General features: G+C 66.9%; 111 protein-coding genes (2 of these 111 running past the window's edge). 39 read left to right on the top strand and 72 right to left on the bottom strand.

Features of this window, described 5'->3' with window-relative positions; translation table 11 throughout:
- The 4 genes from RALTA_RS18310 to RALTA_RS18295 all read left to right on the top strand — a co-directional run.
- Positions 1-221, top strand: partial view of a CaiB/BaiF CoA transferase family protein gene (locus tag RALTA_RS18310; RefSeq protein WP_041232462.1) — the 3' end only. Its footprint begins 976 nt before the window's first position; only the last 221 of its 1,197 coding nucleotides appear in the window; its start codon lies off the left edge, out of view; it ends in the stop codon at positions 219-221.
- An 80-nt stretch (positions 222-301) separates the two neighbouring features.
- Positions 302-1,684, top strand: a complete 1,383-nt coding sequence (locus RALTA_RS18305; RefSeq protein WP_012355378.1) for an MmgE/PrpD family protein — start codon at positions 302-304, stop codon at positions 1,682-1,684.
- Positions 1,685-1,692: 8 nt separating this feature from the next.
- On the top strand, positions 1,693-2,517 hold the full coding sequence (locus RALTA_RS18300) for an HpcH/HpaI aldolase/citrate lyase family protein (protein ID WP_012355377.1): 825 nt from the start codon (positions 1,693-1,695) through the stop codon (positions 2,515-2,517).
- Between the two features lie 42 nt (positions 2,518-2,559).
- Entirely contained in the window at positions 2,560-3,426 is an 867-nt protein-coding gene (locus RALTA_RS18295) for an FAS1-like dehydratase domain-containing protein (protein WP_012355376.1), read from the top strand.
- Between the two features lie 92 nt (positions 3,427-3,518).
- On the opposite strand, the gene RALTA_RS18290 is transcribed toward RALTA_RS18295, so the two are convergent.
- The 5 genes from RALTA_RS18290 to RALTA_RS18275 all read right to left on the bottom strand — a co-directional run bounded on the left by RALTA_RS18290 (position 3,519) and on the right by RALTA_RS18275 (position 7,538).
- Positions 3,519-3,728, bottom strand: a complete 210-nt coding sequence (locus RALTA_RS18290; protein ID WP_012355375.1) for an S-layer family protein — start codon at positions 3,726-3,728, stop codon at positions 3,519-3,521.
- Positions 3,725-3,889, bottom strand: a complete 165-nt coding sequence (locus RALTA_RS30330) for a hypothetical protein (RefSeq protein WP_012355374.1) — start codon at positions 3,887-3,889, stop codon at positions 3,725-3,727. The genes RALTA_RS18290 and RALTA_RS30330 overlap by 4 nt, the downstream gene beginning before the upstream one ends.
- Positions 3,890-4,000: 111 nt before the next feature.
- On the bottom strand, positions 4,001-4,591 hold the full coding sequence (locus tag RALTA_RS18285) for a hypothetical protein (RefSeq protein WP_012355373.1): 591 nt from the start codon (positions 4,589-4,591) through the stop codon (positions 4,001-4,003).
- Positions 4,592-4,993: 402 nt separating this feature from the next.
- A complete protein-coding gene (locus RALTA_RS18280; RefSeq protein ID WP_012355372.1) occupies positions 4,994-5,965 on the bottom strand; it encodes a Bug family tripartite tricarboxylate transporter substrate binding protein in 972 nt (323 codons plus the stop codon).
- A 52-nt stretch (positions 5,966-6,017) separates the two neighbouring features.
- Positions 6,018-7,538 carry a class I adenylate-forming enzyme family protein gene (locus RALTA_RS18275; RefSeq protein WP_041232461.1) on the bottom strand — a complete coding sequence of 507 codons (1,521 nt, stop codon included), beginning with the start codon at positions 7,536-7,538 and terminating at the stop codon, positions 6,018-6,020.
- Positions 7,539-7,898: 360 nt separating this feature from the next.
- Here RALTA_RS18275 and RALTA_RS18270 point away from each other — a divergent pair, with 360 nt between their 5' ends.
- From RALTA_RS18270 to RALTA_RS18255, 4 genes are all read left to right on the top strand, one after another.
- Positions 7,899-9,092 carry an acyl-CoA dehydrogenase family protein gene (locus RALTA_RS18270; RefSeq protein ID WP_025583334.1) on the top strand — a complete coding sequence of 398 codons (1,194 nt, stop codon included), beginning with the start codon at positions 7,899-7,901 and terminating at the stop codon, positions 9,090-9,092.
- Positions 9,093-9,105: 13 nt separating this feature from the next.
- Complete coding sequence (locus RALTA_RS18265; RefSeq protein WP_012355369.1) at positions 9,106-10,233, top strand: acyl-CoA dehydrogenase family protein; 1,128 nt, start codon at positions 9,106-9,108, stop codon at positions 10,231-10,233.
- A 736-nt stretch (positions 10,234-10,969) separates the two neighbouring features.
- Positions 10,970-12,349, top strand: coding sequence for a DUF1329 domain-containing protein (locus RALTA_RS18260; protein ID WP_012355368.1), 1,380 nt, complete (start codon positions 10,970-10,972; stop codon positions 12,347-12,349).
- Between the two features lie 132 nt (positions 12,350-12,481).
- The gene (locus tag RALTA_RS18255; protein ID WP_242405293.1) at positions 12,482-13,726 is read left to right on the top strand and encodes an anaerobic sulfatase maturase; all 1,245 of its coding nucleotides are present in this window, start codon (positions 12,482-12,484) and stop codon (positions 13,724-13,726) included.
- A gap of 90 nt (positions 13,727-13,816) precedes the next feature.
- Here the strand turns inward: RALTA_RS18255 and RALTA_RS18250 are convergent, their stop codons facing one another.
- The 3 genes from RALTA_RS18250 to RALTA_RS18240 form a co-directional block, all read right to left on the bottom strand.
- Positions 13,817-16,114, bottom strand: coding sequence for an arylsulfatase (locus RALTA_RS18250; protein ID WP_041232460.1), 2,298 nt, complete (start codon positions 16,112-16,114; stop codon positions 13,817-13,819).
- 159 nt (positions 16,115-16,273) lie between these two features.
- Positions 16,274-17,782, bottom strand: coding sequence for a DUF1254 domain-containing protein (locus RALTA_RS18245; RefSeq protein ID WP_197536827.1), 1,509 nt, complete (start codon positions 17,780-17,782; stop codon positions 16,274-16,276).
- A 147-nt stretch (positions 17,783-17,929) separates the two neighbouring features.
- Positions 17,930-19,123, bottom strand: coding sequence for a helix-turn-helix transcriptional regulator (locus tag RALTA_RS18240; protein ID WP_041232459.1), 1,194 nt, complete (start codon positions 19,121-19,123; stop codon positions 17,930-17,932).
- Positions 19,124-19,154: 31 nt separating this feature from the next.
- Here RALTA_RS18240 and RALTA_RS18235 point away from each other — a divergent pair, with 31 nt between their 5' ends.
- Positions 19,155-19,418, top strand: coding sequence for a hypothetical protein (locus RALTA_RS18235; protein ID WP_157877196.1), 264 nt, complete (start codon positions 19,155-19,157; stop codon positions 19,416-19,418).
- Between the two features lie 60 nt (positions 19,419-19,478).
- Here RALTA_RS18235 and RALTA_RS18230 read toward each other — a convergent pair whose 3' ends face one another.
- The 20 genes from RALTA_RS18230 to RALTA_RS18135 all read right to left on the bottom strand — a co-directional run bounded on the left by RALTA_RS18230 (position 19,479) and on the right by RALTA_RS18135 (position 41,340).
- Positions 19,479-20,270: an SDR family oxidoreductase gene (locus tag RALTA_RS18230; protein ID WP_012355362.1), complete on the bottom strand. Its 792-nt coding sequence runs from the start codon at positions 20,268-20,270 to the stop codon at positions 19,479-19,481.
- Between the two features lie 2 nt (positions 20,271-20,272).
- Positions 20,273-21,349: a Rieske 2Fe-2S domain-containing protein gene (locus tag RALTA_RS18225; protein WP_012355361.1), complete on the bottom strand. Its 1,077-nt coding sequence runs from the start codon at positions 21,347-21,349 to the stop codon at positions 20,273-20,275.
- A gap of 75 nt (positions 21,350-21,424) precedes the next feature.
- Positions 21,425-22,666 carry an NADH:flavin oxidoreductase gene (locus tag RALTA_RS18220; RefSeq protein WP_012355360.1) on the bottom strand — a complete coding sequence of 414 codons (1,242 nt, stop codon included), beginning with the start codon at positions 22,664-22,666 and terminating at the stop codon, positions 21,425-21,427.
- 22 nt (positions 22,667-22,688) lie between these two features.
- Complete coding sequence (locus RALTA_RS18215) at positions 22,689-25,151, bottom strand: efflux RND transporter permease subunit (protein WP_012355359.1); 2,463 nt, start codon at positions 25,149-25,151, stop codon at positions 22,689-22,691.
- A 28-nt stretch (positions 25,152-25,179) separates the two neighbouring features.
- Positions 25,180-26,142, bottom strand: a complete 963-nt coding sequence (locus RALTA_RS18210) for a WD40/YVTN/BNR-like repeat-containing protein (protein ID WP_012355358.1) — start codon at positions 26,140-26,142, stop codon at positions 25,180-25,182.
- A gap of 177 nt (positions 26,143-26,319) precedes the next feature.
- Positions 26,320-27,522: an acetyl-CoA C-acyltransferase gene (locus RALTA_RS18205; RefSeq protein ID WP_012355357.1), complete on the bottom strand. Its 1,203-nt coding sequence runs from the start codon at positions 27,520-27,522 to the stop codon at positions 26,320-26,322.
- Between the two features lie 15 nt (positions 27,523-27,537).
- Positions 27,538-27,993: a MaoC family dehydratase gene (locus RALTA_RS18200; protein WP_012355356.1), complete on the bottom strand. Its 456-nt coding sequence runs from the start codon at positions 27,991-27,993 to the stop codon at positions 27,538-27,540.
- A gap of 200 nt (positions 27,994-28,193) precedes the next feature.
- Complete coding sequence (locus RALTA_RS18195) at positions 28,194-28,997, bottom strand: SDR family oxidoreductase (RefSeq protein WP_012355355.1); 804 nt, start codon at positions 28,995-28,997, stop codon at positions 28,194-28,196.
- A complete protein-coding gene (locus RALTA_RS18190; protein WP_012355354.1) occupies positions 28,994-30,196 on the bottom strand; it encodes an acyl-CoA dehydrogenase family protein in 1,203 nt (400 codons plus the stop codon). Before RALTA_RS18190 ends, RALTA_RS18195 begins: the two co-directional genes overlap by 4 nt.
- Positions 30,193-31,353, bottom strand: coding sequence for an acyl-CoA dehydrogenase family protein (locus tag RALTA_RS18185; RefSeq protein WP_012355353.1), 1,161 nt, complete (start codon positions 31,351-31,353; stop codon positions 30,193-30,195). The genes RALTA_RS18190 and RALTA_RS18185 overlap by 4 nt, the downstream gene beginning before the upstream one ends.
- Positions 31,354-31,364: 11 nt before the next feature.
- Positions 31,365-32,240 (bottom strand): SDR family oxidoreductase, encoded by an 876-nt coding sequence (locus RALTA_RS18180; RefSeq protein WP_012355352.1) that lies wholly within the window; start codon positions 32,238-32,240, stop codon positions 31,365-31,367.
- Between the two features lie 66 nt (positions 32,241-32,306).
- Positions 32,307-33,458, bottom strand: coding sequence for an acetyl-CoA C-acetyltransferase (locus tag RALTA_RS18175; protein WP_041232700.1), 1,152 nt, complete (start codon positions 33,456-33,458; stop codon positions 32,307-32,309).
- 30 nt (positions 33,459-33,488) lie between these two features.
- Entirely contained in the window at positions 33,489-34,562 is a 1,074-nt protein-coding gene (locus tag RALTA_RS18170) for an acyl-CoA dehydrogenase family protein (RefSeq protein ID WP_012355350.1), read from the bottom strand.
- Positions 34,563-34,581: 19 nt separating this feature from the next.
- Positions 34,582-35,748: an acyl-CoA dehydrogenase family protein gene (locus tag RALTA_RS18165; RefSeq protein ID WP_012355349.1), complete on the bottom strand. Its 1,167-nt coding sequence runs from the start codon at positions 35,746-35,748 to the stop codon at positions 34,582-34,584.
- Positions 35,738-36,523: an enoyl-CoA hydratase family protein gene (locus RALTA_RS18160; protein WP_012355348.1), complete on the bottom strand. Its 786-nt coding sequence runs from the start codon at positions 36,521-36,523 to the stop codon at positions 35,738-35,740. The genes RALTA_RS18165 and RALTA_RS18160 overlap by 11 nt, the downstream gene beginning before the upstream one ends.
- Before the next feature lie 223 nt (positions 36,524-36,746).
- Positions 36,747-37,826, bottom strand: a complete 1,080-nt coding sequence (locus tag RALTA_RS18155) for an NAD(P)H-dependent flavin oxidoreductase (RefSeq protein ID WP_012355347.1) — start codon at positions 37,824-37,826, stop codon at positions 36,747-36,749.
- Positions 37,823-38,713, bottom strand: a complete 891-nt coding sequence (locus RALTA_RS18150) for an enoyl-CoA hydratase (RefSeq protein WP_012355346.1) — start codon at positions 38,711-38,713, stop codon at positions 37,823-37,825. Before RALTA_RS18150 ends, RALTA_RS18155 begins: the two co-directional genes overlap by 4 nt.
- Positions 38,714-38,720: 7 nt before the next feature.
- Positions 38,721-39,521: a CoA-transferase subunit beta gene (locus tag RALTA_RS18145; protein ID WP_041232458.1), complete on the bottom strand. Its 801-nt coding sequence runs from the start codon at positions 39,519-39,521 to the stop codon at positions 38,721-38,723.
- Between the two features lie 16 nt (positions 39,522-39,537).
- Positions 39,538-40,428, bottom strand: a complete 891-nt coding sequence (locus RALTA_RS18140) for a CoA transferase subunit A (RefSeq protein ID WP_012355344.1) — start codon at positions 40,426-40,428, stop codon at positions 39,538-39,540.
- Between the two features lie 15 nt (positions 40,429-40,443).
- Positions 40,444-41,340, bottom strand: a complete 897-nt coding sequence (locus RALTA_RS18135; protein WP_012355343.1) for a VOC family protein — start codon at positions 41,338-41,340, stop codon at positions 40,444-40,446.
- Positions 41,341-41,602: 262 nt separating this feature from the next.
- Here RALTA_RS18135 and RALTA_RS18130 point away from each other — a divergent pair, with 262 nt between their 5' ends.
- Positions 41,603-42,469: an SDR family NAD(P)-dependent oxidoreductase gene (locus RALTA_RS18130; RefSeq protein WP_012355342.1), complete on the top strand. Its 867-nt coding sequence runs from the start codon at positions 41,603-41,605 to the stop codon at positions 42,467-42,469.
- A 98-nt stretch (positions 42,470-42,567) separates the two neighbouring features.
- Here RALTA_RS18130 and RALTA_RS18125 read toward each other — a convergent pair whose 3' ends face one another.
- The 9 genes from RALTA_RS18125 to RALTA_RS18085 form a co-directional block, all read right to left on the bottom strand.
- The gene (locus RALTA_RS18125) at positions 42,568-43,017 is read right to left on the bottom strand and encodes a nuclear transport factor 2 family protein (protein WP_012355341.1); all 450 of its coding nucleotides are present in this window, start codon (positions 43,015-43,017) and stop codon (positions 42,568-42,570) included.
- A 14-nt stretch (positions 43,018-43,031) separates the two neighbouring features.
- On the bottom strand, positions 43,032-44,663 hold the full coding sequence (locus RALTA_RS18120) for a FadD3 family acyl-CoA ligase (RefSeq protein WP_012355340.1): 1,632 nt from the start codon (positions 44,661-44,663) through the stop codon (positions 43,032-43,034).
- A gap of 1 nt (position 44,664) precedes the next feature.
- Positions 44,665-45,720 (bottom strand): ferredoxin--NADP reductase, encoded by a 1,056-nt coding sequence (locus RALTA_RS18115; RefSeq protein ID WP_012355339.1) that lies wholly within the window; start codon positions 45,718-45,720, stop codon positions 44,665-44,667.
- A 27-nt stretch (positions 45,721-45,747) separates the two neighbouring features.
- On the bottom strand, positions 45,748-46,512 hold the full coding sequence (locus RALTA_RS18110; protein ID WP_012355338.1) for an SDR family oxidoreductase: 765 nt from the start codon (positions 46,510-46,512) through the stop codon (positions 45,748-45,750).
- Positions 46,496-48,196, bottom strand: coding sequence for an FAD-binding protein (locus RALTA_RS18105; protein WP_012355337.1), 1,701 nt, complete (start codon positions 48,194-48,196; stop codon positions 46,496-46,498). The genes RALTA_RS18110 and RALTA_RS18105 overlap by 17 nt, the downstream gene beginning before the upstream one ends.
- Positions 48,197-48,214: 18 nt before the next feature.
- Positions 48,215-48,775 carry a flavin reductase family protein gene (locus RALTA_RS18100; RefSeq protein ID WP_012355336.1) on the bottom strand — a complete coding sequence of 187 codons (561 nt, stop codon included), beginning with the start codon at positions 48,773-48,775 and terminating at the stop codon, positions 48,215-48,217.
- On the bottom strand, positions 48,772-50,526 hold the full coding sequence (locus RALTA_RS18095) for an FAD-dependent oxidoreductase (protein ID WP_012355335.1): 1,755 nt from the start codon (positions 50,524-50,526) through the stop codon (positions 48,772-48,774). Before RALTA_RS18095 ends, RALTA_RS18100 begins: the two co-directional genes overlap by 4 nt.
- A gap of 24 nt (positions 50,527-50,550) precedes the next feature.
- Positions 50,551-51,744 (bottom strand): flavin-dependent monooxygenase, encoded by a 1,194-nt coding sequence (locus RALTA_RS18090; RefSeq protein WP_041232699.1) that lies wholly within the window; start codon positions 51,742-51,744, stop codon positions 50,551-50,553.
- A gap of 196 nt (positions 51,745-51,940) precedes the next feature.
- Positions 51,941-53,089, bottom strand: coding sequence for an LLM class flavin-dependent oxidoreductase (locus tag RALTA_RS18085; RefSeq protein ID WP_012355333.1), 1,149 nt, complete (start codon positions 53,087-53,089; stop codon positions 51,941-51,943).
- A 207-nt stretch (positions 53,090-53,296) separates the two neighbouring features.
- On the opposite strand from RALTA_RS18085, the gene RALTA_RS18080 reads away from it, so the two are divergent.
- Positions 53,297-53,641, top strand: coding sequence for a VOC family protein (locus RALTA_RS18080; protein WP_012355332.1), 345 nt, complete (start codon positions 53,297-53,299; stop codon positions 53,639-53,641).
- A 9-nt stretch (positions 53,642-53,650) separates the two neighbouring features.
- On the opposite strand, the gene RALTA_RS18075 is transcribed toward RALTA_RS18080, so the two are convergent.
- Complete coding sequence (locus RALTA_RS18075) at positions 53,651-54,835, bottom strand: helix-turn-helix transcriptional regulator (protein ID WP_041232457.1); 1,185 nt, start codon at positions 54,833-54,835, stop codon at positions 53,651-53,653.
- A 419-nt stretch (positions 54,836-55,254) separates the two neighbouring features.
- On the opposite strand from RALTA_RS18075, the gene RALTA_RS18070 reads away from it, so the two are divergent.
- From RALTA_RS18070 to RALTA_RS18060, 3 genes are read left to right on the top strand one after another with little or no spacing between them, the layout of a single operon-like run.
- Positions 55,255-56,070: an SDR family NAD(P)-dependent oxidoreductase gene (locus tag RALTA_RS18070; RefSeq protein ID WP_012355330.1), complete on the top strand. Its 816-nt coding sequence runs from the start codon at positions 55,255-55,257 to the stop codon at positions 56,068-56,070.
- A gap of 40 nt (positions 56,071-56,110) precedes the next feature.
- Positions 56,111-57,079, top strand: a complete 969-nt coding sequence (locus RALTA_RS18065; RefSeq protein WP_012355329.1) for an alpha/beta hydrolase — start codon at positions 56,111-56,113, stop codon at positions 57,077-57,079.
- A complete protein-coding gene (locus tag RALTA_RS18060) occupies positions 57,076-58,176 on the top strand; it encodes a 3,4-dihydroxy-2-butanone-4-phosphate synthase (RefSeq protein WP_012355328.1) in 1,101 nt (366 codons plus the stop codon). The genes RALTA_RS18065 and RALTA_RS18060 overlap by 4 nt, the downstream gene beginning before the upstream one ends.
- Positions 58,177-58,311: 135 nt before the next feature.
- Here RALTA_RS18060 and RALTA_RS18055 read toward each other — a convergent pair whose 3' ends face one another.
- From RALTA_RS18055 to RALTA_RS18040, 4 genes are read right to left on the bottom strand one after another with little or no spacing between them, the layout of a single operon-like run.
- Positions 58,312-59,286 (bottom strand): hypothetical protein, encoded by a 975-nt coding sequence (locus RALTA_RS18055; protein WP_012355327.1) that lies wholly within the window; start codon positions 59,284-59,286, stop codon positions 58,312-58,314.
- Positions 59,287-59,305: 19 nt separating this feature from the next.
- The gene (locus RALTA_RS18050) at positions 59,306-60,097 is read right to left on the bottom strand and encodes an SDR family oxidoreductase (RefSeq protein WP_012355326.1); all 792 of its coding nucleotides are present in this window, start codon (positions 60,095-60,097) and stop codon (positions 59,306-59,308) included.
- Positions 60,098-60,125: 28 nt separating this feature from the next.
- A complete protein-coding gene (locus tag RALTA_RS18045) occupies positions 60,126-61,301 on the bottom strand; it encodes a sulfotransferase family protein (protein ID WP_012355325.1) in 1,176 nt (391 codons plus the stop codon).
- A complete protein-coding gene (locus tag RALTA_RS18040) occupies positions 61,298-62,410 on the bottom strand; it encodes a DUF1214 domain-containing protein (protein ID WP_012355324.1) in 1,113 nt (370 codons plus the stop codon). The genes RALTA_RS18045 and RALTA_RS18040 overlap by 4 nt, the downstream gene beginning before the upstream one ends.
- 212 nt (positions 62,411-62,622) lie before the next feature.
- Between RALTA_RS18040 and cysD the strand changes: the two genes are divergently transcribed.
- The 5 genes from cysD (at position 62,623) to RALTA_RS18015 (ending at position 67,995) form a co-directional block, all read left to right on the top strand.
- The gene (gene cysD / locus RALTA_RS18035) at positions 62,623-63,519 is read left to right on the top strand and encodes a sulfate adenylyltransferase subunit CysD (protein WP_012355323.1); all 897 of its coding nucleotides are present in this window, start codon (positions 62,623-62,625) and stop codon (positions 63,517-63,519) included.
- Positions 63,519-65,441, top strand: a complete 1,923-nt coding sequence (cysN, locus tag RALTA_RS18030; protein WP_012355322.1) for a sulfate adenylyltransferase subunit CysN — start codon at positions 63,519-63,521, stop codon at positions 65,439-65,441. The genes cysD and cysN overlap by 1 nt, the downstream gene beginning before the upstream one ends.
- 121 nt (positions 65,442-65,562) lie before the next feature.
- Complete coding sequence (locus RALTA_RS18025; RefSeq protein ID WP_012355321.1) at positions 65,563-66,702, top strand: helix-turn-helix transcriptional regulator; 1,140 nt, start codon at positions 65,563-65,565, stop codon at positions 66,700-66,702.
- Positions 66,703-67,051: 349 nt separating this feature from the next.
- Positions 67,052-67,282 (top strand): hypothetical protein, encoded by a 231-nt coding sequence (locus tag RALTA_RS18020; protein WP_012355319.1) that lies wholly within the window; start codon positions 67,052-67,054, stop codon positions 67,280-67,282.
- A gap of 140 nt (positions 67,283-67,422) precedes the next feature.
- Positions 67,423-67,995: a J domain-containing protein gene (locus RALTA_RS18015; protein ID WP_012355318.1), complete on the top strand. Its 573-nt coding sequence runs from the start codon at positions 67,423-67,425 to the stop codon at positions 67,993-67,995.
- Here the strand turns inward: RALTA_RS18015 and phaZ are convergent.
- The 5 genes from phaZ to RALTA_RS17990 form a co-directional block, all read right to left on the bottom strand.
- A complete protein-coding gene (gene phaZ / locus RALTA_RS18010) occupies positions 67,982-68,839 on the bottom strand; it encodes a poly(3-hydroxyalkanoate) depolymerase (protein WP_012355317.1) in 858 nt (285 codons plus the stop codon). The two genes, RALTA_RS18015 and phaZ, sit on opposite strands and share 14 nt — an antisense overlap.
- A 62-nt stretch (positions 68,840-68,901) precedes the next feature.
- Positions 68,902-69,342 carry a hypothetical protein gene (locus RALTA_RS18005; RefSeq protein ID WP_012355316.1) on the bottom strand — a complete coding sequence of 147 codons (441 nt, stop codon included), beginning with the start codon at positions 69,340-69,342 and terminating at the stop codon, positions 68,902-68,904.
- A gap of 83 nt (positions 69,343-69,425) precedes the next feature.
- Positions 69,426-71,117: an alpha/beta fold hydrolase gene (locus RALTA_RS18000; protein WP_012355315.1), complete on the bottom strand. Its 1,692-nt coding sequence runs from the start codon at positions 71,115-71,117 to the stop codon at positions 69,426-69,428.
- 124 nt (positions 71,118-71,241) lie between these two features.
- Positions 71,242-71,706, bottom strand: coding sequence for a MaoC family dehydratase (locus RALTA_RS17995; RefSeq protein ID WP_012355314.1), 465 nt, complete (start codon positions 71,704-71,706; stop codon positions 71,242-71,244).
- A 238-nt stretch (positions 71,707-71,944) separates the two neighbouring features.
- Positions 71,945-72,964, bottom strand: a complete 1,020-nt coding sequence (locus tag RALTA_RS17990) for an AraC family transcriptional regulator (RefSeq protein ID WP_012355313.1) — start codon at positions 72,962-72,964, stop codon at positions 71,945-71,947.
- Between the two features lie 248 nt (positions 72,965-73,212).
- Here RALTA_RS17990 and RALTA_RS17985 point away from each other — a divergent pair, with 248 nt between their 5' ends.
- Positions 73,213-73,971, top strand: coding sequence for a DsbA family oxidoreductase (locus RALTA_RS17985; RefSeq protein WP_081479500.1), 759 nt, complete (start codon positions 73,213-73,215; stop codon positions 73,969-73,971).
- A 96-nt stretch (positions 73,972-74,067) separates the two neighbouring features.
- Here RALTA_RS17985 and RALTA_RS30325 read toward each other — a convergent pair whose 3' ends face one another.
- Positions 74,068-74,280, bottom strand: a complete 213-nt coding sequence (locus tag RALTA_RS30325; protein ID WP_157877194.1) for a hypothetical protein — start codon at positions 74,278-74,280, stop codon at positions 74,068-74,070.
- Between RALTA_RS30325 and RALTA_RS17980 the strand changes: the two genes are divergently transcribed.
- Positions 74,279-74,626 (top strand): hypothetical protein, encoded by a 348-nt coding sequence (locus RALTA_RS17980; RefSeq protein ID WP_012355311.1) that lies wholly within the window; start codon positions 74,279-74,281, stop codon positions 74,624-74,626. The two genes, RALTA_RS30325 and RALTA_RS17980, sit on opposite strands and share 2 nt — an antisense overlap.
- A gap of 4 nt (positions 74,627-74,630) precedes the next feature.
- Here RALTA_RS17980 and RALTA_RS17975 read toward each other — a convergent pair whose 3' ends face one another.
- From RALTA_RS17975 to RALTA_RS17955, 5 genes are all read right to left on the bottom strand, one after another.
- On the bottom strand, positions 74,631-75,005 hold the full coding sequence (locus RALTA_RS17975) for a hypothetical protein (RefSeq protein ID WP_012355310.1): 375 nt from the start codon (positions 75,003-75,005) through the stop codon (positions 74,631-74,633).
- A gap of 358 nt (positions 75,006-75,363) precedes the next feature.
- Positions 75,364-75,978, bottom strand: coding sequence for a hypothetical protein (locus tag RALTA_RS30805; protein WP_012355309.1), 615 nt, complete (start codon positions 75,976-75,978; stop codon positions 75,364-75,366).
- 280 nt (positions 75,979-76,258) lie between these two features.
- Positions 76,259-78,556, bottom strand: a complete 2,298-nt coding sequence (locus RALTA_RS17965) for a xanthine dehydrogenase family protein molybdopterin-binding subunit (protein ID WP_012355308.1) — start codon at positions 78,554-78,556, stop codon at positions 76,259-76,261.
- A complete protein-coding gene (locus RALTA_RS17960; RefSeq protein ID WP_012355307.1) occupies positions 78,553-79,020 on the bottom strand; it encodes a (2Fe-2S)-binding protein in 468 nt (155 codons plus the stop codon). The genes RALTA_RS17965 and RALTA_RS17960 overlap by 4 nt, the downstream gene beginning before the upstream one ends.
- Positions 79,021-79,238: 218 nt before the next feature.
- Positions 79,239-79,691 (bottom strand): MerR family transcriptional regulator, encoded by a 453-nt coding sequence (locus RALTA_RS17955; protein WP_012355306.1) that lies wholly within the window; start codon positions 79,689-79,691, stop codon positions 79,239-79,241.
- A gap of 217 nt (positions 79,692-79,908) precedes the next feature.
- Between RALTA_RS17955 and RALTA_RS17950 the strand changes: the two genes are divergently transcribed.
- The 4 genes from RALTA_RS17950 (at position 79,909) to RALTA_RS17940 (ending at position 83,336) form a co-directional block, all read left to right on the top strand.
- Positions 79,909-80,739 carry an alpha/beta fold hydrolase gene (locus RALTA_RS17950; RefSeq protein ID WP_041232456.1) on the top strand — a complete coding sequence of 277 codons (831 nt, stop codon included), beginning with the start codon at positions 79,909-79,911 and terminating at the stop codon, positions 80,737-80,739.
- A gap of 37 nt (positions 80,740-80,776) precedes the next feature.
- Positions 80,777-80,989 carry a hypothetical protein gene (locus RALTA_RS30315; RefSeq protein ID WP_012355304.1) on the top strand — a complete coding sequence of 71 codons (213 nt, stop codon included), beginning with the start codon at positions 80,777-80,779 and terminating at the stop codon, positions 80,987-80,989.
- 53 nt (positions 80,990-81,042) lie between these two features.
- The gene (locus RALTA_RS17945; RefSeq protein ID WP_012355303.1) at positions 81,043-82,278 is read left to right on the top strand and encodes an NADH:flavin oxidoreductase/NADH oxidase family protein; all 1,236 of its coding nucleotides are present in this window, start codon (positions 81,043-81,045) and stop codon (positions 82,276-82,278) included.
- 110 nt (positions 82,279-82,388) lie between these two features.
- On the top strand, positions 82,389-83,336 hold the full coding sequence (locus RALTA_RS17940; protein ID WP_197536826.1) for an acetoacetate decarboxylase (ADC): 948 nt from the start codon (positions 82,389-82,391) through the stop codon (positions 83,334-83,336).
- Positions 83,337-83,550: 214 nt separating this feature from the next.
- Here the strand turns inward: RALTA_RS17940 and RALTA_RS17935 are convergent, their stop codons facing one another.
- Positions 83,551-83,943 carry a carboxymuconolactone decarboxylase family protein gene (locus RALTA_RS17935; RefSeq protein ID WP_012355301.1) on the bottom strand — a complete coding sequence of 131 codons (393 nt, stop codon included), beginning with the start codon at positions 83,941-83,943 and terminating at the stop codon, positions 83,551-83,553.
- Between the two features lie 149 nt (positions 83,944-84,092).
- Between RALTA_RS17935 and RALTA_RS29130 the strand changes: the two genes are divergently transcribed.
- Positions 84,093-84,983 carry a LysR family transcriptional regulator gene (locus RALTA_RS29130; RefSeq protein WP_012355300.1) on the top strand — a complete coding sequence of 297 codons (891 nt, stop codon included), beginning with the start codon at positions 84,093-84,095 and terminating at the stop codon, positions 84,981-84,983.
- A gap of 78 nt (positions 84,984-85,061) precedes the next feature.
- Here RALTA_RS29130 and RALTA_RS17930 read toward each other — a convergent pair whose 3' ends face one another.
- Positions 85,062-86,096 carry an AraC family transcriptional regulator gene (locus RALTA_RS17930; RefSeq protein WP_041232454.1) on the bottom strand — a complete coding sequence of 345 codons (1,035 nt, stop codon included), beginning with the start codon at positions 86,094-86,096 and terminating at the stop codon, positions 85,062-85,064.
- 239 nt (positions 86,097-86,335) lie between these two features.
- Here RALTA_RS17930 and RALTA_RS17925 point away from each other — a divergent pair, with 239 nt between their 5' ends.
- Positions 86,336-86,809 carry a 2,4'-dihydroxyacetophenone dioxygenase family protein gene (locus RALTA_RS17925; protein WP_041232453.1) on the top strand — a complete coding sequence of 158 codons (474 nt, stop codon included), beginning with the start codon at positions 86,336-86,338 and terminating at the stop codon, positions 86,807-86,809.
- Positions 86,810-86,857: 48 nt separating this feature from the next.
- On the top strand, positions 86,858-87,646 hold the full coding sequence (locus tag RALTA_RS17920) for an SDR family oxidoreductase (RefSeq protein WP_041232452.1): 789 nt from the start codon (positions 86,858-86,860) through the stop codon (positions 87,644-87,646).
- Positions 87,647-87,762: 116 nt separating this feature from the next.
- On the opposite strand, the gene RALTA_RS17915 is transcribed toward RALTA_RS17920, so the two are convergent.
- A complete protein-coding gene (locus RALTA_RS17915; protein ID WP_041232451.1) occupies positions 87,763-88,461 on the bottom strand; it encodes a Crp/Fnr family transcriptional regulator in 699 nt (232 codons plus the stop codon).
- 273 nt (positions 88,462-88,734) lie between these two features.
- Between RALTA_RS17915 and RALTA_RS17910 the strand changes: the two genes are divergently transcribed.
- The 3 genes from RALTA_RS17910 (at position 88,735) to RALTA_RS17900 (ending at position 92,006) form a co-directional block, all read left to right on the top strand.
- Complete coding sequence (locus RALTA_RS17910) at positions 88,735-90,063, top strand: MFS transporter (RefSeq protein WP_012355294.1); 1,329 nt, start codon at positions 88,735-88,737, stop codon at positions 90,061-90,063.
- A gap of 61 nt (positions 90,064-90,124) precedes the next feature.
- Entirely contained in the window at positions 90,125-90,883 is a 759-nt protein-coding gene (locus RALTA_RS17905) for a class II aldolase/adducin family protein (RefSeq protein WP_012355293.1), read from the top strand.
- Between the two features lie 34 nt (positions 90,884-90,917).
- On the top strand, positions 90,918-92,006 hold the full coding sequence (locus tag RALTA_RS17900) for a M14 family metallopeptidase (protein WP_012355292.1): 1,089 nt from the start codon (positions 90,918-90,920) through the stop codon (positions 92,004-92,006).
- 391 nt (positions 92,007-92,397) lie between these two features.
- On the opposite strand, the gene RALTA_RS17895 is transcribed toward RALTA_RS17900, so the two are convergent.
- The 7 genes from RALTA_RS17895 to RALTA_RS17870 form a co-directional block, all read right to left on the bottom strand.
- The gene (locus RALTA_RS17895) at positions 92,398-93,726 is read right to left on the bottom strand and encodes a carbohydrate porin (RefSeq protein WP_012355291.1); all 1,329 of its coding nucleotides are present in this window, start codon (positions 93,724-93,726) and stop codon (positions 92,398-92,400) included.
- The gene (gene pqqE, locus RALTA_RS17890; protein ID WP_012355290.1) at positions 93,719-94,840 is read right to left on the bottom strand and encodes a pyrroloquinoline quinone biosynthesis protein PqqE; all 1,122 of its coding nucleotides are present in this window, start codon (positions 94,838-94,840) and stop codon (positions 93,719-93,721) included. Before pqqE ends, RALTA_RS17895 begins: the two co-directional genes overlap by 8 nt.
- Complete coding sequence (gene pqqD, locus RALTA_RS17885) at positions 94,833-95,105, bottom strand: pyrroloquinoline quinone biosynthesis peptide chaperone PqqD (protein ID WP_012355289.1); 273 nt, start codon at positions 95,103-95,105, stop codon at positions 94,833-94,835. Before pqqD ends, pqqE begins: the two co-directional genes overlap by 8 nt.
- Positions 95,093-95,851: a pyrroloquinoline-quinone synthase PqqC gene (gene pqqC, locus RALTA_RS17880; protein WP_012355288.1), complete on the bottom strand. Its 759-nt coding sequence runs from the start codon at positions 95,849-95,851 to the stop codon at positions 95,093-95,095. The genes pqqD and pqqC overlap by 13 nt, the downstream gene beginning before the upstream one ends.
- Positions 95,844-96,773, bottom strand: coding sequence for a pyrroloquinoline quinone biosynthesis protein PqqB (gene pqqB / locus RALTA_RS17875; RefSeq protein WP_012355287.1), 930 nt, complete (start codon positions 96,771-96,773; stop codon positions 95,844-95,846). The genes pqqC and pqqB overlap by 8 nt, the downstream gene beginning before the upstream one ends.
- Positions 96,774-96,784: 11 nt before the next feature.
- On the bottom strand, positions 96,785-96,865 hold the full coding sequence (pqqA, locus tag RALTA_RS31095) for a pyrroloquinoline quinone precursor peptide PqqA (RefSeq protein ID WP_081479498.1): 81 nt from the start codon (positions 96,863-96,865) through the stop codon (positions 96,785-96,787).
- 71 nt (positions 96,866-96,936) lie between these two features.
- Positions 96,937-98,292, bottom strand: coding sequence for a glucose/sorbosone family PQQ-dependent dehydrogenase (locus RALTA_RS17870; protein ID WP_157877190.1), 1,356 nt, complete (start codon positions 98,290-98,292; stop codon positions 96,937-96,939).
- Positions 98,293-98,538: 246 nt separating this feature from the next.
- Here RALTA_RS17870 and RALTA_RS30310 point away from each other — a divergent pair, with 246 nt between their 5' ends.
- Positions 98,539-98,682 carry a hypothetical protein gene (locus RALTA_RS30310; protein ID WP_157877187.1) on the top strand — a complete coding sequence of 48 codons (144 nt, stop codon included), beginning with the start codon at positions 98,539-98,541 and terminating at the stop codon, positions 98,680-98,682.
- A gap of 139 nt (positions 98,683-98,821) precedes the next feature.
- On the opposite strand, the gene RALTA_RS17865 is transcribed toward RALTA_RS30310, so the two are convergent.
- Both RALTA_RS17865 and RALTA_RS17860 read right to left on the bottom strand, forming a co-directional pair.
- Complete coding sequence (locus tag RALTA_RS17865; RefSeq protein WP_012355285.1) at positions 98,822-99,343, bottom strand: c-type cytochrome; 522 nt, start codon at positions 99,341-99,343, stop codon at positions 98,822-98,824.
- 305 nt (positions 99,344-99,648) lie between these two features.
- The gene (locus RALTA_RS17860; protein WP_012355283.1) at positions 99,649-100,866 is read right to left on the bottom strand and encodes a zinc-dependent alcohol dehydrogenase; all 1,218 of its coding nucleotides are present in this window, start codon (positions 100,864-100,866) and stop codon (positions 99,649-99,651) included.
- A 318-nt stretch (positions 100,867-101,184) separates the two neighbouring features.
- Here RALTA_RS17860 and gstA point away from each other — a divergent pair, with 318 nt between their 5' ends.
- Positions 101,185-101,793: a glutathione transferase GstA gene (gene gstA / locus RALTA_RS17855; protein ID WP_012355282.1), complete on the top strand. Its 609-nt coding sequence runs from the start codon at positions 101,185-101,187 to the stop codon at positions 101,791-101,793.
- Positions 101,794-101,829: 36 nt separating this feature from the next.
- Here the strand turns inward: gstA and RALTA_RS17850 are convergent, their stop codons facing one another.
- Together RALTA_RS17850 and RALTA_RS17845 are read right to left on the bottom strand one after the other, a co-directional pair.
- Positions 101,830-102,459 carry an HAD hydrolase-like protein gene (locus RALTA_RS17850; protein ID WP_012355281.1) on the bottom strand — a complete coding sequence of 210 codons (630 nt, stop codon included), beginning with the start codon at positions 102,457-102,459 and terminating at the stop codon, positions 101,830-101,832.
- A 173-nt stretch (positions 102,460-102,632) separates the two neighbouring features.
- Entirely contained in the window at positions 102,633-103,247 is a 615-nt protein-coding gene (locus RALTA_RS17845) for a porin family protein (protein WP_012355280.1), read from the bottom strand.
- 102 nt (positions 103,248-103,349) lie between these two features.
- Between RALTA_RS17845 and RALTA_RS17840 the strand changes: the two genes are divergently transcribed.
- The 4 genes from RALTA_RS17840 to RALTA_RS17825 all read left to right on the top strand — a co-directional run bounded on the left by RALTA_RS17840 (position 103,350) and on the right by RALTA_RS17825 (position 105,206).
- Entirely contained in the window at positions 103,350-103,922 is a 573-nt protein-coding gene (locus RALTA_RS17840) for a hypothetical protein (protein WP_012355279.1), read from the top strand.
- 6 nt (positions 103,923-103,928) lie between these two features.
- Complete coding sequence (locus RALTA_RS17835; RefSeq protein ID WP_012355278.1) at positions 103,929-104,162, top strand: helix-turn-helix domain-containing protein; 234 nt, start codon at positions 103,929-103,931, stop codon at positions 104,160-104,162.
- A 301-nt stretch (positions 104,163-104,463) separates the two neighbouring features.
- Complete coding sequence (locus RALTA_RS17830) at positions 104,464-104,844, top strand: TetR/AcrR family transcriptional regulator (RefSeq protein WP_012355277.1); 381 nt, start codon at positions 104,464-104,466, stop codon at positions 104,842-104,844.
- Between the two features lie 2 nt (positions 104,845-104,846).
- Positions 104,847-105,206, top strand: coding sequence for a hypothetical protein (locus RALTA_RS17825; protein WP_012355276.1), 360 nt, complete (start codon positions 104,847-104,849; stop codon positions 105,204-105,206).
- Here the strand turns inward: RALTA_RS17825 and argC are convergent.
- Positions 105,200-106,138 carry an N-acetyl-gamma-glutamyl-phosphate reductase gene (gene argC / locus RALTA_RS17820; RefSeq protein WP_041232450.1) on the bottom strand — a complete coding sequence of 313 codons (939 nt, stop codon included), beginning with the start codon at positions 106,136-106,138 and terminating at the stop codon, positions 105,200-105,202. The two genes, RALTA_RS17825 and argC, sit on opposite strands and share 7 nt — an antisense overlap.
- A 133-nt stretch (positions 106,139-106,271) precedes the next feature.
- On the opposite strand from argC, the gene RALTA_RS17815 reads away from it, so the two are divergent.
- Entirely contained in the window at positions 106,272-107,156 is an 885-nt protein-coding gene (locus tag RALTA_RS17815) for a LysR family transcriptional regulator (protein WP_012355274.1), read from the top strand.
- 389 nt (positions 107,157-107,545) lie between these two features.
- Positions 107,546-108,910 (top strand): sigma 54-interacting transcriptional regulator, encoded by a 1,365-nt coding sequence (locus tag RALTA_RS17810; RefSeq protein ID WP_012355273.1) that lies wholly within the window; start codon positions 107,546-107,548, stop codon positions 108,908-108,910.
- Here RALTA_RS17810 and RALTA_RS17805 read toward each other — a convergent pair.
- The 4 genes from RALTA_RS17805 to RALTA_RS17790 all read right to left on the bottom strand — a co-directional run.
- On the bottom strand, positions 108,855-109,688 hold the full coding sequence (locus RALTA_RS17805) for an amidohydrolase family protein (RefSeq protein ID WP_012355272.1): 834 nt from the start codon (positions 109,686-109,688) through the stop codon (positions 108,855-108,857). The genes RALTA_RS17810 and RALTA_RS17805 overlap by 56 nt on opposite strands.
- Positions 109,685-110,497 (bottom strand): hypothetical protein, encoded by an 813-nt coding sequence (locus RALTA_RS17800; protein ID WP_012355271.1) that lies wholly within the window; start codon positions 110,495-110,497, stop codon positions 109,685-109,687. Before RALTA_RS17800 ends, RALTA_RS17805 begins: the two co-directional genes overlap by 4 nt.
- Positions 110,475-111,614 (bottom strand): aminotransferase class I/II-fold pyridoxal phosphate-dependent enzyme, encoded by a 1,140-nt coding sequence (locus tag RALTA_RS17795; RefSeq protein ID WP_012355270.1) that lies wholly within the window; start codon positions 111,612-111,614, stop codon positions 110,475-110,477. Before RALTA_RS17795 ends, RALTA_RS17800 begins: the two co-directional genes overlap by 23 nt.
- A gap of 83 nt (positions 111,615-111,697) precedes the next feature.
- Positions 111,698-111,702, bottom strand: partial view of a hypothetical protein gene (locus RALTA_RS17790; RefSeq protein ID WP_041232449.1) — the 3' portion only. Its footprint extends 2,056 nt past the window's final position; the window shows 5 of its 2,061 coding nt (coding positions 2,057-2,061); its start codon lies beyond the right edge, outside the window — the gene reads right to left on this strand; it ends in the stop codon at positions 111,698-111,700.

Genomic DNA, 111,702 nt, shown 5'->3' with positions numbered 1-111,702 from the left:
CGGTGTGGAACCACCCGCAGCTGCAGGCGCGCCAGCGCTGGCGCGAAGTCAATACGCCGAACGGCCCGATCGGCGCGCTGCTGCCACCCGCCAACCTGTCGGGCGTCGAGCCCGTGATGGGCGACGTGCCGGCGCTGGGCGCGCACAGCCGCAGCATCCTGGCCGAGCTGGGCTACGCCGAGACCGACATCGACGCCCTGGCGAGCAAGCACACCATCTGAGCCGACACCGGCGCCCGCAGCAAACCAGCAAGCGGGCGCCCTACTCTTTCCGCAAGCACTTTTCAATCTCCGGAGCCGGCATGAGCCAAGCCGCAGACACCACTTACCCGACCCGCCAGCTTTGCGAATTCCTGGCCAACCTCAAGCTGGCTGACGTGCCCGCGGCCGTGATCGAGCGCACCAAGGACCTGTTTCTCGACTGGATCGCCTCGGCCATCGCCGGCAAGGACGCCCCGGCCGTGCGCAAGCTGCAGGAGTTCGCCGCGGCCATGGGCCCGTCCGACGGCGCCGCCGAAGTGCTGGTCGACCGCCGCCGCACCTCGCCCTACTTCGCCGCGCTGATCAACGGCGCGTCGTCGCACGTGGTCGAGCAGGACGACGTGCACAACGGCTCGGTGCTGCATCCCGCCGCGGTGGTGTTCCCGGCCGTGGTGGCCGCCGCGCAGGCCGAGGGCAAGACCGGCGCCGAGGTGCTGCTGGCGTCGATCGCCGGCTATGAAGCCGGCATCCGCATCGGCGAATTCATGGGCCGCTCGCACTACCGCGTGTTCCACACCACCGGCACCGTCGGCACGCTGGCCGCCGCCGCGGCAGTGGCCAAGCTGTTCGGCCTCGATGCCGAAGGCATTAACCAGGCGCTGGGCTCGGCCGGCACGCAGGCCGCCGGCCTGTGGGAATTCCTGCGCGACGCCGCCGACTCCAAGCAGCTGCACACCGCCAAGGCCGCGGCCGATGGCCTGCAGTCGGCCTGGCTGGCGCGCGCCGGCTTCACCGGCGCCAAGCAGATCCTCGAAGGCGCACAGGGCATGGCCGCCGGCATGTCGAGCGATGCCAATCCCGCCTGCCTGACCGATGGCCTGGGCACGCGCTGGGCCACCGCCGAGACCTCGTTCAAGTTCTTCGCCTCGTGCCGCCACACCCACCCGGCCGCCGATGCGCTGAAGGCGCTGATGCAGCGCGAAGGCGTTGCCGCCGACCAGATCGCCAGCGTCACCACGCACGTGCACCAGGGCGCCATCGACGTGCTCGGCCCCGTGGTCAATCCCGCCACCATTCACCAGGCCAAGTTCTCGATGGGCACGGTGCTGGGACTGGTGGCCTTGCATGGCCACGCCGGCCTGGCCGAGTTCGAGCAGCATGCGCTGCAGGACCCCGCGGTGGCCGCATTCCGCGGCAAGGTCGACATGGACCTGGACGCCGAGATCAACGCCGCCTACCCGCGCCAGTGGATCGGCCGCGTGACGGCAAAGACCACCGACGGCCGCACCCTGACCGCGCGCGTCGACGTACCCAAGGGCGATCCCGACAACACCCTCTCGCGCCCGGAACTGGAAGCCAAGGCGCTGCAGCTGGGCGCGTTCCGCCAGGGCGCGAGCGAGGCCGAGATGCGCGCCATCATCCAGCGCGTGTGGGCGCTGGAGCAGGCCCCGAACGTCAACGACTGGCTGCCCGCCGCGCGCTGAGAACCCCCATGTCCACTGCCGTCACTTACCTGTTCGTGCCGGGCGACCGGCCCGAGCGCTTCGACAAGGCCGCCGCCGCCGGCCCCGATGTGATGATCCTCGACCTCGAGGACGCGGTCCATCCGGACGCCAAGCCCGCGGCGCGCGAAGCCATCGCCGCATGGCTGGCCGGCCGGCCCGGCGCCAGCGCCTTCGTGCGCATCAACGACAGCGCCTCGGCCGCCTTTGCCGCCGACCTGGCCTGGCTGCGCGCACTGCCCGCGGGCACCGCGCTGGCCGGGCTGCTGGTGCCCAAGGCCGAGGATGCCACCGCGCTCGACACCATCGCCCAGGCCCTGCAAGCGATCAACCCGCAGGGCGAGCTGGTCGCCATCATCGAGACCGCGCTCGGCCTGCACCAGGTCGACGCCGTGGCGTCCGCCAGCGGCGTGGCGCGGCTGGCTTTCGGCTCGCTCGACTATGCCGTCGACCTGGGCTGCAGCCATACCCGCGACGCGCTCGCCTTTGCCCGTGCGCGCATCGTGCTGGCCTCGCGCGTGGCCGGCCTGCCGCCACCGGTCGACGGCGTCACCACCGCGCTCAAGGACGAAGCCGTGCTCGCCAGCGACGTCGCCTACGCGCGCGAACTCGGCTTTGCCGGCAAGCTGTGCATCCACCCGGCACAACTGGGCGCGGTCCGCGCCGGCTTCCTGCCCAGCCCCGAGCAGCTGGACTGGGCCCGGCGCGTGCTCGACGCCACCGCCAGCGGCAGCCACGCGGTGCAGGTCGACGGCAAGATGGTCGACCGCCCCGTGATCGAACAAGCCCGCCGGCTGCTGGCGCTCGCGCAATAGCGCGGCACCCAACTCCCCTCATGCAACCGAAGGCCACTTGCCATGACTGACGCCACCCCTGAACTCGAACGCCTGCGCGGCTGGATCGGCCGCAGCGAAACGCGCACCGAAACGCTGTCGCCGGAACCGGTCGCCGGCCTGGCCGCGACCTTCGACCTGGATCCCGAAGCCATCGCCGCCGGCCCGCTGCCGCCGCTGTGGCACTGGCTCTACTTCCTGCCGCGTGCGCCACAGCGCGAACTCGGCCGCGACGGCCACCCCACCCTCGGCGGCTTCATGCCCCCGGTGCCGCTGCCGCGCCGCATGTGGGCCGGCAGCGAAGTCAGCTTCAGCCATCCGCTGCATATCGGCGACACCGTCACGCGCACCTCCACCATCCGGGACGTCCAGTACAAGACCGGCCGCACCGGCGAACTCTGGTTCGTCGCCGTCGACCACGAACTGACCGTCAACGGCAACATCGCGGTCAACGAGCGCCACGACATCGTCTACCGCGCCATGCCCGACCCGACCAAGCCGCAACCGCCACGCCCGCGGCTGGAACAGACCGCGCAATGGCAGCGCACGCTGCAGGCCGATCCGGTCATGCTGTTCCGCTATTCCGCGCTGACCTTCAACGGCCACCGCATCCATTACGACCGCCAGTACACGCGCGACGTCGAAGGCTATCCCGGCCTGGTGGTACACGGCCCGATGCAGGCCATGCTAATGCTGGACCTGGTAGCACGCGAGCAGCCCAAGGCACGCGTGCGCCGCTTCGGCTTCCGCGGGCTGGCGCCGTTGTTCGATCAGGACACCATCACGGTCGGTGGCGCGGCCGATCCGGCGCAGCCGGGGCGGCTGGTGCTGTGGACGGGTGATGATGCCGGCGGGCAGGCGATGCAGGGGTGGGCGGAGGTGGAGGGGTAAAGGCAGGGGCTGCGGGCGGTCAGCGCCGCCGTCAGTACTGGAAGACGAACTGGAATCCGCCTGACACGCTGGCGGTGTGAAAGGCCGCCGGCTTATATGCCGGCGTGCCCGCGAACGGACAGGCCGATGCCAGGCACCGGGTGGAACGCCTTGGCGTAGGTCGCGCCGTCGGTCATCAGCGCCTTGTACTCTTCCATCTCGTCGCTGTAGCCCGCCAGGCAGGTGCGCCCGGTGAGCTGCGTCACCTGGTCGCGAATCAGCTTCTGCTCATAGAAGCCGTCCCCCAGGCGCTTCTGCGTCATGGCAAACCGCCCCCTGCCATGCCCAGGGTCTGCGGCCGCTCAGTGTTTCCGCTTGCGCCACGAATCAGGCTGGCAGTGGCGTCGCCGCGCGCGACGCCGCTGCCGGTCACGGTCTCGCCGCGGCGGTTGACGGTGGTAACGGAGATGTCCTGCGCGGTCATGTGCCAGTTCGGCTGGCTGAGGCGATGGCCGGCAGGGCATCCACTGTCTGCGCGGGTTGCGGTGTAAGGCTGCGCTCACGCGCGGCCTGGTACCTGGCTGAAACTGGGGAATCAGTGCGGCAGCCGAACGACGTACACGCCGGCAGCGGGCGCCGAAGCAGTCACGTTCACATTGGTGCCGTTCACGGTGCCATTGCTGCCTGGCGCGGCGGTATAGGTGACACCATTGGCGGTGCTCTGAGCCACTTCGATGACCGGCGCGGCTGCAAGAACTGTCGGGGTGGTGAAAGTCAGGCTGATCTGCGGGTTGAGCAGGCTGGCATAGCCACCGTCGGCCTTGACCTCATAGACGTAGTCGGCAACGACACCGGCAGGGGTGGGTACCGGCTTGCCGAGGCAGATCGTGACATTGGCGAGGTCCGTGGCAGGCGTCTTGACGGTCAGCCTGGCAATGCCGTCATCCGTCACGATGGACATGTTGGCGTTCTGCACCGAGCTGTTGGACAGCGTCAGCTTCCTGTAGCTATCGGGACAGGAGAATGCGGCCGGCGCTGGCGTGGGGGTTGGGCTGGACGCGCCGCCATTTGCGCCAGACTGTGCCTGTGCGGACGTGCCGCCATTGCCATCATCGCCTCCGCCGCCGCAGGCGGCAAACAGCGCGACACTGGAAACCAGACCTACGTACATCGCCAATTTCTTCATTGCTCAAGTCCTCTCCGGATGGGTTACTCGTTCCTCCTGACGGCATCCACACAAGGGATTGCCGGCAGTGAACGAATTAACCGTTTTCCAGACTAATGCGTCTATCGGACTTGCCTTAAAATTTATGAAACAATGAAAACGCTGGCTTTATGCGATGGATGGGATAATTTCTGCATAAATCTGCGTGCCTGTAAAGGACACACAGAACATTGCGATCCGAGCATTCCGAATAATCTTTGGAAATTTCGGATCTACAAAATCATTTCGAAGGGAAAAGGACGACGCGGCTCGCGAGAGCAAAAAACGCCCGATCAACACGGCGCATTTCCCCGAATCTCGCCCCAAAAAAAGCGAAAAGGCCGGCTTCCCGCCGGCCCCATCGCGCCAACCCCAAAAATCTTTTCAGTCCGCCTGAATATTCGCCTTCTTCACCACCCCACCCCACAACGCCAGCTCCCGCTGGATCCTGTCCCCCAGCGCCTTGGGCGTGCTGATGTTGACGTCATACCCCCCGGCACTCATCCGCTGCCGGAAAGCGGCATCCTCCCCCACCGCCTTCTGCGCCTTGACCAGCTTGTCGACCACATCGGCCGGCAGCTTCTGCGGCCCCACCAGCGCGTACCAGCCGGTCAGGTCATAGTCCTTCTGCCCCGACTCGATCATGGTCGGCACGTTGGGCAGTGCCGGGTTGCGGGTCTTCGACGTGACCGCCAGCGCGCGCACCTTGCCGCCGTTGATATGGCCGATGGCGGTGCCGGTGATGTCGAACATGAACGTGACCTTGCCGCTCATCACGTCGGCCATCGCCGGCGCGTTGCCCTTGTAGGGCACGTGCAGCATCTTTACGTTGTTCATCTGCGCCAGCAGTTCAGCCGACAGGTGGTTGGACGCCCCCACGCCCGCGGAACCGAACGAGACCCCTTCGGGATGCTTTCGCGCGTAGTCGACCAGTTCGCCCACGTTTTTCGCCGGGAAGTCCTTGTTCACCAGCAGCACGTTGGTGTAGTCGGTGATCAGGCCGATGTAGGTGAAGTCCTTGACCGGGTTGAAGTTGACCGAGTGCTGGATCAGCGGCGTCATGGTCATGGTGGGGCTGGCGACGAAATACAGCGTGTAGCCGTCCGGCGCTGCCTTGGCGGTCATGTCGGCGGCAATCGCGCCGCTGGCGCCGGCGCGGTTGTCCACCACCACCGGTTGCTTGAGCACGCGGCCGAGCTGCTCGGCGTAGATGCGCGCGGCGGTGTCGACCGGGCCGCCGGGCGCGTAGCCGACCAGCAGCTTGACCGGCCGCGACGGGTAGGCGTCCGCGGCCCATGCCGCGCCCTGCAGCAGCAGCGTGGCGGTCAGTGCCGCCAGCGTCTTCCATGTTTTCATTTGTGTTCTCCTCCAGAATGGCTGTCATTCCCTGGGCGCGTGCCCCGGGGGCTTAGTCGAGCATGGCGCGCAGCGGCTGCTTGAGCAGCTTGCCGCTCGCCGTGGTCGGAATCACGTCGACGGTGCGGACTTCGGCCGGCCGCTTGTACGGCGCCAGGCTGTCGCGCAGGTAGGCGTCCAGCGCCTTGCGGTCGAGCTCGGCGCCTTCCTGCAGTTCGATGAAGGCCACCACCTCTTCGTTGCCGTCGCTCGTGGTGCGCCCCACCACGGCGGACTGGCGCACGCCGGCAAATGCATTGATCACCGACTCCACTTCGATCGGATACACGTTGAAGCCGGAACGGATGATCAGGTCCTTGGAGCGGCCGGAAATGAACAGCGCGCCGTCGGCGTCGAGATAGCCGAGGTCACCGGTATTGAGCCAGCCGCCCGGCAGCAGCGCCTCGGCGGTCTGTTCGGGATTGCGGTAGTAGCCGAGCATCACGCCCGGGCCACGCACGCGGATCTGGCCGCGTTCGCCGGCGGGCAGCGGCTTGCCTGCGGCATCGGTGATGGCGATTTCCACGCCTTCGACGATGTAGCCGGCCGAGCAATCGGCGCGCGGCGCATCCATGCGCGTGATGAAGAGCGAACCGGCGTATTCGGTAATGCCGTAGCCATGGTGCAGCGGCTGGCCGAACAGCGTCTCGACATCCCGCTTGAGCGTGGGATCGAGCGGCGCGCCGCCGGTATAGAGATAGCGCAGGCGCGGATAAGCGCCGGGCTTCGCGCCCAGCGCGGGCGCCACCGCCATGATGCGCGTGAACATGGTGGGCACGCCCTGCAGGATGGTGACGCCCGGCTCCGCCAGGGCCTCGAACACTTCATTGGCGTCGAAGCGCGGGCGCAGAAACAGGCTGGCGCCGGCGTACAGCGTGGCCATCAGCACCGTGGCGATGCCGAAGATATGCGACATCGGCAGCGCGCCGTAGGCGACATCGGCGGGGCCCATGTCGCGCGAGGTGGCGGAGATGCGCGCAAACTGCGTCAGCCCCGCGTGGGGCACCATCACGCCCTTGGGCGCGCCGGTGGTGCCCGAGGTATAGATCAGCGTGGCGACGCTACGCGCCAGCTCGGCAGGCTCGCGCTGCGGCGCGGTGGCCGCACGGGCGGCGCGCATGCCGTCGTCATAGACCGCGCAGCCGGTGGCCTGCGCCCCCAGCCGCTCACCGTGCGCCGCGGCCACGTCGGAAACATGGCCGGTGAACAGCACCAGCGCGGGCTGCGCGTGGTCGCGGATATTGCCGATCTCGCGCGCGGACAGGCGCGCGTTGACGTTGATCGGCCACGCGTGCAGCAGGCTGCAGGCGAACAGCGTCACCACCATCTCGTTGCAGTTCTCGCCGACCACCATGACGCGGTCGCCCTCGCCCACGCCCTGCGCCGCCAGCCAGTCACGCGCGGCTTCGATGCGCCGCCACAGCTCGCCATAGCTGACAACGGTGCCGTTCTCGTACAGGCATGGCGCCTGCGGGGTCTGCGCAGCCCAGTGGGCGGGAATCTCGTGGATGAATCGGGGGCGGAAGGAAGACATGGTGCTGGGGAATCTCTCGAATGCGGGCTGAGTCGGATATGCGGCGGAATGCACCCGGCCACACCAAAACTGGCCGCATCAGTTTGCGACAAGCCCCGCGCCTCAGCCATTTGGAATTCACTAAGGTCGTGTTCGTCCACGCGAGGGGCCCCATGCTGGCGCCCACGGCAAGCGTTGCGGGATGCGCTGGTTCCGCCTGCGCGAAGGACGCCTTCCGGATTGATAAAGCAACGAATCCCGGCCCGCCAATACAATCGGCCGGCACAGCAAGGGCTTGCGCCATGGCGCGCTGCACAACCCGGCAACACCGCCGGCTTGCACTACGCACCGCGCAGGCCGCGTACCACAGGGGACATTCAGATGGATTTGCGTTTCACCGCCGAGGAACAGGCCTTCCGCGAGGAAGTCCGCGCTTTCGTGCAGGCCAAATTGCCGGAAGACATCCGCAACAAGGTGCTCAACCACCAGCGCGTGGAGAAGGACGACTACGTCCGCTGGCACCGCATCCTGCAAGCGCAGGGCTGGGGCGCGCCCACCTGGCCTAAGCAGTGGGGCGGCACCGGCTGGACCGCGCTGCAGCGCCTGATCTTCGAGATCGAGACCTTCCGCGCCGGCGCGCCGCGCCTGCTGCCGTTCGGCCTGACCATGATCGGCCCGGTGCTGATGAAGTACGCCAGCCCCGAGATGCAGCAGCGCTTCCTGCCGCGCATCCCCGGCGTGGAAGACTTCTGGTGCCAGGGCTACTCCGAGCCGGGCTCAGGTTCCGACCTGGCCTCGCTGAAGACCCGCGCGGTGCGCCGAGGCGACAAGTACATCGTCAACGGCCAGAAGACCTGGACCACGATGGCGCACTTCGCCGACTGGATCTTCTGCCTGGTGCGCACCGATCCCGAAGCCAAGGCGCAGGAAGGCATCTCGATGCTGCTGATCGACATGAAGTCGCCGGGCGTGACCGTGCGCCCGATCACCACGCTCGACGGCGGCCATGATGTCAACGAGACCTGGTTCGAGGACGTCGAAGTGCCGGTCGAGAACCTGGTCGGCGAAGAGAACCGCGCCTGGACTTATGCCAAGTACCTGCTCGGCCATGAGCGCACCGGCATTGCCGGCATCGGCCATTGCCACCGCGAGCTGCGCCAGCTCAAGCACTATGCCGCGCAGGCCACCGACGGCGCCGGGCGCCCGCTGATTGAAGACGTGCGCATGCGCGACAAGATCGCGCGCGTCGAGATGGACATCATGGCGCTGGAGATGCTGCTGCTGCGCGTGGCCACGCAGGCCGCCGGCACGCCGGGGCCGGAAGCATCGATCGTCAAGATCCGCGGCTCCGAGGTGCAGCAGGACCTGGCCATGCTGATGATGGAAGTGGCCGGCCCCAATGCCTGGCCGTATTCGCCGGACTGGCTCGAACCCGGCGCGACGCAGCCGGTGTCGGGACCGGACTGGGCCGCGCCGGCCGCCTCGACCTACTACGACATGCGCAAGACCTCGATCTACGGCGGTGCGACCGAAGTGCAGAAGAACATCATCTCCAAGATGATCCTGGGTTTCTGAAGGGATAGCTGACATGGACTTTACCTACAGCGAAGAGCAACAGATGCTGGCGGACAGCCTGCGCCGCTTCATCGATACGGAATACACCTTCGAGGCCCGCCGCAAGAGCGCGCGCCAGGGGGAGAGCCTGGACCGCGGCATGTGGAACAAGCTGGCCGAAATGGGCGTGCTGGGCCTGACCGTGCCGGCCGATTTCGGCGGCTTCGGCGAAGGCGCCGCCAGCCAGCTGGTGGTGCAGCGCGAGCTGGGCCGAGGCCTGGTGCTGGAGCCGGTCACGCCCAGCGGCGTGATGGCGGCCGCCATCCTGTCCGCCCACGGCAGCGACGCGCAGAAGCAGGAATGGCTGCCCGCGATCGCCTCGGGCGAGCGCATCGTCACGCTGGCCTACCTGGAGCCGACCACGCGCTACCGTCCGGAATCGGCCCGCGCCAGCGCCGAGCGCAGCGGCGACGGCTACGTCATCAGCGGCACCAAGAGCGTGGTCTGGCACGGCGCCGCCGCCGACGCCTACCTGCTGACCGCGCGCATCGCGGGCAGCAACGACATCGCACTGTTCCTGGTGCCGCGCGACAGCAAGGGCCTGACGGTGACCGCCTACCCGACCATCGACGGCCTGCGCGCCGCCGACCTGTCGCTGCAGAACGTCACCGTGCCGGCCAGCGCGCTGGTGGGACAGCCCGCCGACGGCCTGGCGGCACTCGGCGTCGGCCTGGAACACGGCATCGCCGCGCTGTGCGCCGAGGGCGCCGGCGCGATGGAAAAGCTGATCCAGATCACCGGCGAATACCTGGGCACGCGCCAGCAGTTCGGCAAGCCGCTGGCCAGCTTCCAGGCGCTGCAGCACCGCATGGCCGACATGCTGGTGCAGAAGGAACTGGCGCTGTCGATGGCCTACGTCGCCGCGCAGGCGCTGGACGAAACCGACCCCGCCGCGCGCCGCCGCATGCTGTCCGCCGCCAAGGTCACGGTGGCCCGCGCCGGCCGCTTCGTCGGCCAGCAGGCCGTGCAGTTGCACGGCGGCATGGGCATGACCGACGAGCTGTCCGTGGGCGACTATTTCAAGCGCCTGACCATGCTGGACCAGCTGCTGGGCGACAGCGACTACCACCTGCAGCGCTTCGGCGAAGTGATGGAAGCCTGATCCCCGCGGCCACCGGCCGCAAGGTTGCCCTGAGGCCGGGTAAGGACCCGGCCTGCCTTTTTGGTTCAGTCGAAATCCGGGGGAAGATGCAGGAGCGCATCCATTGATGCGGTACTTCGTGCATGCGCCGGCCCTCTCCCCCGCCCCTCTCCCGCAAGCGGGAGAGGGGAGCAAACAAGCGAGAGAGAAAGACCCTTGGGCTCGCACGCGACAACGCCGTGCGAGCGCAGCGACGCACTCCGTGCCAGAGCAGCAGACCTGAGATAGAGCGCGCGCGCAGCGCAGCCGAAGGCGTCCCACCAATAACGTCATAAGCAGGCTGCCACCAACCTAAAGTCGGGTTCGTCCATCCGACCTTGGACGCCAGGCACATCCAGGTAGCGTCAGCAGGGTGGAACCACCACCAACACAACCGCAAGTCACCACCGCCAGAGCCACCAACGCCGCCTTAGCCAGCCGCTTAGGCGACGCGCTCTTTGCCTCCTTTCTGTCGCTCGGACAGAAAGGAGGTCGCCGGCTACGCCGGCGAAACAGCAGCGCCCGCCAAGCACCAACACCCAAACCCACCGCCAACACCCCAGCCCCCAAACCCCTCCCCTACATCACCCCCAACAAGCCACTCACCCCCTAAGGGAAATCCACTAGTCCGTTCCAACGATTCCCGGCCGCGGCGCCGTCACTACCCTGTGTCCACAGGCACGGAAGTCGCCGGCCATTCCCAAGGAGCGAGACTGCAATGACATCCACTACACATCGACTGCTGCGCGGCGGCCTGCTGGTGACCAGCATGGCACTGGCCGCGGCATCGTGGGCGAAGGTCACCCCGGAAGAACTCAAGCAGCTTGACGGCAACCTCACGCCGATGGGCGCCGAGCGCGCCGCCAGCAAGGACGGCGATGTGCCGGCGTGGAGCGGCAAGTGGCTGGGTACGCCGCCCCAGGTCAAATACCAACGTGGCGAGCGCTATCCGGACCCTTACGGCGACGAGAAGCCGCTGTTCGTCATCACCGCGCAGAACATGGCGCAGTATGCCGAGCGGCTGACCGAAGGCCAGAAGGCGTTGTTCAAGAAGTACCCCGACACCTTCAAGATGCCGGTGTACCCGAGCCATCGCGATTTCCGCTACGAAGACGCGGCCTACAAGGACATCCGCACCTACGCCACCACCGTCAGCATGACCCCGGACGCCAACGGCCTGAAGGACGCCGGACCGCAGGTGCCCTATCCGATCCCGAAGACAGCGATGGAGCTGCTGTGGAACCAGCGCTTCTCGTCGGCCATCGGCGCGGAGAAGGCGCAGTATGACCAGGCCGTGGTCTATCCCAACGGCTCGATCGCCTGGGGCCGGGTCTCGTACAACATCTTCTCGCCGCGCAATCACGGCAAGTTCGACCCTGAAAACAAGCTCAACGACCGTTCCTTCTTCCGCACCGCCACCGACCTGCCGCTGCGCGACCGCGGCCAGGTGATCGTGGGCTACGCGGTGTGGGACCAGGAAGGCTCGGACACCAACCGCACCTGGATCTACAACCCCGGCACGCGGCGCGTGCGCCAGGCGCCGGAGTTCGGCTTCGACCAGCCGCAGGGTCCAGGCGGCTTCCGCACCGTGGATGACGACCGTCTTTTCAACGGTTCCGGCGAGCGCTACAACTGGAAGATCGTCGGCAAGAAGGAAATCTATGTCCCGTACCACAACTACAAGCTGCTGAGCGCTTCGGTCAAGTACAAGGACCTGCTGACCAACGGCCACGCCAACCCGGACGTGATGCGCTACGAGCTGCACCGCGTATGGATCCTGGAAGCCACGCTCAAGTCGGGCTTCCGCCACCAGTATGCGAAGCGCGTGCTGTTCCTGGACGAAGACACCTGGCAGGCGCTGGCCGCCGACAACTACGACGGCCGCGGCCAGCTGTGGCGCACCAACCTGCAGGCTTCCGTCTATGCCTATGATGCGCGACGCTACTACCCGACCACCACGTTCTACCATGACCTGATCTCGGGCGCGTACCTGGCGGACCGGCTGACCAACGAAGGCCCGATGCCGAAACTGAACAACAGTCCGGAGTTCAGCGAGGCCTTCTTCTCGCCGGATGCGGCGCGGGGGTCGGGTACCTGACCGGATCGTGATGCCAGGCCGGGCGCGACTTCGCCCGGCCTGGCCTGTTTCCTGCGCTGTCCCCTCCGCAATCCAGTTCGCCACAGGCCGCGCGCTTCACCGTCACGGCTGGCGCCGGCGTGGCCAAGCGCCATGACCACCTCCCCTGCCCCCTCGCCTTCCACCTCGCCGCCCCACTCGCACCAGTCCGGGCCGTTCCATGCGATGGCCAAGCCCAGCGGATCCGACTGCAACCTGGACTGCGCCTACTGCTTTTATCTGGAAAAAGCCGCGCTGTATCGACTGGGCCCCGGCGAACGCAAGCGCCGCATGCCGGACGATGTGCTGGCCGCCTATGTGCGCAACTACATCGCATCGCATCCACCCGGCGCCGAAGTCGTCTTCACCTGGCAGGGCGGCGAGCCCACGCTGCTGGGCCTGGACTTCTACCGCCGGGCGGTCCACCTGCAGCAGCAGTGGCGCGCAGGCCGGTCCATCCGCAACAGCTTCCAGACCAACGGCGTACTGCTGGACGACGAATGGTGCGCCTTCTTCGCCGGCCATGACTTCCTGGTGGGCCTGTCGCTCGATGGCCCGGCGGAAATCCACGATGCCTACCGCGTCTCGGCCGGTGGCCAGCCGACCCACGCGCTGGTAATGCGCGCGCTGGCAACACTGCAGGCGCATCGCGTCCGCCATAACGTGCTGGCCTGCGTCAATCGCCGCAGCGCGGCCGAGCCGCTGCGGATCTATGCGTTCCTGCTCGCGCACGGCGTCAGGCATATCCAGTTCATTCCGGTGGTGGAACGCCGCCCCGACGCGGCCGACAGCGCCATCGGCCTCACGCTGCACGGCCCCGGCGGCAAGGTGCTGGCGCAGGCCTTGCCGGGTGGCGCCGGGAGCGTGACCGAATGGTCGGTCCCGTCCGGCGCCTACGGCGACTTTCTCAATGCCATCTTCGACGTGTGGGTGCGCCGCGATGTCGGCACCGTCCACGTGATGAATTTCGAATGGGCGCTGGCGAACTACATGGGCGAGCCGGGCGCCGCCTGCCATCACCAGCCGACGTGCGGGCGGGCCGTGGCGGTCGAGCACAACGGCGACGTCTATGCCTGCGACCACTACGTCTATCCGGCATACCGGCTCGGCAACCTCGGCACGGCGTCGCTGGCGCAGATGGTCGACTCGCCGGCCCAGCATGCGTTCGGGCAGGACAAGCTGCGCTCGCTGCCGCGGCAATGCACGCAGTGCAAGATGCTGAAGGGCTGCTGGGGCGGCTGCCCGAAGCACCGCTTCACCACGACGCGCGACGGCGAGCCCGGCCTGACTACCTCTGCGACGGCTATTACCGCTTCTTCGGCCACGTGGCGCCATACCTGCGCACCATGTCCGGACTGATCCGCGCTGGCAGGCCGGCCAGCGATATCACCCGCGCCGTCGTTCTCCGTGCGCCGGCCACGCCGTAGCGCAGGACTCGCACGGGGGCCGCTAGCGCAGATCGATCGAGACCTGTTCGATGCGCCCGCCGCTGAAGGCATAGCCCGGCAGCGCGTCAGCGGGATAATCGCCCGCGGCCGAGCCATGGTCGATGCCGACATCGAAGGTCTCGTCGATGGTGTAGAAGCCGGGCGGGCTCGCCGGCAAGCGGTCCTTGCCCGCGGGCTTGCCGTCGACCATCAGCTGCAGGTCCGCGCCCCTGGCATAGCCGCCGCCGTCATAGCTGAAATCGAAGCGCAGCTGGTGGCGCCCGGCCGTCAGCGGCGCCGGCCCGCGCAGCGCCACGGTCTTGAGGTTGAACAGGCGGTAGCTGAACACCGGAACGCCGGCGTCATCCAGGTAGAGCGACCATCCCGCGCTGTGGCCGCCGAGCGTGGCGATCACGCCGCGCGCCCGCTCACCGGCATCGATCGTGGCCGACACACTCCACGAGCGGTTATAGGTCTTGGGCAAGGCCGACTCCGGCACGCCGACCACGCCTTGCCTGAATGTCATGCTGGTGCGGCCCGCTGACAACGACGGCAGCGTCCCGGCCTGGTTCGGCGACATGTTGCGCAGCGGCAGCACCTGGTTGCGCTGCGCCTCGTCCTGGAACAATGCCTGCATCCGCGCCAGCCGCGCCGGCTCGCGTTGGGCAAGGTCCTGGGCCTGCGAGAAATCGGTGTTCAGGTCATAGAGTTCCCACCGGTCGTCCTCGAACTTCTTCTGGCCATAGTCGATCACGGTCCACGGGCGCCGGCTATGGAAGGCCGACGCCATCCAGCCATCCTGGTAGAGGGCCCGATGGCCGAATACCTCGAAGTACTGCGTGGTATGGCGCGTCGCCGCCCTGGCATCGGCGAAGCTGTAGAGCAGGCTCACGCCGTCCATCGGCTTCTGCGCGATGCCGTTGACCACGGCGGGAGCCGGTAGTTTTGCGGCTTCCAGGATGGTGGGCACGATGTCGTTGACATGGCCGAACTGGCTGCGCAGCCCGCCGCGCGGGGCATGCCTGGGCCACGTCACCACCATCGGATTGCGGGTGCCGCCCAGGTGAGACGCCACCGCCTTGGTCCATTTGAACGGCGTGTCCAGCGCCCAGGCCCAGCCCGCGGGATAGTGCGGATAGGTGCCGGGCCCGCCCAGCGCATCAAGCTGCGCCAGCCGGGTGGCATCGCTTTCGGGCAGCCCCTGCACCGGCGCAAAGTAGCTGGCGCTGCCGGGCAAGCCGCCTTCGGCGCTGGCGCCGTTGTCGCCGACGATGTAGAAGAACATCGTGTTGTCGAACTGCCCGCTCGCCTTCAGCGCCTCGACCAGCCTGCCCACCTGCGCGTCGGCATGCTCGAGGAAGCCGGCATAGACCTCCATCAGCCGCGACGCGACCCGCTTCTGGTCCGGTGTCAGCGTGTCCCACGCCGGCAGGTCCGGCATGCGCGCGGTCAGCTGCGTATTGGCCGGAATCACCCCGAGCGCCTTCTGTCGCGCGAAGATCTCTTCGCGCAGCCGGTCCCAGCCCTGGTCGAACTTGCCGCGGTACGGCTCGATCCACGCCTTCGGCGCCTGCAGCGGCGCATGCGCGGCACCCGGGGCGAAGTACAGGAACACCGGCTTGTCCGGCGTGACCGCGTGCTGCACGCGCAGCCAGTCGATCGCCTTGTCGGCAAGGTCCGCGCTGAGGTGGTAGTCGCGCCCGGGCGGGCGCATCACCGGCGTGGTGCCGTCATAGAGCGAAGGCTCGTACTGGTCGGTTTCGCCGCCATGGAAGCCATAGAAGCGCTCGAACCCTTCGCCGGTCGGCCAGCGGTCGAACGGGCCGCTTGGCGACAACTCCCAGTCCGGGGTCTGGTGCCATTTGCCGAACGCCGCGGTGTTGTAGCCGCTCTGGCGCAGCACCTCCGCGATGGTGGCGGTGTCCTTGGTGTGGAAGCTGCTGTATCCCGGGCGCTCGTCGGCGACGTTCGCCACCGCGCCGATGCCGGTGGCATGCGCATTGCGCCCGGTCAGCAGTGCCGAGCGGGTGGGCGAGCAGATCGCCGTAGTATGGAAGTTGTTGTAGCGCAGGCCTTCCCGCGCCAGCGATTCCAGCACCGGCGTCTGCACCGGACCGCCGAAGGTCGAGGCCGCACCGAAGCCGACATCGTCGAGCAGCACGATCACCACGTTGGGCGCGCCCGCCGGCGCCTTGACCTGGTAGGCCGGCGCGCGGTCGGCACCGGCAAGCGCCGGGCCCTGTTGGGCGTGGGCCGGCAGGCAGGCCGGCGTGGCGGCCAGCGCCAGGCAAGTGGCGATGAACTTCTGGGAAAATGGCATAGGCGTCCTGCGATATCGTTGGCCGGCGCGGCGGCGCGTCACTGCCGCCGCGCATGATTCCGGCATGGCTACCGCATTGTTCCCATCGCGCCGCGTCGCGGGCATCGTCCGCCCGGACTATCCGTTCCGCGCGGACGGGATGCCCGCCCGGGGTTGTCATCAGTCCCGCCGCACCAGCCGCGGCATCGCGTAAGTCCCGTCGACCAGCGGCGCGGTCGGGCCATAGAAACGTGCCGCCAGCCTGAACGGCCCTTTGGCCGGCAGCGGCATCCAGTTGCGCGCCTGGGCCGCGTCGGATGGCTTGTCGTGCTGGAAATACAGCGTGAGCTTGCCGTCCTGCACCGCGAACTGGCCGGCCGCGACCTGGTAGCTGGTCACGCTGTAGCGGTCGATCGGGTTGTCGACGAAGTAGCCGTTGTCGTCGTAGACCGGCAGCTCCCAGAACTCGGTGACCGGCGGCAGGTCGTTCATGTCCAGCGTCATGGTGTAGCGCCCGGCGCTGTCCAGCGGCTTGCCGTGCGCGTCGGTCATGGCGTAGGCGATGGTGTGCGACTGGTATGGCACGGGGCTGCCCCAGGCGATGTCCGCGGCGCCGGCCCTGACCTTGTAGTCGTTGGGGTCGTAGAACAGGCTGCTCTGCAGTTTCCAGCCGTTCATGTCGACCTGCGCCGCGCTGAATGCCGTGCGTGCTTCGGCGCGCGCGGCGTCGAAGCCCCGTTGCACGGCGCGGCGCTGCGCGGGCGTGAGCCGCTGCGGATCGAACTGCACGCCCTTGCGCAGGCCCAGTGGCGCCAGCGCGCGCAGGGTCTCGCGCTCGGTCACCGAGTCCCTGCGCTGGGTCAGTGTGTCGTCGTTGATCACCAGGCTGGCCAGTTGCAGGTAGTCGGTCGCGGTCATCGATCTGGCCACATCCGGAATCTGCGCCATGCGTGCAAAGGTGCGGTAGTTCGCAGGCTGTGTCGGCACCTCGGCCAGCGGCACCGGCTTGCCGCCGTTGCGTTGCCAGCGCTCCAGCGGCTCGACACTGACGCCGTCCATCAGCCGGTGCGCCGCCGCGAAGTCGGCAGCGTCGCGCGTGGTGACCGCCACGCGCAGCGTGATCGAAAACGCGTTGGAAGGCGCCCGCACCACCTCCGTGCCGCGGAATCCCGCCGGCAAGGTGCCCTTCCAGTCCGGCCCGACGATCAGGTAGCGCTGCGCCGCGTTGCCGGTGAACTGGCTGCCCACCATGAAAAACCAGTCGGCGTACTGGTCCAGCGCCTGGATGCTCCAGTAGCGGCCATCGTCGACCTTGGGCGAAGTGACCACCACCGGCTGTCGCGACAGGTCGAAGAAGCCGCCCGAATACAGCGTCGAGGCGTTCGGGGTGGTAGCAAAGCGCTCCCTGGCGGTGAAGAGCTGGCGGGTCTGCGCCAGGCGGTTGATGCCGCGGTAGGCCGGCATCTGCTGCGCCTGCGTGAAGACGTAGCGCAGTTCGTAGAAGCCGGTCTGCTGCAGGCCCCAGAAGTAGGCCTGCCGGGTCAGCGCTTCGATCTGTGCGGGCGTTATGCGGGCATCGATGCCAGCGGCGGGCAGTGGTGCCAGCGCCGGCGCGGGACGGGCGTGGGCCTGCAGGCAGGCGAGGGCAAGGACAGCGATGCGGGCGTGCCGCATCCAGTTGGCGTTCATCGGCAGGCTCCTTGAGCAAGAGAAAGCGGCACGCTGCGCCGCCACGCCTGCCAGTGTCCCGGCAACGCCGGTCGACGGCATCGTCTTCCTGGGCAAGAGGCCTCTACTGCAAATATGGGTGGCGCCGCGACGCGGCACGTGCCTGGCTCAGCTGAGCGACACGACGCTGTTGAGCAGCGTGCGCACCAGCTCCGCCTGCCGCGTGACGCCCGCCTTCTGGAAGATTGCGCGCAGATGGGCGCGCACGGTATTGGTCTTGACCTTCAGCGCTTCGGCCGCATCCTCCAGCGAAGCGCCGTTGGCCATCAGCAGTGCCAGCGATGCCTCTGTCGGCGTGAAGTCGAACAACTGGCGCAAGACCTCGACCGAGGTCTGTGCGCTGCACGCCGGGTCGCGGATCACCACCACGCAGGCCGGGCACCACTTGTTCTCCTCCGACCATTCGCGCATCGGGATGGCGCGGATCAGCACTTCCAGGCGGCCCGTGCCGGACGGCCTGGCCAGCGACATCGCCTCCACCATGGGCGCGGCGGCGCCGTCATCCTGCGTGGCCGAGATCGAATCGATCGAGCGCCGGACCAGCTCACGGAAGCGGCCGCGATCGCGCGAGTCCGCAAACTCGAACTTGCCGCCGCGCAGGCGGATGCCGTCGTTCTCGCCCAGCAGCGTGCGCGCGGCCGCATTGGCCTTGAGCACCATGCCCTGGTCGTCCAGCAGCACCATTCCGATCAGCATGCGGTCTACCGCATACGCGTAAAGGCCGCGCTCGGACTCGGCCACGTCGATGCGGGAATACAGGTCGACCGCGCGCTTGATATGCGGCAGCAGCGCCAGGCAGACGGCCTGGTCCTTCTCCGAGAAGTCGTGCGCGTCATGGCCCCGGCACAGGCGGAAGCGGCACACCACGCCGTCGGCGGTCTGGATATCCGCGCCGAGCACATAGCGCATGTCCAGGTCCTTGAGCAGTTCCTGGTAGATGGGGCTGCGGCACCATGCCTCGGCGCCGACGAACTTATCCACCGTGGTCACCATGCCCGGCGGAAGGTCGACAAACGGGTCCAGCGAGTGGTAGTAGCTGTTGTACGTAACGCCTTGCCGCCGGTAGGTCTCCCGCGGCGGCATGTTGAACATCGAGCCGGGGCGGTCAAACGTGGGCGGGCGCAGGACCAGGGTCGCCGAGCAGGCGTTGAGCAGGACACGTACGGATTCGAGCACGCTGGACCAGGGGGCTTCCTCGAGCGGCCCGCGATAGATGGCGTCGAGCAGTTCGCCATACTGCGCCACGGAAAAGCCCGCCAATGCATAGATTGACGGCTCGACCAAGTGCCCGGCAGTCGCCATCAACTTGTCCCTCTCGTGTCCAGGTGAAAATTTGCCGACGGGATTTTTCCACGTCCGCCGTGGCGGTGTGGACTTTGCCTATGACGGCAAAGGGCGCGGCAAGGGCGGCGTGGCAACGCTGCGGGTCAACGGCCGCTCCGCGGGCCAGGCCCGCATCGAGCGGACCGTGCCGGCGCTGTTTTCGATCAGCGAGCCGTTCGATGTTGGCACCGACAGCCAGTCACCGGTCGGTGACTATTCGCGCGACTACCGCTTCGCCGGCGAAATCGACAACGTCACGATTGACCTTCGCTAGTCCACCTCGCTCCCGCCGCCGGGCGCGGCGGGAGCGCGGATCAGAACGGACCCGAACGGGTCAGAACGTCAGCGGACGCTGCGCGGCATCGAGGCCGCCGTCGATGAACACCACATTGCCGTGCATGTAGGCCGCTTGCGGCCCGCACAGGAAGGCGATCAGCGCGGCCACCTCCTCAGGCTGCGCACGGCGGCCCAGCGGCGGCAGGAAATCGCGGATGGCGTCTCCATAGCGGGGATCGTTCAGGCCGGCCTGCAGCAACGGCGTTTCCACCGCGCCCGGGGCCACCACATTGAGGCGCACTCCCGCCCTTCCCCACGCCGCCGCGCGTTGCCGCGCGGCTGCCGTCACCGCATGCTTGGAGCTGGCGTAGGCGATGTATCCGGCCTGGTCGCGCGTGGCTTCGGCCTGCGCAGCGGCGGCCAGCATGGCCAGCACGCCGGCCTCGTCGCCGGCGAGGTAGGCATCCCGCAGCGGGCTACCCTCCCATGACTGCAGCGTCGCCGAGTTCGACGACACCACCACCGCGCCAGGGTTCGAGCCCTGGCGCAGCGCGTCGAACAAGCCATCCAGCAACGCCACCACGCCGAAGTAGTTGACTGACGCCACCAGCGTGGCCGGATCGACATGCGGGCCCAGGCCGGCGCAGCAGACCAGCTGGTCTATGCGTCCGCCCGACCGCGACAGCACGGCATCGATCGCCGCCGCGCGGCCTGGTTCGGTGGAAAGGTCGGCGAGAATGTCGGCGTCGCGCAGGTCGACCCCGATCACGCGGCAGCCGTCGGCCAGCATGCGCCGGCGCACGGCCGCGCCCATGCCGGAGGCGGCGCCGGTAATGACCACGGTTTTCATGGTCAGTCCTCGAACACATGCCGCAGCACCGGCGGCTCGATGTTGGCCAGGTTCATCTCGACCACGCGCCGTGCCACGCTGGACGGGCGTACCTGCTCGACGTCGGTATAGAACTGCTGGTACCAGTCCCGCATCTGGTACATCGGCCCATCGCCCTCGCACAGCAGCGGGTTGTCGATGCGGATCTTGTTGTCCCAGATCGCCACGTCCTCGTAGAACGCGGCGCGGGCCTGGTCGACATAGGCTTGCGCCATGGCGCGGTTCTGTTCATCGGACAGCCCCGGGATCTTCTTCACCAGCACGCCGTAGCGCAGCACGAAGCTGTTCAGGTCGATCGGCACGTGGCAGTTCAGCAGCACCGAGTGGATCTCCTGGTCGCCCATGCGCCCGCGCATGTCGGTGATGTGGTAGGCCGGGCCGAAGTACGTGGACAGCGCCGTCAGTTGCGCGTCGCCGGAGAGCCGCGCGCTGCGCCCGATCATCAGCTGCGTGGCCTTGTGGTCTTCGAACAGGTTGGCGAAGTAGTCCACCGGCGCGCCATGGACCACGCCGAAATGCGCCATGTCGGAGATATTGTCGACCAGCTCGCGGCAGTTGGTCTGGATCACCATCTCGTCCATGGCCCAGTCGGACCACGCGTCCGAGAAGCAGGCGTCGATGCGCGGGATCGCCACTTCCGGCGGGGCCGGCCGGCCTTCGGGATCGTGCCAGATAAACAGCAGGCGGTTCTGTTCGCACGTCTCCCAGGCGCCGATCCGCGCCTTGGGCGGCACCCGCTTGCAATAGGGGATGGACTTGCAGCCGCCGTCGCCGCCCCACTGCCAGCCGTGAAACGGGCACACCAGGTTGTCGCCCTGCACGGTGCCGGTGCTGAGGTCGGCGCCCATGTGCGGACAGTGGCCGTCGATCACGCGGATGGCACCGGTCGAGTCGGCAAATGCGGCCAGCCGCCTGCCGAAGATATCCAGCGTGTGCGGCTTGCCGTCGCGGTAGCTGTCGGCCAGGCCCAGGCAATGCCAGCCGCGCGCGTAGCGGGCCTCGGGCGGGCGCGATTCGATCTTGTAGCCTTGTACGCTCATGGCGTCTGTCTCCTTGAAATCCCGTGGGACCTTCAAGATATGGGCGTACGGCCCTGCCCTCATCGTCCCATCGGACTACTGCAGCGCAACCATGCGGGTCAGCGCGGGGTCGTTGCCGGGGCCATGCACGCAGCTGACGCCGGCGGGATCGTAGATGCGCGCGACACAGCCATTGCAGCTGTCGCAGGCCGAACGCCGCAGCGTGCCGTCGCGCCAGCCGGCGACCAGCGCGGGGTCATGGATCAGCGCACGCGCCAGGGCGACGGCGTCGAAGCCCTCACCCATCAGCAGCGCCACGTTGTCGAGCGACTTGACCCCGCCGATATAGGCCAGCGGCATCCGCACCGCCTGGCGCACCACCCGGGAGGCTTCGAGGAAATACAGTTCGCGGAAGGCCAGGTCGCGCGGCGTGCGCTTTTCCAGCATGGTGATGCCCAGGCGCGCCAGCGCCGTGGGCGCGGCGGCCTTCATCTGTGCGGTCGGCATCGGGCTGCCGAACAACGCCCACGGGCTTTCCACGTTGCGCCCGCCGCTGAGGGTCAGCAGGTCCGCGCCCTCCGTCTCCAGCAGGCGCGCGGTCAGCGCCGAGTCGGCGGGCTGGTTGCCGCCCGGCACGCCGTCGCTGACGCTGAGCTTGCAGCACACCGCGAGGTCGGCGCCGACCGCATCCTTCACCTGGCGCAGCACCGCGGCCGGAAAGCGGGTCCGGTTTTCCACGCTGCCGCCGAAGCCATCGCGCCGCCGGTTGCTAAGCGGCGACAGGAACTGGTTGAGCAGGTAGCCGTGGCCCATGTGAATTTCCACCGCGTCGAAGCCGGCGTCGCGCGCCAGCCGCGCGGCCGCGGCAAACTGGCCGGCCACGCGCTCCATGTCAGGCGCGCGCATCGCGCGCTGGAAATACACGCCGTGCATCATGCCGAAGGCATTGAGGCCCGACGACGCACTGCCCGGCGCGCGGCTGCCGCCGTGGCGCATGGTGGTGAATGAGCCCGCATGGGTGATCTGCAGGCAGGCCGCCGCGCCTTCGCGATGGACCGCGTCGGTCAACACCCGCAGGTGCGGCACCTGCTCCGCGCGCAGGCTGAGCTGGTGCGCGAAGGTCAGCCCGTCGTCGGCCACGGCCGCGTAGGCCACCGTGGTCATGCCCACGCCGCCGGCGGCCATGGCGCGATGGTGCTCGACCAGCGCCCGGGTCGGCAAGCCTTGCGGGGTCATGCCTTCATTCGCGCCTGCCTTGATAAAGCGGTTGCGCAGCGTCAGCGGGCCAATGCGAAGCGGCGTGAAGGCCGGCGCGGCGGAGGTCTGGATCTCGGGCATGCAGTCTCTCCGGTTACGGCGTTCAGGCCGTGTCTGACTTCAGGGACTCCAGGCCATGCGCCACCGGCCTCGACTCGGCCGCGGTGGCAGCCCCGGCCGGCCGGGCGGCCGCGCCGCGGGCGCGGGCCCGCTCTTCCTGCTCCACGCCGAGCCATGCCGCCAGCGCCGGCAGCAGCGACACCGCGCCGAACAGGTTCACCAGGAACATGAACGCCAGCAGGATGCCCATGTCGGCCTGGAATTTGAGCGCGGCAAAGGCCCACGTGCCCACGCCGATGCACATCGTCAGCGCGGTGAACAGCGCCGCCGAGCCGCGCTGGCGCATGGCCTCGGCAAAGGCCTGCGGCAGCGCCTGCCCTTCCTCGCGGATCTGGTGCTGGATGCGCTCGTACAGGTAGATGCCATAGTCCACGCCGACACCCACGCCCAGCGTGATCACCGGCAGCGTCGACACCTTCAGCCCGATGCCGAGGCGCGCCATCAGCGCATTGCACAGCACCGACACCAGCGTCAGCGGCACGATGATGCACAGCACCGCGCGCCAAGAGCGGAACGTCAGCAGGCACAGCAGCGTGATTGCGCCGAAGATCGCCAGCAGCATCGCCACCTCGGCTTCTTCCACCGCCTCGTTGGTCGCCGCCATCACGCCGATATTGCCGCCCGCCAGGCGGAAGGCCACGTTCGGGGTCTTGTCGCTGGCCTCGAAGCGGCGGATCTCGCGGATGATGTGGGCGATGGTCGCGCCTTCGTGGTTGGCGGTGTAGATCAGCACCTGGATCGCCTGGCAGTTGGGCGTATTCATGCCGTTGTCCGGGTCGAAGGCCTTGGCGCCCTGGCTCAGGCCCGCGCTGTTGCGCGGCAGCGCCTCCCAGCGCGGATTGCCCTCGTTGTAGGCGCCGATCACCACCTTGGCCAGCGACGACACGCTGACCACCGACTGCACGCCGGACACGCCGCGCATATGCATCTCGAAGCGCTCCACCGCGCTCATGACCGGGTAGTGCAGGCAGCCATCGTCGAAGCCGGTGGGCTCGACCACCACGGTCAGCGCATCCGAGCCGATGTTGTATTGGCTGACGATGCTGGCGCTGTCGCGGTTATAGCGCGAATCCGCGCGCAGCTCCGGCGCGCCGGTGCCGACATCGCCGATCTTCAGGTTGCGCGATTCGATCGCGCCGCAGGCCAGCAGCGCCAGCGCCGCGACGAACACGCCCAGTGCCGGCGCCGGGCGCGCCAGCGCGCCGAACTTCTGCCACAGGCTGCCCTGTCCCGTTGCGTGCGCTGCGCGTGTTGCCCGCGCCAGCGCCGACGGCTCCAGCCGCGTGTACGACAGCAGGATCGGCAGGAACACCTTGTTGGTCACGATCATCAGCAGCACGCCCAGGCAGGCGGTGATGCCGAGCTCGCGCACGATATCGATCTCGATGCGCATGATCACCATGAAGCCCAGCGCATTGGTCAGCAGCGCCACGGTGCCGGGAATGAACAGCTTGCGGAAGGCCGCGCTGGCGCTGTCTAGCGGGCCATGCCCCTGCGCCACCTCCTGCTTCCACGCATTGGTCATCTGCACCGCGTGCGAGACCCCGATCGAGAAGATCAGGAACGGCACCAGGATCGACATCGGATCGACGCCGTAGCCCAGCAGCGGCAGCAGCCCCAGCAGCCAGGCCACCGGCAGCAGCGCCACCACCAGCGCCAGCGCGGTGATGCGCAGCGAACGCGTGTACAGCCACAGCAGCAGCGCCGTCACGGCAAAGGCCAGCGCGAAGAAGCCCATCACGCCGGCGATGCCGTCCTCGACATCGCCCACCAGCTTGGCGAAGCCGACGATGTTGACTTCGACATCGGTGCCGCCGAACTGCGCGCGGATCTTCTCCAACTGGCGGGCCACCGAGCCGTAGTCGATGGTCTTGCCGGTGGCCGGGTCGGTCTCGCGCAGTTCCGCGCGGATCAGCGCGGACTTCAGGTCATTGCTGACCAGCCGGCCGATCTGGCCGGAACGGGCCACGTTGCGCCGCACCTTGTCGAGCTCGTCCGGTGCGCCGGAAAAGCGCCCCGGCACCACCACGTCGCCGCGGAAGCCGGCTTCGGTAACCTCGGTGTAGCGCACGTTGGGCGTGAACAGCGAGAACACGCGCGAGCGGTCCACGCCGGGGATGAAGAACACTTCATCGGTGGCGTGGCGCAGCTTGTCCATGAAGGCGGCGTTGTAGATGTCGCCGTCACCCTTCCAGCGCAGGCTCACCAGCACGGTGTTGGCACCGGAGAAGGTGCTGGCGTACTTAGTGAACACCTGCATGTACGGGTGCTGCAGCGGGATCATCTTGTTGAAGCCGGGATCGAGCCGCAGCCGCGTGGCGGAACAGCCCAGCGCCACGGTCACGGCCAGGCACAGCCACAGCAGCATGCGGCGCCGGTGCATCAGCACGCCGGCGCAGGCGTCGACGAAACGGCCCAGGCGGCCGGAGGATTGGGGGCGGGTCATGATGGTTCTCGCGTCCGGTCGGTCGGGTTCAGGGATTGGCGGCGAGCGTGGCGCCGGCCAGGCCGCCATTGCCGCCGAGCGCCAGCGTGTCCTTGCCGGTGGCTGCCAGCGCGGCCAGGGTCTGCGGGCTGCCGGCCGGCAGCACCGAGAAGCGGCGTCCGCCGTCGGCGGACATCACCAGCACGCCGCCCTGCCCGGCCAGCACGATGCGGCCATCTGGCAGCTCGGCGCCGCCGAAGAACGAGGTCCTGAGGCCGGTGTCCGCCGCGCGCCAGGTGGTGCCGAAGTCTTCGCTGCGCAGGGCGTTGCCGCGCATGCCGTAGGCCAGCCAGGCGCCGTCGCGCAGCGGCAGCACGCCGTACAGCGAGCCTTCATAAGGGGTCTTGACCGGCTCCCACTGGCTGCCGCCGTCGCTCGAGCGCAGCACCAGCCCGGCCTCGCCGACCAGCATCAGCCGCCCCTGCCCGTCGCTGGCGATGGCGTTGAGGTGGCGGTCCTGCATGGCCTTGCCGCCGGCCTCTTCCCAGTGCCGGCCCTGGTCGCGCGACACCAGGAAACGGCCGAAGCTGCCCACCGCGAACCACGGCCCGCTGGCCTGCGCCAGCGCACCCAGCAGCGGATCCGACGATTCCGGATCGAACGCGACCTGCTGCCAGTGCGCGCCGCCGTCTTCGGTGCGCAGGATCTGGCCGCTGTGCCCGACCGCGATGCCGCGGCGGCTGTCGGCAAAGGCTACCTGCGTCAGCGTGGCGCCTTGCGGCTTGTCCACCGCTGCCGGGCGCCAGCTGCGCCCCAGGTCATCGCTGAGCAGGATCTTGCCGCGCTCGCCCACGGCCACCAGGCGCTCGCCGGCGCGGGCGATGCCGTTGACCTGCAGGCCGTCCGGGCGCAGCGCGGTGGCCGGGAACGGCGGCAGCGGACGCGGCGCGAAGGCCCATACCGCGGTGGCCAGCACGGCCAGCGACATGGCGATGCCGATCAGTCGTTTCATGATGTCTCCTCCGGGTTGGAGTGATGTTGTTTGTTTGCTCCCCTCTCCCGCTTGCGGGAGAGGGGTCGGGGGAGAGGGCAGGCGCTGGCATACCGACGCACTTCACTTCGTCGATGCTCCTGCCCTCTCCCCCGCCCCTCTCCCATAAATGGGAGAGGGGAGAAAACCCGCGGTTCTTTACAAGACGTCGAACAGCGCCGCCGCCCCCATACCGCCCCCAATACACATCGTCACCACCGCCTGCTGCACGCCGCGGCGGCGGCCTTCGATCAGCGCGTGCGCGGTCATGCGCGCGCCCGACATGCCGAACGGATGACCGATCGAGATGGCACCGCCGTTGACGTTCAGCCGCGCATCGGGGATGCCCAGCTTCTGCTGGCAATACAGCACCTGGCAGGCAAAGGCCTCGTTCAGCTCCCACAGGCCCACGTCGGCCACCGTCATGCCATGGCGCGCCAGCAGCTTGGGCACCGCGAACACGGGGCCGATGCCCATCTCGTCCGGCGCGCAGCCGGTCACCGCCATGCCGCGATAGCGCCCGAGCGGACGCAGGCCGCGGCGGCGCGCCTCGTCGGCGCTCATCAGCAGCACCGCCGCGGCGCCGTCGGACAGCTGCGAGGCATTGCCGGCGGTGATGTGCTCGCCCTCGGCCACGGCCTGGCCGCCGCGCCAGACCGGCTTGAGCGCCTCCAGGCTGGCGGCGGTGGTGTCGGGCCGGTTGCATTCGTCCTGCGCCAGCCGCACGGTCTCGTGCCCGGTCAGTGCGCCGGCCTTGTCGAACAGCGCCCGGCGCGTTTCCAGCGGCACGATCTCGTCATCGAAGGCGCCGCGCCGCTGCGCTTCCGCGGTGCGCTGCTGGCTGCGCCAGGCGTAGGCGTCCTGCTCGGCGCGGCTGATGCCGTAGCGGCGCGCCACCACCTCGGCGGTTTCGATCATCGCCATGTAGGCCGCCGGCTGGCGCGCCAGCACCGCTTCGGACTGGGCGCGATAGCTGTTCTTGTGCTTGTTCTGCGTCAGCGAGATCGACTCGGCGCCGCCGGCGACGATGATGTCGGCCTCGCCGCATTGAATCGCGCGCGCACCGGCCGCAATCGTCATCAGCCCGGAGCCGCACATGCGGTCCATGGTCATGCCCGGGACGCTGTCGGGCAGGCCCGCCGCCACCGCGCTCAGGCGGCCCAGGTTGTAGCCCTGGGTGCCCTGCTGCGCGGCCGCGCCGATCAGCACATCGTCGACCTCGGCCGGGTCCACGCCGGCGCGCTCCACCACCGCGCGCACCACGTGGCCGCCCAGCACCGGGGCTTCGGTATCGTTGAAGGCGCCACGGAAGGCCTTGCCGATGGGAGTGCGCGCGACGGCGACGATGACTGCGTCTTTCATGCTGTGGGTTCCTGTTCAGAAGTAGTAGCGGCTGATGGTCTCAGCCACGCAGGCGGGCTTGGGCTCGCCTTCGATCTCGACGGTCATGCGCACCACCGACTGCACGCCGCCATCCAGGGTCTCGGCCCGCACCACCTCGCCCACGCCGCGTACGCGCGCGCCGACGCGCACAGGCGCGGGGAAGCGCACCTTGTCGCAGCCGTAGTTGACGCCGAACTTCATGCCCTCGACGGCGACCAGTTCCGGCAGGAACTGGTTGACCAGCGCCAGCGTCAGGTAGCCATGCGCGATGCAGGCACCGTAAGGGCCCTGCGCGGCGCGCTCCGGGTCGACGTGCAGCCACTGGTGGTCGCCGGTGGCATGGGCGAACTGGTCGACCTGTTGCTGGGTGATGCGGGTCCAGGCGCTGGCGCCGAGGTGGTGGCCGACGGCGGCGTGGATGTCTTCGGCGCAGCGGAAGATTGTTGGCATGGCTGTTTCCTGGGTTTCTTTGTTTGCTCCCCTCTCCCGCTTGCGGGAGAGGGGCCGGGGGAGAGGGCAGGCGCTGGCATACCGGCGCGCGTTACTTCGTTGATGCTCCGGCCCTCTCCCCCACCCCTCTCCCGCGCGCGGGAGAGGGGAGCTTTTGCGAGGGGTGACGGCAAGCGCCAGTGCTTTCACATACCGGCTGCTTATGCCCTCTGACTGCTCACCGGCAGCACTTCCCCCGTCATATACGACGCATAGTCACTAGCCAGAAACACCATCACATTGGCCACCTCCCACACCTCCGCCGCGCGCCCGAAGGCCTCGCGCTCGCTCAGCTGCCGAAGCAAATCCGCCGGCGCCGACTTCTTCAGGAAGTCGTGCAGCGCAATGCTCGGCGCCACCGCGTTGATGCGCACGCCAAACTCGGCGGCCTCCATCGCGCTGCAGCGCGTCAGCGCCATCACCCCGGCCTTGGCCGCGGCGTAGTGCGACTGCTCCTTCTGTGCCCGCCAGCCCAGCACCGAGGCGTTGTTGACGATGGCGCCGCGGCGGCGCGCCTGCATGTGCGGCAGCATCGCGCGCGTCATGCGGAAGGTGCCGGTGAGGGAAATATCGATCACGCGCGACCACTCGGCATCGTCCATATCAACTAGGCGGCACGAGCCGCCCAGGCCGGCGTTGTTGATCAGCACGTCGGTGCCGCCGAGTGCTTCTTCCGCGGCAGCCACGAGTGCGCGCACCTGCGCTTCGTCGGACACATCGCACAGCTGGCCGTGGATGGCCTGCAGGCCGGTTTCGGCGCGCAGGCGTTCGACCGCCTCGTCCAGCCGCTTGGGATGAATATCGGAGATCATCAGCGCGCGGCAGCCCTCCTCCGCGCAGCGGCGCGCGGCGGCGAAGCCGATGCCGGCGCCGGCGGCGGCGGTGATCAGCACGCTCTTGCCGGCGAGCAGTTGATGGCCCGGCACATAGGCCGGCGCGGCGGGAATGTCGTTCTGCAGGGTCATGGCTGTCCTCGGGCCTCGCGCGGCATGCCCAGCCCGCGTTCGGCGATGATGTTGAGCTGGATTTCGTTGGTGCCGGCGTAGATGGTGTCGGCGCGCGAGAACAGCGCCATCTGCTGCAGCCGGGTGCGGCGCGTGTCGGCGGGATCCAAGACGTTGGCGAGCGGGCCCAGCACGTCCAGTGCCAGCTGCCCCAGGTCGCGGTGCCAGTTGGACCAGTAGTACTTGTAGATCAGTGCCTCGCGCTGCAAGGCGGTGCCGCCGTCCTGGCCCGCCTGCGCCGCGCCGGCCAGCATGCGCAGCGCGTTGGCGCGCATCACGCGCAGGCCGGCCCAGGCACGCGCGATGCGCTGGCGCACCAGCGCGTCGCGGTGGCTGCCGTTGTCGCGCGCGGCCTGCGCGACCCATTCCAGCTCGTGCGTGAACTGCATTTGCTGGCCGAGCGTGGAGATGCCGCGCTCGAAGCCGAGCAGCGCCATGGCGATGCGCCAGCCGTCGCCGGGCTCGCCCAGCACGTCGACGGCCGCGGCGCGCGCGCCGTCGAAGAACACCTCGTTGAATTCGGCGCCGCCGCCCATCTGCCGGATCGGGCGGATCTCGATGCCGGGCTGGTCCAGCGGCAGCATCAGGAAGATCAGGCCCTTGCTGCCGCGCGAGCCGGGCTCGCAGCGCGCCAGCACGAAGATCCAGTCGGATTCATGCGCGAGCGAGGTCCAGACCTTCTGCCCGCTGACCAGCCAGTCGCCGCTGGCGGCATCGCGCACCGCGCGCGTGCGCACGTTGGCCAGGTCCGAGCCCGCGCCGGGTTCCGAATAGCCCTGGCACCAGAACGTGGTGCCGTTGCGGATGCCGGGCAGCAGCCGCGCCTTCTGGTCCTCGGTGCCGAACGCGATCAGCGTCGGGCCGATCAGCCCCTCGCCGATATGCCCCATGCGGCCCGGGCCGCCGGCGCGCGCGTATTCCTCGTGGAAGATCACCTGCTGCATCACCGGCAGGTCGCGCCCGCCATGCGCGCGTGGCCAGCCCAGCCCGGTCCAGCCGCCTTCGGCCAGCCGCCGCTCCCAGGCCTTGCGCAGCTCGGGATAGGCTTCTTCATCGCCCGGCCCGCCACGGTGTTTCAGGCATTCGAATTCGCCGGCCAGGTTCCCGGCCAGCCAAGCCGCCACCTCGGCGCGGAATGCCGACTCTTCATTTGCTTTCATGCTGTCCTCCATGCCTGCGGGCCGTTGTCGGCAATGTAGGCAAGCGCGACGCCGGCGCCGCCCAGCCACTGGCCGGCCGCCTGCGCACGCTTGAAATAGAGCTGGGGGTCGTACTCCCAGGTAAAGCCGACCCCGCCATGCAGCTGGATGGCTTCCTGTGCGCAGAAGCGCAGGGCATCGTCCGCAGCGACGGCCGCGGCGCAGATCTCGAGCCGCGCTTCGGCGACAACCGCCGCCTCCCACGCCTGCGCCGCGCCATACACGGCGGAGCGCGCCGCTTCGACCACCACCATCATCTGCGCGCAGCGGTGCTTGACCGCCTGGAACGAGCCGATGGCGCGGCCGAACTGGATGCGCTCCGCTGCATAGCCAACGGTCAGGTCCAGGCATTGCTGGGCCGCGCCGAGCTGCTCGGCGGCCAGCATCAGCTTGCCGTGCCACCACGCCTGGGCCAGCCCCTGCACTGCGGCGTCCCCGCGCGCCAGGCAGGCGCTGGCGGGAACGGCCAGACCGTCGAGCCGCAGCGACGCCAGCGGCCGCGTGCGGTCGAGCGTGTCCAGCGGCGCCAGCGCGAAGCGGGCATCCTGCGCGAGCGCGGCGGGCTCCAGCAGGAACAGCGCCGGTTCGCCATCGTCGAGCCGCGCCGGCACCAGCAGCCAGTCAGCGCCAGCGGCATCGGCGACCTGCGCGGCGCTGCCGTGCAAGACGAAGCCATTCGCGTTGACCTGCGCAGCGATGCGGACGCCGTCGTAGTGCCAGCCACCGTCATCCGGCAACACCGCCGCGGCGTGGCACTCGCCCGCGGCCAGCCGCTCCAGCCACGGTCCACTGTGGCCGACGCTGCCCTGCAACCACGGCGCCGCCACGCATGCCGTCGACCAGAACGGCACGCACGCCAGCCGCTGGCCCAGTTGCTCCTGCAGCAGCACCAGCCCGGGCGCACCGAGCCCGGCGCCGCCGACGGCTTCAGGCAGCGCGATGCCGCACCAGCCGAGCTCGCCCGCAATCGCTTGCCACAGGGCATGGTCGTGAGCCGGACCCGCCTCGGTCACGCGCCGCACCGCCGCCGAATCGCTGTGCGCGGCGAGGTAGTCGCGCGCGCTGTCGCGGACCATCTGGTGTTCGACGCCGAATTCGACGGAATTGGAGGATTCCATGGCCGTCGCGCTCAGCTGCCGTACACCGCCTGGGGCGGCTGCGCCTGCGCCAGCAGCCCTGCCACCGCCGCCCCCACTTCGGCCGGTTGCCAGCGCCCGCCCTTGTCGGCCTTCGGCCCGGTGCGCCAGCCGTCTGCCACCGACACCATGCCGCCGGCCGCCTCGAACATGCGGCCGTTGACTTGCGCGGAATCCGCGCTGCCCAGCCACACCACCAGCGGCGCAACGTTGGCCGGGTCGTAGTAGTCGAAGCCGCCTTCCGGCGCCTTCATCATGTCGGCGAACACATCTTCGGTCATGCCGGTGCGAGCAGCCGGCGCCAGCGCATTGGCGGTGATGCCGTAGCGGCCCAGCTCCGCGGCCTGCACCAGCGTCAGCGCGGCAATGCCGGCCTTGGCGGCGGCGTAGTTGGACTGCCCCACCGAGCCTTGCAGTCCCGCGCCGGAGCTGGTGTTGATGATGCGCGCGTCGACCGCGCGGCCGGCCTTGGCGGCATCGCGCCAGCGCCGGGCCAGCAGGTTGGCCAGGCAGAAGTGGCCGCGCAGGTGCACGCGCATCACGTCGTCCCAGTCCGACTCGGTCAGGCTGACGAACATGCGGTCGCGGCAGATGCCGGCATTGTTGACAAGCACGTGGACTTCGCCATAGGCATCGACCGCGGCATCGACGATGCGCTGCGCGGTGACCAGCGTGGTGATGTCGTCATCGCTGGCCAGCGCACTGCCGCCGGCGGCGCGGATCTCCACGCAGACGGCCTCGGCCGCGTCGCGCCGGATGTCGTTGACGACCACGTTGGCGCCCTCTGCGCCGAAGGCCAGCGCATAGGCGCGGCCCAGCCCGCCGCCGGCGCCGGTGATGATGACGGTGCGTCCGTCGCAGATACCCATATCCCTACTCCTTGCGATCACGCAAAAATGGCGACCGTCATTCCCGCGCAGGCGGGAACGACGAACTTACAACCGTTCAATAATCGTGACGTTGGCCAGCCCGCCGCCCTCGCACATGGTCTGCAGGCCATAGCGCCCGCCGGTGCGTTCCAGTTCGTGCAGCAGCGTGGTCATCAGGCGCGCGCCGGTCGCGCCGAGCGGGTGGCCCAGTGCGATCGCGCCGCCATTGGGGTTGGTGCGCTCGGGTGCGTAGCCGGTCTCGGCCAGCCACGCCATCGCCACCGAGGCGAAGGCTTCGTTGATCTCGACCACGTCGATATCGGCCATGCGCAGCCCGCTGCGCTCCAGCGCGCGCTTCGTCGCCGGAATCGGCGCGGTCAGCATCCACAACGGGTCGTCGCCCAGCACGCTCATATGGGCGATGCGCGCGCGCGGCGTCAGGCCGTAGCGCTTGAGCGCGTCCTCGGAAACGATCAGCAGCGCGGCGGCGGCATCGGCGGTCTGGCTGGACACGGCAGCGGTCAGCGCGCTGCCCGGCATCAGCGGCTCCAGCGCCGCCATCTTCGCCAGCGTGGTATCGGGGCGCGGGGTTTCATCCCGGGTCACGCCTTCGCACGGCACGATCTCGCGCGCGAAGCGGCCGCCCTCGATCGCCGCGGCCGCGCGCTGGTGGCTCTCCAGCGCATACGCCTCCATCGCCTCGCGCGACAGCTTCCAGTGCTCGGCAATGCGCTGCGCGGCGTGGAACTGCGATACCGGCGCATCGCCGAAGCGCGCCTGCCAGCCCTTGCTGCCCGAGAACGGGTCGGCAAAGCCCAGCGCCTGTCCGGCCAGCATCGCCGACGAGATCGGGATCTGCGTCATGGTCTGCACGCCGCCGGCGATCACCACGTCCTGCGTGCCGCTCATCACCGCCTGCGCGGCGAAGTGCACGGCCTGCTGCGACGAGCCGCACTGGCGGTCCACCGTCACGCCCGGCACGGTCAGCGGCAGGCCTGCTGCCAGCCAGGCGCTGCGCGCGATATTGCCGGCCAGCGGACCGATGGTGTCGACGCAGCCGAACACCACGTCGTCATAGTCTTCCGGGGGAATGCCGTTGCGGCGCACCAGCTCGGCCAGCACGAAGCCGCCCAGGTCGGCCCCGTGGACGTGCGACAGTCCGCCCTTGCGGCGCCCGGTGGGCGTGCGCAGGGCATCAACGATATAGGCGTCTTTCATGGTCATTGGTCTCCTCGGGAATCGGGCCATTCAGGCAAAGGTGGCGCCGGCACCGATCGCGTGCTCGCCGTCCAGGATGTGCGCGCCCAGGCGCGCCTTGTGGAAGGCGCGGTCGCCCCAGCTTCCCGCCAGGGCCCAGGCGCGCTTGGTGAAGATCTGCAGGTCCAGCTCCCAGGTGTAGCCCATCGCACCATGCACCTGGATCGCCTGGCGTGCCGCGCTCCACGCGCAGCGCGCGGCGGCGACGCGGGCATGCGAAACATGCAGGCCGGCATGCGGCAGGCCATGCGCCAGCGCCGCGGCGGCGCGCAGCAGCACCGGCTTGGCGAACTCCAGCTGGATCGCCACGTCGGCCAGCAGGTGCTTGACCGCCTGGTAGGCGCCGATGGCCTTGCCGAACTGCTTGCGCTGCGCGCTGTAGTCGATCGCCAGGTCGAGCATGCGCTGGGTCAGGCCCAGCTGCTGCGCGGCCACGCCGAGCGCGCCGCGGTTCAGCGACGCGTCCCAGAGACCGGCACCAGCTCCGGCCGGCACCAGCTCGGTTTCGGCGCTTGGCGTCCACGCCAGCTCGAACAGCCGGCGCGAGGGATCCAGGCCGGTGCGCGCGGTCAGCGTGGCCTGCTCCGGCCGCAGCAGGTGCACGGCGCCTTGATGCGCGCACAGGATGGCATCGGCGACGTGGGCGTCGGCCACCAGTCGCTGCTGCGGATGCGCCACCGCCACGCGGGCCTCGCCGGCGGCGATGCGTTCCAGCAGCGCGGTGCAGCGCTCGCGCGTTGCCGCGTCGGGCGCGGCGGCGAGGGCATCGCGCAGCAGGCCGGCGGCCACCAGCGCGGTGTCGAGCAGCGGCTCGGGCAGCGCGAAATAGCCGCATGCCTGTGCCAGCGGCGCCCATTCGAGCTCGCCCAGCCCCAGCCCGCCCTGCCCCGCCGGCACCATCACGGCGGTCATGCCCTGGTCGGCCAGTTGCCGCCACAGCGCATCGGAGCGGCCGGTCTCGGTGGCCCACAGCTCGCGCGTCAGCTCCGGCGTCATCTCGGTCATCAGGAAGCGCCGGATCGCCTCGGCAAACTGTTCCTGCTCTTCGGTCAATGCGAAATCCATGTCTATTCCCCGGGTGCCGTCATGCGCGCGGCATGCCGAGCAGGCGCTCGGCGACGATGTTGCGCTGGATCTCGTTGGTGCCGGCGTAGATCGGTCCGGCCTGCGCGAACAGGAAGCCGTCCAGCCAGTGGCCGAGCGAACCCGGCGGCTGGCCGGCGGGCGCGACTTCGGCGGCCTGCCCCAGGATGGCCAGCGCGGTATCGTGCATATGGATGTCCAGCTCGGACCAGAACACCTTGTTGGTGCTGGACTCCGCGCCGATATGGCCGCCCTTTACCAGCCGGCTCGCGGTGGCGTAGGTGGACAGCGTGTAGGCCTCGGCATCCATCCACGCGCGCAGCACCGCCTCGCGCAGCGACGGGTCGCGGTCCGCGGCGTCGCGGTTGGCCTGGTACAGCCGCACCAGCGCGCGCGCGGTTTCCTGGAAGCGGGCGGGCGAGCGCAGCATCAGGCCGCGCTCGAAGCCGGCGGTGGCCATCGCCACCTGCCAGCCGGCGCCCTCGGCCGCCAGCCGGTTTTCCACCGGCACGCGCACGTCGTCGAAGAAGATCTCGGCAAAGCCGGTCTGGCCGTTGAGCTGGCGGATTGGCCGCACAGTGATGCCCGGCGTATCCAGCGGCACCAGCACGAAGGTCAGCCCGTGGTGGCGCGTCGACGCCGGGTCGGTGCGGAACAGGCCGAACAGCCAGTCCGCCCACACCGCGCGCGTCGACCAGATCTTCTGGCCGTTGATCACATAGTCATCGCCGTCGCGGATCGCGCTGCAGCGGATCGCGGCCATGTCGGAGCCGGCGTTGGGCTCGGACCAGCCCTGCGCCCAGATATGCTCGCCGGCGGCCATGCGCGGCAGGAAGCGCGCCTTCTGCGCCTCGGTGCCGAATTCCATCAGCGTCGGCCCCAACAGGAAGATGCCGTTCTGGTTGACGCGCATCGGCGCGCCGGCGCGCCAGTACTCTTCCTCGAAGATCAGCCATTCGATCAGGTCGCAGCCGCGCCCGCCCAGCTCGGCCGGCCACGTGACCATGCTCCAGCGGCCCTGGTTGAGCGTGGCTTCCCAGGCTCGGTGCTGGGCGAAGCCGGCTTCCGTGTCGAAGCTTTCGAGCGGTGTGCGCGGCACGTGCGCGGCCATCCAGTCGCGCACCTCGGCGCGGAAGGCGCGCTGGGCGTCGGTGTATTCAAGCTGCATCGCGCGCTCCCTGTGCGAAAGAAGCTTCCCGGCCTTCGACAAAGGCGGCGCGCGCCTCGCCGGAATCGGCGCTCATGTACGCCTGCAGCGTGAAGCCCTGCTCCCAGCGGTACTTGTCTTCCAGGTTGCCGTCTTCCACGCCGTTGAGCGCTTCCTTGGCCAGCTGCAGCATGGCGGGGCTCTTGGCGGCGATCTGGCGCGCCAGCGCCATGGCGGCGTCGCGCAGTTCGGCGCGCGGCACCACGCGCTCGACCGCGCCCAGGCGATAGGCCTCCGCGGCGTCGATCATCTCGCCGGTGAAATACATCGCCCGCACCTTCTGCACGCCGAACATGCGCTGCAGGTGCGCGCCGCCGCCCATGGCGCCGCGGTCGATCTCGGGCACGCCAAAGCGCGCGCACGCCGACGCCACGATGATGTCGGCCGCGCCGCAGATGCCGATGCCGCCGCCCAGCACGAAGCCGTGCACGGCCACGATGACCGGCTTTGGATTGCGGTGCACGGCGCGGAAGGTGGCGTAGTTGCCGGCATTGACGCCGACGATGCGTTCCGGATGCGCCGATAGCTCCTTGATGTCGACGCCGGCGCAGAAGCCGCGGCCTTCGCCGCGCAGCACGATCACGCGCACCGCGGGATCGGTGCCGAGGCGGTCGATGGCTTCGGCCAATGCATGCCAGCCGGCATTGTCGAGCGCATTGACGGGGGGGTGGTCGATCACCAGCTCGGCGATGCCGTTGGCGGTGTCGATGTGGAAGGGTTGGTCGTTCGTGTTCATGGTGGCTTTGCCTGTCATGTTGGTTTGTGCGTTGGGTCGGCTTTTTGCGGCTCGCTGCGATGGAAACGCCGGCCCTCTCCCCGGCCCTCTCCCCGGCCCTCTCCCGCAAGCGGGAGAGGGAGTACACAGGCGGGATGCCGAACGCATGTGGCACTTGCCCATGCCGCCGGTTTGCTCCCCTCTCCCGCTTGCGGGAGAGGGGCTGGGGGAGAGGGCCGGCGCATCAACGAAGCTCAGCCTCTCGCATAACCAGCGCCTCCATCCGCGCCAGCGCCTGCCCGACCATCCCCGCCACGATCTGCTCGCACGATTCGATCGCACCGATCGCCGCGGCCGCCTGCCCGCTGGGCAACACGCCCTCATCCGGGCACCCCTCCACCATCGCGCGCTGGATCAGCACCGGCGCGTTGGCGGCCATCAGCGTTTGCGCGGCGCTGTAGTCCTGCTCCCGCATCGCGCGCCAGGCGGTCGCCAGCAGCTGCGTGCTGCGCATGCCGGTGCGCGCTTGCCACTTGCGCGCGGCGGCAAGCGCGAGCCACGTGCGGCGCAGCGGGCCAGCCTTTTCCAGTCCGACCAGCAGGTCGTTGTCGATCATCCGTTGCGGCAGCCCGTCGATCGCCAGCGAGACGCGGATCTGCCCCGCGTCACGCACCTTGACGTAGCGCTCCAGCGTCTGCGCCGGCACCGGCGACTCGGCCGACATCAGGAAGCGCGTGCCCATCGCCACGCCGGCCGCCCCGTACGCCAGCGCCGCGGCCAGCCCGCGGCCATCGAAGAAGCCGCCCGCCGCCACCACCGGCACGCTGACGCTGTCCAGCACTTGCGGCAGCAGCAGCGTGGTCGGCGTGCCGCCGGTATGGCCGCCGCCCTCGCCGCCCTGCACCGTGACCACGTCCGCACCCAGTTCCACGGCCTTGGCGGCGTGCCTGGCGGCGCCCACCGTCGGCATGCAGACGATGCCCGCGGCCTTGAGCCGGCCCACCATCTTTGCGTCCGGCCCGCGCCCGTAGCTGACCGCGCGCAGCCCGTGGCGGATCGCCATCTCGATGACTTCCTCTGCGTTGGGCTGGAACATGTGGAAGTTGATGCCGAAGGGCCGGTCGCTGAGCGCCTTCACGCGCAGGATCTCGCGCTCGACGTCGCCCGGCAGGATCGTGGCGCCGGCCAGGAAGCCAAAAGCCCCGGCGTTACCGCTGGCGGCGACCAGCTTCGCATCGGCGACCCAACCCATTGCCGTCTGCACGATCGGATAACGGCAGCCGAGCAGGTCGCACAGCACCGTGTGCAGGCTCGCGGTGCTCATGCCTTGTCCTCGCCGCCGGTGCGCTGCGACGCCGCCATCGCGCGTGCGTCGTAGCCGCCCAGCTTGTCGCCGCTGACCAGTTCGTTGTGCGCATGCGCGAAGTGGTGCCAGGCAAAGACTGCATCCATCGCCGTGCGCTTGCCCTGCAGGTCTTCGACGTGGTTGACCGCCTGCTTGGTCAGCGTCAGCCCCAGCCGCGGCATCTGCGCGACCTTGGCGGCCATGCCGTAGACCGTGTCCTCGAGCGCGTCGCGCGGCACCACGCGGTTGACCATGCCCATGCGCTCTGCGCGCTCGGCGCCCATGCGTTCGCCCAGGAACAGGAATTCCTTGGCGATGCGCGGGTGCAGCTCATACGCATGCGCGAAGTACTCGACGCCGGGAATTCCCATGCGCACCACCGGATCGGCAAAGAAGGCATCGTCCGATGCCACGATCAGGTCGCACACCCACGCCAGCATCAGCCCGCCGGCGATGCAGGCGCCATGCACCATGGCGATGGTGGGCTTGGGCAGCTCGCGCCAGCGCCGGCACATGCCCAGGTAGACCTCCTGCTCGCGCGCATAGAGGAACTCGCCGCCGGGCTTGTCGACGTGGTCGTACCAGAGCGAGGCGCGCTCGAACGACTCGTTGATGTCGCGCCCCGGCGTGCCGATGTCATGCCCGGCCGAGAAGTGCTTGCCGGCGCCGCGCAACACGATCACCTTGACCGCGTCGTCGGCGGCGGCGCGCCGGTAGGCCTCGTCCAGCGCATACGTCATCTTCGAGTTCTGCGCGTTGTGGAACTGCGGCCGGTTCATCGTCACCGTGGCGATGCCGTCGGCGACCTGGTAGAGCACCTCGGCGTTCGGACCAAGGCTGATGGGTTCGTTGGCAGGCGATGTCATGGCAGTCTCAGGCGCGTCCGGAAGGATTGCCGCGCACGATCACGGCACGCAGGTTGTGCGGGTCGAGCTGCGCGATCAGCCGCAGTTCTTCCGGCGTCGGGGCCGCCGTCTCCGGCAGCGCCTCCCCGGAGGTATTGGCCAGCGCAAAGCCGGTGGCGGCCTGCACCTGCTCCAGGCTGACGCCAGGGTGCAGCGAGCGCACGCGGATGGCATGGTCAACGCCGCCGAAATCCATCACGCACAGGTCGGTGACGATCACGCGCAGGTCGACGAAGCTGCGCATGCCTTCGATCTGGCGCGCCGGGTTGTAGCCGACGCTGCAGACCATGTCGACTTCGCCGGCGACAAACGAGCGCGTGCTGTGTCCCGACACGAAGTACGAATTGGCGTGATGGATGCTGTTGCCGGGGAAGCCGCGCGCGCCCAGCAACTGGGTCTTGGGCTGCGCATGGGTGCCGCCCAGGCAGGAGATATTGGCCTGGCCGAAGCGGTCGATCTGCGTCGGCATCACCAGCGCATGGCGGCGCCCGCCCCACAGGCAGTCAAACACGCGCGAATAGCCCATCCAGCCGCTCGCGCGCACCTGGTAGTCGGCTTCGCGCGGGCCCAGCGGCACCGGCGTTTCGACCAGGTAGGCCTCGCCGTCGGTCAGCAGCAGGCCGGGGTTGTGCGCAAGCCGCGCCAGGCCGGCGGCGATGCGCGGGCCGGTGCCGATGCCGGTGGCCAGCACCTCGCCGTCGTCGCGCCAGGCGCGGGCGGCGGCGGCGATCATCAGTTCGGCGCGGGTGAATTCATAAGTGGCGCTCACGGTCGCTCCTTGGGGATCAAAGTACGGGCAGCGGCAGGTCGTGCACGTGGCCAAGGCCGCCGATGCACGCCAGGTAATGCGCTTCGCTGTCGCCCACCACCTCGTCGCGGTAGGCGCGGAAGCCGTCTTCCGCGTCGGCGCTGGCGCAGTAGGACTTCAGCGCCGGCAGGTCCCAGCCATAGGCCGGCGCGCACGAAGTGGGATGGGCGCCCGCCGGCGCGTGCACCACGCCGGTCACCAGCGCGCGCTCGAACGGGTTGCTGCGGGCGCGCGCCAGGTCGGTGTCTTCGAGGCGCGGGTGCAGCGTTTCGCAGCTCACGTAGCAGCGGCGCGCGGCACGGGCGAACCATTCGTCGAAGAACGGATCCGGCCCGTCGATGCGGGTGTTGCCCAGCACATCGCTTTCGTTCACGTGCAGCAGCGCCGCATCCAGCGGGATCGCCGGCATCGCCAGCAGGACCTCGCCATCGTCGTACGGCGAACGGACGGTCTTCAGGTGCGGGTTGCGGTCCAGCACGTCGGTGCCCAGCGCGGCGCGCGTCGGCAGGAACGGCAGGCGCGCGGCGGCCGCGCGCAAGCCCAGCTGCAGCATGCCTTCGTCCAGTTCGGTCACCTCCAGCTGGCCGCGCTCGCGCGCCTGGCGGAAGTACGGCTCGAGCGGGATCACGTCGAGCGAGACAAAGCCGAACACCAGCCGGCGCACCTTGCCGGCCGCGCACAGCATGCCCACCTCGGGGCCGCCGTAGGCCACCACGGTCAGGTCTTTCAGCGGCGATCGCAGGATCTCGCGCACCAGCGCCATGGGCTTGCGGCGCGGGCCCCAGCCGCCGATGCCGATGGTCATGCCGTCGGCGAGCTGGCCGACCACGTCGGCCGCGCTCATGGTCTTGTCGATGGTCTTGGTCATAGGTCTGTGCCGCGCTTAGCGGTATCCGATGCTGAAGTCATGGCCCCACAGGCTCACCCGCGTGGCCTCGTAGGCGGCGTGGCGGCTCCAGTCCACCACCAGCCCGCCGTGGCCGAACTCGAGGTCGAAGCCGCCGGGGGTCTTCATGTAGAAGGAAGTCATGCGGTCATTGCAGTGCTGCCCCAGCGTGGCGGACAGCTTCACCCCCTGCTGCTGCGCGCGGTCCAGTGCGCGGCCCACTTCGGCCATGTCCGGGACCTCGGCCATCACGTGGATGCAGCCGGCTTCCGATGGCATCTCGAAGATGGCCAGGCTGTGGTGGCGGCCGTTGGCGCAGTGCAGGAAGTGGATGCGCTTCTCCGGCTCATTGGGATCGCTGGTGAAGCGCACGCGGAAGATGTCGGACAGGCCGAAACCCATGACGTCGCGCAGGAAGGCATAGGTCTCATCGAAGGCCGGCGCGGGCAGCACGGTGTGGCCGGCGCCCATGGGGTCGGTGACGAAGCGCGGCACCCCCACCGGCGAGACAAAGCGCAGGAAGTCCGAGCGCATGCCCCATGAAACCTCGTGGCGGTTGCCCGACGGATCCGTGAACCATGCCATGGCCTGCACCCGGCGCTGCGCCAGTTCCGCGGGACTGGCCTGCACCACCTCCACCTTGGCCTGGCGCAGCGTGTCGAGCGCATGGCGGTAGGCGGCCTCGTCGGCCAGTTCCCATCCGGATGCCAGGTAGCGGTCGCGCGCGCCGGGCACCACCAGGTAGCGGTAGTCGCGCTCATCCATCTTCACGTACAGCGCACCGCCGGGCGCGCCGGAACAGGCCATGCCAAGCACTTGTTCGGCATAGCCTCGCCATTGCCCGATGTCGGTGGACTCGACCACGATGTAGCCAAGCGCACGAATATCCAACATGCCGGTCTCCTCTGGTTCGATGTGGGTGTTCGATGTGGATGTCGAACGGGGCGGCTGCGGCGCGGCTGCAGCCTGTCGATGGGACCGATTCTTTCGTGTGCCGGCGCCGGATGCATCGTCCTGGCGGACTAGCCGGTATCGCCACGCCGGGCTTACCGGCCGCCCCGCGGGCGCGGCCCGGGGTAGTCCGAACGAGTGATGTGCGGGCCGTGCGCTGGCCGCACCCTCTGCGCGGGGACGAACCTTTCGCAAAGGAGCAGAGATGACGGAATCAGGACAAGCCCGCGTCGCCGTGGTCACCGGCGCATCGCGCGGCGCGGGCCACGGCATTGCGCTGGCGCTGGGTGCGGCGGGCGCCACGGTGTATGTCACCGGCCGCACCGAACAGGAGGGCAGCGCGCCGCTGCCCGGCACCATCCACGCCACCGCGCGCGAGATCGATGCGCTGGGCGGGCGCGGCATCGCGGTCGCCTGCGACCACGGCGACGACGCCCAGGTCGCGGCCCTGTTCCGCCGCGTGCGCGAAGAGGCCGGACGGCTGGACATCCTGGTCAACAACGCGACCTTCCTGCATGACCAGCTGATCCATCCGGGGCCGTTCTGGCGGAAGCCGCTGGAGATGGCGGGCATTCTCGACGTGGGGCTGCGTTCCGGCTATATCGCCAGCTGGCACGCCGCGCCGGTGATGGCCGCTCAAGGGCGGGGGCTGATCGTGTTCACCTCGTCCTTCGGCGCCAACTGCTACATGCATGGGCCGGCCTACGGCGCGCAGAAAGCTGGCATCGACAAGTTCGCGCACGACATGGCGGTGGACCTGCGGCCGTACGGCGTGGCCGCGGTATCGCTGTGGATGGGGCCGCTGCGCACCGCGCGCACGCTGCGGGTATGGGAAGCGCATCCGGACAAGTACGCGGCGTTCGCGCCGGTGGCGGAGACGCCGGAATTCACCGGGCGCATCATCGACGCGCTGTATCGGGATCCGGCGTTGATGGACAAGTCCGGGCAGGTGCTGATCGGGGCGGAGGCGGCGCTGGCCTATGGCATCGTCGATGCGGATGGCGTGCAGCCGCCGTCGTACCGGCAGGCGCTGGGCGGGCCGCCGGCGGTGCATCCGGCGATTGTGGAATAGCGTCGGGCTGGCGGACGCAGCGATGCTTGGCACGCTCCGGCCCTCTCCCCCGGCCCCTCTCCCGCAAGCGGGAGAGGGGAGCAAACAATTGGCAAGCGTCAGCCAGCCCCCGCAGACAACAACCCCGTCGTGAACACGGTCGACCGGATCACCCAGGCCCCTTCCACCCTCACATACACATCCAAATATCGCCCCGTCAGGAAAGTCCGCGACCCACTGGCATCATCCAGCGCCAGGTAAGCCAGATCCCAGCTGCCCTCCGCCGTGCCATCCTCCCGCACGCGAATATCCCCCTGCCCCGCAAAATGCATCTCCCGCAGCGTAGGCCGGCAGGCCAGCTCTGCAAAGCACTGCACCAGCGCATCGCGTCCCGCAAAGGTCCCGATCCGGTCATAGTGGATATGCGCTCCCTCGGCGACAAAGCACGCCCGCATGGCCTCGGGGTCCTTGTCGTCGCAGGCGCGCAAATAGCGCAGCTTGAGCGCACGGATCGCATGGGCGGCCTCGAGCCGGTCCAGCCGTTCGGCAAGCGACTTCATGTCCGTCATCGCGTATCCCTCCGTCACGATGCCCGCAACTGGTACTTCAGCACCTTGCCCGCCGCACTGACCGGCAGCGAACTCACGAACAACACCTCGCGCGGCACCTTGTAGTTGGCCATATGCCGGCGCGCCCAGGCGATCAGCGTGTCGGCGTCCACGCGCGCGCCGTGGCGCAGCACCACGTAGGCGCGGCCGACCTCGCCCAGCCGCTCATGCGGCATGCCCACCACCGCCACCTGGGCCACCGCCGGGTGCGCCACCAGCAGCTTCTCCACCTCCGCCGGGTAGCAGTTGAAGCCGCCGACAATAAACATGTCCTTGATGCGGTCGGTGATGCGCAGGTAGCCGCGCGCATCGAGCGTGCCGACGTCGCCCGTATGCAGCCAGCCGTCGCTGTCGATGGTTTCGGCAGTGGCTTCGGGCAGGCCGAAATACCCCTGCATCACGTTGTAGCCGCGCACCAGCACTTCGCCCGGCTCGCCGGTGGCAACGGTCTCGCCGTGCGCATCGATGCAACGGATCTCGATGCCCGGCATCGCGCGCCCGGAGGTGCCGGCGACGGTCTCGGCGTCGTCGCCGGCGCGCGTCAGCGTGGCAAAGCCGCACGATTCGGTCAGGCCATAGCCGGTGATGATGGTGTCGAAGCCCAGTTCGTCGCGCATGCGCTGGATCAGCGCCGGCGCGATCGCCGAGGCGCCGGTCACCGCCACGCGCAGCGATGACAGGTCGAATTCACGCAGCCGCGGTGCGTTCAGCAGCGTCTGGTACAGCGTCGGCGGGCCGGGCAGCACCGTAATGCCTTCGTTCTCCACGCGGGTCATCACGGCCTCGGCGTCGAACACCAGATGGGGCAGCACCGTGGCCCCGCGCGACAGCGCCGCCAGCCATCCGGCCTTGTAGCCGAAGGTATGGAAGAACGGATTGACGATCAGGTAGCGGTCCCCAGCCCGCACGCCGGTGATGGCGGCCCAGCTGTCGATGGCGCGCAGGTTCTGCGCATGCGCCGTCATCACGCCCTTGGGCCGGCCGGTGGTGCCCGAGGTGAACATGATGTCCATCGGCGTGTCGCCGCGCACGCCGGCCTCGCGCGCGGCAAACGCCGCGATGTCGGTGCGCGGCGCCAGCGCGATGAAGTCTTCCCACGTCAGTTCGTCGGCGCCGGCGGCCCGGCCCTGCCCCGGCCGCAGGATCACCAGCCGCTCCAGCGTTCCCGGGCGGTGCGGCGCCAGCATCCGCGGATAGCTTTCACCGAGGAAGCCGTCGACGCAGAACAGCAGGCGCGCGCCGCTGTCGGCCAGCACCGCGCCGGCTTCGGCCCCTTTCATGCGCGTATTCAGCGGCACCAGCGCCGCCCCCACGCTGTGGGTGGCCAGCGCCGCGATGATCCACTCGGAGAAGTTGGGCGCCCACACCGCGACGCGGTCGCCGGGCTGCACGCCCAGCGCCATCAGCGCACGGCCCGCCTGGATCCGGCCGGCGTCGAGCGCGGCGTAGGTCAGGCGCAGCCCGTCCTCCTGGATGGCGATGCGCTCGCCGTGGCGGCTGGCGGCGCGCCGCAGCAACTCGGGAATAGTCTCGGCAATGCTGTCGTTGGCCGCGGCTTCGATGCCGGCCGGTGCCACAATGGCGTCGAGGGTGTCAGATGGAGTCATGTCAATCCGGGAACTTCAGGTGGATCTCGCCGCTGGCCGGACGCGCCTGGCAGGCCAGGGTCCAGCCGGCTTCCAGGTCGGCGCCGTCGAGCACGTGGTTGTCGCCGAGCGTCACGTCGCCCTGCGTTACCTGGCACATGCAGGCGCCGCACAGGCCGGCGCGGCATGAGCTGGGCGCGGCCACGCCGGCACGCTGCAGCGCGTCGAGCACGGTTTCGTCGGGCGCCACGCTGACCTGATGGGTGGCGCCGTCCAGCTGCACGGTGAGGGCCGCGCCGCGCATCGCGGGCGCGGCCCGGCCGGCGTCTGGCGCAGCCACGGTGGCCGGCGCCGCTGCCGCCGGGGCATCGGGCAGCGACACGAAGCGCTCCACGTGCAGCTGGCCGCGCGGCACGCCCAGCGCCTGCAGCGCGGCCTGGGCGCCGTCCATGAACGGCCCGGGCCCGCACACGAAGCACTGCGCCAGGCTCCACGGCCGCACCAGCTCTTCGATCTGGCGCTGCGTGGGCGGACCCTGCACGCTGTCGAGCCAGTGGATCACGCGCAGGCGGCCGGGATGGCTGCGCGCCAGTTCCGCCAGCGCCTCGCGAAAGATGATGGAACGCTCATCGCGGTTGGCATACACCAGCGTGACCGCGCCACGCCCGTGTCGCAACGCCGCCTTGGCGATCGACAGCACCGGCGTGATGCCGCTGCCGCCGGCCAGCAGCAGGAAATCGCCATGCAGCGCGGGCGGCGTGAACACGCCGGCGGGCGGCATCGCCTCGACCGTGTCGCCGGCACCGAGATGGTCGCAGATCCAGTTGGACACGCGCCCGCTCTGCACGCGCTTGACCGTCACGCGCAGCGCGCCGTCCACGCCCGGCGTGCTGGACAGCGAATAGCAGCGCTGCAGCGGCACGCCGTCGACGGGCACGCGCAAGGTCAGGAACTGCCCCGGGCGGTAGGCAAAGGTCTCGCGCAGCCCGTCCGGCAGCGCGAAGACCAGCGAATGCGCCTGGTCCGTCTCCGCGACCACTTCGGCAATCTGCAGCCGATGGAATTGCACTGGCGCCATGATGTCCTTTGTCCGCGGTGGGCGCGCTCAGGCCACGCCCATGATGGTCTGGGCGTTGTCGATGCGCAGTTCCGCGCCGTTGATAAAGCGCGATTCGTCCGACGCCAGAAACAGCACCAGGTTGGCCACGTCGCGCGGATGGCACATGCGCTGCATCGGCTCGGCGCCGCCGACTTCCTCCGGCAGGGCGGCCGCGCCGCCGGGCAGGAAGGCCGCGGTCATCGGCGTCAGGATGCCGTCGGGGTGGATCGAATTGCAGCGGATGCGGTAGCCGCTCTGCTTGCAATGGCCCGCCACGGCGCGCGTCAGCGCCGCCACCGCGCCCTTGCTGGCACTGTAGGCGCAGAACGCGCCCATGCCGCCGAGTGCCGCCACCGACGACATATTGACGATGCTGCCGCCACCCGCCTTCATCGCGGCCACGCCGTACTTGCAGCCCAGGAAGTAGCCGTCGGCGTTGATGCGCATCACGCGCTGCCATTGCTCCAGCGTGGTCTCCTCGACCGTGCCCAGCATCAGGATGGCGGCGTTGTTGACCAGCACGCTTGGCGCGCCGAAGCGCTGCTCGGTGCGCGCCATCACCTGCTGCCAGCCGGCTTCGCTGGCGATGTCGTGCGGCACGAACAGCGCGGTCTCGCCGATCTCGCGCGCCAGCGCGTGGCCCGCCTCCTCGTTGACGTCGGTCAGCACCACGCGCGCGCCCTCGCGCGCCAGCAGCAAGGCGTCTTCCTTGCCGACGCCGCTGGCGGCCCCGGTGACGATGGCGATCTTTCCTTCAGTACGTCGGCTCATGGGTAGTCTCCTGGTGGGTATGCGCCTGCCGTCCGTCGGCAGGCTGTTGTGCGAGATGGCGGCCCGCGTTGCGTCCCGACCAGATGCAGTCGGCAAGCGACAGGCCGCTTACGTAGTGGTTGGAGGCGATGCCGACGGCAGTGCGGCCCACGGCGTAGAGCCCGGGGATCGGCGCCCCGCCGGCGGCGGCCAGCACCCGGCCGCTGGATTCCTCCACGGCCAGGCCGCCCAGCGTGATCGCCGGACACGGGAATACCCGGCTGTCGGCCGAGATGTCGATGGCCAGCCACGGCCCGTGTTCGAGCGACGCACACATCGCCGGCGATTTGCCAGCCGGGTCGGGCGTCTCGCCGCGCGCCGCGGCGTTATAGGCATCGAGAGTCGCGCGCAGCGCGGCGCCGGGCATGCCCAGCTTGCCGGCGAGCGCCTCGATGCTGCCGGCGCGCCGCGCGCCGGCCAGCATCAGCAGTGCCGCGGGCAAGGCCTGGAACGCCCACAGCCGGCCGCCCAGGCATTCGCGCAGCGCCTCGGGCGCCAGCGCGCGGTTCAGCACCAGCCAGGCACGCCCGCCGTGCCGCTCGCAGATGGCGTGGCCGAGGGTGGCGCCATAGGTTTCCTCGTTGCCGATGCGTGCGCCCTGCGCGTCGACCACGCAGCCGCGCGCCCAGGCGAACGGCGGATTGATGAAGCGCCACGCCGACACACGCTCCAGATGCCGCGTGGCGCCGCCCGCCGATTCACCGAGGCGGATGCCGCTGCCGTCGCAGCCGGTCGCGCCCAGGCGCCAGGTCTGCTGGTACTTGCCGGCGTGACGCGCCATCATGGCGCGGTTGAAGATAAAGCCGCCGGTGGCCAGCACCACCGCACGGGTGCGCACCGCGACCGGCTGGGCGTGGCACAGCTCCCGCTGCAGCAGGTGCGCGCGCAGCCGGTCCGCCAGCGCCGGCATGGCGTTGTGCAGCCGCTCGGCCAGCCGCGCCAGGCGCGCATGCCGCTTCTGGTGACGGCCCGGCGGCAGCTGCCACAGTTCGACGCCGACGACCGCGCCGTCGCGGTCCAGGATCAGCCGCCGCGCCGCGCTATGGCGCATGACCGTGATCTGCCGGCTGTTTTCCACGGCGCTGCGCAGCACGCCATACAGCGTGCGGCCGGACATGCCCGGGCCCTTCACGCGGTGCCCGCGCGGCGCGGGCGCGGCATGCTGCGCGTAGGCAGGCACCGCTTCGTTGCCGGAGTAGTACAGGTAATAGGGCTGCGCCGGATACGAGGTCTTGCGCGGCGGCACGGTCGCGGCAAAGCGCACGCCCAGCGCCTCAAGCCATCCGAGCATCGCGCGGCTGTGCTCGCAGAAGTCCTGCAGCATGGCGTCGCTGACCACGCCTTCCGTTTCCTGGCGCAGGTAGCTCGCCATGGCCTGCGGCGTATCGTCATAGCCCGCGGCGCGCTGGTAAGGCGTGCCGCCGCCGGCATAGACCACGCCGCCGCTTTTGGCGCTGGCGCCGCCGCCTTCGAAGCGTTCCGCCACGATCACGCGCGCGCCGCCATGCGCGGCTTCGAGCGCGGCGCAGGCCCCGGCCGCGCCAAAGCCGACCACCACGGCATCGCAGGCGGCCTGCCAGGGATGCGCGTCGGGGTCATCGAGCCGCAACGGGGCGTGGACGGGCGTGACGGCGTCGTAAGCCATGCTGGCGCTCGCTCCGCGTCAGGCCGAACACAGCGCGCCCAGCGGCGCGGAGGTGGTATAGGCGCCGTCGACATAGACCAGCGGCGAAACCTCTCCGGCCAGCCTGACCTCGCGCAGCCGGCCGATAAAGACCGCATGGGTGCCGTAGTCGAAGCGGCCGTCCTGCTGGCAGAACAGGTTGGCCTGGGCATCGCGCAGCGACGGCACGCCGAGCAGGTCGTCCTCCCACTCGCCGCTGGTGAAGCGCGCTTCGCCCTTGAGCCGGCCGCTGCAATCCACGGCGATATCGCGATGGTCGGCGGCGAGCAGGTTGATGCAGAAGTCCGCGCCGGCATCGAGCGGCGGGTAGATCGATGCATTGCGGTTGATGCAGATCAGCAGCGAGGGCGGATCGGCCGACAGCGAATCGACCGCGGTCACCGACATCGAATAGCGGCGCTCGCCGTGGCGGCAGCTGATCACGGCGACGGAGCGGGCCATGCGGCGCATCGCCCTCAGCATGTCATCGCGCAGCGCGCCGCCGGCTTCGGCGCTGGCATCTGCGCTGGCATCCGCACTGGATTGGGGTCTGGCGCTCATATTGCCTCCTGTACGGGTTGAGCGGGGTGCGTGGCGGCGGGTTGCCGCGCATGCTGTGAAATCACGTCCGCGGCGATCATGCCGAAGGTCATCGCCGGGCCCAGCGTGGAGCCGGCGCCGGGATAGCTGGTGCCCATCATCGAGGCGCTGGTATTGCCGATCGCGAACAGGCCGGGGATGGCGCTGCCGTCGTCGCGCAACACGCGCGCGCTGGCGTCGGTCACCAGGCCGCCCTTGGTGCCAATGTCGCCGGCATCGAGCCGCACCGCATAGAACGGGGCCCTGCCGATCGGCGCAAGGCAGGGGTTGGGCCGCACCGCGGGGTCGCTGTAGTAGGTGTCGAACAGGTTGTCGCCCTTGCCGAACTCCGCGTCGACGCCGGTGGCGGCGTAGTCGTTCATGCGCGCGACGCTGGCGGCCAGGCCATCGGCATCGACGCCGATCTTCTGCGCCAGCTGGGCGAGCGTGTCAGCGCGCACCAGGATGCCGGACAGGCTGGCCGGGATGCTGCGGTCCGGCATCACCGAGCCGGGCAGGATCGGCCCGCACGGGTATTTGTGGCGGAAGGTGGCATCGAACACCATCCAGGCCGGCACGCTGCATCCGGTCTGTTCGTGGTCGCGGTACATCGCCGGAACGAACTCGGAATACGGCGCGGCCTCGTTGACGAAGCGCCGGCCCTGCCCGTTCACCACCAGGCAGCCCGGCATGGCGCGCTCGATAAACAGCGCGCGCTGTTTTTCCTCGCCCTGCACCTGCACCGTGGGCGCGCCCCAGACGTGCGACATCAGCGCCACGCCGGCGCCGGCCGTCTGCGCGGCGCGGATGGCGTCGCCGGTATTGTTGGGCGGCGTCGCGCTCCAGGTGGCCTGGGTCGGTTGCGGCAGGTATTGTTCGCGCATGGCCTGGTTGCGCTCGAAGCCGCCCGCGGCCAGGATCACGCCGCGCAGCGCGCGGATTTCCATCACGCGTCCGTCCTGCACGGCGCGCACGCCGCACACGGTGCCTTCCTCGACGATCAGGTCCTGCAGCGCGGTATCGAGCCACAGCGGGACCGCGCGGTCCATCAGCGCGCGCCGCAGGCCGCCGACCAGGCTGTTGCCCAGCGTGAGCCGGCGGTCGCGCCGCGTCTTGCGGCGCCAGCCCAGGTCGAGCCAGTAGCGCGCGAACTGGCGCAGCGCCAGCCCGAACCAGCCGGGGGAGCGGCACAGCAGCGCGTGCGCCTCGGCCGAGGTCACGGCCACGCGGCCGCCCACCAGCGTGCCCGGTGAGGGCGGACGCAGCCGGTCGAACTCTTCGCGCAGCTGCGCGCCGTCGAACGGCATGGGGTCGAGCGCGCGGTAGCCCGGCATCGCCCCCGGCAGTTTCTGGAAGTAGTCGGCGTAGCGCGGCAGCGTGTAGTAGTGCACCCCGGCCTGCTGCTCGAGGTATTGCAGCATGCGCGGCGCCTGCTCGAGATACGCGCGGATGCGCTGCGGGTCGCCGTGCTCGCCGGTGCAGGCCAGCACGTATTCCAGCGCGCTGGCGTAGTCGTCCTGCCCGCCCGCCGGCGCGATATGGTGGTTCAGCGGAATCCAGATGCCGCCGCCGGACACCGCCGAGGTGCCGCCATACTGGCTGCTCTTCTCCAGCACCACCACCGACAGGCCGCGATCCGCGGCGCGGCAGGCGGCGAGCATGCCGCCGGCGCCGGAGCCGACCACTACGACGTCAAACTCGCCGGGCTGCATGCGCGCTCTGCTCTGGCTCATGATGGGTCCTCGTGCCGGCGCGGCTCAGATAAAGAAGTCCGTATTGGCGCGGCCCATCATCACGCCTCCCAGGTTCTGGCCGAAGCGGTCCAGGTTGTTGGCGTAGTGGGCGCGCGCCGCGTGCAGGTCGAGGAAGCGGCGCACCATGGGGTTGCTGCGGTAGATGCCGTTGCCGCCGGCATAGCGCAGCAGGCCGTTGGCCAGCTGCGCGCAGCGCTCCGCCACCTGCGCGGACTGGAAGCGGAAATGCAGGCGCCGCGGGGTGTCGATCTGGCCGCCATCGCGCGCCACTGCCAGCAGTTCGTCGAAGTTGCGCTCCAGGATGGTCCGCATCTCGTCGATGGCGACCTGGGCGCTGGCGCACGCCATCTGCGCGCCGCCGTCTTCCGCGGTCTTGCCGCCGCCGTTGCTGCTGACGCGACCGTCGGCATAGGCGACGAAGTCGTCCAGCGTGCCTTCCAGCGCGCCGATGCAGGCGGTGCAGACCGCGCGCACGAAGATCTGCGCGAACGGCAGCCGGTACAGCGGCACGTCATTGACGGCCAGCCCCGGGCTGGTGCCCATGGCGCCGTCGACGGCGCGGTGGGTGCGGTAGTCCGGCACGAACACGTCGTCTACCACGATGTCGTGGCTGCCGGTGGCGCGCAGGCCCAGCACATCCCAGTTGCGCACGATCTTGTAGTCCGAGCGCGGCAGCAGGAAAGTGCGGTAGTCATAGGCGCCGCCCGGCTCGGCGGGGGGCACCAGCCCGCCCAGGAAGATCCAGTCGCACAGCTCGCTGCCGCTGGAGAACTTCCAGTGGCCCGAGAAGCGGTAGCCGCCCTCCACCGGCGTGACCTTGCCCACCGGCATGTAGGTGGAGGCGATCAGCGTGGCGGGATCGTTGCCCCACACTTCCTGCTGCGCGCGCTCGTCGAACAGCGCGAGCTGCCAGTTGTGCACGCCGACCACGCCGTAGACCCAGGCGGTGGACATGCAGCCGCGGGCCAGCGCCATCTGGATGCGGAAGAAGGTCTGCGGGTCCAGCTCATAGCCGCCGTGGCGGCGCGGCTGCAGCACCTTGAAGAAGCCCGCGGCCTGCATCTCGGCAATGGTCTCGGCGGGGATGCGCCCGTCGGCCTCGGCCTGCGCGGCACGCCCGGCCAGCGCCGGGATCATCTGCTCGGCACGCGCGATCAGGCGCGCGGCCAGTTCCTTGGGGTGGTTGTCGTGATGCACCGCGGTCTCCTTGTTGTGCCTGGTTTTGTGGCTGGCATCGATGTTTGCACCGGCGCGGCGGCGTGCCATCGTCTGTTGGGACTAGCTGTTATCGCGAATGCGAATGTGCGACTTCGTGGATGCGCCAGCCCTCTCCCCCGCCCCCCTCCCGCAAGCGGGAGAGGGGCGAAAACCGTCGGGGAGCAAGCAGCGCCTGTCAGGCCACGCGCAGCTTGTGGCCCTGCTTGCGGAAATGCGGAATCACGTGCTCGCCGATATTGCGGATGGTCTCCAGCTGCGCCCACTGCGGCACCGTGCCCATCTGGCAGATAAACAGGATTTCATCGGCGCCGGCATCGATCAGCCGCTGCACGTAGCCGATGCAGTCCTCCACCGTGCCGTAGGCATGGTTCGGGTTCAGCATCATCATCGACGGGTCGCTGAAATCCACCGACACCTTCTCGGAAGCGAACTTGGTGTTGATCACCGCCTTGCCCTGCGCATCGGTTGCCGTGACGTGCTCGTCGTCCCACGCCGAAGGATCGGGACGCTCGCCGCCGGCATACCAGTACGACAGCGACTCCATGAAATAGCGCTGCCCCTTGATGCCGATCTTGCGCGCGGCCAGGCCGTCTTCCAGCACGATGGTCGGGCACAGTGCCGCCAGGTGCTGGTGCGGGCGGAAGCCCACCTGGTCTTCCGGCTTGCGCGTTTCCCACGCGGCGCGGTAGATCTCGTTCTTCTTGGCGACATCCTCCGGTCCGCCGAAGCCGAGCACCAGCGCGCCCATGCCGCGCGCGCCGGCGCGCTGCAGCGTGTCGGCATTGGTGCAGGCCAGGTACATCAGCGGGTGCGGATCCTGGCGCGGCTTGGGATGGATCGGGCGGCGCGGGATCTTGATGAACTCGCCGTCGTGCTCGATCTCGTCCTGCGTCAGGATCTTCGGGATCAGGTACATCGACTCGTCGATCATCGGGTGCAGGGTATTGAGGTCGTAGCCGAAGGTGCCGGCCTCCTGCTGCGTGCCGCCCTTGCCGACGCCGAAGTGCACGCGGCCGCCGGACAGGATGTCGAGCGTGGCGATGCGCTCGGCCACCTTCACCGGATGGTTCATTGCCGGCGGCAGGCACACCACGCCGTGGCCAATGCCGATGCGCTGCGTGCGCCCGGCAACGAAGGCCAGGAAGGTTTCCGGCGCGCTCATGTGTGCGTAGTTGGTCAGCGCGGTGTGCTCGACCGCCCAGACCACGTCGAAACCCATGTCCTCCGCCAGCACCACCTGTTCCATGATGTCATCGAACACCTTGTGGTCGCCGGCGCGCGAGGCATCGACGGTCTGGGCTTCATAGATCAACGAAAAACGCATTGCAGTCCCCTCTCGCTTTGTCGGTACAAGACCGCATCCGGGGCACTGCGAGGCGCTGCGCCTTGGGCCGGAAGCGGCCTGCGTGATCGCAGTGTGGTCGGCGCAAGACGTCGCAACATCGTCTGATTGGATTATGAGCCGCGCCGGGCGCGTCCCTATCATGGGCACCGGGCATACCGCCCGCGCCCATCGAAAGGAACCGACACCATGCAAGCCAGGCTGCTGCTTTACCCCGTTGCGGACATCGACGCCGCGCTGCCGTTCTTCACCGAAGCACTGGGACTGCCAGTGAAGTTTCGCGATGGCGACCGCTATTGCGCGCTCGACGCGGGCGCGCTGACGCTGGCGCTGGTGGCCGGCGAGGAACGGCTGGTGGACCAGCCGGCGCTGGCCTTCAAGGTGAATGAGGGGGAAGATATTGCCGCGGCGATGGTGCGACTGGTGGCAGCTGGCGCCACCGTGGCGCAGCCTGCGGCACAGGGGCCGCACGAGACGCGCGCGGTACTGCGCACGCCGGAGGGCTTTGCGCTGGTGCTCAGCGCAAAGCCCTGAGGCCTGGCGCTAGCCCAGCGAAATCACGCTGCTCAGCAGCATGCGCACCAGCGTGGCCTGGCGGGTCACGCCGGTCTTGGAGAAGATCGCGCGCAGGTGCGCGCGCGCCGTGTTCTTGCTGATGCCGAGTTCGTCCGCGGCTTCATCCAGCGTCAGGCCATTGGCCAGCTGCAGCGCCAGCTGCGTTTCGGCCGGGGTGAAGTCGAACAACTGGCGCACCACGTCGTGCGAGGCCTGCGAGCGGCGCTCGGGATCGCGGATAAACACCACGCAGGCGGGGCGCTTGCGGTTGTCCTCGGACCACTCGCTCAGCGGGATGGTGCGGATCAGCACGCCCAGCCTGGCACTGCCCGACGGGCGCGTGATCGACATCGCTTCCATCAGCGCCGGCGCGGTGCCGAGGTGGCCCATCATGGCCTGGCGCAGCAGGCGCTGGAACTTGCGGTTTTCCTGGCCGTACTCGACATCGAGCCCGCCCTTGGTAACGCGGATGCCATCCTTGGCGCCGAGGATCTCGTCGGCGGCGGCATTGGTCTTGATGATGGTGCCCGACTCGTCCAGGATCACCATGCCGACCAGCATGCGGTCGATGGCGCTGGCGTAGACGGTGCGTTCGGACTCGACCACGTCCAGGCGCGAATGCAGGTCCACCGCGCGCTTCAGGTGCGGCAACAGCGAGGTGCACAGCGCCTTGTCCGCGGCGGAGAAATCGGGGCCGTCATGGTCGCGGCACACGCGGAAGCGGCATTCCACGCCGTCGTCGGTGCGCAGGTCGGCGCCCAGGATGTAGCGGATGCCGACGTCCTTGAGAAACTGCAGGTACAGCTCGCTCTTGCACCACACGCCGTGGCCGAGGTGTTCGTCGATCGTCACCACGCGGTCCGACGGCAGCCCGATGAAGGGATCCAGCGCGTAGTAGTAGTTGTTGTAGGAGGTCTCGCCCGGCAGCGTCGAGCCATGCTCGGAGGCGTTGATCATCAGCCCGGGACGATCGGTGGCCGGCGAGCGCAGGATCAGCGTGGCGTAATTGGCATTAAGCTGGCGGCGGATCTGCTCCAGCGCCTTGCCCCATGGCACCTGCTCCATCGGGCCCTGGTAGATATTGCCCAGCAATGCACTGAACTCCGACAGCGACACCGTCGCCTGCGCGAACAGGTGTGCGGCCGCCTGGCTCTGGCTAACCTCCATCAGCATTTCCTCTGTCTCCATTGTGGCGTGCGCAGCGCTCCGGACGAGCCGGGCCGCTGGCTTGTGCGGGCTCTGTGGCCCTTTTTTGTGCCCCGATTATAGGGACGGCGAAGGGGCCGCGGCTTGCCCCCCGCCTTCATGGTTTGCCCTAGGCAGCCCGGCCGCACATGCTGGCCGGCACATGGTGGCCGCACTTGCCGGCCGGACTAGTCTCGCGGGACAGGCCCATCGTCACGCGCCGGCGGCGCAAACACATACTCCAAACAGACTAAGGACAGACCCATGCCCGCCCGGCAAGGGCAAACCCCTATGCAACCGGTAGCGCGGGCGCGTCCTACCCAAACAGACGATGCCCGCGCGCCGCGCCGCCGCTACAAGGAGCCATGCGCGGCGATGGACGCCGCGGTTTTCAGGAGACTTCCACCATGGCGGCAAATCCGCGGCAGCAGGCCGCAGTCATCACCGGCGCGGCCGGCGGCATCGGGCTGGGGCTGGCAAAGGCGCTGGCCGCGCAAGGCTATGCGCTGGCGCTGGCCGATATCGATGCCGAAGCGCTCGAAGCCGCACGCGCGGCGCTGGCCCGCGACGGCGCCACCGTCGTCGCCGTGCCCACCGATGTCGCCGACGCGCGGCAGATCGCGCACCTTTGCGACGAGAGCTTCCGGCAGCTGGGCCGTGTCGACCTGCTGTTCAACAACGCCGGCATACTCGCCACCGGCCGCTGCTGGGAACTGCCGCCCGAAGTGTTCGACAAGGTCATGCGTGTGAACCTGTGGAGCGTGCTGCATGCGCTGCGCTGCTTCGTGCCGCGCATGGTGGCACAGGGCTCGGGGCATATCGTCAATGTCGCATCGATGGCGGGCCTGGCCGTGGGACCGTGGCTGGCCCCTTACACGCTGTCCAAGCAGGGCGTGGTGGCGTTGAGCGAAGGGCTCGCGCTGGAACTGCAGGCGGCGGGCCTGCCGATCAAGGTGTCGGTGGTCTGCCCCGGCCCGGTGGCCACGGGCATCGCGGCGGACCTGGACGGCGCCGCGCCGCAGGAGGTGCACCAGATGAACGGCGCACTGCGCACCGGCATCGCCGCCGGCCTGACGCCGGACCAGGCTGCGCGCGTGATCCTGGACGGAGTCGCTGCGGGCCGGTTCTGGATCCTGCCGCACGAACAGGCCGCGCACGCGGCGCTGGCGCGCGCGCAGGGCATTGCCGCGGGCAGCGCGCCGTCGTTTGCGTTCCAGGCCTGATTTTTTTCCCCTGATTTCCCCAGCCATTCCAGGAGACCCCATGCCGCTCGATCCCCAGGCCCGTGCCATGCTTGAAGCCATGGCCGCCATGCCCAGACCCGATTTTTCCACGCTGCGCGCCGCCGACTACCGCGCCGCGCTGGCCGCCATGCCTGCGTTCGCGCCCGGCGACGCCGTCGCCGCGCAGCAAGACCTCGACATCGACGGCGCCGCGGGCCCGCTCAAGGCCCGCCTGTATCGACCGGAACAGGCCTGCGGCGACGGCGCTGCGCCGCCGCTGCTGGTGTACTTCCACGGCGGCGGCTTTGTGCTGTGCGGCCTCGATTCGCACGACAACATCTGCCGCAGCCTGGCGTGCCGCAGCGGTGCGCTGGTGCTGTCGGTCGACTACCGCCTCGCCCCGGAGGCGCGCTTTCCGGCCGCCGCCGACGATGCCGTGGCCGCGGTGCGCTGGGCCGCCGCGCACGCGGCGCAACTGGGCGCAGACCCGTCGCGGCTGGCCGTCGCCGGCGACAGTGCCGGCGGCAACCTGGCCGCGGTGGCCTGCCAGCAGCTGCGCGGCAGCGGCATCGCGCTGCGGCACCAGCTGCTGCTCTATCCGTGGCTGGACTGCAGCGATGCCGCCGCGAGCAGCGCCAGCTATCGCGAATGCGCGCAGGGCTATTTCCTCAGCACCGCGGAGCTGGCGTGGTATCGCGCCCAGTACCTGGCCACGCCCGCCGACGCCGGCGATGTCCGAGCCAGCCCGCTGCAGCAGCGCGACCTGCACGGCCTGCCGCCGGCGACCATCATCACCGCCGAATTCGATCCGCTGCGCGACCAGGGCGAGGCCTACGGCGAGGCGCTGCAGCGCGCCGGCGGCAGCGCCGTCGTGCGCCGCTGGCCCGGCCAGTGCCATGGCTTCGCCAGCATGCAGGGCGTAATCGATGCCGCCAGCCACGCGCTGCATGCGGCCGCCGCGTCGCTGCGCCAGGCCTTTGGCGCCCCCCGCAGCCAGGAGGCCGCATGAGCCCCGCGACCGCCCTGCCGCCGATGGCCGAGGTGCTGGCAGCGCTGGCCGCCGGACAGCGCGTGGTGGTGCTCGAGGACGAGACCGCGGAAGCCACCGGCTGCGTGCTGGTCGCCGCCGAGCGCGCCACTGAGGCCGACATCAACTTCATGGCCGCCGAGGCGCGCGGCCTGGTGTGCATGGCCATTACCGAGGCGCGCCGCGCGCTGCTGCAGTTGCCGCCGATGGCCGCCAGCCAGCGCCAGCGCGAGCGCTACACCGTGTCGATCGAGGCAGCCAGCGGCGTCAGCACCGGCATCTCCGCCGCCGACCGCGCGCTGACGCTGCGCGTGGCGGCGGCGCCGCGCGCACAGCCGCATGACCTGGTCCAGCCGGGCCACATCTTCCCGGTGGTGGCGCAGCCGGACGGCGTGCTGCGCCGCGCGGGCTTTGCCGAAGCCTGCTCCGACCTGCCCCGGCTGGCCGGGCGCGTCGCGGCCGGGGCCTATGCGCTGGTGCTCGACGACGATGGCGAGCTGCTGCGCGGACCGGCTCTGCTGGACTTCGCCCAGCGCCACGGGTTGCCGGCCGTCTCCGTCAGCGCGCTGATCCACCACCGGCTGCTGACCGAGGGCGCGCTGCGCCGCACCCGCTCGAGCGAACTGGCCACGCCGTTCGGGCGCTTCACCGTGCATGCCTACCATGACGCGCCGGTGGACGCGCTGCACCTGGCGCTGGTGCTGGGCCGGCCCGACCCGCACACGCCCGTGCTGACGCGCGTGCAGGCGGTGGAAATGCAGCGCGACGTGCTGGCCTTCGGTACGCCCGCGCAACCGGCGTGGAACCTGGAGCGCTCGCTGGAGCGGATCGGCGCGGAGGGCTGCGGCGTGCTGGTGCTGCTGGACGAGCGCGAATCGCCGCAGCAACGGCTGGACCGGCTGGCCGCGCCGGCCGCCGCCGCGCCTGCGCCGGCTTTCGCGCAACGCGCGCTTGGCGTCGGGGCGCAGATCCTGCGCGATGTGGGCGCGCACAAGCTGCGCCTGCTGAGCCATCCGGTGCCATACCGTGCCGTCACCGGCTTCGACCTGGAGGTGACGGAGTTTGTCCCGCCGGGCTGAGCGGCGTAGCCCTGCCTGTCGTCCCCGCGCAGGCGGGCGCCCAGTGTCTGTTCGCAGGCCAGGGACAAAGACGCTGGATTCCCGCCTGCGCGGGAATGATTGTGGTTTATCGCAGCGCCTCGGCTTGCAGACGGCTCAGCATGACTGGCCGAAGCAGTCGGCAAAACTGCGCGTGAAGCGCTCCACGTCGGCGTCGGGCAGGTGGTTGATGCCGCCGGCCAGGCGCCGGCCACCGCCGGTGTCGAAGGCGCGGCAGAAGTCGGCCGCGCCGGTTGCGCTGTGCGCCGGCACCCGCACGCTGACCGCAAAGCCGCCGCCGGACCTGGGCGACAGCAGGCCGATGGCATCGCCGGGACGCCCGCGCACCAGCTCGTTGGCGAGCACGCCGATCGCGCGCCGTGCCCACGGTGCGTCGGGCAGCACCAGCAGCGCGGCGCCGGGCACTTCATGCACCGGGGACAGGCGGCGCGCCTGCGCCATGTCGTCCTCGTAGCCCTCGCACAGCAGCGCGTAGGTAGCGCACTGCGCGGCGAAGTCCAGCGGGTCGGCGAAGGGCAGCATGTGCTGCGCCAGTTCGGCGGGATTGCAATGCAGGTCGGCCACGCACTCGCCGTACGCGTTGTAGTTCAGGCAGGTGCCGAGCCGTTCCAGCACCGCCGTCTGGCATGGGTCCAGGCCGAGCTGCGCCGCCATCGCGCGCGCCACGTCGCCAAGGTTGTCGCCAAATGCAGCGGTGACGGCCCAGCGCCGGTGGCGGCCACCGAGATGGCGGTCGACCAGGATGCTGGTGCAGACCTGCGCCGCCTCGTCGATATGCGCGCGCAGGCCGGCATGCGAGGGCACATCGCCGGCGTGGTGGTGGTCGAAGTAGTCCACCCGCACGCCGGCGTGAAGCAGCCGCAGCAGGCCATCGCGGTTCTGCTCGAGCGAGATGTCCAGCGCCGTCACGGTATCGCCGGCACGGGCGTCGATGCGCTCCAGCAACCGGATATCGCGCTTGACGCCGGTAACCAGCGTGGCGTCGCCGGGCTGCACGCGATGGGCCAGGCGCAGCTGCTGCAGCGCGCACAGGCCGTCGGCGTCGCCGTTGAAGGCAAAGTAGCGTGTCATGGCATGCGGTGCTGTGGGTTCAGGGCATGAAATCGCCACCGTTGGCGTCCAGCGAGGCGCCGGTGATGGCCCTGGCGTAGTCTGACACGAGAAACAGCGCAGCGCGTGCGCAGTCGTCGTCGGTGGGCATGCGGCCCAGCGCGATCTGCGCGGTCACCGGCGCGATCACCGCGTCTTCGCTCACGCCCTGTCCGGCGGCGGCGTGGCGCACATAGCCCTGCACCGGCGCTCCCCACATCCAGCCCATGAAGATGCTGTTGGCGCGGATGCCGTGCGGCCCCAGCTCGCGCGCCAGGTACTTGACCGCCACCGCCAGCGCGCCCTTGGACGCGGCGTAGCCGGATTCGCCCGGCATCGGCTTGCGCGTGGCCTGGGTGTTGATCATCACGATGGCGCCGCCGCCCTGCGGCTTCATCAGCGCCGCCACCTCCTGCGTCAGCGTCATGGTGCCGAAGACATTGGTGTCGAACACCTGGCGCCACACGTCCAGGTCGGCGGCTTCCACCGGCTCGGGAAAATTGCCGTGCTGGAAGGCGCTGTTGACCAGTGCGTCGATGCGGCCGAAGCGGCGCAGAGTCTCGTGGGCAAGGTGGCGCGACTGGGCGCGGTCGGTGATGTCGGTCACTACCTTCAGCACTTCGCAGTCGGCACCCAGGGCATCGATGCGCGCCTGCGCCTCGTCCAGTTTCGCGGCGGTGCGGGCGGCGATGGCGACGGCGCGGGCGCCTTCGCGCGCGGCCTCCACGGCGAGCTTGATGCCCAGCCCGGGGCCGATGCCGGATACGATGACGATCTTGTCTTTCAGCAGCATGCGGGGGTCTCCTCGATGTCTTTCGGTATTAGTGGTTCAAGATGTGCCGCGCCCGATAGTCCGCGAAATCGCGCTCGAGCTGCGCCTGGCTGAGCCCGAACCGCTCGGGCGTATAGGCGTGCGCCGCGCGCTGGTTGCGCGGGTTGTTCTCCATCCAGGCCCACATGCCGGCGCGCGCGGCTTCGGTCAGCGGCATGCCGGCGAAGCGGTAGACCGCCTGCGCCACGCCGAAGGGATCGCGCACCGTGTCCTCGAAGCGCACGTCGAGGAAGCGCTCGGCGGGCATGGCGTCGCGCACGGCCATGGCGTGGTCGGTGCCGCGCCGCATCTGTTCGCTCCACTGGCGGCCGGCCGTGACGGGATCCGGATCGTCGGCATACAGCTTCCACAGCGTATGCGCCATGCTCGCCATCGACGGGATGGTCTGCAGCGGATCGCGATGGGTCAGCACCACCTGCGCGCCCGGGAACACCCGGAACAGCACCTCCAGCGTATGCAGGTGCTGCGGGGTCTTCAGCACCCAGCGCTGCGCCGGCACCGTCGCGTTCTCCCCTCGCTGGCGCTTCTGCCACTGCAGGAACTGCAGCATGGTCTTCAGGCAGGCATAGACCTCGGTGTGGTCCTGCCGCGCCAGCCAGCTGGTGTATGCCGGCACGTTGGCGTAGGAATCCATCGCGCACAGGAACGAATGCTCCATCAGCATGAACTCCTCGTCGGCGGCCATCGCGTCGAGCGGGTGGATGGCCAGGATGTCCGGAATAAAGCGGATCATCTGCGCGACTTCCTCGCGCGCCGCGGCGATGCGCCGGCTGGGATCGCGCACGTTCTCGCCGGGCAGCGGGGCCGGATAGCGGGTCTCCCACCACGCCGCCGAGCTGAAGCGCGCGTCGGTGGCCAGCATGCGCTGCAGCAGCGTGGTGCCGGTGCGCGGCAGGCCGACGATGACCAGCGGGTCCTCCACGCGCTCCTGCAGGATTTCCGGATGGCGGCGGCAGTAGTCCTGGATCACCAGCCGGTTCACCAGCTGGGCCTGCAGCTTGCCTTCCAGCATCAGCGCGCCTTGCGGCGACAGGTTGGCTTCGCGTGCCAGCGAATCCGACAGCACCCGCAGCGCCTCGCGATAGTTGCCCGGACCGAAGTCGTCCAGGCCGCCGGCCTGCTTGCTCGCCTGCGCCAGCAGGCGTTCCACATCGATGGCGTTCATGCCTTGTTCTCCCTGAGCGATGTCACCTTGACCACGCGCGTGCGCGGATGTACCGGCTGCGCCGCGCCGACCCAGCGCCAGCACATGGTGCCGTTGTGATGGCCGGCGGTTTCCAGCCAGTTGGGCAAGCCGGGATCGCGCGCGCTGAGAATCACCGTAACGCCGCCGTCGGCGTTCAGCCGGGCGCCGTGCTTGTTGAGGCAGATGTCGTGGTAGCGGTAGTCGAGCGATTCCATCCAGTAGTTGTTGATCTGGAAGTTCCAGAACTCGCAATCCGGCACCCGGTCGACCTCGACCACCAGCGCCTCGTCATCGGCCAGCTGCCAGCACGAGTGGTAATAGAAGATGTTGGGATCGCCGCCCGCCGCCTGGCACACCGCCTGGTCCGCGGGCGGCAGCGCGTTGACATGGCCGCCGTAGCCCTCGGCCCAGTCGGCAAAGATGCGCGCGGTGCCCTCGACAAAGCCCGCCGCGCGCTGCAGGCCGGCGTGCAGGCGCTCCGCGCTCAGCGCGGGCGGCTTGCCGTTGGCGTCGATGCGCTCGATCTGCAGTTCCGCCGGCGTCTCCGCCTTGCGGTCGAGGAAGGTCTGGCGCACCACCAGCGCATTGGTGGCCGGCTCCATGCGCACCCAGTTGCCCTGCTGCTGCGGCTCGGCGCTGAGCACGATCTCGAAACTGCCGTCCGCCGCCACCGCCAGATGGTTGCTGTCGATAAAGCCGGTCTGGACCATGCGTCCGTCGGTTTCATAGCCGCCCTTCTGCGTGCCGAAGCTAAGGTACGCCACCGTGCCGCGCCGGCCGCGGATGCGGTACGCCGCGTTGCCGTCCAGGCGCGCGTAGCGGTACAGGTTGTCCGGATTGTCCGCGCCGATCTTGGCGGTCTCGTGCGACGGCGAGAAGAAGCCGGGGAACGCCGGATCGGCGAATTCCACATGCATTTCCAGCGCAATGCGCAGCAGGCGGCTCAGGTAGCGGAAGCCCTCGGCGCGCGTGATCGCGTCCGCCGGCGCTTCCGGGCGCAGGATCTGCTGCCCGCTGCGCTTGAGCACCTCGCAAAACTCGGCCCAGGTCTGGCCGCTCAGCAATTGGTCTTCGGCGGAGGTCGCCATCTGCCTGCTCCCGTGGTTGGTCGGCGCAGCAACGATACCCAGCGCGGGGCGGCCCCTTCCTCGTCCGGGTGGACTAGGAAATGCGCGCCGCGGCCCGCGATTTCTTAGTCCGCCCGGACGAAGTGGCGCAGGCCCCCGGCTCGCTACCTTTGCTCCATGCCAGACGGCCGCGACAACCCTGCGCGGCGCCGGCAAACCAAGAGGAGACCCCGATGTTGACCCACCTGGAGCAACTGGAGGCGGAAAGCATCCACATCATGCGGGAGGTGGTGGCGGAATGCGAAAACCCCGTCATGCTCTATTCCATCGGCAAGGACAGCGCCGTGATGCTGCACCTGGCGATGAAAGCCTTCCATCCCGCGCGGCCGCCGTTCCCGCTGCTGCATGTCGATACCACGTGGAAATTCCGCGAGATGATCGCGTTCCGCGACCAGACCGCCGCCAGGTTGGGGCTGGACCTGCGCGTGCACATCAACCCCGAAGGGCTGGCCCGCAAGATCAGCCCGCACGAGCATGGCTCGGCTGTCCACACCGACGTGTGGAAGACGCAGGGGCTGAAGCAGGCGCTGGACCACTACGGCTTTGACGCGGCCTTCGGCGGCGCGCGCCGCGATGAAGAGAAATCCCGCGCCAAGGAGCGCGTGTTCTCGGTCCGCACCGCGCAGCACCGCTGGGACCCCAAGATGCAGCGCCCCGAACTCTGGCGCCAGTACAACACGCGCAAGCGCAAGGGCGAGAGCCTGCGCGTGTTCCCGCTGTCGAACTGGACCGAGCTCGATATCTGGCAGTACATCTATTTGAACGAGATTCCCATCGTGCCACTGTACTTCGCCAGGGAACGGCCTGTCGTCGAACGCGACGGCACGCTGATCATGGTCGATGACGAGCGCCTGCCGCTGCGCCCTGGTGAAACGCCGCAACTGCGCAAGGTCCGCTTCCGCACGCTGGGCTGCTACCCGCTCACCGGCGCAATCGAGAGCGAGGCCGACACGCTTGGCGGCATCATCCAGGAAATGCTGCGGGCGACCACGTCGGAGCGCCAGGGGCGGCTGATCGACAGCGATTCGGCCGGTTCGATGGAGAAGAAGAAGCAGGAGGGATACTTCTGATGGAAACCCTGATCGACAACGCGCCGGCAATGGCGCAACCCGTCGGGACGCAGAGCGAGATCGCACAATATCTGCGCGCCCAGCAAAGCAAGAGCCTGCTGCGCTTTATCACCTGCGGCAGCGTCGACGACGGCAAGAGCACGCTGATCGGCCGCCTGCTGTATGAATCGAAGATGCTGTTCGAGGACCAGCTGGCCCAGCTCGAGGCCGACTCGAAGAAGATGGGCACGCAGGGCGAGAACCTGGACTTTGCGCTGCTGGTGGACGGCCTGGCCGCCGAGCGCGAACAGGGCATCACCATCGACGTGGCCTACCGCTTCTTCGCCACCGACAAGCGCAAGTTCATCGTCGCCGACACCCCCGGGCACGAGCAATACACGCGCAACATGGTCACCGGCGCCTCCACCGCCGACCTGGCCATCCTGCTGGTCGACGCGCGCCGCGGCGTGCAGACGCAGACGCGGCGCCACAGCTACCTGGTGGCCACGCTGGGCATCCGGCGCGTGGTGCTGGCAGTCAACAAGCTCGACATGGTGGATTACTCGCGCGAAGTCCATACGCGCATCGAGAAGGAGTACCGCGAGTTCGCGCGGCAGATCGGCCTGACCGATATCGTCTGCATCCCGATGTCCGCGCTGCGCGGCGACAATATCACCGAAGCCAGCGCCAATACGCCGTGGTACCAGGGCCCGACGCTGATGGACCACCTGGAAAGCGTGCCGATCGACCAAGCGCCCGCGCAGGACGAGTCGTTCCGGCTGCCGGTGCAGTGGGTCAACCGCCCCAACCTGGACTTCCGAGGCTTTGCCGGCACGGTCAGCGCCGGCGTGATCCGGCGTGGCGACCGCGTGCGCGCGCTACCCTCCGGCCGCGAAAGCCGCGTCACCGGCATCGTCGGCGCCGGCGCCGAATGCGAGCAGGCCATGCGCGGCCAGGCGGTGACGCTGACCCTGGCCGACGAGATCGACGTCAGCCGCGGCGACGTGCTGGCCTGCGCCGAAGACCCGCCCGCGGTGGCCGACCAGTTCGAGGCCACGCTGGTATGGATGAACGAGGACGCCATGCTGCCCGGACGTCCTTACCTGCTCAAGCTGGGCACGCGCACCGTGGGCGTGACCGTGGCGCAGCCGAAGTACAAGGTCAACGTCAATACGCTCGAACACCTGGCCGCGCGCACGCTGGAGCTGAACGAGATCGGCGTGTGCAACCTGCACCTGGACCAGCCGGTGGCGTTCGACCCGTACACGCGCAATCGCGAGCTGGGCGGCTTTATCCTGATCGACCGCCTGACCAACAACACGGTCGGCGCCGGCATGCTGCACTTTGCGCTGCGCCGGGCACAGAACGTCCACTGGCAGGCCATCGACGTCGATCGCCGCGCGCATGCCGCGCTCAAGCACCAGTCGCCGCGCATCGTCTGGTTTACCGGACTGTCCGGCGCCGGCAAGTCCACCATCGCCAACCTGGTGGAAAAGCGCCTGCACGCGCTCGGCCACCACACCTATCTGCTCGATGGCGACAACGTCCGTCATGGCCTGAACAAGGACCTGGGCTTCTCTGAAGCGGACCGCATCGAGAACATCCGGCGCGTGGCGGAAGTGGCCAGGCTGATGCTGGACGCGGGGCTGATCGTGCTGGTGTCGTTCATTTCCCCCTTCCGCTCCGAACGCGAGATGGCGCGCGCGCTGGCCGGCGACGGCGAGTTCATCGAGGTCTTCATCGACACGCCGCTGGCGGTGGCCGAGCAGCGCGACCCCAAGGGCCTGTACCGCAAGGCGCGCCGCGGTGAACTGAAGAACTTCACCGGCATCGACTCGCCCTACGAGCCGCCCGAGCACCCGGAAATCCGCATCGACACCACCGGCGACAGCGCCGAACAGGCGGCGGAGCGGATCGTGGCGTGGCTCAGGGACAGGCCCTAGGCTGAACGGACGATGAGGCGGGGGTGGGGGTGAGTACGATGGGAAAAGCTGACCGATTGCGTACTCCCTCTCCCGCTGCGGGAGAGGGAGTACGCCGGCGGCCCACCGAATCGCCTCGACCATGCTGCCAGCTTCCCTTCCAGCCGCCGAACTCAGCGCCCTGCTCGCGCAGCTCTACCAGGGCCCGACCGAGCCCGTCCCCTGGGCCACCTTCCTCGAAAGCCTCCGCCAGCGACTCGCCGCCGCTTTCGTCACGCTGGTGCTGCGCCACCCCGCCACCGACCGCCCCGGCCTGATCGTCAATGCCTCGGACTACGGCCCCCACCTGCCGGGTGAACCTTCCTACAGCGAGCAGTACTACGCGCTGTGCCCCTTCCTGGACCTGCACCCCGACCGCCTCTTCAGCGCCGACGAACTGTTCGGCGAATCCGGCTGGCTGGCACATCCGTTCTACGTGCAATACCTCCAGCCACTCGGCCTGCGCTACATCCTGGCCGCCAACCTGGTCACGCCGGATGGCGTCGAATGCGCCCTGTTCATCAGCCGCACCGCAGCGGCACAAGACTTCACCACCGCCGACAAGGCGCTGCTACAGGATCTGCTGCCCCACCTGAAGCGCGCTGTCGACCTGCATGCCGCGCTCGACGTGCTGGCCTCCGAGCGGTCGCTTTACGCCGAGGCGGTCGACCGTCTGCAAGTGGGCACGGTCATCCTCGACGAGCACGGCCGCTGCATCCGCAGCAACGACGTCGCCGGCCGGCTGCTGCGCGCCCGCGACGGCCTCTACCTGGCAGACGGCGCGCTGCACGCGCACTGCCCGATGGAAAACCGCCGCTTCCGCAAGATCCTGGAAGGCGCTGCCCAGGCGCACGCGCTGGCGGCGCCGCGCAGCGAAGTCACTACGCTCAGCCGGCCCGCCGCGCCCACGCCGCTCAGCGTGCTGGTGCGGCCCATCCCGCTCAGCTACCGCAGCGAGGACAAGGCCCGCCGCCCCGCGGTAGCGGTCTTCATCCGCGATCCCGCCGGTTCGCCGCGCAACACCCACGCCAGCCTGCGCAAGCTGTTCCACCTGACCCCCACCGAGATCGAGTTGGCCCTGCTGATGGTCGATGGGCTGACCCTCGATGAAGCGGCGACGCGGCTTGGCGTGAAGAAGAACACCGCACGGGCGCATTTGCGGGGGATTTTTGCGAAGACGGGCGCTACCAGGCAGGCGGTACTGGTGAAGATGTTGCTGTCCAGTGTGGTGGGAATGGGGTGAAGGACGAAGAACGGCCCGCTAGCGTCACCGCGGCTCAAACTTTGCGTTCATCGCTGGCTTGCATGGTCGAAGCGCGCCTGGCGAATCAACGACCGACCGGTCGGGCTAATAACCGGTGGGGATATCGCCCACATCAAGGCACCTCGGGCCCAAAGCAGAAAACAGTCGAGACCGTCGACAAGAACATTGAAGCACCGGTGAAGGGCACCTAAGATGGAGTCTCTGGCGCGAGCGGCAAGCCTGCCTTTGCCAGTCTGTGGTCTGCGATGACTGGACCTTCCGATCCAGGCGGACCTGCGGTGTAGTGTAGTCCCGTAGCAAGAACAGACCTATAGCTTGGGAGACAACTGTGCTGAGTCATCATGAAATCGCCACGCTGGTCCTGGTGAACGACCACTCCGACGCCACCGAACTGGACGACGCGGACATGCAGGCGCTGCTTGACAAGCAGTTCATTACGCTCGAGCGTCTCGGGCCAACCCGTGCACACCCGCACGTCACGATTCAAGGCTACGCCTTTCTCAAGGCCGTCGGTCGTGTTCGCGCAAGCGAGGGCAAGGCACGCCGGCAAACCGCCTGAAAAGACCCCCGACACCAGGATCCTTCCGCATATTCCTGTCGGCCGCCTGGAGAGCCGCAGGAAGTGTGTGAAGCCGCGATGCTCAGGGACGTGGCGGCGTGCTAGCATGAACGCCTACGTTCTCCTGCGCCCCGCTTTCCATGACCACGCTCTACGCGACGCTTGGCGTACAGGCCGATGCCACCCTGGATGAGATCAAGCTTGCCTATCGCCGTGCGGCAATGAAATGGCATCCGGACCGCAATCCCGGTCGCGAAGCCGAAAGCCATGCGGCCTTCCAGCAGATTCGCGATGCCTATGCGATCCTGTCCGACGCCGAGCAGCGCCAGGTCTACGACGACGTCTTCGAACGCGAAATGCGCCGGTGGGAAGCCGAGCACGCAGCGCAAGAGGCCGAGGAACGCCAGGCCCAGGAGGAAGCGCGACGCGTCGCGCAGGAACATTACGAGCAGATGGTTGCCATCGCGATGCGCTTTGCCGACGCGGGGCATTCGCGCGACGTCCTGTTCGGCGTCCTGCTGGGCAAGGACTGCGAGACGGACCTTGCCGCACAAATTGCCGACAGCGTTCATGCCCTGCAGGCGTCGCGCCAGGCATGCGCCGGGCAGGCATGCGACGAGGCCGTAGCGCCGGCGGATGCCGGCACCGCGCGTACCGAGATTCCCATCAGCGCGTTCGAGGCCTTCTGGCAAGGCCTGTTCAGGTTTCGCTAGCAGCCGCTTCCGGAGCGCGCAGGAAGCGGCCGATGGTTCTGGCCGCGCTCTCGGCGCCAGTCACAAGAAAGAGGTGCCCGTCGTCGACCAGCTGCAGCGCCGCGTGGGGAATGGCGGCGGCCAGGATCCTGGCATTGACCGGCGGCACGATCGGGTCGTCGGTCCCGTGCATCACCAGCGTGGGCTGCTTCAGCGCGCCCAGCCAGGGCAGGCTGCTCCAGCCCCAGGCCGCCAGCAGCTGGTAGAGGTAGCCGCGTCCGCGCGGCGGCCGCATGTGCCGGCCATGCTGGTCGAGCCATGCGGGGTCATGGCGCAAGGCGCCGCCATACAGGTCGGCGCCAACGCGGCGCAGGAACTGCGGATCGGTATAGCGGCGCAGGCCGATCATCTTGGTCAGCACTGACAGTCTGCCGGGCACCATGATGACGCCGGGCGAGGTGGCCGCCAGGACCAGGCGCCTGCAACGGTGGGCATGAAGCCGGGCAAACTCCTGCGCCAGCGCTCCGCCCCACGACACGCCAAGCGCATCGACCTGGCCATCATAGCCAAGGCGCGACAGCAGCCGGTCGGCCAGCACGCACAGACTGGAGAAGCGGTAAGGCATCAGCGGCGGGGGCGACCCGCCGACGCCGGGGACGTCGAAGAGAATCACTTCGATGTCGGGCAGTGCGTCGACAAAGGGCTGGAGCAGTTCGAAGTTGGCGCCGATGCCGTTGAACACCAGCAGCGGCGGGCCGGCGTCGCGGCCCGGCCGGATGCCAGTCCTGAGTACCTGGCCGTCCAGATCCACGGTCCGGACCTGGAGCTTGTGGCCGGCTTGCGTGCCGGCATCGATGGTTGTCATCAGTTCGTCCTGGAGACGTTGGCGCGCGGGCATGGCGGTCGCGCCGGCCATGCCCGCCGCGTTTATGCCTTGGGGCGCAGGATGCCCTTGACCTCCTCAACGTTCTCGGCGATGCGCCGGCCGACCGTGGCGATGCTGTCCGCCTGGGCCTTGTAGAGCGTATCGCTCAGGCCGCGCAGGCCGGCCACGGCCTTGTGCAGCGAGCGCGGCAGCGCTTGTGCCGCCCCGGCAGAAGCCTTGCCCTCGGCGGACTCGCCGCCGCGCGCCAGCGCCTGCAGGTCGGCGGCGGTGTCGCACAGGTACTCGGCCTGCAGGCGCACCACCGATTGCAGGCCGGCCAGCAGCGTGATGTTGATGCTGGCCAGCGCCTCGATGTCCTTGCGGCGCGACTCGAGGATCGCGGCCGGGTCCAGGCGATTGTGCCGGACGAAGTCAAGCAGCTTGCGGTGCGGGGCCTGCGACGCCTGCCGGGCGGCGGCGTCCGCGGTGTTGGTCGATTCCATCTGGGTATCTCCTCACGGTTGGGTTGCAAAAATCGAAACTGCGTTGGCGGCCGGGCATGAGCCGGCGCCCATGGACCTGCGCATCACGCTTCGGTCACATAGCGTCCGGGCGCCACGCCACAGGGTGCGAACTTCGCGCTGCCGGGAATGTCGGGGGCGCGGCGCTTTGGTCCTGAACGCGCCTTCAGCCACTGGCTCCAGTGTTCCCACCATGAGTCCTGCACGGCGGTCGCGCCGTCAAGCCAGGCCTGCGGATCGGCGGCCTGCGCGCCGTCGCGGAAGAACTTCGCCTTCGGGTTGCCGGGGGGATTGACCAGGCTCTGCACGTGGCCGCTGGAACTCAGCACGAACTCGGTGCGTCCGCCAAAGGCGCGCATCGACCGGTAAACCGCCTTCCATGGCGTGATGTGGTCGGTCATGCCGGCCAACACATACTTGTCGCAGGTTACGTCCGACAGCGTGATGGCGTGGCCCAGCACGTGCAGCGTGCGCGGCGTGGCGAGCTGGTTCATCGTAAGCATGTCGAGGAACTGGCCATGCAGGCCGGCGGGCAGCCGCGTGGTGTCGTTGTTCCAGTAGAGGACATCAAAGGCCGGCGGCGCATTGCCGAGCAGGTAGTTGTTGACCCAGTAATTCCACACCAGGTCGTTCGGCCGCAGCCAGGCGAAAATCCGTCCCAGCGCCGCGCCGTCGAGCACGCCGAGCGCCTGGCTGCCCTGCCGCGCCGCCGTGACGGCCTCGGGCGTGCTGACCAGCCCGAGCTGCGACTCCGCATCGAGTCCGAACACCGAGACCATCAGCGTCGCGGCATGCACCAGCTTTTCGCCGCTGGCGGCGCAATAACCCATCAACGCCGCCATGGTCATCGCACCGGAGCAGGCGCCATGCAGGTTGACGTCGGCACTGCCGGTGATGTCGCGGATCGCCCCGATCGCCTCGATCAGCGCGCTGACATAGGTATCCAGGTTCCAGTCGCGCTGCGCCGCGGTGGGATTGCGCCAGCTGACGATGAATACCTGCAGCTCCTGCGCCAGCAGGTACTCCACCATGCTCTTGCCGCTGGCCAGGTCGAACACATAGAACTTGTTGACCTGCGGCGGCACGATCAGCTGCGGCCGCGCATGCACGCGGGCCGTGGACGGCGCGTACTGGATCAGTTCCAGCACTTCGTTGCGGAACACCACCGTGCCCGGTGTCGTCGCCAGGTTCTGGCCGACGCTGAAGGCTTCCTTGTCCACCTGGGCCGGCATGCCGCCGTTGCTCAGGGTATCGGCGACCAGGTTGGCCAGCCCGCTGACCAGGTTCATCCCGCACGACTCCACCGTCTTTCTCAGCGCGGCGGGATTGCCCAGCAGGGTATTGGTCGGGGCCAGCGCATCGATCACCAGCTCGGTGAAGTACTGCGCGCGGTGCTTGCTGCGCGCGTCCATCACCGAGCGTTGCACAAAGCCGCCCAGTGCGTCTCGCCAGGCCTGGTAGCCCTGCAGCGACATGCGGTACAGCGGATTATCGCGCCAGGCGGCATCGCCAAAGCGCCGGTCCCGCGCCGACGGCAACGGCGCCGAGCCATCCAGGACGCTGACGAGATCGTGCGCCAGTTGCGCCTGCTGCTCGAGCACCAGCACCGGCTCCTGTACGCACTGCGCGCCGATCTGCTGCGCGGCGCTGACGAAGTCCTCCGGCCTCAGGCCGACGAATGGATTGGGACCGGCCAGCGCCGGGTTCGCGTCGATGGCTTCGATGGTTTCGATGGCCCTGGCCGCGGTGGCGGCCATCACCGTCGCGGCCTGCCGGTTCCTGCCGGCTTTGCTGGCCGGCCCGTGCGCCCTGGATGCGGTTGTCATGTTGCTGCTCCTGCTCTGCCTTGTCTTCTGCAATGTTCCCGTGTCATGTCACGCTTCATGCCATGACAAGTGCGAGGGCTTCCGCCACCATGGCGGGCCTGGCTTCACCCTCGACTTCCATCGTGTTCTCCATGCGCAACAGCACGCGACCGTCGCCCTTGTCATCGACGGCCAACAGCCTGACGCGGTTGCGCACGCGCACGCCTGCCCTGACCGGCGCCAGGAAGCGGGTCTTCTCCAGGCCGTAGTTCACCGCGGCGCGCGCGTCGCCCGGCACCACGCCCATGCCGGTCAGCTTTCCCGCCAGCAGCGACAGCGTCAGGTACCCATGGGCGATGGTGCCGCCGAACGGACTCTCCTTGCGGGCGCGCTCGACATCGACATGGATCCACTGGCGGTCCTCCGTGCATTCCGCGAACGCGTCGATGCGCGCCTGGTCCACTTCCATCCACTCGGACACGCCGAGTTCCTTGCCGACGAACGCGCAGAGCGTTGCCATGCTGTAGCCTTCGATTGCCATAGGTCTCCTCGCTTGATTCGGTGCCGCGCGTTGGCCCGCGCGGATCTGATGCCCGCATCGTAGTGGCGACGCGCGCCAGGGCGGCTACCAAATCCGGCCCAATCGCTGACAAAACCTGCCGCTTTGCGCGCATGTGCCGCGGCAGCCGCGCCATGCGCACGCGAAGCCGCCCGTGGTGGCGGGAACGGTCAGTCGCCGGCCGTCATTGCCGGGCACATTGCCTGGCTGCGATACGCGGCTACGGCGCGTGGCGGTAGGCGTTCGGCGTGCTGCCAGTCCAGTGGCGAAAGGCACGATGGAACGCGGTGGGATTGTCGAAGCCCACGTCGAAGGCAATGGCCGCGATCGGATCCTCGGAACGCGTCAGGCGCTGGATGGCGATATCGCGCCGGACATCGTCCTTGATGGCCTGGAATGTGGTGCCTTCCGCGGCAAGGCGGCGGCACAGCGTGCGCACCGAACAATGCAGCGCCAGCGCCGCGGCCTCGATCGTGGGCGGATCCGGCAGGCGGTCGGCCACGTACTGCCGCACGCGATGGCAGGTCATCTGCTCGGCGAACGAGACAAAGATCCAGTCCTCGGGCGCACGCGCCAGGAATTTCTCCAGGTCCGGCTTGCGCTGGCGCACCGGCATGTCGAGGAAAGCCGCGTCAAAGATCATGCGGGTCCGCTGGCAGCCGAAATGGACCGGACCGGGAAACAGGTAGAGATGGTCGCTGGCAAGCGGCGGCCGGCCGGATGGCAGTTCCACCGCCTGCAGCGGAATCTCCTTGCGAACCAGCCACGACGTGACGCCATGCACCAGCTTCAGCATCAGTTCGCGGCCCAGCATGCTGACGGCGGGCGACGCCGGATACTCCACCAGCTCCACATAGCCCGAAGCCCCATCGCGCCGCGACTCGACGCGGAAATCGTCGAGGATCAGGTGGAAGAACTGCCCGAACCGGTGCAGTGCCACTTCCAGCCTTGGCGCATCCAGCAAGCTCAGGCACAGGTATTTGAGCGTGCCATTGCGCAGCGGGCGGCTGAAGATGCCCGGCATTTCATCGTCGTGTTCGTGCGCGAGCAGCCGGTACAACGTAGCGAACTGCTCTTGCGTCACGCGCGCCGCCGGCTCCGCCAGCAGTTCGGCCGCAATGCCGGAACGCTGCGCCAGCCGCGCGATCGCCATGGGGTCGGCGCCGCAAAGAAAGCCGTTGACGACGGAGATGGGGACGGTAGGAGACAAAGCGTTCACGCTAGCGCGCCGGCAATGCATGCCGCGGGAAAGAGGTCGGCGCATTCTGCGGCTGCCTTCCGCGAACGCGCAAGCTGCCAGGGGCCTGCCGGACATCGTGTTTTCCCTGCCTGTCACGAAATGTCAATTGATCGTCCCGTATCGTCAAGATTTCCTGGCCTCACTGAACCAAACTCCGTGCTCACCGCCGACGGCAACAAAAGCCGCCGAACCGCGCCGCCGGATACCCCGCAGGCGCGCGCACCGATGAGATGATCAGGAGCCAACGCATGCAATGCCCCGACAATTCCCCACACCCCGACAACGGTTCCAGGCGCCAGTCGTTTGCCCTGGACCAACCGGCGACGCTTTCGGTCGAGGCCTATTTCGACCTGATCTGCCCCTGGTGCCTGATCGGCAAAAGGCACCTGGAAACCGCCATCGACTGGCTGGGCCGCGAGCGCCCGGACGTTGTCGTGCAGGTGGCGTGGCGGTCTTACCCGCTGATCCCCACGACCCCGCCTGCCGGCCTTCCGTACCGCGAGTTCTATCTGGCGCGGCTGGGCAGCCCGGAGGCCGTGGCGATGCGCCAGGCGCAGGTGCGTGCCGCGGCAAGGGATGCCGGCCTCACGCTGGCGCTGGAGCGCATCGAAACCTTCCCGAACACGCTGCTGGCCCACCGGCTCGTGCGCCATGCGCGCCAGCAGGCGGGCGCCGACGTGGCTGGCTTGCTGATCGAAGAACTGTTCCAGCGCTACTTCATTCGCGGCGAGAACATCGGTGACCCGCGCTTGCTGCGGCAGGCCGCGGCGTCGTGCGGCATCGCCTTGCCAGAGCATGCCGACAGCACCGGCGCGCATGACCTGGACTGGCTGCCATCGGTGCACGGCCCGCTCGACCCGCCGGCGCGCGCCGGTCTTGGCGTTCCCTGTTTTATGTTCAACGGCACGCACAGCGTGTCGGGTGCGCGGCCGCCCGAGGTGCTGCTCCAAACCATGCACCAGGCGCTGGCACGTGCCAAACGGCGCGCCACGTTGGCGGCTGGCTGAGGACTCGAGCGCTGGCCGCAAGGCCGAGGCCCGACAAACCCTCCCACCCCTGATACGCGAAGACACCCAGAAAAAACGCCGCCGAACCGCCGCGGCTCACCCCGTGCCGGCCGCAGGCGCTAGGCCGATGCCCGATATCGCGCCGAACACCGCCACCGCGGCAAAGCACGCCATGGACCGCCAGAACTCCCATTGGGCAATCCACGCCTTGGCACATATCATGGTTGTCGGGCCGGACGATCGGGCAATGGTGCTCGCGGCCCGCGGCACCGCCATGCGGCATTGCCGATCGCAACCGGGGGCTTTCATGCTGATCTCCAGACAATGCATGGCCGTGGCGCTGCTGGCGCTGGGCTGCACCGCAGCAAGCGCACAGCAGGGCTCGGCGCCGGATGCCGCCGGCGCCATCGCCGAGGCCGTGCAGGGCGGCGCCAGCCCCTACCGCCCGCCGGCTGCCGCCAGCGAAGATCCGGACGACGCCAGGCGGGCCAAATGCGAATCGCTGAAGGCGCAGTACAACGCCACCTCGAAACAGCGCGCCTACCAGTCTTCCGGTCCGGCCACGCAGACCGCCCAGGGACGCACGATCCCCAAGATCGAGCGCGACAAGTCCCGTAAGTCTCTGCAGGAAGCCTACCGGGCCAACTGCACGTAGCGGCTCAGCGCCCCATGCGCGCGTCATAGCTGCGCGAGATGCGCTGCATCAGGCCCGGGTCATCAGGGTCGCCGCCGTCGAACTGGACCCGCACCGACCCGTCGCCCTGGCGCCGCACGCTTGCCGACACCGGCCGGTTGTTGCGGCTGCCGGCGATAGTGCCGGCCGTCGCGTCCTGCACCTGGATCGTGACCCCCTGGTCGCGCAGGGCCCCGGCCGCGGCGTCAAAGGCGCGGTCGTAGCGCGTAGGCTGCGAGCCGGGATAGGTGGTTGGCACCATCGTCACCGGCTCGACGGGGTAAGGGTATGCGCACGCCGACAGCCACAGCACCACGCCAATCGCGGCCACGACACCCGGCACAGCGCCCGCGCGCTTCATGGCGCCCGCCGTAGCGCACGTCATGGCGTCACCCCGCTCCAGCCGGAGCCGGGGTCGAACGACCGGCCGCCACAGCCTTCAGCGCCGCCAGCAGCCGCCCGGCTGCAACCAGGCAGTCGTTTCACCAGAAAGGCCATATTCCCTCCTCGCGACCGGGTGCGGCGCCTGTGCGGCAGGGGCGTGCACACATGCCGTTTCCGAATCCGATGGGTGCGGGCTGCCGATGCGCGTTGATTAGACGCGCGCGTTCATGCTTAATACGCGATATGAAGGTAGTACGACATTTATGGGATTTCAACCGATTTACGGCGCGCACCGCCACTACCGGAAATTTGTGCACAAAATTGACTCGCGAGCGCTAGTCCGGCAGCTTGCGCGACTTCCAGCCGCCCTGCTCCTTGCAATACCAACCGGTCCACGATTCCGACTGCCCGGCGCGGCGGAACTCGCTGCGCACCTGCCGACAGGCATCGCCGCGATCCGTGCGCGTCTGCAACGGCGTGAACGATCCTTCCACCGCGCGGTGCCGCTGATCCGCCGGCAAGCTGAACGCCACGCTTGCGCCATCGGCGGACTGGTCCATGGTCTTGCCAAAGACGTCCCACGCGGAATTCAATTGGGCCTGGCCCAGCGTGCCGACGATGGTGCCGGACAGGTAGTGATCAAAGTAGCCCCTGGCCGGCCACGCCGACACGGCCGCGGCAATCCCGGCGGCAGCGGTTATGCGCCGGCAACGAATGGCCATGGCGCCTCCTTGCTCGAAGCGCTCGGCCAGCGCCATGGCGTCGACCTTGCGCTGCTTCGAGGAAATACGGTTGATACGCGGCACCATTCCGCGCAACGTGCCGGCATCGACTTTCTCCCTGGCGTTGCGCGACTGCTGCCGCGCAGGCCTGCCCCACGATATGCCATGACGGATCGGCCGATGCACTTTGGTGCGCGAAAAACCAGCGCCGTGCGTACGCATCGTCATCAAAGTCCTGGCGCACTGCTTCAATGAAGCATAGATTGAGCCGGCAAGCAAGCCACGGCACTACGGGCATCGCCTACATCCATCGCGGACAGCGCCCTATCGGCAGACCCTATCGTTCAGCCTGGCATTGGGCCTATGGCTGAGGAGGGTTGATCGGAGATCGGCTGCCGTATCGCGATGACCATCTGACCGAGACCGGCTGCAGTTTCAGCCAGCCACCCTTACGCCCTCGGGCGGCCGAAGCAGGTCGGTAAGCGGACTCTGGCGAGAGCCGGTTGATTTACACCATTGGCAGTTGCCGCACCGGCTTGCCGGTAAGCTGGGCGACGGCATGAGCCACGGCCGGCGCGATCGGCGGCACGGCAATTTCACCGACGCCGCTGGGCTCTGCCGTGCTGGGCACGAGGTGGGTTTCGATTACCGGTGTCTGCGCCATCTTCATCATCGGATAGTCAGGGAAGTTGGTCTGAACGATCCGCCCGTCCTTGATCTGAATCTGGCTGTACAGCGCTGCGGTCAGCCCGAAGATGATTCCGCTTTCCATCTGTTGCGCAACGATATCCGGATTGACCACCGTCCCGCAGTCCACGGCGCAGACGACGCGGTGCACGCGCGGCTTTCCGTCCTTGAGCGACACCTCTGCCACTTGTGCCACCATCGAGCCGAACGAGTTGTGCAGCGCAAGCCCGCGCGCACGCGGTGCGCCGTCCGCGGCGGGTGCCAGCGGCCGGTTCCAGCCTGCCGCCTGCGCTGCGGTGTCGAGCACCTTCAGTTCACGCGGATGCGCCTTGAGCAAGTCCCGCCGCATCGCCAGCGGGTCGAGCCTGGCAGCGGCCGCCACGTCGTTCAGGAAGCCTTCCAGGAAGAACGCCGTGTAGGAATGGCCGACGCTGCGCCAGAATCCGATCGGCACCGGCAAATCGACCACCAGGTGCGCAATATGCTCGTGCTCGATCTCATACGGCAGGTCGAACAGGCCTTCGGCTGCATAGCGGTCGATACCGAGCGACGGCACGCCGAACAGGCGCTCCAGCTCGCCGGCCAGGATCGACTGCCCGGCGCTGCGTGAGGCGATGGCCGTCACCTTGCCATTCTCGACGCGCGCCTTCAGGCGTGCGATGGCCTGCGGGCGATAAAAGTCGTGGCGGATGTCGTCTTCGCGCGCCCAGATCACCTGTACCGGGCGGCCCTCGGTTCTGGTGGCGATCGATACGGCCTGGCCGATGAAATCCGACTCCAGCCGCCGTCCGAATCCGCCGCCAATGAGCGGGATGTCGATCTGCACCTGGTCCCGGCTCACACCTGCAGCGCGCGCGGCGACCAGTTGCGCCAGCGTGGCCACCTGGGTGGGCGCCCAGAGCTGCACGCCATCCCTCGTCACCTGCGCCGTGCAGTTGATCGGCTCCATGGCGGCATGCGCCAGGTACGGCACACTGTATTCGGCCTCGACGATGGTTGCGCCACCCGTCTTGTCAAAAGCCTTCAGGCCATCTCCCATCGAACGGTACGTGAAACCGCCCTTGTCGCTGTCGAGCGCGCCGACGAGTTGCTGCCGGATTTCCGCGGAATCGAGCGAGGCATGCGGCCCGTTGTCCCAGACCGGTTCGAGCTTTTCCAGGGCCTGGCGTGCCTGCCAGTAGTGGTCTGCCACCACGGCCACGCCCGGTGCGCCACCCGTCGATCCGTCGAACGGCACGACATATCGCACGCCGGGCATGGCAAGCGCCGCCTTCGACTGGAAGGTCTTGAGCTTGCCGCCAATCACCGGACACATGACGACCGCCGCATACAACATGCCGGGCGGCCGCGCATCGATGGCAAAGCGTGCGCTGCCATCCGTCTTGGCGGCGATGTCATTGCGCGGTGCAGGCTTGCCAATCAGTTGATATTGCGCAGCCGGTTTGAGCGTGACGCTCGATGGCGGCGCAATGTCGCGCGCCTTCCGCGCGACGGCAGAGAAAGGCATCTGCTTGCCGCCCGGGCCAATGAGCTGGCCTTCCCGCACCGTGACCTGTGCCGCTCGCACGCCCCATTCGCGCGCAGCAGCTTCCACCAAGCTGGCGCGCGCGGTCGCGGCGGCCTCACGCACTGGCTGCCAGCCGTCGGCCACGCTGCTGCTGGCGCCGGTGATGATGAGGCCAATCTCTCGCGCGCTCTTGGCCATGATCCAGTGCAGTGCGCGCGCCCAGGTCTTGTCGGCATCGTCCGGATGCAGCGGCAGCGAGCTGTCGCCCATGGTAACGACATTGCCATAGATCCGCTCGATGGGTGACGACTCGATACTCACCCGCGTCAGCGGCATATCGAGTTCCTCGGCGGCCAGCATCGACAGCGCGGTGTGGATGCCCTGTCCCATCTCCACCCTCGGCATGGCGAGGATGACGTTGCCTTCCGGGGTGATCTTGATCCAGCCGTTCAGGGCAATCTGGCCGGACTTTTCAGGGAATACCGCGGGACCGCCAAGCCGGCTTCGCGGGGGCATCACGCCCCAGCCCACCACCAGCGCGCCGCCAAGGCCGAGCGCCCCCAGCAGGAATCGGCGCCGTCCGCGGCTCGGGGTCGTTGCCTTAGCGTTCATGCGCGGCGCTCCCGCAGCGCCTTCGCGGCACGCTTGATGGCGGTGCGCACGCGCGGATATGTGCCGCAGCGGCACAGGTTGGTGATCGCCGCGTCGATGTCGGAATCACTAGGGTCTGGCTGCCGGGCCAGGAGGTCCGCCGCCGCCATCAGCATGCCCGACTGGCAGTAGCCGCATTGCGGCACCTGTTCGTCAATCCAGGCCTGCTGCAGCGCGTGGCGCTTGCCCGGCGCGCTGCCCAGCCCTTCGATCGTGGTGATGCGCTTGCCGGACACCGCCGCCACGGGCAGGACGCAGGACCGCACCGCCGCGCCATCCAGATGCACGGTACACGCGCCGCAAGCCGCGACGCCGCAGCCGAACTTCGTGCCTGTCAGGTTCAGGTGATCCCGCAGCACCCACAGCAAGGGGGTGGCCGGGTCGCATTCAACGCTGACCGCTTGGTTGTTGACGTGCAGATTCATCTGTTACCTCCACCGATATGCATAGCGGCAGGGCTTGCATCCGCACGCCCACAAATTTCCACAGCCAGCCGGGAACACGAGCCTTATCTGGCTCGCACTCGGTAGTCTCGATGATTGCCCCTGACAGCCGGCAGCCCGCACTTTAAGGTTGAACTTAACTTGAATGTCAAGCATCAATGCGGATAGTCCAGGAGGGACTCACTCCCGACTCTCCGGGATCAGCTCGCCGCACGGCGACGGGTCTTATCCCGGGCTGGCACGACGGCCCCTTCTTCGCGGAGCCGGTCCAGCACCCACTTCGTCCTGGCAGAGCAGGTCATATCCTCTGGCCGGTTTTCGATGTTGCGGATGGCGGCAAGCAGATGGGCCTTGTTTTGTTTGAGGCGCTTTTGCATGTCCTCGATTTCGGCAACTTTCCGCTTGAGAGCATCCAGCAACTCATCGTGCTGCCAGTTCCCCGAACCGAGCGGTAGCAGATGGCGGATCTGATCGAGCGAGAACCCAGCACTCTGCGCGCTGGCGATGATTTCCAGAATCCATACCGCCTCAGGCGGGTAGTCGCGATAGCCATTCGACTGGCGCTCGACCGCCAGGATCAGTCCGGCGGCCTCGTAAAAGCGAATGCGGGAGGCCGTCAGACCGCTGAGCTTGGCCAGTTCTCCAATTCTCATACAGCACCTAAGAAATCATTGACATTAAGGTTCACTTTAATCCTACAGTGAATCCTGGCCCGGGCAAGGGAGGCCTGCCTGGCTGGCACGGTGTCCCGGGCCACATTCCCTCCCCTCATTTGCCTGTCTGGAAATGACCAGGACTCGACCTCCGCGCGGCAAATGTCAGCGCGCACATCGCCGATTGAAGGCTTATGCACGACATAGGAGAAGCGAAATGGGATACGTGACAACGAAGGATGGCGTTGAGATCTTCTACAAGGACTGGGGGCCACGGGACGCACAGGTGATTTTTTTTCATCACGGCTGGCCGCTCAGCGCTGACGACTGGGATGCCCAGATGCTCTTCTTTCTGGCGCAAGGCTATCGGGTCGTCGCGCATGATCGCCGCGGCCATGGGCGATCCGCTCAGGTCTGGGACGGCCATGACATGGACCATTATGCGGATGATGTGGCGGCGGTCGTGAACCACCTCGGCGTGCAGAAGGCTGTCCATGTCGGCCATTCCACCGGCGGCGGCGAGGTCATCCACTACGTCGCCCGCCATGGGGAAGACCGCGTCTCCAAGGCGGTACTCATCAGCGCCGTCCCGCCGATCATGGTGAAGACCGAGAAGAATCCGGGCGGACTGCCCAAGGAGGTGTTCGACAACTTCCAGGCGCAAGTCGCGGCAAACCGTGCGCAATTCTATTACGACATTGCCGCGGGCCCCTTCTACGGCTATAACCGCCCCAGCGCAAAGCCGTCGGAAGGCGTCATCTGGAACTGGTGGCGGCAGGGAATGATGGGTAGCGCCAAGGCTCACCATGACGGCATCGTTGCCTTCTCGCAGACCGACTTCACCGAAGACCTCAAGAGCGCCACGATTCCTGTTCTGGTGATGCATGGCGACGACGATCAGATCGTCCCTTATGCGGACTCGGGCCCGCTGTCGGCGAAGCTGCTCAGGAACGGCACCCTGAAGACCTACCCGGGTTTCCCGCACGGCATGCCCACTTCCAACGCTGAAACGATCAACGCGGATCTGCTCGCGTTCGTGCGCGGCTGACAGCCACGGTAGCCGGAAGCACAGCTTCTGGCTCCTGATGAGCGCGAAGCCATCCAAGACGCTCAAGCGCAATGCCGCGAAAAAATGCAGTCCTGCCCGCCACGAGTTTCGTGGCGGGCTTTTTTATGTGACGGGTACCGTCATTGCAAACCGGGAGCCCCTGCCCGAGGTCGTCGCACGAGCGCCCAATTCGGCGCAGATCTCGCCGCGATGCACGGCGACGCGCAAGCACCTCAAAAAAAGTCATTGACCTTGAAGTTGACTTCAACCTTAAAGTCTGACCAAGACAGACGAGGTGAGCCCATGAACGTTTTCGACAAGCTGATCCTGCGCAACGGTTCAACCGTTCCAAACCGCATCGCCAAAGCCGCCATGGAAGAGAACATGGCGGACGCCGACCACGCGCCCTCCGAAGCGCTGATGCGGCTGTACAAGGCTTGGGCAGAGGGGGGTGCCGGCCTGTTGATCACCGGCAATGTGATGGTGGACAGCCGTGCCATGACCGGACCTGGCGGCGTTGTGCTGGAAGACACCAGACACCTGGACAGGTTCAAGCGCTGGGCACAGGTGGGCCGGTCCAAGGGAGCGCAGTTCTGGCTGCAGATCAACCATCCCGGTCGCCAGATGCCTGCCAATCTCGGCCAGCCCACGTGGGCTCCCTCCGCCGTATCAATGAACCTGGGCAACATGTCCCGGCACTTCAACACGCCGCAGGCGATGACGCAGCAGGTCATCGAGGACGTGATCCAGCGCTTTGCCCGTACGGCGCAACTCGGCGAACAGGCCGGTTTCACGGGCGTCGAAATTCACGCGGCGCACGGCTACCTGCTGAGCCAATTCCTCTCGCCGTTGAGCAACCAAAGAACAGATGCGTGGGGTGGTCCGCTGGAGAACCGCGCTCGCCTGCTCTTTGAGATCGTCAAGGCCGTACGCGCCGGGGTTTCGCCCGGATTCGCAGTTGCCGTCAAGCTGAACTCTGCCGACTTCCAGCGTGGCGGCTTCACCGCGGATGACGCCCGCCAGGTTGTGAAGACGCTCAACGAGCTTGCCGTCGACCTGGTCGAGCTGTCGGGAGGGAGCTATGAGGCTCCCGCCATGCAGGGTGAAGCCCGCGACGGCAGCACGCTCGCCCGCGAGGCCTACTTTGTCGAGTTCGCCCGCGACATCCGCGCGGTGGCGAAGATGCCAGTGATGGTCACAGGCGGCATCCGCCGTCGGCCGGTGGCCGAGCAAGTGGTCAGGAGCGGCGTGGACATGGTTGGCATCGGTACTGCCCTGGCCATCGACCCCAATCTGCCGCGCGACTGGCGTGCTGGCAAAGACAGTGCGCCTGCGTTGCTGCCGATCAGTTGGAAGAACAAGCCGCTGGCCTCATTGGCCAACATGGCGGCAGTCAAGTTTCAACTGCGCAAGCTCAGCCGAGGCAAGGCCACGGATCCCAGGGTGTCACCGCTGCGCGCGCTGATCCTGCAGCAGGTGTCCAACGCATGCCGCGTCCGCCAATACCGGCGCTGGGTGGCTCAGCGCGTCCATGCCTGACCGGCCAGAAAACGCTGCAATCCCTCCCGAACCGGACCTGTCTCAACTTAAGCACCCAAAGTATCGTCAAAATGAAAATCAGCAGTCTTGCAGCTACAGCAGGGGTAATCATGAGTTTCCTCTCGAATCCTGCGTGGGCCGATGGCACATCGGAAACCAGGCAAACCGAAAGCACAACAATCAGCATCGCCGGCCATGACGTCCCTGTGGTTAAAGGCGGGCTGTATGACCGCTATCGCTCCAACCCTCCCCTTTCCGTCATTGCATCGGAAGCTCCGGACGTTGACTTGAGTTGGTTCAAAGGGCTCAAGAAGGAGAAGGTGGATATTGGCTTTGAATCCTATTCGCCAAACTTCTACTACAAGAACAGCAGGGTGACGGTCATCTTCACCGCGGACTTGAACAAGCTTCGGGAATTGATGCCTGCCCAAGTCCTGGAAAAGGTTCAACCGCTGCAGGTCTGGCCGGGCAGAGGCCTTGTCGCACTCACTGCCTACGCCTACGACTATTGCGACAACGACAGCTACAACGAGATTGGTCTCTCCGTCATCACGAATCGACCGGGCAGCTCCAGTTTTGGACCGCTCACCTTGATGAGTCAGGCGATGTCGAACGACTTCTGGGGCTACGTGCTGAAGCTTCCGGTCAATACCGAACTCGCCAGGGTGCGTGGGGTGGTCGGTTACAACCTGCCGAAATGGCTGACGGGCATTAACTACCGCGAGACCGACAAGTCGGTTGTCGTCGAGATCTTTGACCGTGAGACGGGCAAAGTCGATGTCACCATGGAAACCAGGAAGCTGGCCAACCTATCGAGCAATATCTCCATGGTGACCAATAGCTTTACCAATGTCGATCAGCATGGACAATTGACCACGGGCCATGCAACTTCCCGTCAGCTCAGTCATGCCTCCAGCACTAGTGCCGAGGCGGTAAGCCTCACTCTGACTGAAGGAAGTCTATCAACGTTCATCAAGTCCCTGGACCTTGGCAAGATGGTCAAGTACGAGTACGTGCCAGAATTCCAAAGCGCGCTCTACTCTCCCAAGCCGCTGTGAGCCCTTCTTGTCGTCGCGTCGACGCCGGTAGCCCCACGCAGGCATGTCTGGGGGCTACCGCCTTTTATTCTTGTCATCTTAGGCAGCCTCCAACAGATTTTCCCGACTTGGCGCGTGGATATCGCGGACCTGGGATGGCTGAGAAGGGTCGGCAGTTGCCTCTCGCACCCGCACGCCGAGATCAGGGACCGGCTATTCCTCCGGCCCCGCGAACTCAATCCAGTGGTAGCTGTATCCCGGTCTCTGCGAACACCTCGCGTACGACGGACAATCCGTTCAACGCCGCCGGGAATCCCGCATAGACCGCCATCTGCATCACAACTTCCACCACCTCCCCTGGTTTGCAGCCGACGTGCAAGGCGGCATGTACATGCACTCGAAGTTGGGACAATGCATTCCCAAGTGCGCATAGTGCTGCGACCGTTGCCAGTTCCCGCTCGCGCAAGCCAAGCCCTTCCCGCGTGTAGATGTCGCCGAATGGGAACTCAACCACGTAGCGCGCGAAGTCCGGAAACGATTTTGCCAGCGTTTCGACCACCTCCAGACCGGCCACGCCATCCACGGCAGCCAGCATCCGTGCGCCACGCTCGTAACGTTCGGCGTTCATTGTCCACCTCCTTCGCGATGTCGCCGAACAATACGGCCTGGGGCAGCAGGGTGAGCAAGGTTCATGAAGTTCTCCAGAAGCGTTTGTCCGTCAACTGTAGAACCAGTCTCGTTCATGCGGAATGACCGAATTCGTGATACCTTTTTGATATGTCCAATCGTATCGACTCCCGCTCTCTCTTGCTCTTCCTTGCCGTTTCGGATGCGCTGAGCTTCCGCCAGGCGGCAGAGACGCTGCATCTTTCTCAACCGCCACTGAGTCGTGCGATTCGAGAATTCGAAGAGCGGTTGGGAACGCGGCTGTTTGACCGCAACACCAAGGGCGTGACGCTCACCCCGGCTGGAGAGAAGCTGCTACCTTATGCACGCAAAATTGCCAAATTGCTTCGCGATGCCGAAGCAGCGCTCACGACCCCAGGCTTGCCGGTCAACCTTCGGCTCGGGCTGACCAGCGCCGTGGAACCGGTCTGGTTTAGCGGGCTGGCACAACGGGTGCAAGCCGCTCATCCCGGAATGGTCGTGTCGACTTTCTCCGATACATCGCCGCGGCTCATACGTCAGCTTCGCGCTGGCAAACTGGACGCAGCCTTCATAGCGCTGCCGACAAGCGCGCAGGGGCTAGATGTCCAAGAACTCGACCGACTGCCGATGGTCGTCGCGATACCTTCGACTCATCATCTTGCAAAGCGCAGAACAGTTGGCCTCGCGGACCTGGCACGTGAAAAGGTCCTCTGGTTCGAGCGTGCGCGACAACCCGCGTTCTACGACCACTGCCAAAGGGTTTTCTCCCGTCATGGGTTCGCTCCGTCAAAACTGAGGGAGCCAACGGATCATCATGTTCTACTGGGTGATGTGGCCAATGGGCGGGGTATAGCCCTGCTGCCAAAATCGTTCACCGCTTTGAAGCGCGCAGGCGTCGCCTACAGGTCGCTGGTCGAGGGCGAGGAACTATCGGTTGGCATTGGACTAGCTTCGCCCGCGGATCGGCCAGGCGTACGGGACATACTGGCAGCAGCGACAGCAGTGAACCGGCACCCTTAGCAGCCGGGGTGCTAATGGCCGGTCTTGTTGCTTGACGACAAAGAGCGCACTGCGCCCAACTTGCCAGGAGCCTGGTGGCTACCAGTCAGGCTCGTATCGATTGGCGTAACGGGTGGGACTCACGCCATTGTATTGGCGAAACCATCGACTGAAATTCGAGACCTCACTGAACCCAAGGCGGGAGGCAATCTGGGAAATCGTCATATTTCCCTCTTCGAGCAACGCACAAGCTTGTGCAGAACGCGCTCGTTGGACTACATCTCTGAAGGTAACTCCCTGATTGCTGAGATGCCGATTCAGCGTCCGCACAGTTACCTTCAATGAGGCTGCAACATCGCTGCGTGTCAGTAAAATGCCTTCGCTCTCATGCAGCATCATTTCAACGAATTTAACCAGATCGCGGTTGTCCGGTTGCTTTCCGCCGATGGCCTCGCACTGTGCGGCCGCCGCTGTCATGCCTGGCCTGTTGGCCATGGGGAGTGGCTTATCGAGCGACGACGTGGCCAGCTTGACGGTAACGCCTGGAATGCGTCGCTGACCGAAGCGGAAACGTACGAAACGGTTGCCTAACAGGCGGTGAACATCGGCGGGCGCGTCCGTCGACAGGTAGATCTCATACCCATCACTATCCGCGCCAAGAACGCCGTCTAGTTGTACCTGGAACGACACGGCCAAGGCTTCGACAAAAAAATGCAGAGTGCGACGCGGCATAGCGGCGTTGGGCATGAAAGTAATCTCCGCCAACGATCCACGTCGCTCATATCTCATCTTGAACACCGGCACGATCAGATGGTAGTAGCGTGCAGCAAGCCTGAGCATCTCATCCAGCGTCCCGCTGCAGAGCAACGCATAGCCGAGCGGGCCATGCTCTGTCAGTCTTGCATGCCGCCCAAGCTCCAGCCCTAGATGGGCAGACCCGCTCACCCTGGAGGCGGCTTCGATAAGCGCATCCAACTGGGCAAGCGTAATCACACCCCCCGGATCACGCAACATTTGCGCAGTAATACCGGTCCTCTTGAGAAACTCCTGAGGGTCTGGGAGATGGCTGTATACGATCCGCCCCAATGCCGAGTAGTAGCGACTAGGCAAGCGCTGATATGAACTGGACACCATGATCCCCGCACTTCCATCACTGTCCCAAAATGACAATGGAGTGTCTCACTTTGACAATGCGGTGGCAATGGGAAAGGCCGACCATCTGATGACCACGCGATCTCGATCCGGTCCACCGGGGCCGCCTGGAGAGGTGCAGCGGCAGCTATGGCGAGCTGACACCTGCAATTTGATCCATCACGCGCTGTGGCCAGCGAAGCCCTCATGGCCTGGCGCAGTTGTTATATCGGAGACTTGAAATGTTCTATGAACAAGTGGCTACTGCATGTATCGACGATGCCGCGATTCCGTGGGTACCCATGTCGGCGAAAACGCCAGACGTATTGCTGAAATATTTCAAACTTGATCCCACCCGGGGCGAGATGATTGTTCTGCTAAAGGCGCCATCGCGTCGCCAGTTGCCGAAGCACCACCACACCGGCACGGTCATCGTGTACACCCTGAAGGGGTCCTGGCGGTATATTGAGCACGACTGGATTGCGGGGCCGGGAAGCGTGGTCTTCGAAACCGCTGGTACCAGTCACACCCCGCAGGCCCTCCCCGATGACGATGAGGTCATTACCCTGAATATTGTTCAAGGCGATCTCATCTATCTGGATGACAAAGACCAGGTCGTCTCGATAGAGAACTGGAAATCGGCCATGCAGCGCTACCTCGCCTACTGCGAGGAGGCCGGGATCACCCCAAGGGATATCACCGCATTCAGCGGTTGAATCCGTTCCCCCGATCTTGTCGCTGACTTCCTTGTGCCATTGAACAGTATGAACCCTACTTCAAATCGCCTTTCCGGCAAGCACGCATTCATTACAGGAGCCGCCGGTGGTCTCGGACAGGCAATCGCTCATCGCATGGCTCAGCACGGAGCCCGGGTCTTCCTGACTGACCTTGCCGACGAATCAGTGCTGACCAGGATCACGGATGAAATCAACACCATCCACGGCAAACAAGTCGCGTGGGCGGCGAGCCAGGACGTCCGCGACGAATCCCGTTGGCGGACACTGCTGGACGAAGCGAGCACCGCTATGGAAGGAATTTCCGTCCTCGTGAACAACGCGGGGGTCGGCTCGAATGGCGGCATTGAGCAAATCGAGCAGCAGGAGTGGCGGCGAGTTATGGAAGTCAATGTCGAGAGCATCATGCTCGGATGCAAGCACGCGCTTCCCCATTTGCGAGAATCACAACCGTCCTCGATTATCAACATTGCCTCGGTTGCTGCCTTTAGAGTCAATCCACATCTTATTACCTACAATACCTCTAAAGCCGCCGTCACGATGCTGACAAAATCCGTTGCCATTGACTGCGCCCGCAACCGGATCGATGTACGCTGCAACTCCGTGCATCCTGCGTTCGTACGTACCGGCATCGTCACGCCGATCTTCCAGCGACTGGGGGAAGAAGCCGCCATGCGTGAACTGACCCGGAACATCCCCATGGGCCGGCTTGGTGAGCCCGATGACGTTGCGTATGCCGTGATCTACTTGGCGTCGGACGAGAGTCGATTCGTCACGGGGGCGGAGCTTGTCGTAGACGGAGGACTGTGCCCCGCGTAAGTTTGGCTCCACGGGATTGCAGTCAATCCGCCTCCCCAGTGGCCCGCGACCCACTACACCTTGCATCGGTCGCGGCCTTTCTTCACACCCCAGCGAATACCTCCCTGAACCCGCGGTCAGGCTCCCGCAACCAGCTTCAGGCGCGCCAAATCCAGCACGATGATATGGCCGTAATGCTGCGAGATAATGGCTTCTTGCTCCCATAAACGGAGGATCTGGCTCACCCGCTGGCGGCTTACGCCGACCAGTTGCGACAGCAGATCCTGGGGCAAGGGCAAATCAATCTCCACGCCTCTGTTGGTCTGGGTCCCATAGTGGCTGGCCAGATCAAGCAAACGGACCGCAAAAAGCTCTTCGCCAGGCCGCACCAGGAAGGCTTCCACACCGGCGAGCAACGCACGCATACGCGAACTCTGAAGTAGTAGTAAATGCCGGGCGAAGCTCGGATGCGTCTGAAGCAGCGACTGAAAATGGGCGGGCCGCAATAGGACAACCCGAGAGGCAACATGCGCCCATGCGTCATGCACTCTGGGAAGACCGTCAATCATTGAAAGCTCACCAAACCACTGGCCGGGCTCAAGCAAATCGAGCGTTGCCTCTTTGCCGCGCATTGATGTGCCGCTGAGCCGGACCGCCCCTTTCAGTACGCAATACAGCCCGTCGGCAGCGCCGCCGCGAATGTAGATCATTCCTCCCGCAGCGACATCTTGCACTTTGCCATGACTGGTGAGTGCTCGTTGGATCTCCACTGGAAGTTCAGCAAACCACGAATTCGATAGCAGGACGGCGTGCTGTGCCTGGCCGAGATCGGTCATATAGATGGATTGAACTCAATCGGGAAAGTGCAAGTTTTTGACAGACATGGCTCTTCCAGACGGCTGATGATGTCAACAAAAACTACGGAGACAAATCATGCCCCAACTGACCTGCTCGCGCCACCTCTCGAAGTGAGTTCCATTGTTCACCGCGGACGCGGTACCGACAAGCTACGCCGACGCGTGCGGAGAGAACTCGCGCGCCCTTGCCTCGTCCGCTACAACGCACAGCATCGCGCGGGACATCTGCACGCGGCCACTTGAGGGAAAACCATGACTAGCTCTGCCAGCCCAATTACCGTCCCGGAAGCCGATGCCAGCATCGACGGACGTGCGGATGCCGTCTTCGCTAAGGTTTCCAGACGGCTAGTTCCCTTCCTTTTCCTGTGCTATTTGCTCAGCTTCATCGACAGAGCAAACATCGGATTTGCACAATTGCAGATGAAGTCATCCCTTGGCTTCAGCGATACAGCATATGGTATCGGTGCAGCCATGTTCTTCGTCGGCTATGCATTGTTTGAAGTACCGAGCAATCTCATGCTGCAGCGTATCGGCGCCCGCGCAACGCTGTTTCGCATCATGGTGCTCTGGGGACTGGCATCGGCCGCAACGATGCTGGTCAAAACACCAGCGCAGTTCTATGTGCTCCGGTTCCTGCTCGGCGTGTTCGAGGCAGGCTTCTTTCCGGGCATTCTTCTGTACCTGACCTACTGGTTCCCTGCCAATCGTCGCGCTCGCGTTATCGCACTGATCATGACAGCGAACGTAGCGGCGGGATTTGTGACCGGTCCCGTGTCCGGTTGGATTCTGAAATCCCTACATGGAGCGCACGGGCTGGAGGGCTGGCAATGGATGTTCCTGCTTGAAGGCCTGCCTACCGTTCTGGTCGGAACTCTTGTCTTTGTCTTCCTGCCCAATCATCCCAGCCAAGCGAAATGGCTTCACGCCGAAGAGATAGCGCTCATCCAAAGAAGCCTTGCCGATAACCAGAAGCCCGTGCAGGGCCATGCATTCTGGCCAGTGCTACGAGACGCCAGAATCTATCTGCTCGCATTCGGCGCGTTCGTCAATGGTTGCGCTGGCTATTTCCTCGCCTTCTGGATGCCTACCATGGTCCGGGAGTTGGGTGTCGATGACCCTCAGGCGATTGGTCTCTATGCTGTCATTCCAAACGCCTTCGGCATCGTGGCGATGATCGCTTACAGTCGTCATTCAGATCGGCAGAACGAACAACGGCTGCACTGGGGCATAGCGTTCCTGGTCGCTGCGTTGGGCTTCGCCGTGCTCGGCTATGTCGTGCAGCTCAGCCTCGCCTGGACGCTGATTGCGATTACGTTTGGCGGCTCGGCGATGGTCTCATCTACGCCCATCTTCTGGGCGATGGCGACTCGCTACCTTCCCAAGGCCAAGGCTGCAGCCGGCATTGCATACATCGGCACGCTTTCGAGCCTGGCCGGCATGAGCCCCGCTGTGGTAGGTCTTGTCAAAACCCACAGTGGGAGCCTGACGCTGCCGATCTATGTCCTTTCCGCCTTGTTCCTTGTCGCCAGCTTAGCCGTCATCGCGGGCATGCGTGGCGCCATGGAGGATAGGCGCACATGAATGACCCGATCGAGAGTTCCCACGCAATCACCTCATCCTGCCTGATCCATAAAGGAGCAACATGCAAACGCCCGATGTTTATCGTTCCGTCTCGCCAATCGAATGGCAGGTCCGTGTGGACTTGGCCGCCGCGTATCGGCTGGTGGCGATGTTCGGCTGGGACGACCTGGTATTTACGCATATTTCCGCGAGAATACCTGGCACACACGAGTTCCTCATCAATCCGTATGGGCTGATGTTCGACGAGATCACCGCGTCATCCCTGGTGAAAATCGACCTGGACGGCAACAAGGTAGCGCCGTCGCCATACGAGATCAATCCCGCGGGCTTCACCATTCACAGCGCGGTGCACGCGGCGCGGGAGGACGCGGGGTGCGTCATGCACACTCACTCGCTCAACGGTGTTGCCGTGTCCGCGCAGCAAGGCGGCTTGATGCCCCTTTCACAACAATCGCTCTTTGTGCTGCAGTCGCTGGCCTATCACGACTATGAGGGCATTGCGGTAAACCCGGACGAGAAGCCTCGCCTGGTGCGCGATCTCGGCAGCAAGCACGTGCTCATGCTGCGCAACCATGGCGTGCTTACCGTTGGCAAGACCATCGCCGACGCTTTCGTAGCCATGTACTTTGCGGAAGCCGCCTGTGCAATTCAGGTGCGCGCCCAGGCCGGCGGAGACATCCTCATCCGCATCCCACCGGAGATCCTCCAGGAAATCGCAGCACAATCTCGCATCACCACACGGGAGATGGGCTCAGATCGCCTCGTCTGGCCTGGGCTGCTCCGCCGCCTGGACCGCCGCAATCCCGGATATGCTGATTGAGCGGCTGCGAATCAAAATACAAAAGGAGTCGACGATGAACGCATCCGAATTCTTCGCACAGTCATACTCAGAGGCGCGGTCCAAATTCCAGCACGCCGCGCACAACGCCGGCCTGGGGGTTCAAAGCTTCAAACATCGCCTCAAAGGCCGACACGGCGAAGAGCTGGCCGTCGACGTCGTGCGAGTCGGGCCGATCGACGCCCAGCGGCTGCTGATTATCAGCAGTGGCTGCCATGGTGTGGAAGGTTTCGCTGGCTCAGGTGTTCAGAATGCCCTCTTGTGCGACCGGCTGTTTCACGATCGCGCTTGCAAAGCAAACATCGCAGTCCTTTATCTCCACGCACTAAATCCATGGGGATTCTCCTGGTGGCGTCGCTGGACCGAAGACAATGTCGACCTCAATCGAAACTTCCGCGACTTTTCCCCAGGAATCGAACTTCCCGCCAATCCCGGTTACTCGCAGTTGGCTCATGCGTTGGTCCCGGAATCCTGGCCTTGCGCAGATGCAGATAGAACACTTTGGGACTACGCGGCAAAGTATGGAATGCGCGGCATTGAAACGGCCATCGCATCTGGGCAATATAGTCATCCGGATGGATTGTTCTTCGGGGGACACTCCCCCACCTGGTCGAATTTGGTGATTCGCACCATTTTGAGTGAGCATTGTGCGCAGTGCTCGGATTTGGCCTGGCTTGATCTGCATACCGCTACGGGGCCGAAGGGCGAAGCGACCATGGTCCTAATGTCACCCGACGAGGCAGGGTCGCTCGACCGCGCTCAATCATGGTGGGGAAGCGGGGTCACAAGGCTGGAGCACGGCGACGGGCCGATGGTACCCCGTACCGGGACGATGGCGATAGGCACCAGCGAGATCTTTGGTCACGCACAGTACACCGGAGTCATATTGGAGTTCGGAACGGAAGATGGCGTCGAAGTGACAAATGCCTTGCGGGCTGCGCAGTGGTTAGATCGGCAACCGCATGTTGAAGCGACTATCCGGGAAAGCATCGATCAGCGCATACGCGACGCCTTCTACACAAACACCGATTCGTGGAAGCGCTCCACGGTAGCACAAGGCATCGATGCGGCAAGCAGGGCCATAGCCGGAATCGCTCACCTTTGATTTGCGTGGGCATAGGACGGAACTGCCGATTCTGCGTGGGCCGGGAGATTGCATTCAATCTGTCGGCTGCCGCTTTTCCCACCTTGGACTCGGATAACCGCCATCGAGTTTGGAAGGCTCGAACGGTGCGGAAGGGTTGCAGATTCAACCGGTCCAGCAGGAACAATCGGGTTGCGCTCGGCATGTGGCCGCACCCGGCCAGAAGCTGCCGCTAGGCGGCTATTGCTGCGACGTCAGTTTCGAGGTTGGAAGCAGCCGATCGCCGCGAGAATTGTTGCCATGGACGTCAAAACAAGGGGCATTCGCGAAAGGCGCATCTGCGCGACGAGATTTCAATGAACGCAATTGCCGCACAATGCAATCTGCCTCTGAATGCGAGACGCGAAGCTTCCTAGAACGTGACGCTGGATTTCAGACCAATCACAAAGGCATCACTGTTACGAGATGTACCACCCGGATGGAGAATGTATTGCAAATTTGGACGAAGCGATACCGAAGGCACCGGAGACCAAGCGTAATACACCTCGCTTACATACTCGTATCCGCTGCCCGCGATAACATTCTGGCCGGTGCGAGCATTGTTCTGTTTCACGAAATCGGCATAACGCGCATTGTTGTGGGTGGCACCCACCGCAAAGCCGATCGAGTCTCGTGCGCGGCCCTCGAACAGCCCCTTGTACTGAACCCCCATCGTGATTTGATGATCCAGTTGCGCCGTATTGCGGTCAGCATGCGAGAAGTTGAAGAACACCGTTGCGCCGCGACCGCCGTTGGTGCCGGTGACCTGCTGTTGGAAATTCAGATAGACGCCGTACTGCCCCGAGCGCTTGAGGGGGTCAAGGCCTGTCACCCCGCGCGGGTTACCGTTCACGTCGAGGAACAGATCGTTGCCGTCCGACGTGTTGTACCATCCCCCCACCTTGTAGGAGCCGGGACGGCCCTGCCAGGTTGGTAGCCACGCCACTTCCATCGGAATCAGCGCGCCGGTGGTGCCGCTCGGATTGATTGGTTTCCAGCCATTGTGGCGCAACCAACTTTCGTCGACGTAGTTCGGGTTGACCTGATACACGCCAGTTTGCACGTAGGTTTCCTGTGACGTGTGATATTTTAGACGCGAGCCCCACACGCTCGTCGGCCAGTTGAGCCAGTAGCTGCCGACCAGGTTGCCCGGTTGCGCGCCGCAGAACGTGAGGTTCTGGAAGTCGCAGGAGAAGCTGAAGAAGTCCTCGCCCACGGTCAGGCGGCCAAGCTTCAGCTCCAGACGATCTTCCAATAGTTTCTGGTTCATCCACAACTGCGTCAGGAGCCATGTTTGGCCGCGCCCGAAGACTTCCTGGATGAGCATGTTGTTGCCGATATTCGCGTCCGCCCCGAGGTTCCGTCCGTTACGGTCGGTCATGGTGAACTGGAACGTTCCGCCCTGCCAACCCCAAAGCTTGTTTGTATCCAGCGTGGTCCCAAACGCCCACTGATCGGTGTAGCGCGTCAAGCGATCAGTGCCGCCTGAAAAGTTGTGCGCCACTTCACTAACGTAGCCGAAACTGAACGCCACGCCCTGTTCCTCCAGGCGCGTACGCGTCCCTCCCCAGTCTCCCAGTAGATAAGGGCTGGTCGATACATCGTAGGCGTGCCCGCTGGCGGCACCGACCGCAAGAATCACCGAGGTGACAGCACGCAGATACGCGGACCAACACCGCGAGCAATTGATCTTGTTAGGCATCGGCATGTGTATCTGCTTTTTGTATGGAGAATCTGCGCAACTGCAGTCGAACATCATCGCGGTTTGATTCGCGATGCGCCAGCATGACAACGTGCTCGTGTTGCGGGGAATATTCACAGACTGGGTCGAGCGTCCCTGCGTCGCCAGTGAGTGCGAGGGCCTGACAGCGGCACCCGCCCCAGTCTCGTTCCCTCGCATCACAACTGCGGCAGGGTTGAGGCATCCAGCCGGTGCCGCGATAAGCGGCAAATGCGGAAGATTCGAACCATGCCGACGCAAGCGTGCTAACGGGAAAGCGCGGATACTCCAGATGCTTCAGCGTCTGCGCCGCGTGGCACGGGAGAATTGTCCCGTCCGGCATCACGTTCAGAAAGTGCCGGGCCCACCCACCCATGCAGGCTTTCGGCCGGCGCCCGTAGTAGTCAGGGATAACATAATCGATGACCATACGACCCTTCACCCGCTCCCGCCATTCCTCGACCAGAAGGCTCATGCCATGGATTTGGGCGTCGGTGGGCATTAGTGCGGCGCGATTCTGCAGAGCCCACCCATAGTATTGGGTGTTGGCCACCTCGACCCGCGCGATTCCCCGCTCATCGGCATAGCGCAATATCGCGTCGAGTTGCCCGACATTCTGGCGGGTCACGACGAAATTGACCGTCAGCGCCAAGCCGGAAGCCTGCACGCGGGCCAGCGCCTCGCGCTTCCTGGCCACACCGTCCCTGAACCCGGAAAGCGTCTCGGCAACGCCTTCCTCCAGTCCCTGGAAGCTCAGTTGTATGTGACTCAGACCCGCATCGACCAATGCACCAAGCCTGGCATCATCCAGAAGCACGCCAGACGTGATCAGGTTGCTGTATAGCCCGACCTTGCTTGCATGAGAAACCAGCTCCGGCAGGTCTTCGCGGGCCATTGGCTCGCCACCCGAGAAATGGATCTGCAGCACACCCAGTTCTGCCGCCTGGTCCAGCACTGCACACCAGTCGCCCGTTGACAGTTCGCTTGAGCCCGGCGTCAGCGCAAGTGGATTGGAGCAATAGGCACAGCGCAGCGGGCAGCGATGGGTCAATTCCAGCAGGACAGCCAGCGGCGGGGCAACGGCAGGATCATTCATAGCGAACAAAGCCTCGCTCGACCATGTTCGAAAATAGCGCCAGTACGTCCGCCTGAATCGTATCCAGCGGCGCGTCAAATTCACCGGCCAGTGCTTCGCAGAGCGCGCCGATCGTCTGATCGCCGCTGCGCTCGAGAATCAGCCGCGCCATGTCGTCGAGCACGAGAAGCCGCTCCGGCCCCAGCAACACCCAACGCTCGCGAACGGCGTCGTGCTGAAGCCGGGTACCGGGGGCAAGCCGCACGCAACTCGCTAACGTAAGCATGGCAACTCACTGGGATCGAAGGCACCGGGCGGAATCGTGCCCGGCGAAACGTAGGCCGCGTAGAGCGCGTCGAGCTGCGCCCATAGCACGTTGCACTTGAACGTCAAAGCATCCAGGACGCCCTGCTGCTCAGACTGCGTGCGGGCGTTGCGCTTGACATAGTCCAGCGCGAACTCAGCATCCCGCGGCGCCTGGTCGAGGCGGCGCCGGAAATATACGAGAACCGATTCGCTGATGAATGGATAATTCTCGAGCATGCCAGCAATGCGTTCCCGGTGGATGTCCGGTGCGAACAGTTCGGTCAGGCACGAAGCCACTGCAACCACGGGCGAGTGACGCGCGACGAAATCGACATAGGCTTCCACTGCGAACACTGTCGCGGGAAGCACGCCGCGCTGCGATACGACATAGTCGCGGTCGAGACCCAGACTGTCGGTGAGCACCAGCCAGCGATCGATGCCGCCCTCCTTCTCGCCCCAGCCATCGTGGTCGAGAATCCGGTGCACCCACTCACGCCGCAGGCTGCGGTCTGTCACCCGGCTGATCAGGGCGGCATCCTTGCGCGGAATGGCGGCCTGGTAGCAGTAGCGATTCAGTGCCCACGCCTGGACTTGGCCGAGGGTCAGTGCGCCGGTATGCAGCAGGCGGTGAAAGGGATGCCGGTTGTGATAGCGCTCATGGCCAATCTTGCGTAACGCGCCTTCTAGTTCCGCTGGCGAGAGCACTCCCGTCGATGGATTATTCAATTAAGAACTCCATGCCGTCGTGTGCGATTTCCCAGCCCGACTTCTGTATGAAGGCACGCTCCGGGCTGTCCGGCAGCAATACCGGATTGGTATTATTGATGTGGATGAACACCTTGCGGCGCAGCGAGACGCCCTCCCACTGCGCAACCGCTCCCTTTGCTCCGCTCATAGGTAGATGGCCCATGCGAGATGCTGTCTTGTGACCAGTACCACTGGAGATCATCTCGTCCTCCGTAAACGTCGTGCCGTCAAACAGAAGACTGTCCCTGGTGGACAGCCTGGCCTTGATGGTGTCCGGCAGCCCAGAGCAGCTAGGCAGGTAGAACAGGCGGTTGCTGGAACCGGCAGCACCAATCGCAAGTCCGATCGTATCTTCCGGTACCCCCCCGAGGCCGAAGGCCTCCGGATTTTCAAGCCACAGTGCGATCTTGCCCGGAATGGCAAATGGTTCAATGCGTACGCTCGTGTCGCCCCCCCTGGCGTCGACTACTGGCTGGACCTCGTCGAGCCGTAGGGCACGGCGCTCGACGTGATTGCGAGCCAGCACATTGAAGACCGCATTGCCTTCCAGCACCCGCAGGACCCGTCCAGTCGCATATAGGGTAAATGCCTGGCTTTCGCGCAGCGACAGCAGGCCGGCTATGTGGTCGACGTCGGCATTGGTCAACAATACCGAACTCAATGGACTGGAGCGCGGCCCCTTGACCGGCTGCAACGCCTGCGTCGCTGCAAACTGCTGGCGGATGTCAGGAGAGGCGTTGACCACAACCCAGCGCACGCCATCCGCGGATACTGCGATAGAGGACTGCGTCTGAGGAACAACCAGATTCCCTTCACGGGCCGCCCGGCATGTCGTGCAGGCACAATTCCATTGTGGCAAGCCTCCGCCTGCCGCCGCCCCCAGCACGATGACGCGCAGCATTTGACATCGGGTCAGCGTTCAGCACTCATGTAGCAATTGATCTCGCAACCGAGGCAGACTTCGACAACTTTCGGCGTGGTCCAGGTACGCATGATGCTTTCTCCAGGTTGCGGCGGTGTCGCATGGCATCGCCTGAGTCAAATCCTTGGGAGACAACCGTGGCTTACTTCCCTTGCGAGTACTTGAATGCAATGATCGAGCCGGGGTTCTCCAGCTTAAACGCGGCGCTGCCGGCGTCTGTCGTCCCGAGGTGGTTCGTGTCGGTCGCCACATAAATCGTGCTGCCATCCGGGCTAACCACCACTTCGCGATACCGGTTAACCGAACGGAACAGCGGCTGGGCGTCGCCGAGCGGCAGAGTCCCGGTCGGGTCGAGTTGCACCCGATAGAGGACGCCGCGTTTGAGGCTTGTGATCAGCAGCGAATTCTCCCAACCGGGAACACCCTGCTTTCCACCACGGTAGTACGCGACGGAAGACGGTGCGATAGTCGGCCAGCAGATGTAATAGAGATCCTTCTCCGCGCAGACCTTGTTGGCGAAGTCGTAATTGTTGTCTACGCTGAAAAACGTCTTTAGCGGCTCCACGAGGTCTGGATCAGACCACTCAGATTCCCGAGTCACTGGCACGCCGTCTGGCGCCTTCAAGCCGTTCGTATAGGTGTCCTTGACGTTCTCGCAGCCACCCTTCGCCGCCGAGTAATTGGCGTACGCATATCCGGCGTCGTCCTTGCGGCCAGCGATGTAGGGCCAACCATAATTGCGGCCCGGAAGGATCAGGTTCAACTCGTCGTCAGTGTTGGGACCCTGATCGGTGGCGAAGAGCTTTCCCGTCGGACTAAACACCATGCCCTGCGTATTCCGGATCCCCCAGGCATAGACGTGACTCTTCACGCCATGGATCGTCGGGTTGTCTGCCGGAATCGAGCCATCAAGGTTCATTCGCAGAATCTTCCCCATGTAGTGCTCCCAGTTCCCGGACTTGACTTCGGCCTCGGTGGGCAGCACTTGCGCCTGGTTCAGCTTGCAGAGATATTTGAGTTGGTTTCGGCCCTGATCGCCGATCGAATAGTAGAGCTTCTGGTCCGGACCAAAAAGCAGTCGCGCGGATTGATGATCCTTTGCGGATGGTAGACCCTTGATAATGTCTACCGGTGATACCAGTTTCTGAGACTTGGCGTCGTACGTATAGCGCCGAATGGCTGTGCGGTTCGGGAATTCCCCACCTTGGCCCGTCGCATAAGTAAGAGAGACGTATACGTAATCGCGACCCTTTCCCTTAAGCAAGTCTGGATGGAGCGCAAGCCCTAAGACACCATCTTGTTCGTCTTCCGAATGCACCGCGTCAGTGATCTCAACTGCGACGGAGATCTTTCCGTTGCGAGGGTCAACTCGAGTAATCCGTTTGGCAATTTGCTCCGTTAACCACAGGTTGCCATCTGGACCGAAAACCATATTATGGGGATTCGCCAGACCGGTCGCCACCACTGCTTTCTCGAAATGCTGCGGCAGCGCTGGCACTGGCGCTCCTGCCGCCGGAGGTAATTCTGACCTGGCTGATGCCCCAATTAATATTAGCGGCAAAGCAAATGTGAAAGCAACCGTGGATTTCATGTTCCACCTCCCATTTCAAGACAACTTCACTATCTTTTTCAATAGAAAAATGCCATTAAAACAGGAGTCGCCAACAAGCGATTTATAGGATGTGGAAATTGGCAAGTCAAGTTAGCCAATGGTGCTATAAGATAGTAATTAAGCATATATATAATGTTCACCCAGCCGATGGCGGAGATGGGTCTCTCAACCGGTCGACAACCGGGATGCCACGGCGTTCATTGCCTGCTGGCGATGATCAAAATGCAGGTGGATCAGATCGCAGAAGCGTTGCATCCTGAGGCTGAGTCGTTATGACACCCGTCATCCGGCTCTGCCCATGCCGCGGCAAGGATTGTGCAACGCTCCGGCCTGTGTAGAAAAAAATGCCGCGGGTTTCACAAGACCCGCGGCATGTGTTCCGGATGCGCCCTTCGCCTTGGCTATCGATAGCCCATCAACGATCTTGCGCCTCCGTGACCTCCCGCTGCGCCGCCGCGATCTTTGCGGGCCAGGTGCTCTTGATATACGCCAGCACCGCAACGATGTCTTGGTCGGACAGCGCTGGTCCGAATGCCGGCATGTCGCTGACATAGCCGTCCGGGGCCGTTACCCCCGGGACCAGGCCATTCCTGGTGATCGCAAACAGCACCGCGTCAGGATGATGCCAGGTATGGCCGGACGCATCATGCGGCGGTGCCGGCATCCGGCCATTCGGCAGCCGCTCGCGCCAGTTGGCCTGGCCCTGCAGGTTGGCGCCATGGCACGCGGCACACTGCTGCGCGTAGATCTTGCGGCCCTGCGCAACGCTGGCGGCATCCGTGGCATCGATGCGAAGGCGCCGCATATCGCCCGCCTTGCCGGCGCCGGATGGCGTCTCAAGGTACCGCCTGGTCTGCAGTGCCACGGCGATGGCAACCGCCACGCCAAGCGCAAGCAGCCCGGCAACAAGCCAGCGTGACTTGCCGGAATTGCTCATGTCGCGCCTGTGCCTTTGGCGCAGGCGTACACCACAGCCGACGGCAACGCCGCGGGCGTGGTGATGCCATCGGCCAGCCATGGGAAAGGAAGCTCCATCACTACGTCTGACTCCTTTAAAAAAGTTCTTCGAGGCAATGGTATGAACCTATCCCTTACCAGGACGTTACACCACCATGACATCCCGGCAAGCGGCATCGGGAGGGGCGGTCGGTCCCGGCGGCAGGCCGATGGCGTGCGCTGTGGTCACTGGCCGGTAAGGGCGCCCGCTCCGCCGATCGCGGCGCAGCGGGCGCGGCCTGCGGGCTAGTGGACCGACCCGGGCTGCAGTTCAACCTTGATCCACCCGGGCTGGCGCTGGTCAAAGGCCTGGTAGGCTTCGATCGCCGAGGTCATCGGCTCGCGCCGCGTCAGGATGGCGGCCGGATCGACGGCGCCGGTGCGCACCAGTTCGACAAGCCGCGGGATATAAGCGCGGTGGTTGCAGTTGCCCATGCGCACCGTCAGGTTCTTGTTCATCGCCGCGCCGATTGGGAAACTGCGGTCGGTGGGCGGATACACGCCGATGATCGACAGCGTGCCGGCCTTGGCCAGCGCGCGGATGGCCCAGTCCAGCGCCTGCGCCGGCGCGTCGCCTGGGACCCAGTTGCCTTGCTCCGTGGGGTGCGCGTGCGGCGCCAGGCGGGCGGCCTCCTGCTCGCTCTCCGGGATGGACGGATCCTGCGCCGCCGGACCATGGTGCGCATGCATGGCATCGACGCCGACGGCATCGATGGCCCGGTCCACGCCGATGCCGCCGGTCAACTCCACGATGGTCTGCACCGGATCTTCGGCATCGAAATTCACCACCTCGGCGCCCTGCGCACGCGCCATGTCGAGGCGGTCCGCCACCGCATCCACGGCAAAGATGCGGCCGGCGCCCATCAGCTTCGCCGACGCGATCACGAACTGCCCCACCGGGCCGCAGCCGAACACCGCCACGGTATGGCCCGGATGGATGCTGGCGAGGTCGGCGCCGAAATAGCCGGTCGGGAAGATGTCGGAGAGCATGATCGCCTGCTCATCGCTGATATTGTCCGGTAGCTTGACGAGGTTGACGTGGGCGAACGGCACGCGCGCCTTCTCGGCCTGCAGCCCCTGGAACGGGCCGGTCTGCTCGGGCCCGCCGTAGAAGGCGGTGCCGGCCTGCTTGCCGTGCGGGTTGGCGTTATCGCACTGGGCGTAGTAACCGGCGCGGCAGTACGAGCAATAGCCGCAGGCAATGGTGGACGGGATCACGACACGGTCGCCCACGCTCAGGTTGCGCACGCCGTCGCCGAGGGCCTCCACCACGCCCACGCCCTCGTGGCCCAGCACCGTGCCCGGCGCCAGCCCTTCCATGGTGCCGCGCACGAAGTGCAGGTCGGTGCCGCAGATGGCGCTGGCGGTCAGGCGCACGATGGCGTCGGTATCCTGCTCGATCACCGGCTCCGGCACGTCATCCAGCCGGATGTCGCCGATCCCGTGAAATACAACAGCTTTCATGGTGTCCTCCAGATGAAGCCGGAGCCACCTCCGGCGAGGTCAGTCGGAGTACCGCCGCTGCAAGGAACGTTCCCAAGCGCCACCCGCTGCGCGGGCGCGGAGACCGCGCGCATGAAGCGCCCGCCTGGCAATTTCTGCTACGCGCCTTGCAATCCATTCCGGCACGCACTAGCGGTGGCGGCGCAGAGACGCTGCGCCGTGGTGACGGCGTGCTGATGAGCCAGGTAATCGGGCGAAGAGAAATGACTTGGGCATGTCGATTGCTAAATTCCACCTGACACCCTCACGCTCGCGCACATTTCCAAGGAGGCACTCATCATGAAGCTCTACTACGCTCCCGGCGCATGTTCCCTGGCGGCACATATCGCCCTCATCGAGGCCGGCCTTCCCTTCTCCACCGAACGCGTCGACTTGCGCGCCCAGCCGCACAAGACCGAGAGCGGCGCTGACTACAAGACCGTCAATGCCAAGGGCTACGTGCCGACGCTGGCGCTCGACAGCGGCGACCAGCTGTCCGAGGCGGCAGTGGTGGTTCAGTACATTGCCGACCAGGCCCCGGAAAAAAAGCTCGCTCCGGCGTGCAATACGCTGGAGCGCTATCACCTGCAGGAATGGCTGAACTTCATCTCGTCCGAACTGCACAAGGGCTTTGGTCCCTTCTGGAAGCCCGACACGCCGCAGGACCAGAAAGAGGCGACGTGGGCGCGCCTGTCACAGCGATTCGACTGGCTGGCGCCGCAGCTCGCGGACAAGGACTACCTGATGGGGCAGTTCAGCGTTGCGGACGCCTACTTGTTCACCATCCTGAGATGGCCGGACCATTTCAAGCTGTCGCTTGAGCGGTGGCCTGCGCTGCAGGCGTATCGAGCGAGGGTTGGTGCGCGGCCGGCGGTGAAGCAGGCGTTGCAGGATGAGGGGATTGGTTGACCTCAGGGCGCCACTGCCTGGCGCTTTGGTGATGGTTCAGGTGCGGCCCAAATCAAGCAGGTCCTGCGGGCGCGCAAGCAGGGGTGTTGCGCAGTGCAACTGCAACGCCGCCGCGGCCGTGTAGCCCCAGGCTACGCCGCGGAACGCCATGCCGGCGTCGCTAGCGGCTTGCGCGTCGCGGATCTCGTCGCCGACATACAAGGCCTCGTCCGGACGCACACCGGCGGACGAGATCAACGCCCGAAGCTTGCGCGTCTTGCCGAACATCGAAATGCCGCAGCTAAAATGGCCGATGCGTTCGCAGACGGCGGGACCGAGGATCGTGCGCACGACGTCTTCGCCGTTCGACGTGGCAACGGCGAGGCTGATACCGCGCAGCGCCAGCGCATTCAGCGTATTGGCCACGTTCGGGAATAGCGAAACCTGCGCGATGCGCTCGTGCATCAGCCGCCTTACATCGACGGTAATGGCAGGCACCTTCCACAGCGGCACGCCAAGCAGCCGCATGATGTTATGCGCGGAGCTGCTGCGCGCTTGCTCGAGCAGATCGCCCTCGAGCGGGCGAAACCCATGTTTGCGGGATGCGACGTCAACAGCTTGCAGAAAGCACTCCAACGAATCGGCCAACGTACCGTCGAAATCAAACGCGATGAGTTTGTAAGTCATGGATAACTGTAAGGATGCCGCGAGGCGATCGCAGAAGGCATGAATAGTGTCACCACTTCGTCCAAGTTCTGAGGCTGCCCCTTAGTTAGAGGCTGCCGTGAGTGGAGCGATAGTATCGAAGCTGGCACAACAGCTGATTGTTCGAATGCTGATGATGCGAGCCGGATTGCATGCTATCGGAACATGTAGTCGACACCGAGTGTGAACGTCTGGCTCTTTACAGCGGCATCGTTGCTGCCTTTCCAGCTCAGCTTGCCGAAGTTCGTGTACTGGCCGCGCAAGCGCCAGTTCGGCGAGAACGCATAGGCGGCGCCGACCCCTAGTGTGAGCAGCCCGGCCGACCGGTTTCTCGATTCCACGTCACCCGAGCGATCACCGTCTACCCAGCCCACGCTCGCGATGCCTAGCAGCGAGAATCGCTCGGTCACGGGCAGATGGCCGACCACGCTGGCCGTCCACGCGCCGATGATGAACTTGTCCTTGCTACCGCCTGATTCCGCTTCCACCGCACCGAGGCTGGAAACCGTACTCTCGACCGACACATAGCGCGAGAACTGGTATCCGCCGCGGAACCCTACCGCCAAGTTGTTGGAGGATACGCCCGTCCATCCCGGACGGTCCGTGCTGAATTTCTGGCGGGTGTAACCAAGATCTCCGCCGATGTACCAGAATCCGTCGGCCGGCGAAGCCAACTGCTGTGCCCGCGCCTCCGGGGCCGTGGCGCCGATCAGCGCGAGAGTGAGAGAGACTGCGCCGAGCGATGTTCGCGCGTGTGCTAAGGTCCGCATGACTTTACCCTTTGTATAAATAAGTTAATGTAAAACGATAAAACTTTGCCGTTGTACAATACAATGGTGACCTTCGCAACTCTTTTCAAACGGAGTATCTGCATGTTTGTTTCGCCTGCCTCCTCAATCCCTGAAGGCGCTGCGCTGCACCGGATCCGCGCGCTGTCGCGCACGATGCAGCGGTTGACGACATTCGGCGGCGCTGTGGCCTTGATCAGCGCCGCCTGGATATGGTTCGGGTCGTCTGCAGCGGAGTTGGAGCGCGTGGTGCGCGGGATCACGCACGCATCCACGGCATATCCCGTGCAGGTGTTCCCGATGCACCGGGCAGCCGGCTTTCTTGCCACCGGTATTGGGCTGACCCTGTTAATCTGCGTGCTGCACCAGGCGCGGCGGATGTTCGTGGCTTTCGGACGCGGCGAAGTACTGACCATCGACACCGCCGTTCGGCTGCGTCGCATGGCGCTGGCATTGACGGCAATGGGGCCGGCGATCCCGCTGATCCGGCTACTCACGGGCCTGGCACTGGTGGGCGTGCCCGGCAAGCCCTATTGGATCGTCGCAATCACGCTGAGCGACTACTTCGTCAGCCTGCTCGGTGGTCTCCTGCTCGCCATCGCGTGGGCGATGCTGGAAGCCGTTCGGGTAGCCGAAGAAAACAAAGGATTTGTCTGAGGAACAATGACGGTATTAGTCAGACTTGACGTGCTTCTGGCGGAGCGCAAGATGAAGTCCCGCGAGCTGGCACAGCGCATCGGAATCTCCGAGCCCAACCTTTCGCTGCTGAAATCGGGGAAGGTGAAGGGCATCCGCTTCGATACGCTCGAACGCATCTGCGAGGCGCTGGATTGCCAGCCGGGAGACCTGCTCGAATACCGCAATGACGCGGCAACGGAAGCCGGCGATGCCACGTAGACACAATCGCGTGGCTGGCGCACCTGGGAGTCTCTCTCAGACCTGATCGCATCTGCTTCAAATTGCGACCTTGACGACAAAGCCCCGCCTCCGTCGATCTGCGCATAGCCAAGCCGCCGGGGCAGCTCCGACAAGGAGCAAGCCCTTGTACATGTTGACCCTACCCTGCTTTTCCCATTCGACGCGTCTGGGGCGTAGAGACGCTCGATACATTCACACGGACCATTGTTGACCGGCCGTTCAAAAACCTTCAAACTGGCGTTATTGAACAATCGTTCCATAACTCGCGAATGGGAGTCGAATGGCCAGGCCAAGAACGTTCGATGAAGACGTTGTTATCGCCCGCGCCGCGGAGGTTTTCGGCCGTATTGGCTACAACGCCTGCTCGGTCGACGACCTGGTGGAGGCCACGGCGTTGCATCGAGGCAGCCTGTACAAGGCATTCGGTTCCAAGCGCGGTCTGTTTGAAAGGGTGCTGGACCAAGCCCTTGTCGGCGAATGGTACCGGGACCCGGCCGTGCTCGACTTGCTCATCACCGCCCTGCGCGAACTCGCGCCAACAGATCTGCCGATCGCTGCCCGTTGCCGCGACGCCTTGCAGGCTTATGGAGAACACGCGGCCGAACTGCTCGGCGCGCGTCTGCTCGATCATCTGCCCACGCACGATTCCAACAAGGAGTAGCGATGCCTCGACTCGAACTGACTGACCGCGAACTGGTTGTCCACCTGACACCGTGGGAATCGATCTGGTCGCTGCGCCGCGGCTTTCGCGTGCCGCTTGCGCAGGTTCGCGGCGCTACCGAAGACAATGGCTTCGACGGCAGAGCGCTGGGCCTGCGCCTTCCAGGCACCTACTTGCCGGGCCTGATTGCCGCCGGCACCTTTATCAAAGGCGGCGACAAGCAGTTCGTCTACACCTCGCGCAAGCTGCAGACCATCGTGATCGAACTGGCCCGCAATGACTGGGCGCGCCTGGTGATCGGAGTGCCCGACGCGCGCGCCGAGGCAGCGCGGATCAACGCCGCCGTCGCCAGGCGTCAGTAGCAGGCGCGACGCGCAAGCATCAAATCCAGGTTCTGCACCGCAGCGCCCGATGCCCCCTTGCCAAGATTGTCGAACACCGCGGACAACAGCACATGCCCGCTTTCGACGTTATGAAATACGCCCAGCTGCATATCGTTCGTACCGTTCAGCGCTTGCGGATCCAGGTGTGTCAGGGCGCCCGACTCATGCAGCGGCAAGACCCGCACGTGAGTTGCCTCGGCATAGTGGCGCGCAAGGCAGGCGTGTAACGTCGCGCCATCCACGCCGGGTGCGAGTTGCCGCAACGACAGCGGCACCGTCAGCACGATGCCCTGGCGGAACGCTCCGTACGCCGGGATAAAAATGGGACGCTGCGCAAGGCAGGCGTGCTGCTGAATCTCGGGGGCGTGCTTGTGCGCGAGTTGCAGGCCATAGACCTGGTATGCAGGCGCTTCGGCGGCTCCCGGCCCCTCATATTCCTCCACGCCGGCCCGCCCGCGTCCGGAGTAGCCGGATACCGCATGGATGCTGATCGGGTAATCGGCCGGCATGAGCCCGGCCTGTGCCAGCGGACGCAGCAGGCCAACTGCACCGGTCGGATAGCAGCCCGGATTGGTGACCCGACTGGATTTCGCAATCTGCTCGCCCTGCCCCGGCGCCATTTCCGGAAAACCGTAGGTCCACTCCGGCTGTGTGCGGTGGGCGGAGCTGGCGTCGATCACCCGGACGGCGGGATTGGCAATGGCGCCCACTGCCTCGCGCGCGGCGGCGTCCGGCAAGCACAGGATGGCGATGTCGCAGGCGTTGATGGCTTCCGCGCGACGCCGCGGGTCCTTGCGCTCCGCAGCGGGCAGTGTGACCAGCCTGATGTCGGTCCGGTGGCGCAACCGCTCGTGGATTTGCAGACCGGTGGTGCCCTGGTCGCCGTCGATGAATACTACGGGTGAGCTCATAGGTGGTTGACCTCCTCTGACATTGGGGTTGAACAAGCATAACGGGGAGCACCTATGTTGCGCGGGCGACTAGAATAGGGAAAGTTGAATTTCGTAAACCAAACATTCAGCCTTCCTGAATCTGGATTTCGTCATGCGAGAGATCAGCCTGGACCGCCTGCGCACCCTGGTCGCGGTGACCGACCGTGGTTCCTTTGCCGATGCGGCGCGTGCCTTGCATCTGGCGCCACCGACGGTCAGCCTTCATATCGCTGAACTCGAAGACCGCATTGGGGCTCCACTGCTGATTCGCAAGCGCGGACATGTGGGACCGACGCCTATCGGCGAGGTGCTGGTGGAGCGCGCGCGCCGGCTGCTGGCCGACGCGGAGCAGGCGCTGGACGATATTCAACGCCAGGTGGACGGGCTCGAAGGGCGTGCGCGTATCGGAGCGTCCACGGGCGTGATCGCGCACCTGCTGCCGCAAGCGCTCGAGGTCCTGCGGGAACACCATCCCGCCATCGACATCCAGATTGCCGTGCATACTTCGGAAGAAACCCTGTCCCGGCTGGTGGATGGAACGCTGGATGTCGGGGTGGTTGCGCTGCCTCAGCCTCCGGTGGCCGGACTGGTGATAAAGCCCTGGCGTCGCGACCCGGTGATGGCCTTTGTGCCGGCGCACTGGCGGTGCCCCGCTCGCGTTACCGCCGAATGGCTCGCCGCCCAGCCGCTCATTCTCAATGACGCGACCACGCGCCTGTCGCGCCTGACGGCGGAATGGTTCGCGACCGGAGGGCAGCATCCCGCGGCGCGCATTCATCTGAACTACAACGACGCGATCAAGAGTCTGGTGGCAGCAGGTTACGGCGCCGCGCTGTTGCCCCATGAGGCCACTACGCCCTTGCCAGACAGTCGCATTGTCATGCGTCCGCTGCGGCCAGCGTTGTGGCGACGGCTCGGCATTGCCTGGCGTGCGGGGTACGTCGAGCGCTCCACGCAACACGTACTGGATGTGTTGTGGGATTTGCGATTGCCGTAGGCGTTGCACCCTGTTACGAACGCTGGTCTGCACAGCGACGCCAATAACGCCGCGGCATCTCAGTCTTAAATTAACTTCATATTGCCTGCCCCGTCGCCGCTGACTAGTATTCTGAGACAAAAAACAAAGGGGGGCTTCCATGCGGCCATACCAGGTTTCCCTCGCAGGCAGGCGATGCTCCGGCAACTGGTTGCCTGCGCAGGTCTGCCCCGGCCTGCCGATCCTCTCCGACCCGTCCACGGCGTCACGCCGCCGACGGCCGCATCGCTACCGACACCCCCTGCCCGCCGCCTGATACAGGCCGGCAGCGCGGCGGCGCAGGGCGTGCGCAGATCGCGCGCCCGCACCGCAGCCCCTGCCGATGATCTCCCTTTCGTGCGGGGGGCAAGATGCGCGTAGTGCTGTATCACGATGACCGTGCCGGGCTCGAGCGCGATTTGCACGCGCATGGCGTGCCCGACCACCTGCCGCTGGATGAGAACGCGCGCGGCATGCTGGCCGTGCTGGTGGTGGCCGACGGCAATCGCGTCACCGAGGCGGCGCAGCGCTGGCTGCGCGCCGAGCCTCGCGCCGACGCCTTTATCGCCGGATGCACCGCCGCCACCCGCTGCCATTGCATCCCCGAGGCGTGGTGGCCGGCGGCGCTGTGCGACCTCGTCTGCGCGCCGGATCATGACGCGCTGCTGACCGAGCTGGCCGCGCGGCTGTGCCGCCTGGCCGAGATCGAGGCGGTACTGGACGCGCCATGGTTGCGCGAGCGCGCCGTTGGCGATTCGCCGGCGTGGCGCGCCACCTTGCGCGCGGTGGCACAGGTGGGCCGCTATGGCCGCGGCACCTGCCTGCTGCTGGGCGAAAGCGGCTGCGGCAAGGAGCTGCTGGCACGGCTGATCCATGATCTCGACCCGGAGCGCAATCGCGCGCCCTTCGTCGTGGTGGATTGCACCACGCTCAGCCCGGAGCTGTCGGGCAGCGAGCTGTTCGGCCATGCCAGGGGCGCCTTTACCCATGCCGTCACGGCACGCGACGGTGCGGTCGCGATGGCCGATGGCGGCACCTTGTTCCTGGATGAAGTGGGGGAACTGCAGTTGCCCCTGCAGGCGCGCTTGCTGCGTGTGATCCAGGAGCGCATGTACAAGCGCGTGGGCGAGGATACCTGGCGCAAGTCGGATTTCCGGCTGACTTGCGCCACCAACCGCGATCTCGAGGCCGAGGTGCAGGCCGGACGGTTTCGCAGCGACCTGTACTTCCGCATTACCCAGTGGACCGTGCGCGCACCCACGCTGGCCGAGCGCCGCGAGGATATCCCGCTGCTGGTGCGGCATTTCCTTGCCGACAGCGTGGCCGGCGCGGGACCGGGCCTGCCGCACGTGATGCCGGAGGTCATGCATTACCTGGTGACGCGCGATTACCCGGGCAATGTGCGCGAACTGCGCAATGTGGTGTCGCGCCTGGCCGAGCGCCAGCGCGGCTTCCAGGTCATCAGCACGGGCGGGCTCGACGGCCCCATGCCGGGGCTGCGGACCGAACTTGCCGCGAACATCGTCAACCCCTGGCCGGAAGCGCTGCGGCATGCCATCGAGGGCGCACTGGACGCAGGGCTGGGCCTGAAGCACATCGGCCAGATCGCCGAGTCCATGGCGGTGCAGGTAGCCGAGAGCCGCCACGGCTGCACCAGCCGCGCGGCGGAGCTGCTGCAGGTCACGCCGCGGGCGCTGCAGTTGCGGCGGCAGGTGCGGCCCGCGCCGTCGGCGTGATGCGCTGGCCGATGCGCGCATCCTTTCCGATGGGCGTTGGCGGCGGCGACGCTACCCGCGCCAGCAGGCGCAACGCATTGCCGCCTGCCATGCGCGCGAATGCCTCGGGCGCGGGACGCAGCGCGCGCAGCTTGGCCAGCTCCAGGCCGGGGTGCAGCCACGGGCCATCGGAACCGAACAGCAGCTTGCCGGGGCCGGCGCGCCGGAACGCTTCCTCCAGCACGTCGAAACGCCGCACGCCCGAGGTATCGGCAAACAGATTGGGATAGCGCGCGATCAGGTCCACCACTTGCCGCTGCGCCGCCCAGTCGTCGGCAAAACTGCCCAGGTGCGCGAACACGAACGCCACATCGGGATGCGTCTGGGCCAGCAGTCGCAGCGCGCCGGTCTCGCCGCCGGGGTCGTACAGCACCGGCAGCCGCCAGTGGCGCGCGGCATCGCAGACCTGCCGGTGGATCGGGGCATCGTGCCGATGCACCTTGATGCCGCGCAGGCCCAGCCGCAATACGGCTTCCTCGATCATGCGGTGCGTGCGTGCCCGGTCGCGTTCGGCATGGATCATGGCAAAGCCGGTAAAGCGCCCGGGATCGGCCCGCGCCAGCGCCGCCACGTCGCGGTTGCCGCGCACGTAGTCCGACTGGAACACGGGCAGCAGCACCGAGCGCCCGATGCCGGCCTGGCGCGCGCGCCGGACATAGTCGGCCAGCGGCGCGGTGGTGTCCCACGGGCCGGTCATGCCATCGCCCTGCCCGGCATGGACATGGAAATCGACGATCATCGCGACAGCTCGAAGCGCTGGCCCGGGCCGTAGCGCAAGTCGTTGGCGGCGCCGGTCAGGATGCCGGACGGGACCAGGTTGCGGATCGACAGGCCGGTGCCGACGGTGACCGTGCCGCGCAGCTTGTCATTGGCCAGCGCGAAGCCCTTGTTGGCAAGGGTGCGCACGATGGCGTGCTCGACCGCGGCCCGCTCGCCGGCGCTGGCCACGTTGGCGGTCCAGACCGTGAGCGGCGGCGCGCAATGGCACGCGGCACCGGCGCGGGCGCTGCCTTGGCGCGCGTGATACCAGCCATGCACGCCTAGCCGCGCCGGCAGGCTGGCCGCCGTGCCGACATAGACCGGCGTCGCGCCGCGCTGGAACAGGTAGACGCCAGCGCCCCGCGTGCCGCGCGCGGCCGCGTCCAGGTTCGGCCAGCGCCGCCATTGCAGCGTCACATCGGCCGATCTGGGCGCGGACTCGAATGCCAGTTCCGCGAGCGCGGCCGCGCCTTCGTACCGGCTCGGCGGCGCGCGCCACCGGTCCAGGCTAAGCCCCACCAGCGACAGCCGCCCCGCCTGCCGCCGTGCCAGCAGGCAGGCGCGGCAGCACGCGCCGCCACTGTCCAGACGGCTCTCATACCGCGCCGTGCCGCGGCGCGAGGGCGTGCCGGTGCGCCGTGCGCGCGCTACCAGCTGGCGCAGGTCGGTCAGCAATGCCTGCGGCGGCGTGCCGGCCGGATAACGCCGCACCTCCGCCAACAGCCGCAGCAGCCGGCGCATGCGCCACGGCGCCAGTTCCAGTGTTTCACCTTCCGCAGTCTTGAACATGGAGGCTCTCCCGATAGGCCGGCGGCGCACGCCCGCGCGGCACGGCCGGCTGGCCCGCCAGCAAGGCAAGCGCCTGCAGCAGGCCGTCAATCTCATGCGTCGCATGGCTGGCGCGCACCACCACCGCCACGGCACAGCGGCCTTCGGCCTGGCGCAGCAGCGCCGTGCGGAAGCCCGCCGCGCGCAGACCGGCGTGCAGCGCACGGGTGCGCTCGGCCGACCCCAGCCGCAATTGCTGCATGGGGTGCAGCGGCACGCTGACCTGCAGGTCCGGCAAGCGGTGCTGCGCCAGCCAGCGCAAACCGCGCCGCAGGCGCCGGACCCGCTCGAGCAAGGCCGCCCGCAGCGCGTCGCCATCGCGGCGGTTGCGCGCCATTGCGTTCAGCCCGGCCAGCAGCGCGGCCTGCGAGGCAGCGCTGCAATGCGCCTGGGTCGGGCCGTCGCGGGCGATCTCGCCCACCAGCGCCGCGGGACCGCACAGCGTGGCCAGCGGCGCGCCAAAGGCCTTGGCCCACGACGCCAGCAGCACCACCGGCTCGGCGGGCGCCAGGCCCGCGAAGCGCAGCAGCCCGCCCCCGCCGCTGCCCCACGGACGCCCCGGGCCGGGTTGCGCGCCAGCCAGTCCCAGCAGTTGCGTGTGGTCGACCACCACCAGGCCGCCACGCTCGCGCACCAGCGCGAGATAGCGGTGCAGCGCCACCGGCGCCCCTTCGCGGCGCGTGCCGTCGGTCACGATCGCGGGCGGACGGGTGCCGGTGCCCTGGCGCAAGCGCCGCGCGAGATCGGCCAGATCGGCATGCCGGAACAGCGTGACCGCGGCCCCGAGCCCGCGCACGCGCTCCAGTCCCCAGCGCATGACCGGATAGAGCGTGTCGTCGGCCACCAGCGCGTGCGTGCGCCCGAGCCGGTCGAACAGGTCGAGCGACAGGTGCAGCGTCGACGGCCCGGCCAGCCCTGCCTCGCAACCCTGCAGCGCCGCCGCCTGCGCCGCCAGCGTGCCTGCCAGCGGCGACACCGCCAGCGCGGCGGGCGTGCCGGTGGTGAGGGCCGCATAGCTGCCCAGCTGCGCGGCGGGATGCGCCATGCCCAGGTAGAGCGCCGACGCGAAATCGATCATGGCCGCCTGCCTCTCCGCTTGCCTTGCCGTCCTCGCCCTGCCACGGTGGAGCGCCGGCCGCACCGCCCCCCACCGCGGCCCTGTCATG

The sequence above is a fragment of the Cupriavidus taiwanensis LMG 19424 genome, from assembly GCF_000069785.1.
In the GTDB taxonomy this organism is placed as follows: Bacteria; Pseudomonadota; Gammaproteobacteria; order Burkholderiales; family Burkholderiaceae; genus Cupriavidus; species Cupriavidus taiwanensis.
Note: the sequence above shows the minus strand (reverse complement) of the source record. Positions and strands in the feature narration are given on the sequence as shown.

Coding starts and splice junctions, on each gene's coding strand:
- RALTA_RS18305 (WP_012355378.1), top strand. CDS start 302: ATGAGCCAAGCCGCAGACACCACTTACCCGACCCGCCAGCTTTGCGAA.
- RALTA_RS18300 (WP_012355377.1), top strand. CDS start 1,693: ATGTCCACTGCCGTCACTTACCTGTTCGTGCCGGGCGACCGGCCCGAG.
- RALTA_RS18295 (WP_012355376.1), top strand. CDS start 2,560: ATGACTGACGCCACCCCTGAACTCGAACGCCTGCGCGGCTGGATCGGC.
- RALTA_RS18290 (WP_012355375.1), bottom strand. CDS start 3,728: ATGACGCAGAAGCGCCTGGGGGACGGCTTCTATGAGCAGAAGCTGATT.
- RALTA_RS30330 (WP_012355374.1), bottom strand. CDS start 3,889: ATGACCGCGCAGGACATCTCCGTTACCACCGTCAACCGCCGCGGCGAG.
- RALTA_RS18285 (WP_012355373.1), bottom strand. CDS start 4,591: ATGAAGAAATTGGCGATGTACGTAGGTCTGGTTTCCAGTGTCGCGCTG.
- RALTA_RS18280 (WP_012355372.1), bottom strand. CDS start 5,965: ATGAAAACATGGAAGACGCTGGCGGCACTGACCGCCACGCTGCTGCTG.
- RALTA_RS18275 (WP_041232461.1), bottom strand. CDS start 7,538: ATGTCTTCCTTCCGCCCCCGATTCATCCACGAGATTCCCGCCCACTGG.
- RALTA_RS18270 (WP_025583334.1), top strand. CDS start 7,899: ATGGATTTGCGTTTCACCGCCGAGGAACAGGCCTTCCGCGAGGAAGTC.
- RALTA_RS18265 (WP_012355369.1), top strand. CDS start 9,106: ATGGACTTTACCTACAGCGAAGAGCAACAGATGCTGGCGGACAGCCTG.
- RALTA_RS18260 (WP_012355368.1), top strand. CDS start 10,970: ATGACATCCACTACACATCGACTGCTGCGCGGCGGCCTGCTGGTGACC.
- RALTA_RS18255 (WP_242405293.1), top strand. CDS start 12,482: ATGACCACCTCCCCTGCCCCCTCGCCTTCCACCTCGCCGCCCCACTCG.
- RALTA_RS18250 (WP_041232460.1), bottom strand. CDS start 16,114: ATGCCATTTTCCCAGAAGTTCATCGCCACTTGCCTGGCGCTGGCCGCC.
- RALTA_RS18245 (WP_197536827.1), bottom strand. CDS start 17,782: ATGAACGCCAACTGGATGCGGCACGCCCGCATCGCTGTCCTTGCCCTC.
- RALTA_RS18240 (WP_041232459.1), bottom strand. CDS start 19,123: ATGGCGACTGCCGGGCACTTGGTCGAGCCGTCAATCTATGCATTGGCG.
- RALTA_RS18230 (WP_012355362.1), bottom strand. CDS start 20,270: ATGAAAACCGTGGTCATTACCGGCGCCGCCTCCGGCATGGGCGCGGCC.
- RALTA_RS18225 (WP_012355361.1), bottom strand. CDS start 21,349: ATGAGCGTACAAGGCTACAAGATCGAATCGCGCCCGCCCGAGGCCCGC.
- RALTA_RS18220 (WP_012355360.1), bottom strand. CDS start 22,666: ATGCCCGAGATCCAGACCTCCGCCGCGCCGGCCTTCACGCCGCTTCGC.
- RALTA_RS18215 (WP_012355359.1), bottom strand. CDS start 25,151: ATGACCCGCCCCCAATCCTCCGGCCGCCTGGGCCGTTTCGTCGACGCC.
- RALTA_RS18210 (WP_012355358.1), bottom strand. CDS start 26,142: ATGAAACGACTGATCGGCATCGCCATGTCGCTGGCCGTGCTGGCCACC.
- RALTA_RS18205 (WP_012355357.1), bottom strand. CDS start 27,522: ATGAAAGACGCAGTCATCGTCGCCGTCGCGCGCACTCCCATCGGCAAG.
- RALTA_RS18200 (WP_012355356.1), bottom strand. CDS start 27,993: ATGCCAACAATCTTCCGCTGCGCCGAAGACATCCACGCCGCCGTCGGC.
- RALTA_RS18195 (WP_012355355.1), bottom strand. CDS start 28,997: ATGACCCTGCAGAACGACATTCCCGCCGCGCCGGCCTATGTGCCGGGC.
- RALTA_RS18190 (WP_012355354.1), bottom strand. CDS start 30,196: ATGAAAGCAAATGAAGAGTCGGCATTCCGCGCCGAGGTGGCGGCTTGG.
- RALTA_RS18185 (WP_012355353.1), bottom strand. CDS start 31,353: ATGGAATCCTCCAATTCCGTCGAATTCGGCGTCGAACACCAGATGGTC.
- RALTA_RS18180 (WP_012355352.1), bottom strand. CDS start 32,240: ATGGGTATCTGCGACGGACGCACCGTCATCATCACCGGCGCCGGCGGC.
- RALTA_RS18175 (WP_041232700.1), bottom strand. CDS start 33,458: ATGAAAGACGCCTATATCGTTGATGCCCTGCGCACGCCCACCGGGCGC.
- RALTA_RS18170 (WP_012355350.1), bottom strand. CDS start 34,562: ATGGATTTCGCATTGACCGAAGAGCAGGAACAGTTTGCCGAGGCGATC.
- RALTA_RS18165 (WP_012355349.1), bottom strand. CDS start 35,748: ATGCAGCTTGAATACACCGACGCCCAGCGCGCCTTCCGCGCCGAGGTG.
- RALTA_RS18160 (WP_012355348.1), bottom strand. CDS start 36,523: ATGAACACGAACGACCAACCCTTCCACATCGACACCGCCAACGGCATC.
- RALTA_RS18155 (WP_012355347.1), bottom strand. CDS start 37,826: ATGAGCACCGCGAGCCTGCACACGGTGCTGTGCGACCTGCTCGGCTGC.
- RALTA_RS18150 (WP_012355346.1), bottom strand. CDS start 38,713: ATGACATCGCCTGCCAACGAACCCATCAGCCTTGGTCCGAACGCCGAG.
- RALTA_RS18140 (WP_012355344.1), bottom strand. CDS start 40,428: ATGACCAAGACCATCGACAAGACCATGAGCGCGGCCGACGTGGTCGGC.
- RALTA_RS18135 (WP_012355343.1), bottom strand. CDS start 41,340: ATGTTGGATATTCGTGCGCTTGGCTACATCGTGGTCGAGTCCACCGAC.
- RALTA_RS18130 (WP_012355342.1), top strand. CDS start 41,603: ATGACGGAATCAGGACAAGCCCGCGTCGCCGTGGTCACCGGCGCATCG.
- RALTA_RS18125 (WP_012355341.1), bottom strand. CDS start 43,017: ATGACGGACATGAAGTCGCTTGCCGAACGGCTGGACCGGCTCGAGGCC.
- RALTA_RS18120 (WP_012355340.1), bottom strand. CDS start 44,663: ATGACTCCATCTGACACCCTCGACGCCATTGTGGCACCGGCCGGCATC.
- RALTA_RS18115 (WP_012355339.1), bottom strand. CDS start 45,720: ATGGCGCCAGTGCAATTCCATCGGCTGCAGATTGCCGAAGTGGTCGCG.
- RALTA_RS18110 (WP_012355338.1), bottom strand. CDS start 46,512: ATGAGCCGACGTACTGAAGGAAAGATCGCCATCGTCACCGGGGCCGCC.
- RALTA_RS18105 (WP_012355337.1), bottom strand. CDS start 48,196: ATGGCTTACGACGCCGTCACGCCCGTCCACGCCCCGTTGCGGCTCGAT.
- RALTA_RS18100 (WP_012355336.1), bottom strand. CDS start 48,775: ATGAGCGCCAGACCCCAATCCAGTGCGGATGCCAGCGCAGATGCCAGC.
- RALTA_RS18095 (WP_012355335.1), bottom strand. CDS start 50,526: ATGAGCCAGAGCAGAGCGCGCATGCAGCCCGGCGAGTTTGACGTCGTA.
- RALTA_RS18085 (WP_012355333.1), bottom strand. CDS start 53,089: ATGCGTTTTTCGTTGATCTATGAAGCCCAGACCGTCGATGCCTCGCGC.
- RALTA_RS18080 (WP_012355332.1), top strand. CDS start 53,297: ATGCAAGCCAGGCTGCTGCTTTACCCCGTTGCGGACATCGACGCCGCG.
- RALTA_RS18075 (WP_041232457.1), bottom strand. CDS start 54,835: ATGCTGATGGAGGTTAGCCAGAGCCAGGCGGCCGCACACCTGTTCGCG.
- RALTA_RS18070 (WP_012355330.1), top strand. CDS start 55,255: ATGGCGGCAAATCCGCGGCAGCAGGCCGCAGTCATCACCGGCGCGGCC.
- RALTA_RS18065 (WP_012355329.1), top strand. CDS start 56,111: ATGCCGCTCGATCCCCAGGCCCGTGCCATGCTTGAAGCCATGGCCGCC.
- RALTA_RS18060 (WP_012355328.1), top strand. CDS start 57,076: ATGAGCCCCGCGACCGCCCTGCCGCCGATGGCCGAGGTGCTGGCAGCG.
- RALTA_RS18055 (WP_012355327.1), bottom strand. CDS start 59,286: ATGACACGCTACTTTGCCTTCAACGGCGACGCCGACGGCCTGTGCGCG.
- RALTA_RS18050 (WP_012355326.1), bottom strand. CDS start 60,097: ATGCTGCTGAAAGACAAGATCGTCATCGTATCCGGCATCGGCCCCGGG.
- RALTA_RS18045 (WP_012355325.1), bottom strand. CDS start 61,301: ATGAACGCCATCGATGTGGAACGCCTGCTGGCGCAGGCGAGCAAGCAG.
- RALTA_RS18040 (WP_012355324.1), bottom strand. CDS start 62,410: ATGGCGACCTCCGCCGAAGACCAATTGCTGAGCGGCCAGACCTGGGCC.
- cysD (WP_012355323.1), top strand. CDS start 62,623: ATGTTGACCCACCTGGAGCAACTGGAGGCGGAAAGCATCCACATCATG.
- cysN (WP_012355322.1), top strand. CDS start 63,519: ATGGAAACCCTGATCGACAACGCGCCGGCAATGGCGCAACCCGTCGGG.
- RALTA_RS18025 (WP_012355321.1), top strand. CDS start 65,563: ATGCTGCCAGCTTCCCTTCCAGCCGCCGAACTCAGCGCCCTGCTCGCG.
- RALTA_RS18015 (WP_012355318.1), top strand. CDS start 67,423: ATGACCACGCTCTACGCGACGCTTGGCGTACAGGCCGATGCCACCCTG.
- phaZ (WP_012355317.1), bottom strand. CDS start 68,839: ATGACAACCATCGATGCCGGCACGCAAGCCGGCCACAAGCTCCAGGTC.
- RALTA_RS18005 (WP_012355316.1), bottom strand. CDS start 69,342: ATGGAATCGACCAACACCGCGGACGCCGCCGCCCGGCAGGCGTCGCAG.
- RALTA_RS18000 (WP_012355315.1), bottom strand. CDS start 71,117: ATGGCCGCCACCGCGGCCAGGGCCATCGAAACCATCGAAGCCATCGAC.
- RALTA_RS17995 (WP_012355314.1), bottom strand. CDS start 71,706: ATGGCAATCGAAGGCTACAGCATGGCAACGCTCTGCGCGTTCGTCGGC.
- RALTA_RS17990 (WP_012355313.1), bottom strand. CDS start 72,964: ATGCATTGCCGGCGCGCTAGCGTGAACGCTTTGTCTCCTACCGTCCCC.
- RALTA_RS17985 (WP_081479500.1), top strand. CDS start 73,213: ATGCAATGCCCCGACAATTCCCCACACCCCGACAACGGTTCCAGGCGC.
- RALTA_RS17980 (WP_012355311.1), top strand. CDS start 74,279: ATGCTGATCTCCAGACAATGCATGGCCGTGGCGCTGCTGGCGCTGGGC.
- RALTA_RS30325 (WP_157877194.1), bottom strand. CDS start 74,280: ATGAAAGCCCCCGGTTGCGATCGGCAATGCCGCATGGCGGTGCCGCGG.
- RALTA_RS17975 (WP_012355310.1), bottom strand. CDS start 75,005: ATGAAGCGCGCGGGCGCTGTGCCGGGTGTCGTGGCCGCGATTGGCGTG.
- RALTA_RS30805 (WP_012355309.1), bottom strand. CDS start 75,978: ATGACGATGCGTACGCACGGCGCTGGTTTTTCGCGCACCAAAGTGCAT.
- RALTA_RS17965 (WP_012355308.1), bottom strand. CDS start 78,556: ATGAACGCTAAGGCAACGACCCCGAGCCGCGGACGGCGCCGATTCCTG.
- RALTA_RS17960 (WP_012355307.1), bottom strand. CDS start 79,020: ATGAATCTGCACGTCAACAACCAAGCGGTCAGCGTTGAATGCGACCCG.
- RALTA_RS17955 (WP_012355306.1), bottom strand. CDS start 79,691: ATGAGAATTGGAGAACTGGCCAAGCTCAGCGGTCTGACGGCCTCCCGC.
- RALTA_RS17950 (WP_041232456.1), top strand. CDS start 79,909: ATGGGATACGTGACAACGAAGGATGGCGTTGAGATCTTCTACAAGGAC.
- RALTA_RS30315 (WP_012355304.1), top strand. CDS start 80,777: ATGAGCGCGAAGCCATCCAAGACGCTCAAGCGCAATGCCGCGAAAAAA.
- RALTA_RS17945 (WP_012355303.1), top strand. CDS start 81,043: ATGAACGTTTTCGACAAGCTGATCCTGCGCAACGGTTCAACCGTTCCA.
- RALTA_RS17940 (WP_197536826.1), top strand. CDS start 82,389: ATGAGTTTCCTCTCGAATCCTGCGTGGGCCGATGGCACATCGGAAACC.
- RALTA_RS17935 (WP_012355301.1), bottom strand. CDS start 83,943: ATGAACGCCGAACGTTACGAGCGTGGCGCACGGATGCTGGCTGCCGTG.
- RALTA_RS29130 (WP_012355300.1), top strand. CDS start 84,093: ATGTCCAATCGTATCGACTCCCGCTCTCTCTTGCTCTTCCTTGCCGTT.
- RALTA_RS17930 (WP_041232454.1), bottom strand. CDS start 86,096: ATGGTGTCCAGTTCATATCAGCGCTTGCCTAGTCGCTACTACTCGGCA.
- RALTA_RS17925 (WP_041232453.1), top strand. CDS start 86,336: ATGTTCTATGAACAAGTGGCTACTGCATGTATCGACGATGCCGCGATT.
- RALTA_RS17920 (WP_041232452.1), top strand. CDS start 86,858: ATGAACCCTACTTCAAATCGCCTTTCCGGCAAGCACGCATTCATTACA.
- RALTA_RS17915 (WP_041232451.1), bottom strand. CDS start 88,461: ATGACCGATCTCGGCCAGGCACAGCACGCCGTCCTGCTATCGAATTCG.
- RALTA_RS17910 (WP_012355294.1), top strand. CDS start 88,735: ATGACTAGCTCTGCCAGCCCAATTACCGTCCCGGAAGCCGATGCCAGC.
- RALTA_RS17905 (WP_012355293.1), top strand. CDS start 90,125: ATGCAAACGCCCGATGTTTATCGTTCCGTCTCGCCAATCGAATGGCAG.
- RALTA_RS17900 (WP_012355292.1), top strand. CDS start 90,918: ATGAACGCATCCGAATTCTTCGCACAGTCATACTCAGAGGCGCGGTCC.
- RALTA_RS17895 (WP_012355291.1), bottom strand. CDS start 93,726: ATGCCTAACAAGATCAATTGCTCGCGGTGTTGGTCCGCGTATCTGCGT.
- pqqE (WP_012355290.1), bottom strand. CDS start 94,840: ATGAATGATCCTGCCGTTGCCCCGCCGCTGGCTGTCCTGCTGGAATTG.
- pqqD (WP_012355289.1), bottom strand. CDS start 95,105: ATGCTTACGTTAGCGAGTTGCGTGCGGCTTGCCCCCGGTACCCGGCTT.
- pqqB (WP_012355287.1), bottom strand. CDS start 96,773: ATGCTGCGCGTCATCGTGCTGGGGGCGGCGGCAGGCGGAGGCTTGCCA.
- pqqA (WP_081479498.1), bottom strand. CDS start 96,865: ATGCGTACCTGGACCACGCCGAAAGTTGTCGAAGTCTGCCTCGGTTGC.
- RALTA_RS30310 (WP_157877187.1), top strand. CDS start 98,539: ATGTTCACCCAGCCGATGGCGGAGATGGGTCTCTCAACCGGTCGACAA.
- RALTA_RS17865 (WP_012355285.1), bottom strand. CDS start 99,343: ATGAGCAATTCCGGCAAGTCACGCTGGCTTGTTGCCGGGCTGCTTGCG.
- RALTA_RS17860 (WP_012355283.1), bottom strand. CDS start 100,866: ATGAAAGCTGTTGTATTTCACGGGATCGGCGACATCCGGCTGGATGAC.
- gstA (WP_012355282.1), top strand. CDS start 101,185: ATGAAGCTCTACTACGCTCCCGGCGCATGTTCCCTGGCGGCACATATC.
- RALTA_RS17850 (WP_012355281.1), bottom strand. CDS start 102,459: ATGACTTACAAACTCATCGCGTTTGATTTCGACGGTACGTTGGCCGAT.
- RALTA_RS17845 (WP_012355280.1), bottom strand. CDS start 103,247: ATGCGGACCTTAGCACACGCGCGAACATCGCTCGGCGCAGTCTCTCTC.
- RALTA_RS17840 (WP_012355279.1), top strand. CDS start 103,350: ATGTTTGTTTCGCCTGCCTCCTCAATCCCTGAAGGCGCTGCGCTGCAC.
- RALTA_RS17835 (WP_012355278.1), top strand. CDS start 103,929: ATGACGGTATTAGTCAGACTTGACGTGCTTCTGGCGGAGCGCAAGATG.
- RALTA_RS17830 (WP_012355277.1), top strand. CDS start 104,464: ATGGCCAGGCCAAGAACGTTCGATGAAGACGTTGTTATCGCCCGCGCC.
- RALTA_RS17825 (WP_012355276.1), top strand. CDS start 104,847: ATGCCTCGACTCGAACTGACTGACCGCGAACTGGTTGTCCACCTGACA.
- argC (WP_041232450.1), bottom strand. CDS start 106,138: ATGAGCTCACCCGTAGTATTCATCGACGGCGACCAGGGCACCACCGGT.
- RALTA_RS17815 (WP_012355274.1), top strand. CDS start 106,272: ATGCGAGAGATCAGCCTGGACCGCCTGCGCACCCTGGTCGCGGTGACC.
- RALTA_RS17810 (WP_012355273.1), top strand. CDS start 107,546: ATGCGCGTAGTGCTGTATCACGATGACCGTGCCGGGCTCGAGCGCGAT.
- RALTA_RS17805 (WP_012355272.1), bottom strand. CDS start 109,688: ATGATCGTCGATTTCCATGTCCATGCCGGGCAGGGCGATGGCATGACC.
- RALTA_RS17800 (WP_012355271.1), bottom strand. CDS start 110,497: ATGTTCAAGACTGCGGAAGGTGAAACACTGGAACTGGCGCCGTGGCGC.
- RALTA_RS17795 (WP_012355270.1), bottom strand. CDS start 111,614: ATGATCGATTTCGCGTCGGCGCTCTACCTGGGCATGGCGCATCCCGCC.